Annotated in this window: 98 protein-coding genes (1 of these 98 only partly in view); 48 read left to right on the plus strand and 50 right to left on the minus strand. The window is 70.6% G+C overall.

The features are described from left to right. Positions 1-88: 88 nt before the first annotated feature. The gene (locus ACFY1E_RS27285; RefSeq protein WP_389080206.1) at positions 89-628 is read right to left on the minus strand and encodes a MarR family winged helix-turn-helix transcriptional regulator; all 540 of its coding nucleotides are present in this window, start codon (positions 626-628) and stop codon (positions 89-91) included. A 123-nt stretch (positions 629-751) separates the two neighbouring features. Here ACFY1E_RS27285 and ACFY1E_RS27290 point away from each other — a divergent pair, with 123 nt between their 5' ends. Beyond that, positions 752-1267 carry a YceI family protein gene (locus tag ACFY1E_RS27290; protein WP_389080208.1) on the plus strand — a complete coding sequence of 172 codons (516 nt, stop codon included), beginning with the start codon at positions 752-754 and terminating at the stop codon, positions 1265-1267. A gap of 6 nt (positions 1268-1273) precedes the next feature. On the opposite strand, the gene ACFY1E_RS27295 is transcribed toward ACFY1E_RS27290, so the two are convergent. Beyond that, a complete protein-coding gene (locus tag ACFY1E_RS27295; protein WP_389080209.1) occupies positions 1274-3016 on the minus strand; it encodes a hypothetical protein in 1743 nt (580 codons plus the stop codon). Positions 3017-3250: 234 nt separating this feature from the next. Here ACFY1E_RS27295 and ACFY1E_RS27300 point away from each other — a divergent pair, with 234 nt between their 5' ends. The 4 genes from ACFY1E_RS27300 (at position 3251) to ACFY1E_RS27315 (ending at position 5897) form a co-directional block, all read left to right on the plus strand. Further along, the gene (locus tag ACFY1E_RS27300; protein ID WP_389080211.1) at positions 3251-3640 is read left to right on the plus strand and encodes a cell division protein SepF; all 390 of its coding nucleotides are present in this window, start codon (positions 3251-3253) and stop codon (positions 3638-3640) included. 75 nt (positions 3641-3715) lie between these two features. Then, positions 3716-4906 carry an ATP-binding protein gene (locus ACFY1E_RS27305; protein ID WP_389080212.1) on the plus strand — a complete coding sequence of 397 codons (1191 nt, stop codon included), beginning with the start codon at positions 3716-3718 and terminating at the stop codon, positions 4904-4906. Continuing rightward, the gene (locus ACFY1E_RS27310; protein WP_389080214.1) at positions 4903-5229 is read left to right on the plus strand and encodes a nucleotide pyrophosphohydrolase; all 327 of its coding nucleotides are present in this window, start codon (positions 4903-4905) and stop codon (positions 5227-5229) included. The genes ACFY1E_RS27305 and ACFY1E_RS27310 overlap by 4 nt, the downstream gene beginning before the upstream one ends. Positions 5230-5426: 197 nt before the next feature. Further along, positions 5427-5897 (plus strand): DUF6099 family protein, encoded by a 471-nt coding sequence (locus tag ACFY1E_RS27315; RefSeq protein ID WP_389080215.1) that lies wholly within the window; start codon positions 5427-5429, stop codon positions 5895-5897. A gap of 9 nt (positions 5898-5906) precedes the next feature. Here the strand turns inward: ACFY1E_RS27315 and ACFY1E_RS27320 are convergent, their stop codons facing one another. Further along, a complete protein-coding gene (locus tag ACFY1E_RS27320) occupies positions 5907-6068 on the minus strand; it encodes a hypothetical protein (protein WP_389080216.1) in 162 nt (53 codons plus the stop codon). Positions 6069-6399: 331 nt separating this feature from the next. Here ACFY1E_RS27320 and ACFY1E_RS27325 point away from each other — a divergent pair, with 331 nt between their 5' ends. From ACFY1E_RS27325 to ACFY1E_RS27340, 4 genes are all read left to right on the plus strand, one after another. Then, positions 6400-7323: an LLM class F420-dependent oxidoreductase gene (locus tag ACFY1E_RS27325; protein WP_389080218.1), complete on the plus strand. Its 924-nt coding sequence runs from the start codon at positions 6400-6402 to the stop codon at positions 7321-7323. Positions 7324-7481: 158 nt separating this feature from the next. Next, complete coding sequence (locus ACFY1E_RS27330) at positions 7482-8945, plus strand: 3' terminal RNA ribose 2'-O-methyltransferase Hen1 (RefSeq protein ID WP_389080219.1); 1464 nt, start codon at positions 7482-7484, stop codon at positions 8943-8945. Continuing rightward, positions 8942-11485 (plus strand): polynucleotide kinase-phosphatase, encoded by a 2544-nt coding sequence (locus ACFY1E_RS27335; protein WP_389080220.1) that lies wholly within the window; start codon positions 8942-8944, stop codon positions 11483-11485. The genes ACFY1E_RS27330 and ACFY1E_RS27335 overlap by 4 nt, the downstream gene beginning before the upstream one ends. Positions 11486-11501: 16 nt before the next feature. Beyond that, a complete protein-coding gene (locus ACFY1E_RS27340; protein WP_389080221.1) occupies positions 11502-11675 on the plus strand; it encodes a hypothetical protein in 174 nt (57 codons plus the stop codon). Here ACFY1E_RS27340 and ACFY1E_RS27345 read toward each other — a convergent pair. Continuing rightward, entirely contained in the window at positions 11655-12548 is an 894-nt protein-coding gene (locus ACFY1E_RS27345) for a hypothetical protein (protein WP_389080222.1), read from the minus strand. The genes ACFY1E_RS27340 and ACFY1E_RS27345 overlap by 21 nt on opposite strands. Before the next feature lie 781 nt (positions 12549-13329). Beyond that, positions 13330-14499, minus strand: a complete 1170-nt coding sequence (locus ACFY1E_RS27350) for an SPFH domain-containing protein (protein ID WP_389080223.1) — start codon at positions 14497-14499, stop codon at positions 13330-13332. 131 nt (positions 14500-14630) lie between these two features. On the opposite strand from ACFY1E_RS27350, the gene ACFY1E_RS27355 reads away from it, so the two are divergent. Both ACFY1E_RS27355 and argF read left to right on the plus strand, forming a co-directional pair. Then, entirely contained in the window at positions 14631-15854 is a 1224-nt protein-coding gene (locus tag ACFY1E_RS27355) for an arginine deiminase (protein ID WP_389080225.1), read from the plus strand. Positions 15855-15915: 61 nt separating this feature from the next. Further along, positions 15916-16923 carry an ornithine carbamoyltransferase gene (gene argF / locus ACFY1E_RS27360; RefSeq protein ID WP_389080226.1) on the plus strand — a complete coding sequence of 336 codons (1008 nt, stop codon included), beginning with the start codon at positions 15916-15918 and terminating at the stop codon, positions 16921-16923. 15 nt (positions 16924-16938) lie between these two features. On the opposite strand, the gene ACFY1E_RS27365 is transcribed toward argF, so the two are convergent. Further along, positions 16939-17397 carry an ATP-binding protein gene (locus ACFY1E_RS27365; RefSeq protein ID WP_389080228.1) on the minus strand — a complete coding sequence of 153 codons (459 nt, stop codon included), beginning with the start codon at positions 17395-17397 and terminating at the stop codon, positions 16939-16941. Between the two features lie 300 nt (positions 17398-17697). Here ACFY1E_RS27365 and ACFY1E_RS27370 point away from each other — a divergent pair, with 300 nt between their 5' ends. After that, positions 17698-18525 (plus strand): enoyl-CoA hydratase family protein, encoded by an 828-nt coding sequence (locus ACFY1E_RS27370; protein ID WP_389080229.1) that lies wholly within the window; start codon positions 17698-17700, stop codon positions 18523-18525. 7 nt (positions 18526-18532) lie between these two features. Continuing rightward, positions 18533-20800: a bifunctional salicylyl-CoA 5-hydroxylase/oxidoreductase gene (locus tag ACFY1E_RS27375; protein WP_389080231.1), complete on the plus strand. Its 2268-nt coding sequence runs from the start codon at positions 18533-18535 to the stop codon at positions 20798-20800. Positions 20801-20833: 33 nt separating this feature from the next. Here the strand turns inward: ACFY1E_RS27375 and ACFY1E_RS27380 are convergent, their stop codons facing one another. Continuing rightward, complete coding sequence (locus ACFY1E_RS27380) at positions 20834-21646, minus strand: PaaX family transcriptional regulator C-terminal domain-containing protein (protein ID WP_389080232.1); 813 nt, start codon at positions 21644-21646, stop codon at positions 20834-20836. A 15-nt stretch (positions 21647-21661) separates the two neighbouring features. Further along, a complete protein-coding gene (locus ACFY1E_RS27385; protein WP_389080234.1) occupies positions 21662-23254 on the minus strand; it encodes an AMP-binding protein in 1593 nt (530 codons plus the stop codon). Positions 23255-23379: 125 nt separating this feature from the next. Here ACFY1E_RS27385 and ACFY1E_RS27390 point away from each other — a divergent pair, with 125 nt between their 5' ends. Further along, the gene (locus ACFY1E_RS27390; protein ID WP_389080235.1) at positions 23380-24555 is read left to right on the plus strand and encodes an acyl-CoA dehydrogenase family protein; all 1176 of its coding nucleotides are present in this window, start codon (positions 23380-23382) and stop codon (positions 24553-24555) included. Beyond that, entirely contained in the window at positions 24552-24950 is a 399-nt protein-coding gene (locus tag ACFY1E_RS27395; RefSeq protein ID WP_389080236.1) for a RidA family protein, read from the plus strand. The genes ACFY1E_RS27390 and ACFY1E_RS27395 overlap by 4 nt, the downstream gene beginning before the upstream one ends. A 9-nt stretch (positions 24951-24959) precedes the next feature. Here the strand turns inward: ACFY1E_RS27395 and ACFY1E_RS27400 are convergent, their stop codons facing one another. Continuing rightward, complete coding sequence (locus tag ACFY1E_RS27400) at positions 24960-25154, minus strand: DUF5999 family protein (protein WP_389080237.1); 195 nt, start codon at positions 25152-25154, stop codon at positions 24960-24962. A 225-nt stretch (positions 25155-25379) separates the two neighbouring features. Between ACFY1E_RS27400 and ACFY1E_RS27405 the strand changes: the two genes are divergently transcribed. Continuing rightward, positions 25380-25838 (plus strand): DUF6299 family protein, encoded by a 459-nt coding sequence (locus ACFY1E_RS27405; protein WP_389080238.1) that lies wholly within the window; start codon positions 25380-25382, stop codon positions 25836-25838. Positions 25839-26216: 378 nt separating this feature from the next. On the opposite strand, the gene ACFY1E_RS27410 is transcribed toward ACFY1E_RS27405, so the two are convergent. Genes ACFY1E_RS27410 through ACFY1E_RS27425 form a run of 4 tightly spaced genes read right to left on the minus strand, consistent with a single transcriptional unit; the run spans position 26217 to position 29416 of the window. Further along, a complete protein-coding gene (locus ACFY1E_RS27410) occupies positions 26217-27302 on the minus strand; it encodes an ABC transporter ATP-binding protein (RefSeq protein ID WP_389080240.1) in 1086 nt (361 codons plus the stop codon). Further along, positions 27299-28153: a molybdate ABC transporter permease subunit gene (modB, locus tag ACFY1E_RS27415; protein ID WP_389080241.1), complete on the minus strand. Its 855-nt coding sequence runs from the start codon at positions 28151-28153 to the stop codon at positions 27299-27301. The genes ACFY1E_RS27410 and modB overlap by 4 nt, the downstream gene beginning before the upstream one ends. Further along, positions 28150-28974 carry a molybdate ABC transporter substrate-binding protein gene (gene modA, locus ACFY1E_RS27420; RefSeq protein ID WP_389080242.1) on the minus strand — a complete coding sequence of 275 codons (825 nt, stop codon included), beginning with the start codon at positions 28972-28974 and terminating at the stop codon, positions 28150-28152. Before modA ends, modB begins: the two co-directional genes overlap by 4 nt. 55 nt (positions 28975-29029) lie before the next feature. After that, positions 29030-29416, minus strand: a complete 387-nt coding sequence (locus ACFY1E_RS27425) for a molybdopterin-binding protein (RefSeq protein ID WP_389080244.1) — start codon at positions 29414-29416, stop codon at positions 29030-29032. 138 nt (positions 29417-29554) lie between these two features. Between ACFY1E_RS27425 and ACFY1E_RS27430 the strand changes: the two genes are divergently transcribed. Both ACFY1E_RS27430 and ACFY1E_RS27435 read left to right on the plus strand, forming a co-directional pair. Beyond that, the gene (locus ACFY1E_RS27430; RefSeq protein WP_389080245.1) at positions 29555-30037 is read left to right on the plus strand and encodes a molybdopterin-dependent oxidoreductase; all 483 of its coding nucleotides are present in this window, start codon (positions 29555-29557) and stop codon (positions 30035-30037) included. Positions 30038-30105: 68 nt separating this feature from the next. Further along, positions 30106-30798, plus strand: a complete 693-nt coding sequence (locus tag ACFY1E_RS27435; RefSeq protein WP_389080247.1) for a M24 family metallopeptidase — start codon at positions 30106-30108, stop codon at positions 30796-30798. A 91-nt stretch (positions 30799-30889) separates the two neighbouring features. On the opposite strand, the gene ACFY1E_RS27440 is transcribed toward ACFY1E_RS27435, so the two are convergent. Continuing rightward, the gene (locus ACFY1E_RS27440; RefSeq protein ID WP_389080248.1) at positions 30890-32419 is read right to left on the minus strand and encodes a helix-turn-helix domain-containing protein; all 1530 of its coding nucleotides are present in this window, start codon (positions 32417-32419) and stop codon (positions 30890-30892) included. A 447-nt stretch (positions 32420-32866) separates the two neighbouring features. Here ACFY1E_RS27440 and acnA point away from each other — a divergent pair, with 447 nt between their 5' ends. After that, positions 32867-35584 (plus strand): aconitate hydratase AcnA, encoded by a 2718-nt coding sequence (acnA, locus tag ACFY1E_RS27445; RefSeq protein WP_389080249.1) that lies wholly within the window; start codon positions 32867-32869, stop codon positions 35582-35584. A gap of 327 nt (positions 35585-35911) precedes the next feature. After that, positions 35912-37396 carry a sensor histidine kinase gene (locus ACFY1E_RS27450; RefSeq protein WP_389080251.1) on the plus strand — a complete coding sequence of 495 codons (1485 nt, stop codon included), beginning with the start codon at positions 35912-35914 and terminating at the stop codon, positions 37394-37396. Between the two features lie 32 nt (positions 37397-37428). Here ACFY1E_RS27450 and ACFY1E_RS27455 read toward each other — a convergent pair whose 3' ends face one another. Continuing rightward, a complete protein-coding gene (locus ACFY1E_RS27455) occupies positions 37429-38043 on the minus strand; it encodes a Uma2 family endonuclease (RefSeq protein ID WP_389080252.1) in 615 nt (204 codons plus the stop codon). Between the two features lie 289 nt (positions 38044-38332). Between ACFY1E_RS27455 and ACFY1E_RS27460 the strand changes: the two genes are divergently transcribed. After that, positions 38333-39406 carry a lytic polysaccharide monooxygenase gene (locus ACFY1E_RS27460; RefSeq protein ID WP_389080253.1) on the plus strand — a complete coding sequence of 358 codons (1074 nt, stop codon included), beginning with the start codon at positions 38333-38335 and terminating at the stop codon, positions 39404-39406. 209 nt (positions 39407-39615) lie between these two features. Here the strand turns inward: ACFY1E_RS27460 and ACFY1E_RS27465 are convergent, their stop codons facing one another. Then, on the minus strand, positions 39616-43419 hold the full coding sequence (locus ACFY1E_RS27465; protein ID WP_389080254.1) for a GH92 family glycosyl hydrolase: 3804 nt from the start codon (positions 43417-43419) through the stop codon (positions 39616-39618). Between the two features lie 363 nt (positions 43420-43782). On the opposite strand from ACFY1E_RS27465, the gene ngcE reads away from it, so the two are divergent. The 9 genes from ngcE to ACFY1E_RS27510 all read left to right on the plus strand — a co-directional run bounded on the left by ngcE (position 43783) and on the right by ACFY1E_RS27510 (position 56081). Continuing rightward, the gene (ngcE, locus tag ACFY1E_RS27470; protein WP_389080255.1) at positions 43783-45231 is read left to right on the plus strand and encodes an N-acetylglucosamine/diacetylchitobiose ABC transporter substrate-binding protein; all 1449 of its coding nucleotides are present in this window, start codon (positions 43783-43785) and stop codon (positions 45229-45231) included. A gap of 67 nt (positions 45232-45298) precedes the next feature. Continuing rightward, positions 45299-46234, plus strand: coding sequence for a carbohydrate ABC transporter permease (locus tag ACFY1E_RS27475; protein WP_389080257.1), 936 nt, complete (start codon positions 45299-45301; stop codon positions 46232-46234). Positions 46235-46249: 15 nt separating this feature from the next. Next, entirely contained in the window at positions 46250-47185 is a 936-nt protein-coding gene (locus ACFY1E_RS27480; protein ID WP_389080258.1) for a carbohydrate ABC transporter permease, read from the plus strand. Between the two features lie 181 nt (positions 47186-47366). Further along, the gene (locus tag ACFY1E_RS27485; RefSeq protein WP_389080260.1) at positions 47367-48566 is read left to right on the plus strand and encodes an ROK family transcriptional regulator; all 1200 of its coding nucleotides are present in this window, start codon (positions 47367-47369) and stop codon (positions 48564-48566) included. Positions 48567-48700: 134 nt separating this feature from the next. Next, the gene (locus ACFY1E_RS27490; protein ID WP_389080261.1) at positions 48701-49792 is read left to right on the plus strand and encodes a sugar ABC transporter substrate-binding protein; all 1092 of its coding nucleotides are present in this window, start codon (positions 48701-48703) and stop codon (positions 49790-49792) included. 251 nt (positions 49793-50043) lie between these two features. Then, the gene (locus ACFY1E_RS27495; protein ID WP_344401842.1) at positions 50044-50835 is read left to right on the plus strand and encodes an ATP-binding cassette domain-containing protein; all 792 of its coding nucleotides are present in this window, start codon (positions 50044-50046) and stop codon (positions 50833-50835) included. Further along, positions 50832-52154, plus strand: coding sequence for a sugar ABC transporter permease (locus ACFY1E_RS27500; protein WP_344401843.1), 1323 nt, complete (start codon positions 50832-50834; stop codon positions 52152-52154). The genes ACFY1E_RS27495 and ACFY1E_RS27500 overlap by 4 nt, the downstream gene beginning before the upstream one ends. Positions 52155-52508: 354 nt before the next feature. Continuing rightward, the gene (gene dxs / locus ACFY1E_RS27505) at positions 52509-54437 is read left to right on the plus strand and encodes a 1-deoxy-D-xylulose-5-phosphate synthase (RefSeq protein WP_389080263.1); all 1929 of its coding nucleotides are present in this window, start codon (positions 52509-52511) and stop codon (positions 54435-54437) included. Between the two features lie 147 nt (positions 54438-54584). Then, a complete protein-coding gene (locus ACFY1E_RS27510; protein WP_389080264.1) occupies positions 54585-56081 on the plus strand; it encodes an amino acid permease in 1497 nt (498 codons plus the stop codon). Between the two features lie 32 nt (positions 56082-56113). Here the strand turns inward: ACFY1E_RS27510 and ACFY1E_RS27515 are convergent, their stop codons facing one another. Together ACFY1E_RS27515 and ACFY1E_RS27520 are read right to left on the minus strand one after the other, a co-directional pair. Further along, entirely contained in the window at positions 56114-56488 is a 375-nt protein-coding gene (locus tag ACFY1E_RS27515) for an NTP pyrophosphohydrolase (protein ID WP_389080266.1), read from the minus strand. Between the two features lie 102 nt (positions 56489-56590). After that, complete coding sequence (locus tag ACFY1E_RS27520; RefSeq protein WP_389080267.1) at positions 56591-57475, minus strand: NAD(P)-dependent oxidoreductase; 885 nt, start codon at positions 57473-57475, stop codon at positions 56591-56593. Between the two features lie 129 nt (positions 57476-57604). Here ACFY1E_RS27520 and ACFY1E_RS27525 point away from each other — a divergent pair, with 129 nt between their 5' ends. From ACFY1E_RS27525 to ACFY1E_RS27535, 3 genes are all read left to right on the plus strand, one after another. Continuing rightward, the gene (locus tag ACFY1E_RS27525; protein WP_389080268.1) at positions 57605-58621 is read left to right on the plus strand and encodes a hypothetical protein; all 1017 of its coding nucleotides are present in this window, start codon (positions 57605-57607) and stop codon (positions 58619-58621) included. A 310-nt stretch (positions 58622-58931) separates the two neighbouring features. After that, a complete protein-coding gene (locus tag ACFY1E_RS27530; protein ID WP_389080269.1) occupies positions 58932-60200 on the plus strand; it encodes a nucleotide sugar dehydrogenase in 1269 nt (422 codons plus the stop codon). Then, a complete protein-coding gene (locus ACFY1E_RS27535) occupies positions 60197-61867 on the plus strand; it encodes a glycosyltransferase (protein WP_389080270.1) in 1671 nt (556 codons plus the stop codon). Before ACFY1E_RS27530 ends, ACFY1E_RS27535 begins: the two co-directional genes overlap by 4 nt. A gap of 47 nt (positions 61868-61914) precedes the next feature. Here the strand turns inward: ACFY1E_RS27535 and ACFY1E_RS27540 are convergent, their stop codons facing one another. The 7 genes from ACFY1E_RS27540 to ACFY1E_RS27570 form a co-directional block, all read right to left on the minus strand. After that, complete coding sequence (locus ACFY1E_RS27540; protein ID WP_389080271.1) at positions 61915-63354, minus strand: polysaccharide deacetylase family protein; 1440 nt, start codon at positions 63352-63354, stop codon at positions 61915-61917. 32 nt (positions 63355-63386) lie between these two features. Further along, on the minus strand, positions 63387-64808 hold the full coding sequence (locus tag ACFY1E_RS27545) for a cellulose binding domain-containing protein (RefSeq protein WP_389080273.1): 1422 nt from the start codon (positions 64806-64808) through the stop codon (positions 63387-63389). Positions 64809-64981: 173 nt separating this feature from the next. Then, complete coding sequence (locus ACFY1E_RS27550; protein WP_389080274.1) at positions 64982-67108, minus strand: 3-hydroxyacyl-CoA dehydrogenase NAD-binding domain-containing protein; 2127 nt, start codon at positions 67106-67108, stop codon at positions 64982-64984. Beyond that, positions 67105-68331 carry a thiolase family protein gene (locus tag ACFY1E_RS27555; RefSeq protein ID WP_389080275.1) on the minus strand — a complete coding sequence of 409 codons (1227 nt, stop codon included), beginning with the start codon at positions 68329-68331 and terminating at the stop codon, positions 67105-67107. Before ACFY1E_RS27555 ends, ACFY1E_RS27550 begins: the two co-directional genes overlap by 4 nt. Positions 68332-68617: 286 nt before the next feature. After that, a complete protein-coding gene (locus tag ACFY1E_RS27560) occupies positions 68618-69922 on the minus strand; it encodes an HRDC domain-containing protein (RefSeq protein ID WP_389080276.1) in 1305 nt (434 codons plus the stop codon). Positions 69923-70162: 240 nt separating this feature from the next. Then, positions 70163-70825 (minus strand): response regulator transcription factor, encoded by a 663-nt coding sequence (locus ACFY1E_RS27565; RefSeq protein ID WP_030939825.1) that lies wholly within the window; start codon positions 70823-70825, stop codon positions 70163-70165. A gap of 222 nt (positions 70826-71047) precedes the next feature. Continuing rightward, positions 71048-71719 (minus strand): DUF3000 domain-containing protein, encoded by a 672-nt coding sequence (locus ACFY1E_RS27570; RefSeq protein ID WP_389080277.1) that lies wholly within the window; start codon positions 71717-71719, stop codon positions 71048-71050. A gap of 126 nt (positions 71720-71845) precedes the next feature. Here ACFY1E_RS27570 and hemE point away from each other — a divergent pair, with 126 nt between their 5' ends. Beyond that, a complete protein-coding gene (hemE, locus tag ACFY1E_RS27575; protein WP_389080278.1) occupies positions 71846-72922 on the plus strand; it encodes a uroporphyrinogen decarboxylase in 1077 nt (358 codons plus the stop codon). Between the two features lie 16 nt (positions 72923-72938). Here hemE and ACFY1E_RS27580 read toward each other — a convergent pair whose 3' ends face one another. Continuing rightward, positions 72939-73763: a rhomboid family intramembrane serine protease gene (locus ACFY1E_RS27580; protein ID WP_389080279.1), complete on the minus strand. Its 825-nt coding sequence runs from the start codon at positions 73761-73763 to the stop codon at positions 72939-72941. Between the two features lie 125 nt (positions 73764-73888). Between ACFY1E_RS27580 and ACFY1E_RS27585 the strand changes: the two genes are divergently transcribed. Further along, positions 73889-74227: a hypothetical protein gene (locus ACFY1E_RS27585; protein ID WP_389080281.1), complete on the plus strand. Its 339-nt coding sequence runs from the start codon at positions 73889-73891 to the stop codon at positions 74225-74227. A gap of 99 nt (positions 74228-74326) precedes the next feature. Here the strand turns inward: ACFY1E_RS27585 and ACFY1E_RS27590 are convergent, their stop codons facing one another. Together ACFY1E_RS27590 and ACFY1E_RS27595 are read right to left on the minus strand one after the other, a co-directional pair. Then, positions 74327-75718 carry an FAD-dependent oxidoreductase gene (locus tag ACFY1E_RS27590; protein ID WP_389080282.1) on the minus strand — a complete coding sequence of 464 codons (1392 nt, stop codon included), beginning with the start codon at positions 75716-75718 and terminating at the stop codon, positions 74327-74329. 48 nt (positions 75719-75766) lie between these two features. After that, the gene (locus ACFY1E_RS27595; protein WP_389080284.1) at positions 75767-76738 is read right to left on the minus strand and encodes a DUF4349 domain-containing protein; all 972 of its coding nucleotides are present in this window, start codon (positions 76736-76738) and stop codon (positions 75767-75769) included. A 159-nt stretch (positions 76739-76897) separates the two neighbouring features. Between ACFY1E_RS27595 and hemG the strand changes: the two genes are divergently transcribed. Together hemG and hemQ are read left to right on the plus strand one after the other, a co-directional pair. Then, complete coding sequence (gene hemG, locus ACFY1E_RS27600; RefSeq protein WP_389080285.1) at positions 76898-78358, plus strand: protoporphyrinogen oxidase; 1461 nt, start codon at positions 76898-76900, stop codon at positions 78356-78358. A gap of 4 nt (positions 78359-78362) precedes the next feature. Further along, on the plus strand, positions 78363-79094 hold the full coding sequence (gene hemQ / locus ACFY1E_RS27605; RefSeq protein ID WP_389080286.1) for a hydrogen peroxide-dependent heme synthase: 732 nt from the start codon (positions 78363-78365) through the stop codon (positions 79092-79094). Between the two features lie 22 nt (positions 79095-79116). Here the strand turns inward: hemQ and ACFY1E_RS27610 are convergent, their stop codons facing one another. The 5 genes from ACFY1E_RS27610 to ACFY1E_RS27630 all read right to left on the minus strand — a co-directional run bounded on the left by ACFY1E_RS27610 (position 79117) and on the right by ACFY1E_RS27630 (position 84815). Next, a complete protein-coding gene (locus ACFY1E_RS27610) occupies positions 79117-80757 on the minus strand; it encodes an alpha/beta hydrolase (protein WP_389080288.1) in 1641 nt (546 codons plus the stop codon). A 99-nt stretch (positions 80758-80856) separates the two neighbouring features. Continuing rightward, complete coding sequence (locus ACFY1E_RS27615; protein ID WP_389080289.1) at positions 80857-81657, minus strand: TIGR04222 domain-containing membrane protein; 801 nt, start codon at positions 81655-81657, stop codon at positions 80857-80859. A gap of 103 nt (positions 81658-81760) precedes the next feature. After that, the gene (locus tag ACFY1E_RS27620) at positions 81761-82519 is read right to left on the minus strand and encodes a DUF4142 domain-containing protein (protein ID WP_389080291.1); all 759 of its coding nucleotides are present in this window, start codon (positions 82517-82519) and stop codon (positions 81761-81763) included. A gap of 72 nt (positions 82520-82591) precedes the next feature. After that, a complete protein-coding gene (locus ACFY1E_RS27625) occupies positions 82592-83905 on the minus strand; it encodes a DUF692 domain-containing protein (protein WP_389080293.1) in 1314 nt (437 codons plus the stop codon). Between the two features lie 124 nt (positions 83906-84029). Beyond that, on the minus strand, positions 84030-84815 hold the full coding sequence (locus ACFY1E_RS27630) for a DUF4142 domain-containing protein (RefSeq protein ID WP_389080295.1): 786 nt from the start codon (positions 84813-84815) through the stop codon (positions 84030-84032). A gap of 394 nt (positions 84816-85209) precedes the next feature. On the opposite strand from ACFY1E_RS27630, the gene ACFY1E_RS27635 reads away from it, so the two are divergent. Continuing rightward, positions 85210-88743 (plus strand): AAA family ATPase, encoded by a 3534-nt coding sequence (locus ACFY1E_RS27635; RefSeq protein WP_389080296.1) that lies wholly within the window; start codon positions 85210-85212, stop codon positions 88741-88743. Between the two features lie 177 nt (positions 88744-88920). Here the strand turns inward: ACFY1E_RS27635 and ACFY1E_RS27640 are convergent, their stop codons facing one another. After that, positions 88921-89394 carry a type II toxin-antitoxin system VapC family toxin gene (locus tag ACFY1E_RS27640; RefSeq protein ID WP_389080297.1) on the minus strand — a complete coding sequence of 158 codons (474 nt, stop codon included), beginning with the start codon at positions 89392-89394 and terminating at the stop codon, positions 88921-88923. Next, positions 89384-89653, minus strand: a complete 270-nt coding sequence (locus ACFY1E_RS27645; protein ID WP_389080298.1) for a type II toxin-antitoxin system Phd/YefM family antitoxin — start codon at positions 89651-89653, stop codon at positions 89384-89386. Before ACFY1E_RS27645 ends, ACFY1E_RS27640 begins: the two co-directional genes overlap by 11 nt. Before the next feature lie 112 nt (positions 89654-89765). Here ACFY1E_RS27645 and ACFY1E_RS27650 point away from each other — a divergent pair, with 112 nt between their 5' ends. Further along, positions 89766-91448, plus strand: a complete 1683-nt coding sequence (locus ACFY1E_RS27650) for an SWIM zinc finger domain-containing protein (protein ID WP_389080300.1) — start codon at positions 89766-89768, stop codon at positions 91446-91448. A 124-nt stretch (positions 91449-91572) separates the two neighbouring features. Here the strand turns inward: ACFY1E_RS27650 and ACFY1E_RS27655 are convergent, their stop codons facing one another. Next, on the minus strand, positions 91573-92313 hold the full coding sequence (locus ACFY1E_RS27655; RefSeq protein WP_389080302.1) for a peptidyl-tRNA hydrolase: 741 nt from the start codon (positions 92311-92313) through the stop codon (positions 91573-91575). A 52-nt stretch (positions 92314-92365) separates the two neighbouring features. Between ACFY1E_RS27655 and ACFY1E_RS27660 the strand changes: the two genes are divergently transcribed. Both ACFY1E_RS27660 and ACFY1E_RS27665 read left to right on the plus strand, forming a co-directional pair. Then, positions 92366-93238, plus strand: coding sequence for an ATP-binding cassette domain-containing protein (locus ACFY1E_RS27660; protein ID WP_389080303.1), 873 nt, complete (start codon positions 92366-92368; stop codon positions 93236-93238). Continuing rightward, a complete protein-coding gene (locus ACFY1E_RS27665; RefSeq protein ID WP_389080304.1) occupies positions 93235-93906 on the plus strand; it encodes an ABC transporter in 672 nt (223 codons plus the stop codon). The genes ACFY1E_RS27660 and ACFY1E_RS27665 overlap by 4 nt, the downstream gene beginning before the upstream one ends. Positions 93907-94156: 250 nt before the next feature. On the opposite strand, the gene ACFY1E_RS27670 is transcribed toward ACFY1E_RS27665, so the two are convergent. From ACFY1E_RS27670 to zapE, 8 genes are all read right to left on the minus strand, one after another. Further along, positions 94157-94336, minus strand: a complete 180-nt coding sequence (locus ACFY1E_RS27670; RefSeq protein ID WP_389080547.1) for a hypothetical protein — start codon at positions 94334-94336, stop codon at positions 94157-94159. A gap of 18 nt (positions 94337-94354) precedes the next feature. Continuing rightward, positions 94355-95215 (minus strand): polysaccharide deacetylase family protein, encoded by an 861-nt coding sequence (locus ACFY1E_RS27675; RefSeq protein WP_389080306.1) that lies wholly within the window; start codon positions 95213-95215, stop codon positions 94355-94357. A 70-nt stretch (positions 95216-95285) separates the two neighbouring features. After that, complete coding sequence (locus ACFY1E_RS27680; RefSeq protein WP_389080307.1) at positions 95286-95837, minus strand: YbhB/YbcL family Raf kinase inhibitor-like protein; 552 nt, start codon at positions 95835-95837, stop codon at positions 95286-95288. An 87-nt stretch (positions 95838-95924) separates the two neighbouring features. Beyond that, positions 95925-96725 carry a slipin family protein gene (locus ACFY1E_RS27685; RefSeq protein WP_389080308.1) on the minus strand — a complete coding sequence of 267 codons (801 nt, stop codon included), beginning with the start codon at positions 96723-96725 and terminating at the stop codon, positions 95925-95927. 101 nt (positions 96726-96826) lie between these two features. Next, on the minus strand, positions 96827-98284 hold the full coding sequence (locus ACFY1E_RS27690) for a SulP family inorganic anion transporter (protein WP_389080310.1): 1458 nt from the start codon (positions 98282-98284) through the stop codon (positions 96827-96829). An 8-nt stretch (positions 98285-98292) separates the two neighbouring features. Beyond that, positions 98293-98871, minus strand: a complete 579-nt coding sequence (locus tag ACFY1E_RS27695) for a carbonic anhydrase (RefSeq protein ID WP_389080311.1) — start codon at positions 98869-98871, stop codon at positions 98293-98295. A gap of 86 nt (positions 98872-98957) precedes the next feature. Further along, the gene (locus ACFY1E_RS27700; RefSeq protein ID WP_389080313.1) at positions 98958-99350 is read right to left on the minus strand and encodes a hypothetical protein; all 393 of its coding nucleotides are present in this window, start codon (positions 99348-99350) and stop codon (positions 98958-98960) included. A 153-nt stretch (positions 99351-99503) separates the two neighbouring features. Further along, a complete protein-coding gene (zapE, locus tag ACFY1E_RS27705) occupies positions 99504-100610 on the minus strand; it encodes a cell division protein ZapE (RefSeq protein ID WP_389080315.1) in 1107 nt (368 codons plus the stop codon). Positions 100611-100647: 37 nt separating this feature from the next. On the opposite strand from zapE, the gene ACFY1E_RS27710 reads away from it, so the two are divergent. The 4 genes from ACFY1E_RS27710 to msrB all read left to right on the plus strand — a co-directional run bounded on the left by ACFY1E_RS27710 (position 100648) and on the right by msrB (position 104058). Continuing rightward, on the plus strand, positions 100648-101487 hold the full coding sequence (locus tag ACFY1E_RS27710) for a pyrimidine reductase family protein (RefSeq protein ID WP_389080317.1): 840 nt from the start codon (positions 100648-100650) through the stop codon (positions 101485-101487). Positions 101488-101621: 134 nt separating this feature from the next. Then, positions 101622-102095 (plus strand): indole-3-glycerol phosphate synthase, encoded by a 474-nt coding sequence (locus tag ACFY1E_RS27715; protein WP_389080319.1) that lies wholly within the window; start codon positions 101622-101624, stop codon positions 102093-102095. 150 nt (positions 102096-102245) lie between these two features. Next, complete coding sequence (gene murC, locus ACFY1E_RS27720; RefSeq protein ID WP_389080320.1) at positions 102246-103637, plus strand: UDP-N-acetylmuramate--L-alanine ligase; 1392 nt, start codon at positions 102246-102248, stop codon at positions 103635-103637. 13 nt (positions 103638-103650) lie between these two features. Beyond that, positions 103651-104058: a peptide-methionine (R)-S-oxide reductase MsrB gene (gene msrB, locus ACFY1E_RS27725; RefSeq protein WP_351467664.1), complete on the plus strand. Its 408-nt coding sequence runs from the start codon at positions 103651-103653 to the stop codon at positions 104056-104058. A 5-nt stretch (positions 104059-104063) separates the two neighbouring features. On the opposite strand, the gene ACFY1E_RS27730 is transcribed toward msrB, so the two are convergent. The 3 genes from ACFY1E_RS27730 to ACFY1E_RS27740 form a co-directional block, all read right to left on the minus strand. After that, positions 104064-104603, minus strand: coding sequence for a hypothetical protein (locus ACFY1E_RS27730; protein WP_389080322.1), 540 nt, complete (start codon positions 104601-104603; stop codon positions 104064-104066). Between the two features lie 86 nt (positions 104604-104689). Beyond that, on the minus strand, positions 104690-105892 hold the full coding sequence (locus ACFY1E_RS27735) for a hypothetical protein (RefSeq protein WP_389080323.1): 1203 nt from the start codon (positions 105890-105892) through the stop codon (positions 104690-104692). Positions 105893-106045: 153 nt separating this feature from the next. Then, positions 106046-107056 (minus strand): YbhN family protein, encoded by a 1011-nt coding sequence (locus ACFY1E_RS27740; RefSeq protein WP_389080325.1) that lies wholly within the window; start codon positions 107054-107056, stop codon positions 106046-106048. 144 nt (positions 107057-107200) lie between these two features. Between ACFY1E_RS27740 and nagZ the strand changes: the two genes are divergently transcribed. Next, positions 107201-108685: a beta-N-acetylhexosaminidase gene (gene nagZ / locus ACFY1E_RS27745; protein WP_389080326.1), complete on the plus strand. Its 1485-nt coding sequence runs from the start codon at positions 107201-107203 to the stop codon at positions 108683-108685. A gap of 44 nt (positions 108686-108729) precedes the next feature. Here nagZ and ACFY1E_RS27750 read toward each other — a convergent pair whose 3' ends face one another. Then, entirely contained in the window at positions 108730-110019 is a 1290-nt protein-coding gene (locus ACFY1E_RS27750) for a cellulase family glycosylhydrolase (protein WP_389080327.1), read from the minus strand. Between the two features lie 8 nt (positions 110020-110027). On the opposite strand from ACFY1E_RS27750, the gene ACFY1E_RS27755 reads away from it, so the two are divergent. Both ACFY1E_RS27755 and ACFY1E_RS27760 read left to right on the plus strand, forming a co-directional pair. Next, positions 110028-111140 (plus strand): N-acetylglucosamine kinase, encoded by a 1113-nt coding sequence (locus tag ACFY1E_RS27755; protein WP_389080329.1) that lies wholly within the window; start codon positions 110028-110030, stop codon positions 111138-111140. A gap of 47 nt (positions 111141-111187) precedes the next feature. Next, on the plus strand, positions 111188-113458 hold the full coding sequence (locus tag ACFY1E_RS27760) for a glycoside hydrolase family 3 N-terminal domain-containing protein (protein WP_389080330.1): 2271 nt from the start codon (positions 111188-111190) through the stop codon (positions 113456-113458). Here ACFY1E_RS27760 and ACFY1E_RS27765 read toward each other — a convergent pair. Together ACFY1E_RS27765 and ACFY1E_RS27770 are read right to left on the minus strand one after the other, a co-directional pair. Then, on the minus strand, positions 113448-114326 hold the full coding sequence (locus ACFY1E_RS27765; RefSeq protein ID WP_389080332.1) for a carbohydrate ABC transporter permease: 879 nt from the start codon (positions 114324-114326) through the stop codon (positions 113448-113450). The two genes, ACFY1E_RS27760 and ACFY1E_RS27765, sit on opposite strands and share 11 nt — an antisense overlap. Beyond that, a protein-coding gene (locus ACFY1E_RS27770) for a carbohydrate ABC transporter permease (protein ID WP_389080537.1) crosses the window boundary here: on the minus strand, positions 114323-115098 show its 3' portion. Its footprint extends 187 nt past the window's final position; 776 of the gene's 963 nt are visible here — the last part of the coding sequence; its start codon lies off the right edge, out of view; its stop codon occupies positions 114323-114325. Before ACFY1E_RS27770 ends, ACFY1E_RS27765 begins: the two co-directional genes overlap by 4 nt.

Consider the following 115098-nt stretch of genomic DNA (forward strand, 5'->3'; position numbering starts at 1 on the left):
CACTTCTACAACACTGGCCGCCGACACACTGCGCTCGGCGGCCAGCCACCGATCACCCGACTGTCACCAAAGTCATGACCGGGTACAGCTAGCGCTGCTCGGACTCCTCGGCGAGTGCGGCCTCCTGGGCGAGTGCGGCCTCTTTGGCAAGCTCGGGCAGCAGGCCGCACATCGCCTCGTGCTGGTCCGGGCCCATGACATGGGTCAGGGCCCGGGTGACCGTCGAGGCCAGGGTGCCGGAGGCCTCCTCCAGGAGGCGGCGGGCCTTGTCGGTGAGAGCCACCTCGATGCCCCGCTTGTCGCCGCAGACCGACTTGCGGGTGACCAGCCCTGCGTGCTGGAGACAGGCGATCTGGTACGTGAGCCGGGTCTTGGGGCGGCCGAGGAGTTCCGCGATCCGTGTCATGCGCAGCCCCGTCCTGGGCTGCTCGGCGAGCAGGCACAGGGTCAGGAACTCGTCGTGCGAGACGTCGAGATGCTCCTTCACGACCGACCGCAGTTCCTGCTCCACCGCTCCCACGGCCCCGAGCATCACCATCCAGGCCCGCAACTCCTTGGGCAGCAGTCCGCCACCCTGCGCGGACGGGCATTCGGGCAGGTCGGTGAGGTGCTCCTCGGGGTCGGCCATGTGTCGAGTCTACCTGTTGTCCAATTTTGGACCGAAGGGTTGTCCAGATTTGGATAATGCTCTACGGTCGTCGTAGTCATCCAAATTTGAAGCACTTGCTTTCCCCGTCCACTGGAGAAGATCATGACCGTCGCCGTCGAAACCGGTGTCTGGCAGCTCGACGCCGCCGCTTCCACCGTCGCCCTGCGCCACAAGACGATGTGGGGCCTCGTCACCGTCAAGGGCACCTTCGGCGCCGTCGGCGGACAGGGCGAGGTGCAGCCCGACGGCTCCGCCACCGGCACCCTGACCCTGGACGCCGCCACCCTCGACACCAAGAACAAGAAGCGGGACGAGCACCTGCGCTCGGCCGACTTCTTCGACACCGCGAACCACCCCGAGATCACCTTCGCCGTCCGCAGCGCGAAGCCGGGCGCCGGCGACACCGTCGAGGTCTCCGGTCAGCTGACCGTGCGCGGCATCAGCCGCCCGCAGACCCTCACCGCCCGCCTGGCCGGTGCGGACGCCGACGCGCTCACGCTGGAGGCGGAGTTCACCGTGGACCGCGGCGAGTTCGGCCTGGGCTGGAACCAGCTGGGCATGATCCGCGGCCTGACCACGGTCGCCGCAACGCTCCGCTTCGTGCGTACGGCAGCCTGACGCGCGTCAGCGGGTGCCGCGCACCCGCAGATGGAGGTCCATGCTGGACAGCGTCTGCGGTGTGGGGGTGAAGACCCGCAGCCGGAGCCGGGCGTGCGGCCCCGGCAGGGTGAACTTCCCGTGGTCCGGCGGCCGGATCACATAGTCGGCCGAGGCGTGCGCGGGCAGGGTGGCCGGTCCCTTCAGGACCGTCCAGTACTGGCGCAGGCCCTGGCCGACGGTGAGCATGAAGTGCGGTTCCAGGGCGTTGTCGTCCCTGTTGGTGACCCGCAGGCTCAGCCCGGTGAGGACGTTCGCGTCCGCCGCCGTCCGGCGCACCGAGGCGATCTCCATCCGGAGCGGTGGCTTCCCGGTGACCGCCACGACGGCGCTGACCAGCGCCGGGGCGACCAGCAGCGCGGCCGTCGCGGCCAGCGCCGGGCGCCGGCGGGGGCCGGTCAGCGGGCGCGGGCGCGGCTGCCAGGCCCGTACGAACTCGGACGGCGGTGCGGTGATGGCGGCTGCCAGCCACAGCGGCGTCATCATCAGGTAGTAGCCGTCCTGGGAGCGGGTCGCGACATAGAAGGCGCACCACGGCAGGACGGTCGCCGCGGGCCCCAGCCGGCGCATGAACAGGATCAGCAGCCCGAGCAGGGCCGCGGCCAGCAGCATGCTCGCGTGCCCGTACCAGTCGACCCGGTCGCTGCCGTTCGTGTAGTACAGGGACACGCCCACGAGGCCCTGCCCGTGCAGCGTCGCCCCCTGGGTCAGCGGCAGCGCGATGCCACCGATCCAGGAGCTCGGCTCGCTCACGAGGAAGTACGTGTTGATCAGCAGCCACACGGTCGCGGCGATCCCGGCGATCCGCGCCACCACCAGCGTCGCCGCCCGTCCGCCCAGCTCGCCGCGGCGCACCGCGTAGATCCCGGCCAGCAGGAACGGCGTCAGGAACCAGGGCAGCTGCTGTGCGGCACACGCGGCACCCAGGCATGCGGCCCGCGCGACACCGGCCGCCCCGAGCCGCCCGCCCTGTCCGATCCGCGGCCAGCGCACCACCACCGGGATCAGCAGGGCCAGCGCGATGATCGCCGGGTAGCCCTCACGGCCGTAGGTCGGCAGAAACCCGAAACCCAGGCACGCCATCGTCGCCGCCGACCGCCACTGCACCGGCAGCATCCGCCACAGCACGACCGTGCCGACGATCAGCGCGCCCGTGCTGACCGCCGTCGCCGGGGCGCCGCCGTGACCGATCCACAGCAGGGGTGCGGTGAGCAGCGGGGCGAGCGGGGGATAGCCGTAGGTGTAGTCGTAGCCGCCGTCGAAGGTCGTGGTGAGGGCGATGCCCTTCTGGAAGAGCCAGGGCCACGGATGCCCGTAGACGTGGTGGCCTGCGACCAGCTCCTTGGCCGCCTGGGTGGTCAGCACCGCCTCGTCCGAGCCGCCGTGGTTCATGGCCCAGGTGCACAGGGCGAGGACCACGGCGGTCACCAGCACGACCGCGTCGAGCCGCGCGAGCGACCGGGCCCGGCGCACGACGAGTGCCAGCACCCCGCACACCAGGATCGAGGCGTAACACAGCGAGATGACGGCGGCCACGGGCGGCCGGTGACTCTCCGCCTGCGTCCACACCGTGCGCGTACCGATGAACAGGCTGACGTTCGCCAGCAGAGTCAGCACACGATGCCACTGCGCGGGAGGTTCCGGTGCGGCGGACACCGCCGACTGTGTCCGCCGGCCGGGTGTCACCAGCGGGGTTTCTGCCAAGTGCACGTCAGGGCACGCTAGTGGTGCCCGGTGAGCAGTTCGTGGCCGGAGGTGAAGAGTCCGGTGTGAGGCGGGTAAGAAGCCTTGTTCGATCAGGAACCGGCGCATAACTGACCGGTTCTCGCCGCCGTGGAACGGTTGTGACGGTCGCGGACCGTGTCGCTGTTGGGCCGAACGGGTGACTTGGCGTAAGAATTGGCTGGTGCAGGCAATGAGTGCGAGTCAGTTCGGGGGGAGCCGGTGAACAGCCACGACGTCACCGATGAACAGTGGCAGGGGCTCGCCCAGGTCGTGCCGTTGCGTGGACGCGACGCCTGGCCGTCCGCGGTGGACCACCGCGCGCACCCGGAAGCCCTGACGGAGGCCCGGCGCCGTTTCGTCGTCCTCAGGGTCAATGTCTTCGCCGACGCCCGCGAGGTCGCCGAGACCCTGATGGCAGGCGTTCCCGTCCTGCTCGACCTGAGCGGGGCGGAGGCCGAGGTCGCCAAGCGCGTCCTCGACTTCAGCACCGGAGTCGTCTTCGGCCTCGCGAGCGGCATGCACCGCGTCGACCGCAACGTCTTCCTGCTGGCCCCTGCGGACACCGAGGTCACCGACCTGGTGGAGAGCGCCTCGGTGGCCGGCTCCTGACCCTGGTCCCCCGATCGTAGGAAGCTCTGGACGCCGTAACGGTTCACCTTCCGGCCGGAGTTCTACGGTCCGGACATGACCGTGACATCCGTGCCGCCCGCGGCGAACTCCGCTACGTCGTCCCCGCTGCACACCCTCGCGGACCACCCGCGCCCGGACCGGCCCTGTGTCACCGAGCTGCGGCTGTCCGCCTTCGCCGGACACCGGCGGGCCGGGTTCGTGCTCGGGCCGGTCACCCTGTTCGCCGGGGGCAGCGGCTGCGGGAAGACGAGTGCGCTGCGGGCCTACGAGGCACTGGCCCGGCTCGGCGGTGGTGCCGAGGTCGGGGAGGTGTTTCCCGACGCGGCCGACTGTGTGCCGGAGCGGGCGCGGCCCGATGCGCAGCGGCGGCGCGGCTTCCGTATCGGCTGTACGGCCGACGGGCCCGAGGGGCCGGTCCGGCTCGACGTCGCCGTGCAGGCCGAGCCCGAACTGCGCATCGTGGGCGAGCGGCTGACCGCGGGCGGTCTCGTGCTCCTGGAGACCGCCTTGCGCGACCCCTCCCGGCGGACCGTGCAGGCCGCCTGGCACACCGCGGGTTCGGCCCCGGTGACGCGGGCGCCGCTGCCCGACGACCGGCTCGGCACCGCCCTGCTGCCGCTGCGGGTGGCCGGCAAGACCGACGGACAGCGCCGGGTGCTCGCCGCCGCCGAACAGATGGTGGTCGCCCTGCGGTCCGTCTTCGCCTGCGATCCGCGCCCCGGCCGGATGCGGGCCCCCGCCCCGCTCGGCTCCGGACTGCTCCTCGGCGGCTGCGACAACCTCGCCGACGTCCTGTGGCGCACCCGCGCCGAGTGCACACGACGGCACGCGCAGCTCGTCGAGGTGGTGCGCGCCGGCTGCGCGGGGCCGGTGGCCGACGTGCTCGCCGAGCCGCTGGGCGACGGGACCGTGCAGGCACTGCTCGACCGCGGCGACGGTCTCCGGACGGCTCTGCGGCGCCTGGGCGACGGCGAGCTCCGATACCTCGCCCTCGCGCTGGTCCTGCTGACCGGGCCGGGTGTCCTGGCGGTGGACACGGCAGGGGAGGTGCCTGCGGCGATGCAGACGCTGACCGTTCTCGCGGACGGTTTCGACCGCTCACTGGACCCGCGGCAGCGACGGGAGCTGCTGCGGCTTGCCGTGCGGACGGCGGGCCGAGGTCACATCCGCGTGGTGGCCGCGGTCAGCGACGCCTCGTGGGCGACCGGGGCGGGGCCCGTCACGGTGGTACACCTGGAGCCGTGACCGATCCTCTCGACGTGGCGACACTGCAGCGCAGGCTGGCCGACTTCGCCGCCGCCCGCGACTGGCGGCAGTACCACACCCCCAAGAACCTCGTCGCCGCGCTCAGCGTGGAAGCCTCCGAACTGGTCGAGATCTTCCAGTGGTTGACGCCGGAGGAGTCGGCCCGCGTTATGGACGACCCGGACACCGCGCACCGCGTGACGGACGAAGTCGCGGACGTGCTCGCCTACTTGCTGCAGCTGTGCGACGTCCTGGACATCGACCCGCTCGCGGCGCTGGACGCGAAGATCGACCGCAACGAACGAAGGTTCCCGGCTCCGTAGTCGAACAGGTAGGCCACCGGGAGTGGTTCAGTCCACTTTCACTCTCCGGAGTCAAAAACCGGTTCGAAACCGATTTGTTGTCCACAGATTTCGGTCTTCCTCTGGCTTTTCGTCCCGCACACCCTCACTCTGGGTAGTGGCCAAGGGAGTTCGGGCGGACGTGCGGGCAGCGCGTCCAGACAGACGGGGGCAGCGGCATGGACGCTGTGCGGCTCATCGTGACGAGCAGACGTGCCCTTGCAGGGAGCGGCGACGCTCCGGAGACCATGACCGAGGTGTGGCAGGCGCAGGCCCTGGCGCAGGCGATAGGCAGCCGCCTCGCGGTCTCCGGACCGCCCGAACTGCGCGGCGAGGCACTGGGGTTGACGGAGCTGGCGGGCCGGGGCTGCGGGGTCCTCGACACCCCGCACCTCGCCACCGAGGACCTGCGCGCGGCCCAGCTCACCGACCTGGGCGACGCCCGCCAGGCCCTGCTCTGCCTCGGCGGCCTCCTGGGCGAGGTGGGCATCGCCCTGGTGGGACTCGCCTGCGCCGCGGACGACGAGAGCACCTACTGGCAGTGCATGGAGGCCATCGACGCGGCGGACGAGTCCAGGGACCGGGTCCGGGAGATGCTGCGCAGACTCGCGGACCGGGAAGCGGCGTTACCCGAGAGGGAGGCCGGCTAGAGCCGGGTCTCAGCCCGCCTCGCTCTCCTCCGCGCCCCGCCCCGCAGACTGCAGATCCGCGTCCAGGGCCGACAGGTCCGCGTTCAGCGCCGCCATCAGCTCCTCCATCTGCTGCAGCAAGCCCTTCGGCCGGCCGGCGCCGCCCTGCTGCGGCACGGACTCTTCGGACATGACGGCCTCCTCGGCCCCAGGCCCCCACCAGGAGGCCGATCGGGTGACATCCCGGCGACGGCCGCCGGCGCGGGTGCCGGGCGGTCCGGCTCCGCACGAGCCAACGACCACCGCCACAGCGGGTTACTCAGGTCTGCCTCGCGATGGCCGCGCCGGTCAGAGTGGCCGGCTTGCTTTTCTGCTGGGGGTCCGGGGGTTGTCCCCCGGGAAAACGCAGTACTGGCGCGGGTGCGTACCCGCCCGCCGATGAGGGAATTTCACCCGACCGTGGACGGGAGTGCCCGGAGGGACCGGTGGGGTTGACCGGCACCGCGGCGTGCAGGATGGAGGTATGGATCTTCGCATCTTCACCGAGCCCCAGCAGGGGGCCTCCTACGACACGCTCCTCGCGGTGGCCAAGGCCACCGAGGACCTGGGCTTTGACGCCTTCTTCCGCTCCGACCACTATCTCCGCATGGGCTCCGTGGACGGCCTGCCCGGCCCCACCGACGCCTGGATCACCCTCGCCGGACTGGCCCGCGAGACCAAGCGCATCCGCCTGGGCACCCTCATGACCGCCGGCACCTTCCGCCTCCCCGGCGTGCTCGCCATCCAGGTCGCGCAGGTCGACCAGATGTCCGGCGGCCGCGTCGAACTCGGCCTCGGTGCCGGCTGGTTCGAGGAGGAGCACAAGGCGTACGGCATCCCGTTCCCGAAGGAGAAGATCGGCCGGCTCGAGGAGCAGCTCGAGATCGTCACCGGCCTGTGGCAGACCAAGGTCGGCGACACCTTCGACTTCCACGGCAAGTACTACGACCTCACCGACTCGCCCGCGCTGCCCAAGCCCGCCCAGGAGAAGATCCCGGTCCTGGTCGGCGGCCACGGCGCGACCCGCACCCCGCGCCTTGCCGCCCGGTACGCCGACGAGTTCAACATGCCGTTCGCCTCGATCGAGGACAGCGAGCGCCAGTTCGCCCGGGTCCGCGCCGCCGCAGAGGAGGCCGGTCGGCGGCCCGAGGAGCTCGTCTACTCCAACGCCCTGGTCGTCTGCGTGGGCAAGGACGACCAGGAGGTGGCCCGCCGGGCCGCCGCGATCGGCCGCGAGGTCGACGAACTGAAGGCCAACGGCCTGGCGGGCACCCCGTCCGAGGTCGTCGACAAGATCGGCCGCTACGCGGAGACCGGCGCCCGTCGCCTCTACCTCCAGATCCTCGACCTCGCCGACCTGGACCACCTGGAGCTGATCTCCTCCGAGGTCCAGTCGCAGCTGTCGTAGCGACCGCCGCAAGGACCTCCGGCAGCAATAAACAAGGGCGCAGGTCGGCCGCCGTATGCGAAGGTGAGATCGTCGTCCTGCCGAGCCCCCAGGATCACCACCTGGGGGCTTTCGTGCGCACGGCGCCCCGAACCGTCCACCTGTCGGAGAGTCTCCGCATGTTCCTGACCATCACCACCACCGGCACACCCGAACGCCCCGCCACCGACCTCGGCTTCCTGCTGCACAAGCACCCCGACAGGGCGCAGGCGTTCTCCACCTCCTACGGCACGGCGCACGTCCTCTACCCCGAGGCCGATGCCGAGCGCTGCACGGCGGCGCTGCTGCTGGAGGTCGACGCGGTGGCGCTGGTGCGGCGTGGAAAGGGCAAGGGACGCGGCGGTGCGCCCGACGCGGCACTCGCGCAGTACGTCAACGACCGCCCGTACGCGGCCTCTTCGCTGCTCGCGGTGGCGCTGAGCAGCGTGTTCTCCAGCGCGATCCGCGGCGTGTGCAACGCCCGGCCGGAGCGTGCCGCCCAACCGCTGCCCCTGCGCATCGAGGTGCCTGCGCTGCCCGCCCGCGGCGGCCCGGAGCTGGTACGACGGCTCTTCGAGCCGCTGGGCTGGACCGTCACCGTCGAACCGGTGGCGCTGGACACCCAGTTCCCCGAGTGGGGCGCCTCGCGGTATGTGCGGCTCGTCCTGGAGGGCGAGGCACTCACCCTCGCCGAGGCTCTGCGCCACCTCTACGTCCTGCTGCCGGTCCTCGACGACGCCAAGCACTACTGGGTGGCCTCCGACGAGGTCGACAAGCTGCTGCGGGCCGGCGAGGGCTGGCTGCCCGGCCACCCGGAGCAGAAGCTGATCACCAGCCGTTATCTCTCGCGCCGCTGGTCGCTGACGCGTGAGGCGATGGAACGCCTTGAGCTGGTGCGGCTCGCGGAGGCGGACGACAGCGAGGTCGAGGACATCGACAACGCCGTCGAGGCGGAGACCGAGACGGAGCAGAAGCCGACCCCGCTCGCCGTGCAGCGGCGCGAGGCGATCATCGCCGCGCTCGGCGCGTCCGGTGCCGCCCGGGTGCTCGACCTCGGCTGCGGACAGGGCCAGTTGGTGCAGGCGCTGCTCAAGGACCCGCGGTTCAGCGAGATCGTCGGCGTCGACGTGTCGATGCGCGCGCTGACCATCGCCTCGCGGCGGCTGAAGCTGGACCGCATGGGGGAGCGGCAGGCCGCGCGCGTCAAGCTCTTCCAGGGCTCGCTCGCGTACACGGACAAGCGGCTCAAGGGGTACGACGCCGCTGTGCTCAGCGAGGTCATCGAACACCTCGACCTGCCGCGGCTGCCCGCCCTGGAGTACGCGGTGTTCGGCTCGGCCCGCCCGAGGACCGTGCTGGTGACGACCCCCAACGTCGAGTACAACGTGCGCTGGGAGTCCCTCCCGGCCGGCCACGTCCGGCACGGCGACCACCGCTTCGAGTGGACGCGGGAGGAGTTCCGCACCTGGGCGGGGGCGGTGGCCGAACGGCACGGGTACGACGTGGAGTTCGTGCCCGTCGGCCCCGACGACCCGGAGGTCGGACCGCCGACCCAGATGGCTGTTTTCCGTATCAGGACCGAGAAGGAGGCGAAGGCAGCATGACCGAGACGCAGAAGCAGGGACGGGTCCTCCCCGTCACCGACCTCTCCCTCGTCGTCCTCGTCGGCGCCTCCGGCTCCGGCAAGTCCACCTTCGCCCGCCGGCACTTCAAGCCGACCGAGGTGATCTCCTCCGACTTCTGCCGCGGCCTGGTCTCCGACGACGAGAACGACCAGAGCGCGACCAAGGACGCCTTCGACGTCCTGCACTACATCGCGGGCAAGCGCCTGGCGGCCGGCCGCCGTACCGTGGTCGACGCGACCAGCGTGCAGCAGGACGCCCGCCGTCAGCTGATCGACCTGGCCAAGCAGTACGACGTGCTGCCCATCGCCATCGTGCTGGACGTACCGGAGGAGGTCTGCGCCGAGCGCAACGCGGCCCGCACCGACCGGGCCGACATGCCACGCCGGGTCATCCAGCGTCACATCCGCGAACTGCGCCGGTCCATACGACACCTGGAGCGCGAGGGCTTCCGCAAGGTGCACGTCCTGCGCGGGGTGGAGGACATCGAGAACGCCTCCGTCGTCACCGAGAAGCGCTTCAACGACCTCACCCACCTCACCGGCCCCTTCGACATCATCGGCGACATCCACGGTTGCGCCTCCGAGCTGGAGTCGCTGCTCGGCAAGCTGGGCTACGTCGACGGCGTCCACGCCGAGGGCCGCACGGCCGTCTTCGTCGGCGACCTCGTCGACCGCGGCCCGGACAGCCCGGGCGTACTGCGCCGCGTGATGTCGATGGTCGAGTCCGGCAACGCGCTGTGCGTACCCGGCAACCACGAGAACAAGTACGGCCGGTACCTCAAGGGCCGCAAGGTCCAGCACACCCACGGCCTCGCCGAGACCATCGAGCAGATGGACGGCGAGAGCGACGAGTTCCGCGCGCGGGTGAGGGAGTTCATCGACGGGCTGGTCAGCCACTACGTCCTCGACGGCGGCCGGCTGGTGGTCTGCCACGCCGGTCTGCCCGAGAAGTACCACGGCCGCACCTCCGGCCGGGTCCGCTCGCACGCACTGTACGGCGACACCACCGGCGAGACCGACGAGTTCGGGCTGCCGGTGCGGTACCCGTGGGCGGAGGACTACCGGGGCCGGGCGGCGGTCGTCTACGGCCACACACCCGTCCCGGAGGCCACATGGTTGAACAACACCATCTGTCTGGACACCGGGGCCGTCTTCGGCGGCAAGCTCACCGCGCTGCGCTGGCCGGAGCGTGAGCTGGTCGACGTACCGGCCGAGCAGGTCTGGTACGAGCCGGCGCGCCCCCTGCGGGCCGAGGCACCCGGCGGGCACGACGGCCGGCCGCTGGACCTGGACGACGTGCACGGCCGCCGGGTCGTGGAGACCCGCCACTCGGGCCGGGTGTCCGTCCGCGAGGAGAACGCGGCCGCGGCCCTGGAGGTCATGAGCCGCTTCGCGGTCGACCCGCGTCTGCTGCCGTACCTGCCGCCGACCATGGCACCGACCGCGACCTCGCACGTCGACGGCTACCTGGAGCACCCGGTCGAGGCCTTCGCCCAGTACGCGGCCGACGGGGTGGCGCGGGTCGTGTGCGAGGAGAAGCACATGGGCTCGCGGGCGGTGGCCCTGGTGTGCCGGGACGCGGAGGCGGCGCGCAAGCGGTTCGGCGTCGACGGCCCGACGGGGGCGCTGTACACCCGTACCGGACGGCCGTTCTTCGACGACGGGTCGGTGACGGAGGAGATCCTCGGGCGCGTGCGCACGGCGGTTGACGCGGCCGGTCTCTGGGACGAACTCGCCACCGACTGGCTCCTGTTGGACGCCGAGCTGATGCCGTGGTCGCTGAAGGCCGCCGGGCTGCTGCGGTCCCAGTACGCGGCCGTCGGCGCCGCGTCCGGGGCGGTGTTCCCGGGTGCGCTCGCGGCGCTGGAGGGTGCCGCGTCCCGTGGCGTCGAGGTGGCCGAGCTGCTGGCGCGCCAGCGTGAACGGGCCTCGAACGCGGCCGCGTTCACGGAGGCGTACCGCCGCTACTGCTGGACGACCGAGGGACTGGACGGCGTACGACTCGCGCCCTTCCAGATCCTGGCCGTCCAGGGCCGCAGCCTCGCCTCACTGCCGCACGACGAGCAGCTCGCCCTGCTCGACCGGCTCGTCGAGCACGACGGCAGCGGCCTGCTGCAGACCACTCGACGGCTCTACGTCGACACCGGCGACCCGGAGTCGGTGCAGCCCGGCGTCGACTGGTGGCTGGAGATGACCGGTCGCGGCGGCGAGGGCATGGTCGTCAAACCGCTGGGCGCGCTCGTGAGGAGCGAGGAGGGGCGGCTCGTGCAGCCAGGCATCAAGTGCCGGGGACGTGAGTACCTGCGGATCATCTACGGCCCGGAGTACACCCGCCCCGACAACCTCGTCCGGCTGCGCAGCCGCTTCCTGAACCACAAGCGGTCGCTGGCGATCCGCGAGTACGCCCTGGGCCTGGAGGCCCTGGACCGGCTGGCGGAGGGCGAGCCGCTGTGGCGGGTGCACGAGGCCGTGTTCGGGGTGCTGGCGCTGGAGTCGGAGCCGGTGGACCCGCGGCTTTGAGCCAATCGTGAGCCGTGTGCACACCCGCCGTGGCCGCGCGGCGGGTTTCAACCAGGCGGCACTCCTGACTACGGTTCCGGTCGGTGCGCTGGGCGATGTTCCGGTACTGGTGGCGGCAGCGACGATCGCACTGGCCTCCGGTGGGACGCTGTGGGTGCGGATGCGGCGGCTACCCGACCAGGCGCAGTGATGTCCCCGCCGTGCCCACCCGTACCGACTGTCCCCATGTCAGCTGCAGTGCGTCCTGCTCCATCCCGTCCCCGAAGGCGATCAGCCGCTCGGACTCGACGGTAAGGGTGAGACGGGCCGAGGCCGCGAGTTCGCCTGCGACCAACGACGTCCCGGTGGCCGGCGACGGCCACGCCTCCCGTACGAACCACAGCAGCCGGTCGTCGGTCGGGCGCGGCAGCGACAGGGCGGCACCGCGCTCCTGCCACACCGAGCGGATCCATCCCGTCGCGCCGGTGCCCGTCCCCACCAGCACCCCGGACGAAGCCTGGGCCTCGACGACACCCCCGTCGCCCTCGAGGCCCAGGCGGTACCTGGCCGTCTGATGTCCGGCGGCGCCCAGGTAGATCTCGTTGAGCGCGACGATCCGCTGAGTGTCGTCGGCGACCGCCTCGACCATGGTGAGTTCGTCCACGGCGCTCGTGCGGACCGCCGGGAGCAGCGCCGCCGCGTCCGCGGGGCGGTGCCGCACCAGGACGCCCGGGTTGCGCCCCGGGTCCGTGTCGATGCCCACCACCGGCTGCCCGGCCAGGTACTTGGCGACGTTCGCCACCAACCCGTCCTGCCCGACGACCACCACCACGTCCTCCGGGGCGAACAGGAAGCGGTCCAGGTCGCCCCGCTCCACCTGTGCCTGACGCCAGGTCAGCGGAACCGCGGCGGTCACCTCGGCGAGCGCACGCCGGGTGCGGCGGTGCCGCTCGGCGACCTCCGCGATGTCCCGGCCCCGGGAGGAGAGGAAGAAGGCGGCCTGCCCGTGCGTACCGTGATGGGCCACCAACTCCTCGTACTCCGTGGTCCGATGGACGAGGACGACACGCGGCGCGAGGCTCACGCGGCACACTCCGCGCAGAGCACGGGCCGGGAGAGGATCGCCGCCGGCCCGGCAGCGGACGGTGGTTGCCCGGTACGCGGGTCCGCGTCGCGGAGGGACCCGACGGACGCCCTTGCCGGCCCGTCGGCGGACGATGGTTGCCTCGCATCTGGGCCCGCGTCGGGGCGGGGTCGGGGGGTGGTCCCCGTTGGCCGGGCGGCGGCGTTCGGGTCCGCGCCGGGTGGGGTGGGCGCCCCTGTTGGCTCGGCGGTGGGCGATGGTTGCCCGGTATGTGGGTTCGTGTCGGGGCGGGGTCGGGGGGTGGTCCCCGTTGGCCGGGCTGCGGACGGTGGTTGCCCGGCGTTCGGGTCCGCGCCGGGTGGGGTGGGCGCCCCTGTTGGCTCGGCGGTGGACGATGGTTGCCCGGTATGTGGGTTCGCGTCGGGGCGGGGTCGGGGGGTGGTCCTCGTTGGCCGGGCTGCGGACGGTGGTTGCCCGGCGGTCGGGTCCGTGCCGGGCGGGGTGGGCGCCCCTGTTGGCTCGGCGGTGGGCGATGGTTGCCCGGTATGTGGGTTCGCGTCGGGGCGGGGTCGGGGGGTGGTCCCCCTTGGCCGGGCTGCGGACGACGGTTGCCCGGCGGTCGGTCCTGTGCCGCGGGCGGGCTGGGAGAGGGCTCCCGGCCGCGACGCGGCGGATGGCAGTAGCCCGGCAGTCGGGCCCGTGCCGTGGAACCCGGTCGGGTCGGCCGCGGGCAGGCCGGTTGCGCTCGCGCCGGGGAATCCGGCCCGTCCGGCTCCCGTCTTCACGGCCGCTCCCCGTTGCCGAGCCGGGCGAGCAGTCCCGTCAGCACGTCCGGCGAGATGGTCACGCTGTCGATGTTCGGCAGGTTCTCCGCCAGCCGGGTCCCGGCGAGGGCGTGCAGCGTCGCGACGTCCACCTCCCCATGCACCCGCAGCCAGGCCGCCTGCGCCTGAGCCCGCGCCTCCCCGACCTCGCGCGCACCTTCGGCCTCGGCGCGGGCGAGCCGGACCGAACGAGCCGCCTCGGCATCGGCCATCCGCACCGTCCGCGCCGCCTCCGCCTCCGCCAGCCGCTCGGTACGCCGCGCCTCCGCGTCCGCGAGCTGCACGGACCGCGTGGCCTCCGCGTCGGCCAGCCGCAGCGAGCGGTCCGCCTCCGCCTGCGCCAGCTTCACCGTGCGTGCCGCCTCCGCCTCCGCCCGTACCGCGTCCGCCGCCGCGTGCTCCTCGGCCTCCCGCCGGGCGTTGGTGCCGCGCTGCTCGACCAACTGCTCCTCGCGGCGGGCGAGTTCGATCTGGCTGGCCAGTTCGTTCTCGGCGATCGCCCGTTCCCGCTCGACGGCCACGGCCCGCCGCTCGTACGTCGCCCGGTCCGCCTCCTGCTGGATCTGCTCACGGGCGGGCGTGCGCAGGGCCCGCTCCACCTCCGGCTCCGGACGCAGCGCCACCACCCGGACGGCGACCACCTCGATGCCGGTCGCCGGCAGCCGCGGCTCGGCGCCCAGCCCCGCCGCGACCCGCTCCCGCACCGCGGCCACCCCGTCCACCAGCGCCGACGACAGCGACGTACGAGCAAGGACGTCCAGCGCATGCTGCTGGGCCGTCTCCGTCAGCAGCGTCCCGAGCTGCTCCAGCGGCGCACCGCGCCACACCCCGGTGTCCGGGTCGACGGAGAAGTCAAGACGGGCGGCGGCGAGCGCCGGGTCGCTGATCCGGTACGTCACCGTCGCCTGCACCGCGACGTCCTGGAAGTCGGACGTACGGGCATGGAAGGTCATCGCCAGCTCCCGGTCGTCCACCGGGACCTCGGAGAGCGCCGCCGTCAGTGCACGGAACCAGAAGCTGAGCCCCGGTCCGTCGTGCAGCAGCTTCCCCGCGCGCTGGTGCCGGATGTGCGCCGTCGGTGCCCCGCGCAGATGGCGCCAGCCCAGACGCCGTGTGATGTCGGCCATCGAACCCCCTCGGTTCTCGTCCGTTCGACGATAATCGCCGCAAGCGTTTATCGTCAAGAGGACGAAAACAAGAAGCGAAGAAACCGGTCGACCAGCGGGTCAAGAAGGCCCCCGGTGGTCAGGATGGAGGCATGGGAATGCATGTCGACTCCGAGGCCGGGCGGCTCAGCCGCGTCATACTCCACCGGCCGGATCTCGAGCTCAAAAGGCTCACCCCCAGCAACAAGGACGCCCTCCTCTTCGACGACGTGCTCTGGGTGCGCCGCGCCCGCGCCGAGCACGACGGCTTCGCCGACGTCCTGCGCGACCGCGGGGTCGCCGTCCATCTCTTCGGCGACCTGCTCATCGAGGCGCTGGAGATCCCGGCGGCCAGAACGCTCGTCCTGGACCGGGTCTTCGACGAGAAGGAGTACGGCGTCCTCGCCACCGACCACCTCAGAGCCGCCTTCGAGACCCTCCCCGCGCAGCAGCTGGCCGAGGCCCTGGTCGGCGGCATGACCAAGCGCGAGTTCCTGAACGCCCACGCGGAGCCCACCTCCGTCCGCTTCCACGTCATGGACCTCGACGACTTCCTCCTCGCGCCGCTCCCCAACCACCTCTTCACCCGCGACACCTCCGCCTGGATCTACGACGGCGTCTGTGTCAACGCCATGCGCTGGCCCGCCCGGCAGCGCGAGACGGTCCACTTCGAGGCGATCTATCGCCACCACCCCCTCTTCCGTGACGAGGACTTCCGCGTCTGGTCCGAGGGGCAGGCCGACTACCCGTCCACCATCGAGGGCGGCGACGTCCTGGTCATCGGCAACGGCGCCGTCCTGATCGGCATGAGCGAGCGCACCACCCCGCAGGCGGTGGAGATGTTGGCGCACAAGCTGTTCGAGGCCGGCTCCGCGCAGACGATCGTGGCCCTCGACATGCCGAAGCGGCGCGCCTTCATGCACCTCGACACGGTGATGACGATGGTCGACGGCGACACCTTCACCCAGTACGCGGGCCTCGGCATGCTCCGCTCGTACACCATCGAGCCGGGCGCCGGCGACAAGGAGCTCAAGGTCACCGACCATCCGCCGGAGCACATGCACCGCGCGATCGCCGCCGCCCTCGGGCTGAGCGAGATCCGCGTCCTGACCGCCACCCAGGACGTGCACGCCGCCGAGCGCGAGCAGTGGGACGACGGCTGCAACGTCCTCGCCGTCGAACCGGGCGTCGTCGTCGCCTACGAACGCAACGCCACCACCAACACCCATCTGCGCAAGCAGGGCATCGAGGTCATCGAGATCCCCGGCAGCGAACTCGGCCGCGGGAGGGGCGGCCCGCGCTGTATGAGCTGTCCCGTCGAACGAGCTGCCGTATAGAAATGCGATTCATCGTATAGACTTCCAGCGGTATACGTCCCCGCATTCCTGGAGCGCCCCCATGGCGACAGTCCCGACCGCCCTCGCCGGACGCCACTTCCTCAAGGAGCTCGACTTCTCCCAGCAGGAGTTCCTCGGCCTGATCGAGCTGGCCGCGGAGCTGAAGGCCGCCAAGAAGGCCGGGACCGAGACGCAGTACCTGCGGGGCCGTAACATCGCGCTGATCTTCGAGAAGACCTCGACACGCACACGCTGCGCGTTCGAGGTCGCAGCCGCCGACCAGGGCGCCTCGACGACCTACCTCGACCCCGCAGGCTCGCAGATCGGGCACAAGGAGTCAGTGAAGGACACCGCACGCGTGCTCGGGCGCATGTACGACGCGATCGAGTACCGCGGGCACGGTCAGGGCGTCGTCGAGGAGCTGGCCGCATACGCCGGGGTCCCCGTCTACAACGGCCTCACCGACGAGTGGCACCCCACCCAGATGCTGGCCGACGTGCTCACCATGACCGAGCACAGCGACAAGCCGCTCGACGAGACGGTCTTCGCCTACCTCGGCGACTCCCGCTACAACATGGGCAACTCCTACCTGGTCACCGGCGCCCTCCTCGGCATGGACGTCCGGATCGTCGCGCCCCGGGTGCTGTGGCCGGACGAGACGATCGTCGAGGTGGCCCAGCGGCTCGCCGCCGCCTCGGGCGGCCAGGTCACCCTCACCGAGGACGTGAAGGAGGGCGTGCGCCACGCCGACTTCGTCGCCACCGACGTCTGGGTGTCGATGGGGGAGCCCAAGGAGGTCTGGGACGAGCGCATAGCGCTGCTCGGCCCCTATGCCGTGACCATGGACGTGCTGCGCGCCACCGGCAACCCGGACGTGAAGTTCATGCACTGTCTGCCGGCCTTCCACGACCTCGGCACCCGCGTCGGCCGCGAGGTCCACGAGCGGCACGGTCTCACGGAGTTGGAGGTCACCGACGAGGTGTTCGAGTCGGAGCACTCCGTGGTCTTCGACGAGGCCGAGAACCGTATGCACACCATCAAGGCGGTCCTGGTGGCGACCCTGGCGTGACGCCCGGCCCCCTGCTCAGGCGGAACGCCGCTGCCGGGGCACCACCGGCAGCCGGAACCACACGGCCTTGCCGGACGTCGTCGTCCGGTGACCGCAGGACGAACTGAGCGCGCGGATCAGCAGCAGCCCGCGCCCGTGCTCCTGCCAGGGGTCGGGCATCTCCGCGCCCGGCCAGGTGAGATCGAACGGCGGCACCGGGTCGGGGTCGTGCACCTCGACCTGGCAGCCGCCCGGCAGCAGCTGCACCACGAGTTCTATCGGGGAGTCCCCGACGACGGTGTGCTCCACGGCGTTCGCGACCAGCTCCGCCGTGAGCAGTTCCGCGGTGTCGCAGTCGGCCCCGTGCTCCAGCTCGGCCAGCGCCGTGCGCACGAGCGCACGGGCCACGGGCACGGCCGCGGCGGAATGCGGCAGTGCGATGCGCCAGGAGGCGGCGGACGACGAGGGGCGGTCGTACAAGGCGGGTCCGTTCATGAGCAGGCCGTCCTGCTTTCAACTTTTACGAATGGTACGGCGCAGCCCGACGAGCGGCCCGGCGGGCACCGTGCGGGACCTTCGGCCCCGCTGACTGGCGGCTTACCCGTAGCAACGGCTTGCCTCGCGGCGCCGCTCCCGTCGTAGCCGCTCTGTCGACGAGCCGTGACGGATGTGACCGGGCCGGGTCAGATCAGGACAGCTCTATCGCGCCCTCGTGACGACAGTCACGGATGGGTGATAGCTTCGAAGGGTAGAGCTCAGTGAGGCAGTGCCCGCCCCCCGAGGAGGCCGCACGTCATGAGTCCCTTCACCGGCTCCGCCGCCCGCACCTCCGACTGGCGGCATCTGCGCGTGGAGTCCGCCGACGGGGTCGCCACGGTCACCCTCGCCCGCCCCGAGAAACTCAACGCGCTGACCTTCGGCGCCTACGCCGACCTGCGCGACCTGCTCGCCGAACTCTCCCGCGAGCGGTCCGTACGGGCGCTGGTCCTGGCCGGCGAGGGCCGCGGCTTCTGCTCGGGCGGCGACGTCGACGAGATCATCGGCGCGACGCTGTCCATGGACACCGCCCAGCTCCTCGACTTCAACCGGATGACCGGCCAGACCGTGCGGGCGGTACGGGAGTGCCCGTTCCCGGTGATCGCGGCGGTGCACGGGGTGGCGGCGGGCGCCGGGGCGGTCCTCGCCCTGGCGGCGGACTTCCGCGTCGCGGACCCCTCCGCCCGGTTCGCGTTCCTGTTCACCCGGGTGGGACTGTCCGGCGGCGACATGGGTGCGGCCTATCTGCTGCCGAGGGTCGTGGGCCTCGGCCACGCCACCCGCCTGCTGATGCTCGGCGAACCGGTCCGCGCCCCCGAGGCGGAACGCATCGGCCTGATCAGCGAACTGACCGAAGAGGGCCGCGCGGACGAGGCAGCTCAGGAACTGGCCCGCCGCCTGGCCGACGGCCCGGCCCTGGCGTACGCCCAGACAAAGGCCCTGCTCACGGCCGAGCTGGACATGCCACTCGCGGCATCGGTCGAACTGGACGCCTCGACCCAGGCCCTCCTCATGAACGGCGAGGACTACGCGGAGTTCCACGCTGCGTTCACCGAGAAGCGGCCGCCGAAGTGGCAGGGGAGGTGACACTGCCATGCGTGTCGCGATCATCGGCGGAGGCCCCGGTGGCCTGTATGCCGCCGCCCTGCTGAAACGGCTCGACCCGCAGCGCGAAATCACCGTGTGGGAACGCAACGCCCCCGACGACACCTTCGGCTTCGGGGTCGTCCTCTCCGACGAAACCCTCGGCGGCATCGAACACGCCGACCCCGTCGTCTACGAGGCCCTGCAAAAACACTTCACGCGCTGGGACGACATCGACATCGTCCACCGGAACAACCGCCAGACCTCCTCAGGGCACGGCTTCGCCGCGCTCGGCAGAAAACGCCTCCTGGAGATCCTCCACGACCGCTGCCGAGACCTGGGCGTCGACCTGCGCTTTTGTTCGGAAGCCCCGTACCCGGACTGGCTGGCGCAGTCGTACGACCTGGTCATCGCCGCCGACGGAGTCAACAGCACCACCCGCGAGGCCTACGCCGATGTGTTCCGCCCGCAGGTGACCACCCACCGCTGCCGCTACATCTGGCTCGCCGCCGACTTCGCCTTCGACGCCTTCCGCTTCGAGATCGCCGAGACCGAACACGGCGTGATGCAGTTGCACGGCTACCCGTACGCCCCCGACGCATCGACGGTGATCGTCGAGATGCACGAGGACGTTTGGCGCGCCGCCGGTTTCGAGGACCTCGACGAGGCGGAGTCCGTCGAACGCTGCGCCAAGATCTTCGCGGAGGCGCTCCGCGGCCGCCCCCTGCGCTCCAACAAGTCGGCGTGGACCACCTTCCGTACGGTCGTCAACGAGCGCTGGTCCCACGGCAACGTGGTCCTGCTCGGCGACGCCGCCCACACCGCCCACTTCTCCATCGGCTCCGGCACCAAGCTCGCCGTGGAGGACGCCCTCGCACTCGCCGCCTGCCTGCAGGAACAACCCACGCTCGCCGAGGCGCTGGCGGCCTACGAGCAGGAACGCAAACCCGTCGTCGCCTCCACCCAGCGCGCGGCCCGCGCCAGCCTGGAGTGGTTCGAGAACCTGCGGCTCCACCTCGACCAGCCGCCCCGCCAGTTCGCCTTCAACCTGCTCACCCGCAGCCGCCGCGTCACCCACGACAACCTGCGGCTGCGCGACGCCCGCTTCACCGAGGCCGTGGAGCGCGAGTTCGGCTGCCCACCCGGTACGCCGCCCATGTTCACGCCGTTCCGGCTGCGCGGTCTGACCCTGCGCAACCGGGTCGTCGTCTCGCCCATGGACATGTACTCGGCGGTCGACGGCGTCCCGGGCGACTTCCACCTCGTCCACCTCGGTGCACGGGCGCTCGGGGGTGCCGGCCTGGTGATGACCGAGATGGTGTGCGTCAGCGCGGAGGGCCGGATCACCCCCGGCTGCACCGGCCTGTACACCGGACGGCAGGCCGAGTCCTGGAAGCGGATCACCGAGTTCGTGCACTCCCGGTCGCCCGGCACCGCGATCGGCGTGCAGCTCGGCCACTCCGGACGCAAGGGCTCGACCAGGCTGATGTGGGAGGGCATGGACGAACCCCTGCCCGACGGCAACTGGCCCCTGGTGGCCGCCTCACCGCTGCCGTACAAGCCGGGCAGCCAGACCCCGCGCGAACTGACCCGCGCCCAACTCACCGACATTCGCGAGCAGTTCACCGCCGCCGCCTGGCGGGCCGCCCGCGCGGGCTTCGACCTCCTCGAACTCCACTGCGCCCACGGCTATCTGCTCTCCGGCTTCCTCTCCCCGCTCACCAACCGCCGCACCGACGCCTACGGCGGCTCGCTGGAGAAGCGACTCCGCTTCCCGCTGGAGGTCTTCGACGCGGTACGCGGAGTGTGGCCCGAGGAGAAGCCCATGACCGTCCGCATCTCCGCCACCGACTGGGCCGAGGGCGGTACGACGGCCGAGGACGCCGTCGAGATCGCCCGCGCCTTCGCCGCACACGGCGTCGACGCCATCGATGTGTCGACCGGGCAGGTCGTGTCCGACGACCACCCGGAGTTCGGGCGCTCGTACCAGACGCCGTACGCGGACCGCATCCGCCACACCACCGGCCTCCCCGTGATCGCGGTCGGCGCGATCTCCTCCTGGGACGACGTCAACTCCCTGATCCTGGCGGGCCGTACGGACCTGTGCGCCCTCGCCCGCCCCCACCTCTACGACCCGCACTGGACCCTGCACGCGGCAGCCGAGCAGGGCTACGACGGCCCCGGCGTCGTCTGGCCGGCCCCCTACCGGGCGGGCAGCCGCCGCCCCCAGACCGGCCGCACGGACGCCCCCAAACCCCGCCTGACCCTGGAGACCTGACCGAGCACGCCGTCGCATGCGAGTCCTCGGGGGTCATACGCCCGCGAACTCGGCCCCCGCGTCCCTCAGCCGTGCATGCAGCTCCCGGAAGACGGCCGCCGAGCGCACGCCGGGCCAGTCCTCGGGGAGGAGGCGGGCGGGCAGGCCGGGATCGGTGTAGGGCAGGTGGCGCCAGGAGTCGAGGGCGAGGAGGTAGTCGCGGTAGGCCTCCTCGGGAGGGGTGTCCGCCCGGTGCTCCCACTCGTGCAGGACGGGCGCGTGCCGGTCGAGGAAGGCCTCGTGCTCCTTGGCGATCGCGGCCAGGTCCCACCAGCGCGCGACCGCCTCCTCGGTCGCCGCGAACCCGAGGTGCTCGCCGCGGAACAGGTCCACGTACGGGTCGAGGTGCAGCCGTTCGAGGGTGTGCCGGGTCTCCTCGTACAGCCGGGCGGGAGCGATCCACACCCCGGGTGCCGCCGTGCCGAACCCCAGCCCCGCCAGCCGGGAGCGCAGCACGTGCCGCTTCTGCCGCTCCGACTCCGGCACGGAGAACACGGCGAGCACCCAGCCCTCGTCCTCGGGCGGGGCGGTGGAGTAGATGCGCCGGTCGCCGTCGTCGAGCAACTGGCGGGCGTCCGGCGACAGTTCGTACCCGGCCGCACCCTGTGCCGTACGGGCCGGCAGCAGCAGTCCGCGGCGTTTGAGGCGGGAGACCGACGAGCGCACCGAAGGTGCGTCCACGCCGACCGCGGCCAGCAGCCGGATCAGTTCGGCGACGGGCACGGGGCCCGGCGCGAAGCGGCCGTACGCGCCGTAGAGCGTGACGATGAGAGACCGTGGTGCATGCTGGTCGGACACGTTGATCATCTTAGGTCTTCGGCATCAGTGCTGGTCACTTTCTGTGCGCAGTCTGAAGCGCTGCAGCTTGCCTGTCGCGGTGCGGGGCAGGGCGTCCAGGAAGACGATCTCGCGGGGGCACTTGTAGGGCGCGAGCTCGGACTTGACGAAGCCGCGCAAGGCTTCGACGTTCCGCTCGGCGCCCTCCCCGAGGACGACATACGCCACGACGACCTGTCCGCGCGCCTCGTCCGGCCGTCCCACGACGGCCGCCTCCACCACGTCCGGGTGGCGCAGCAGGGCGTCCTCCACCTCCGGCCCCGCGATGTTGTACCCGGCCGAGATGATCATGTCGTCGGCGCGGGCGACATACCGGAACCAGCCGTCGCTCTCGCGGACGTACGTGTCACCGGTGACGTTCCAGCCGCCCTGCACATAGACGCGCTGGCGCGGGTCGCTGAGGTAGCGGCAGCCGACGGGCCCGCGCACCGCGAGCAGGCCCGGCCGGCCGTCGGGCACGGGCCGGCCGTTCTCGTCCTGCACGCGCGCGTGCCAGCCGGGTACGGGCACGCCCGTCGTGCCGGGCCTGATGTGCTCGTCGGCCGCGGAGATGAAGATGTGCAGCAGTTCGGTGGCGCCGATGCCGTTGATGATGCGCAGCCCGGTCCGCTCGTACCAGGCCTGCCAGGTGGCGGCGGGCAGGTTCTCGCCGGCCGAGACACAGCGGCGCAGGGACGAGGTGTCGTGGGCGTCGAGCTCGTCGAGCATCGCGCGGTAGGCCGTCGGCGCGGTGAACAGCACGGAGACCCGGTGCTCCGCGACCGCCGCCAGCAACTGCCGGGGATGGGCCTGTTCGAGCAGGAGCGCGCTCGCGCCGACGCGCATCGGGAAGACGACCAGACCGCCGAGCCCGAAGGTGAAACCGAGCGGGGGGCTGCCCGCGAAGACGTCGTCCACCTGCGGCCGCAGCACATGCCTGGCGAAGGTGTCGGCTATGGCGAGCACATCCCGGTGGAAGTGCATGCAGCCCTTGGGGCGGCCGGTCGTGCCGGAGGTGAACGCGATCAGCGCGACGTCGTCGGCCGCGGTCGCGACGGTCGGGTACGGGGTGTCGGGCGCCGGGCGGTGCAGGAGGTCGTCGGGGGCGTCGCCGCCGTACGTCGTGATCCGCAGGCCCGGTATCTCGGCCTTGGCGAGGTCGTCGACGGCGCGTATGTCGCACAGGGCGTGCCGGATCAGCGCCATGTCACAGATGACTTCCAGCTCGTGCGGCCGCTGCTGGGCCAGCACGGTGACCGCGATCCCGCCCGCCTTCAGCACCGCCAGCCAGCAGGCGGCGAGCCAGGGCGTGGTCGGGCCGCGCAGCAGGACGCGATTGCCGGGGACGATGCCGAGGTCCCCCGTCAGGACATGCGCGATGCGGTCGACGCGGGCCCGCAGATCGCCGTACGTCCACGAAGGCCCGGCAGGGGTGTGGAACACCGGGCGGCCGGGGTCGGCGTGGTCCAGCAGCTCGGCGGCGCAGTTCAGCCGATCGGGGTAACGCAGCTCCGGCAGGTCGAACCGGAGTTCCGGCCACTCCTCGGGCGGCGGGAGGTGGTCGCGCGCGAAGGTGTCGACGTGGGCCGAGACATGCATGGCGGTGCGCCCCCTTGCCGTTGTGGGCGTCCTGGTGGGCTCGCGCTTCGAGCGTATCGTGTTGGTGACGACAGTCAACGGTGCGCGATATCGTCGAGGGGTCATGTCGAGAGAGGGGACCGCCAATGCCCGTATTCTCGCTCGATCCGGTACAAACCGCCTGGTGTGCCGAGCTGCGCGCCCTCACCGCCGACCGGCTGCGCCCGCTCGTCGAGAAGGCGGACAGGAGCGAGCCAGGGCACGTCAACCGCCCCCTGGTCGCCGAACTCGGCCAACTCGGCCTCCTGGAGCGGCTGTTCACCTCGGGGGCCCTCGACCTCTGTCTGATGCGGGAGTCGCTCGCATACGCCTGCACGGAGGCGGAGACGGCCCTTGCGCTGCAGGGGCTGGGCGCCCATCCGGTCCATGCGTACGGCACGCCCGCCCAGCGGGAGCGCTGGCTGCCCCGGGTGAGTGAAGGGACCGCGGTCGCCGCGTTCGCGCTGAGCGAGCCGGGGGCGGGATCGGATGCGGCTGCGCTGTCGCTGACCGCCCGTCCCGACGGCCCCGGCCGCTGGCGGCTCACCGGCGGGAAGTGCTGGATCTCCAATGCCCCCGAGGCGGACTTCTACACCGTCTTCGCGCGCACCACCCCCGGCGCCGGCGCCCGCGGAGTCACCGCCTTCCTCGTACCCGCCGACCGTCCCGGCCTGACCGGCAGGGCCCTCGACCTGCTCTCGCCGCACCCCATCGGCGCCCTCGACTTCGACGCCGTACCCGTCACCGCGGACGATGTGCTCGGTGAGGCCGACCGCGGGTTCCGGGTCGCCATGGGGACCCTGAATCTGTTCCGCCCCAGCGTCGGCGCGTTCGCGGTCGGCATGGCGCAGGCGGCGCTGGACGCGACCCTCGCGCACACCGCCGGGCGGGACGCGTTCGGCGGCAAGCTGAAGGACCTGCAGACCGTCGCCCACCAGGTCGCGGAGATGGCGCTGCGCACCGAGGCGGCCCGCCTCATGGTGTACGCGGCGGCGACGGCGTACGACGAGGACGCCCCCGACGTCCCGAAGCGTGCGGCGATGGCGAAGCTGCTCGCCACCGAGACGGCGCAGTACGTCGTCGACCAGGCCGTCCAGCTGCACGGCGCCCGCGCACTGCGCCGCGGCCACCTCCTCGAACACCTCTACCGCGAGGTGCGCGCCCCTCGCATCTACGAGGGCGCGAGCGAGGTCCAACGCGGCATCATCGCGAAGGAGTTGTACAAGGAGTCGGGCGAGGAGCCGGACTGCGGACCGTCCGCCGACGTGGAGGCACCCCAGTGAGCACCGAGCGCGTCAACCCGTCCGATCTCTCCCCGCCCGCGGGCTTCTCCCACGCCGTCGTCGCCACCGGCACTCGTGTCGTCTTCCTGGCCGGGCAGACCGCGCTCGACGCGGACGGCAAGGTCACCGGCGACACCCTCCCCGCCCAGTTCGAGCGGGCCCTGACCAACCTCCTGACCGCCCTGCGCGCGGCGGGCGGCACCCCCGCGGATCTCGCCCGCGTCACGGTCTACGCCACCGATGTCGCCGCCTACCGCACCCATGCCCCTGAACTGGGCCGTCTGTGGCGGGAGTTGGCCGGCCGTGACTATCCGGCGATGGCGGTCGTGCAGGTCGTACGCCTGTGGGACGAGGAGGCGATGGTGGAACTGGACGGGTTCGCGGTGCTGCCCTAGACGTGCCGATCAGGCGGCGACAGCGAGCTGCTCCGCCGGTGCCCTGCGCGGTGCGACGGCCCGGCCGTCGGGTGTCAGCTCGCCGCTGTCGTCGAACACGATCGCGCCGTCGCACAGGAGGCTCCAGCCCTGCTCGGGGTGGGCGGCGACGACGTGCACGGCGAGCTCGTCGAAGGAAGGGCACGAAGTCTGGTGGGAACACATGGCGCACCTCCACGTCGGTCGGGACCGTCCGCCGGTCCCCATGGGTAGACCATGCTCCCGTCCCGAACTCATCGGAACGTCCAGGCGTGAAGCGTGACAACACGCGGACAACTCCAGGACGGTTCCACGACCGTCGGGGCGGACTCGCCACCGAGTGGGTGACGGTCACGGCCGGGGACGTGCCCGCCGGGTACCAGTGGAAGCCCCACCTACAGGAGGTTTCCGATGTCCAAGCGACCTGCCCTGGCTCTCGCCGCCGGCGCCGCCCTGCTCCTGCTCGCCGCTCCTGCCGTGACCGCGGCCCCGTACAGGGTCGCGGCGCTGGAGGAGACGGTGACCGTCGACCCGACGGGCCACATCTCCGCGGACGGCACCGTCACCCTCTCCGGCACCTACCGCTGCACGGACAGCACGGGCGCGGCGTTCGTCAGCTCGTCCGTGAGCACCACGAAGACCTCCGCGACCCACGGCACCTCGACCCTGATCCAGGGCATCGGCGGCACGGTCGCCGTGTGCGACGGGGTGACACACCGCTGGGAGAACACGAGCAGACCGTCCCCGGCCATCGGCCCGGGCAAGGTCAGTGTCGAGGCCACGGTCGCCGAACTCCGCTTCGAGGGGATCCTGCCGCTGCCCCGCATCCACGCCGACGAGCGGCACGAGGTCACCCTGACCAAGGCCTGACCGCCGCCGTGCGCGCCGCCGGCTCGCCCGGCGGCGCGCACGCACACGCTCACCAGGCGACGAGTGCCGGCGCAGGGGGCAGGGCGTCGAGCCTGCCCCGCAGCCGGCACGGTCAGCGGGCACAGCAGCTCTCGGCCGCCTCGACGTGGCTGCCGGCCCGTCGGACCCGGACATCGCCCCCGCGGTCGCAGCCGGGGACCGGCGCCGGTCGCGACGACAAACTCCCTCGCTGCGCAGCCGGTGTTCCCCGGCGAGGGTGACGGAGCGGTCCGCGGGGTCGAGGCGTACGGCGCGCTCGCCGAGCAGCAACTGCGTCGACCTCGCCCCGGCCCTCGGCACCACGCACGCGACCGGCAGTCCGGCCCGTCCGCGGTGCCCTCAGGCCGGATAGGCGTGTGTCTGCGCCGCCTTCACCGTCGCCCAGACCGTGGCGCCGGGGTGCAGGCCGAGTTCCGCCGCGGCGACCGTGGTGAGGTCGGCGGCGAGGGGGAGTTCGCCGGTGAGGGCGGCGCGGATCTGGTCGCCGTGGGTCTCCAGGCCGGCCACCTCGCAACGCCAGAGGTTGCGGGCGCTGGTGCCGGTGGGGCGGTCCCGGTAGAGGGTGACCGCGCCGGGCGGGAAGGCCACGAAGACGGGGCCGGTGAGGTCCTCCCCGGTCGTGATGCCGGGGCCGTCGTCGAGGCGGACCGTGTGGCCTTCGGCCTGCCCGCGGTAGAGGTTCAGGCCGACCAGGTGGGCGATGTAGTCGGTGCGCGGGTGGCGGGCGATGTGCGCGGGGGTGCCCTCCTGGACGATGCGGCCGTCCTCGATGACGACCAGGTGGTCGGCCAGGACCATGGCGTCCAGGGGGTCGTGCGTGACGAGTACGGCGACGGCCTCGAAGTCCGCCAGGTGGTGGCGGAGCTGGGCCCGGACGTCCAGCCGGGTACGGGCGTCGAGGGCGGCCAGCGGTTCGTCGAGGAGCAGCAGGCGGGGGTGGGTGGCCAGGGCGCGGGCGAGGGCGACGCGCTGGGCCTGGCCGCCGGAGAGGCGGCGGGGTTTCACCCCGGCGTGGTCGGTCAGGCCCAGCCGTTCCAGCCATACGGCGGCCTCGGCACGGGCCTGCGACTTGGTGGCGCCGTGGCAGCGCGGCCCGAAGGCCACGTTGTCCAGGGCGGTCAGATGGGGGAAGAGCAGATAGTCCTGGAAGACGACACCCACCGGGCGGGACTCGGGCGGCACGGCGTCCAACGGCTCGCCGTCCAGGCGCAGATGGCCGCCGTTGAGCGGCACGAGCCCGGCCAGGGCGCGCAGGGCGGTGGTCTTGCCGGCTCCGTTGGGGCCGAGGAGGGCGACCACGTCACCGGGCGCCGCGCTCAGCGTCACGTCGAGGCGGAAGGAGCCGCGCTCGACCGACAGCCGGGCGTCGAGACCCTCGCCGGTGCGGGTGGGGGCGCCCACGGCGGCCTTGTCGATGTCGGTCATGAGGGGGTCACCCAGCGGTCTCGCAGCCCCGCCAGCACGGCGATCGACACCGCCAGCAGGACCAGGCTGAGGGCGATCGCCGCCTCCGGGTCGTTCTGGAGGGCGAGGTAGACCGCGAGGGGCATGGTCTCGGTGCGGCCCGGGAAGTTCCCGGCGAAGGTGATCGTCGCACCGAACTCGCCCAGCGCGCGGGCCCAGGCGAGCACGGCGCCCGCGGCGACCCCGGGGGCGATGAGCGGCAGGGTGACCCGGCGGAACGCGGTGAAGCGAGAGGCACCGAGCGTGGTGGCCGCCTCCTCGTAACGCGGGTCGGCGGCGCGCAGGGTGCCCTCGACGCTGATGACGAGGAACGGCATGGCCACGAAGGCCTCGGCGACCACGACTCCGGCGGTGGTGAAGGGAAGCGTGACACCGAACCACGAGTCCAGCCACTTCCCGATCACCCCGTTGCGCCCGAGCGCCATCAGCAGCGCGACGCCACCCACCACCGGTGGCAGCACGAGCGGCAGGGTGACCAGGGCCCGTACGACGCCGCGTCCCGGGAACTCGACCCGGGCCAGCAGCCAGGCCAGCGGCACTCCGAGCACCAGGCTCACCGCGGTCGCCGCCGTCGCGCAGACCAGCGACAGCTGGAGCGCCTGCCACACCTCGGTGCTGGTCAACAGGTCGGGCATGCTCCGCCACGGGGCCCGGATCAGCAGGGCGACGAGTGGCAGGACCAGGAAGGCCAGGCCGATCAGCGCGGGTCCGAGGAGAGGCAGCGGAGCACCGCTCCTGCGGACACGGCGGCGCCGCGGGCCACCGCTCAGGGTGTCCGCGGCTCCGGCCTCGTCCGGGGAATGAGGGGTCACGGCTTGAGGAACCCGGCCCCGGTCAGGACCTGCCGGCCCTCGGCGGACTGCACCAGGGCGATGAACGCCTTGGCCGCCGCCGCGTTGGGCGCGTCCTTGAGCAGGGTGATCGGGTAGTCGTTGACGGCGTCGGCGGACTCGGGGAACTCCACGCCCTGCACCTTGCTGCCCGCCGCCTTCACATCGGTCTTGTAGACGACCGCGGCGTCGGCCTCCTTCAGCACCACCTTGTTCAGGGCGGACTTGACGTCCTGCTCGTAGGAGACCGGGGTCAGCTTCAGCTTGCTCGCGTCCAGCGCCTTCTGGGCGGCGGCACCGCACGGCACCGTCTTGTCGCACAGGACGACCTTCAGCGAGGACCTGGTGAGGTCCTTGAGGGAGGCGACCTTGTCGGGGTTGCCCGGCAGGGTGGCGATCTCCAGCTGGTTGCGGACGAAGGTGGCCGGCGTGCCCACCGCGTCGCCCTTGGCCGTCACGATCTTCATCGTCTTGGGGCTCGCCGCGGCGAAGACGTCGGCCGGGGCGCCGCCGGTGATCTGCGCGGCGAGGGTGTCGCTGCCACCGAAGCTGAAGGTCACCTTCGTACCCGGGTGGGCCTTCTCGAACTCCTTGCCCAGCGTCGTGAAGCTCTCCTTCAGCGAGGCGGCGGCGAACACGGTCACCGTGCCCGACAGCTTCGGCGACGAGGAGGCCGGCGCCGAGGTGCCGGACTTGGTGGAGTCCGAGTCGGAGGACGAACAGGCGCTCAGGGCCAGCAGCGCGGCGGCGCTCACACCGGTCACCTGCAGCATCCGGCGGGTCCGACGCACGGAACGGGTCATCACGGGTAACTCCCTTGAGGTCCTGACGGACTCGGCTACGGTCTTGCGACCTTGTCTACGGTCTCTCGACGACCACGTTGGTCGACTTGATCACGGCCACCGCCGGAACACCGGGCTCCAGCGTCAGCTCCTCAGCCGACTCCCGGCTGACCATGGCCACCACCCGGAACGGCCCGGCCTGGATCTCCACCTGTGCGGAGACGTCCCCGAGGATCACGTCGGTGACGATGCCGGAGAACCGGTTGCGGGCCGAGGAGCCGGTGGACTCCCGTTCCGCCCGGTGCATCTCGCGGGCGTAGGCCGCAAGAGCCGGCCCGGGGATGATCCGGTGGCCCAGCTCGTCGCGTTCGGCGGTCAGCCTCCCTGTGTCGACCAGACGCCGCACGGTGTCGGGGCTCACGCCGAGTAAGGCGGCGGCGTCCCCGATCCGGTAGGTGTGCATGTGCCGATGATACTGCCGCAGATGCAAGGTGAAAGTCTGCTGTCGCATCGCATGAGCCGGGACTGTGATCTGTCGACCTGGCATGTGCGTTTGTACGGGAGGGTGGTCCGGGTACGGTCATGCGGGAGGTGGTAGCCCGTGAGCCAGACCCTCGCAGCTGCCCGTACGGCCGCCGGACCCGCGGCGGAACTCGTCCTCACCGGCGACCTGGACCGACCGGCCCGGCTGACGGTGCCCGACCTGCTCGCCTGGCCCCAGCACCGTGCCGAGGTCGCCTTCGAGTGCGCCACCAGCGGCAGCCGGCAGCACACCTTCACGGGCCCGTTCCTGCACGACGTCCTCCTGGACGCGGGGCCCGTCTTCGATCCCGCCCGCCGCAAGGACCGCCTCCGCTTCCTCATCGCCGTGCACGGCACGGACGGCCACCACACCCTGCTCTCCTGGGCCGAGATCGACCCCGACTTCGGCCGCGCCCCCGTCCTGCTCGCCGTCACCCTCGACGCCACCCCGCTCGACCGCGCCGGCGCCCAGCTCGTCCTGCCCCAGGACCGCTGCGGCGCCCGCTACATCAGCGGCATCGACGCCATACGCGTGGACGGCGGATACACCGCGTGGACCTGACGGGATCGGAGGCACCACCGCCCCCGGCAATCGTTGCCGTGAATGATCCGGACAACTACGTTCGGCCCATGGCGGACGATGACGAACCCACACGTGCGGCGCGCCTGCTGGACGCCCAGGCGAAGGCCGTGCGGCTCTTCGCGCAGGTCGAGGAGCGCGGGCTGATCGCGCCCGGGCAGGGGGAGCGGGCGGTCAGCGACCGGATCCGGGACCTGGCGAACGAGCTGTTCGGCACGACCCGGCACTGGCACAAGCGGATCGTGCGCTCCGGCCCCAACACGCTGGTGCCGTACAGGGAGAATCCGCCGGACCGGGTGATCGGCGCGGACGACATCGTGTTCGCCGACTTCGGGCCGATCTTCGAGGAGTACGAGGCCGACTTCGGCCGGACCTTCGTCCTCGGCGACGACCCGGTCAAACAGCGGCTCCGCGACGACCTGCCGAAGATCTTCGCCGCGGGCCGCCACTTCTTCGAGGCCGATCCCGACATCACCGGCAAGCAGCTCCACGCCGAGGTGGAGCGGCTGGCGGCCGGCGCCGGGTGGGAGCTGGGCGGCTGGCACACCGGGCATCTGGTCGGGGAGTTCCCGCACGAACGGATCGACGGAGCGGACGCGGAGTCGTACATCACCCCAGCCAACGACACCCCACTGCGCCGCACCGACAAGGCCGGGCGCACCTGCCACTGGATCCTGGAGATCCATCTCGTCGACCGGGAACGGGAGTTCGGCGGCTTCCACGAGGAGCTGCTCACCCTCTGATCATTCGGGACTGCAGCCGTCGGCGTACCGCCACACCCTCCCCGTACCTGTACTCAGTGCAGGCCGAAGAGGGCGCGGCGGCCGCGGTGACTCAGATGTCCCGGAAGATCTCGATCTGCGCCCCGACCGAGTTCAGCCGCTCCGCCAGATCCTCGTAACCCCGGTTGATGACATACACGTTCCGCAGTACGGACGTGCCGTCGGCCGCCATCATCGCCAGCAGGACGACCACGGCGGGCCGCAGGGCGGGCGGGCACATCATCTCGGCGGCGCGCCAGCGGGTCGGGCCCTCGACCAGCACCCGGTGCGGGTCGAGGAGCTGGAGGCGGCCGCCGAGGCGGTTGAGGTCCGTCAGGTAGATCGCGCGGTTGTCGTAGACCCAGTCGTGGATCAGCGTCTTGCCCTGCGCCACGGCCGCGATGGCCGCGAAGAACGGGACGTTGTCGATGTTCAGGCCGGGGAACGGCATCGGGTGGATCTTGTCGATCGGCGCCTCCAGCTTGGAGGGCCGCACGGTGAGGTCCACCAGCCGGGTACGGCCGTTGTCCGCGAAGTACTCGGGCGTGCGGTCGTGGTCGAGCCCCATCTCCTCCAGGACCGCCAGCTCGATCTCCAGGAACTCGATGGGCACGCGACGCACCGTCAGCTCCGACTCCGTCACCACCGCCGCCGCCAGCAGGCTCATCGCCTCGACCGGGTCCTCAGAGGGGGAGTAGTCGACGTCCACGTCGATCTGCGGCACGCCGTGCACGGTGAGGGTCGTCGTACCGATGCCCTCGACCTTGACGCCCAGGGCCTCCAGGAAGAAGCACAGGTCCTGGACCATGTAGTTGGAGGACGCGTTGCGGATGACGCTGACGCCGTCGTGGCGGGCGGCGGCCAGCAGCGCGTTCTCGGTGACGGTGTCCCCGCGCTCGGTCAGCACGATCGGCCGGTCGGGCCGCACCGTCCGGTCCACCAGCGCGTGGTACTGCCCCTCGGTGGCTGTGATGTCGAGGCCGAAGCGGCGCAGCGCGATCATGTGCGGCTCGATGGTCCGCGTGCCGAGGTCGCAACCGCCCGCGTACGGCAGCTTGAAGTGGTCCATGCGGTGCAGAAGCGGGCCGAAGAACATGATGATGGACCGTGTCCGTACGGCGGCGTCGGCGTCGATCGCCGCCATGTCCAGCTCGGCGGGCGGCACGATCTCCAGGTCCACGCCGTCGTTGATCCAGCGCGTGCGCACACCGATGGAGCCCAGCACCTCCAGGAGCCGGTACACCTCCTCGATCCGCGCCACCCGGCGCAGCACGGTGCGGCCCTTGTTGAGCAGCGAGGCGCACAGCAGCGCCACACAGGCGTTCTTGCTCGTCTTGACGTCGATGGCACCGGACAGCCGCCGGCCGCCGACCACCCGCAGATGCATCGGCCCCGCATAGCCCAGGGAGACGATTTCGCTCTCCAGGGCTTCACCGATTCGAGCGATCATCTCAAGGCTGATGTTCTGATTGCCGCGCTCGATGCGGTTGACGGCACTCTGGCTGGTGCCGAGGGCCTCTGCGAGCTGGGCCTGTGTCCAGCCACGATGTTGCCGGGCGTCACGGATGAGCTTGCCGATGCGTACGAGGTAGTCGTCTGCCATGGGGTTGAGGCTATCTCAGATATGAGATGAGGCACGTGAAGGGGGTCCATTCGGGTGACGGACCGTCAACGTCGCCTCATCGGGGGTCGGTGGGCGAGCGCCTCCCTTCACGCCGGACGGACTTCCCCGCGGGAGGCGAGTACCCAGGCTCGGCGCACTGATGGCCGCCCGCGCCAAATGCCCCTTTTCGCCGGATAATCGCCTGGCGGGACCGGTTGTGTGGATGCGATGGAAGGAGCCGTCAGGGCGCGGCTGTGACGAGGTCGGGCATGACCATCCCGGCCCCATGTACTAGAGTTATCTCGACATCGAGATATCTGCCGAGGAGCACCGCAGCCGCCAGCCCCGGTAAGGGTTACCTAACTTAGCCTTACCTTAGCGGATCGGCCGAGATGCCGTGGCGGCAGGATCGTGGTGAGTACGCGCACATCAATGAAGGAGACTGTCGTGTCGGCGAACAGCTTCGACGCCCGCAGCACGCTGCAGGTGGGCGACGAGTCGTACGAGATCTTCCGGCTGGACAAGGTGGAGGGCTCGGCCCGACTGCCGTACAGCCTCAAGGTCCTGCTGGAGAACCTGCTCCGCACGGAGGACGGCGCGAACATCACCGCCGACCACATCCGCGCCCTCGGCGGCTGGCACTCCCAGGCGCAGCCCAGCCAGGAGATCCAGTTCACGCCCGCCCGCGTGATCATGCAGGACTTCACCGGCGTGCCCTGTGTCGTCGACCTCGCCACCATGCGTGAGGCCGTCAAGGAGCTCGGCGGCGACCCGGCGAAGATCAACCCGCTGGCCCCGGCCGAGCTGGTCATCGACCACTCCGTCATCGCCGACAAGTTCGGCACGAACGACGCCTTCAAGCAGAACGTCGAGCTGGAGTACGGCCGCAACAAGGAGCGCTACCAGTTCCTGCGCTGGGGCCAGACCGCGTTCGACGAGTTCAAGGTCGTCCCGCCCGGCACCGGCATCGTCCACCAGGTCAACATCGAGCACCTCGCGCGTACCGTCATGGTCCGGAATGGCCAGGCGTACCCCGACACCCTCGTCGGCACCGACTCGCACACCACGATGGTCAACGGCCTCGGTGTGCTGGGCTGGGGCGTCGGCGGCATCGAGGCCGAGGCCGCCATGCTCGGCCAGCCGGTCTCCATGCTGATCCCGCGCGTCGTCGGCTTCAAGCTCACCGGTGAGCTGCAGCCCGGCACCACCGCCACCGACCTCGTGCTCACCATCACCGAGATGCTGCGCAAGCACGGCGTCGTCGGCAAGTTCGTCGAGTTCTACGGCGAGGGCGTGGCCGCCACGAGCCTCGCCAACCGCGCCACCATCGGCAACATGTCGCCGGAGTTCGGCTCCACCGCCGCGATCTTCCCGATCGACGACGAGACCCTGAACTACCTGCGCCTGACCGGCCGCTCCGACCAGCAGGTCGCGCTCGTCGAGGCGTACGCCAAGGAGCAGGGCCTCTGGCTGGACCCGAAGGCCGAGCCGGACTTCTCCGAGAAGCTGGAGCTCGACCTGTCGACGGTCGTCCCCTCCATCGCCGGCCCGAAGCGCCCGCAGGACCGCATCGTCCTCGCGAACGCCGCCGAGCAGTTCAAGGCCGACGTACGCAACTACGTGGACGTCGTCGACGAGGCGGGACAGGAGTCCTTCCCGGCCTCCGACGCCCCGGCCGTCGCCCCGAACGGCGCCCCGTCCAACCCGGTCACCGTGACCGCCCCCGACGGTTCCACGTACGAGATCGACCACGGTGCGGTGACGGTCGCGGCCATCACCTCCTGCACCAACACCTCCAACCCGTACGTCATGGTCGCCGCCGCCCTGGTGGCCAAGAAGGCGGTCGAGAAGGGCCTGACCCGCAAGCCGTGGGTCAAGACCACCCTCGCCCCGGGCTCCAAGGTCGTCACCGACTACTTCGACAAGGCGGGCCTGACCCCGTACCTCGACAAGGTCGGCTTCAACCTCGTCGGCTACGGCTGCACCACCTGCATCGGCAACTCCGGCCCGCTGCCGGAGGAGGTCTCCAAGGCCGTCAACGACCACGACCTCGCGGTCACCTCGGTCCTCTCCGGCAACCGGAACTTCGAGGGCCGTATCAACCCCGACGTCAAGATGAACTACCTGGCCTCCCCGCCGCTGGTCGTCGCGTACGCCATCGCGGGCTCCATGAAGGTGGACATCACGCGTGACGCCCTGGGCACCGACCAGGACGGCAACCCGGTCTTCCTGAAGGACATCTGGCCCTCCGAGGCCGAGGTCAACGACGTCGTGGCCAACGCCATCGGCGAGGACATGTTCAACAAGTCCTACCAGGACGTCTTCGCGGGCGACGCCCAGTGGCAGGCGCTGCCGATCCCGACCGGCAACACCTTCGAGTGGGACCCGGAGTCGACCTACGTCCGCAAGCCCCCGTACTTCGAGGGCATGGAGCTGGAGCCGGCCCCGGTCAGCGACATCTCCGGCGCCCGCGTCCTCGCCAAGCTGGGCGACTCGGTCACCACCGACCACATCTCCCCGGCCGGTGCGATCAAGGCCGACACCCCGGCCGGCAAGTACCTCACGGAGCACGGCGTCGAGCGCCGCGACTTCAACAGCTACGGCTCCCGCCGCGGCAACCACGAGGTCATGATCCGCGGTACGTTCGCCAACATCCGCCTGCGCAACCAGATCGCGCCGGGCACCGAGGGCGGCTACACCCGCGACTTCACCCAGCCCGACGCGCCCGTCTCGTTCATCTACGACGCCTCGCGCAACTACATCGAGCAGGGCATCCCGCTGGTCGTCCTGGCCGGCAAGGAGTACGGCTCCGGCTCGTCCCGCGACTGGGCCGCCAAGGGCACCGCGCTGCTCGGCGTCAAGGCCGTCATCGCCGAGTCGTACGAGCGCATCCACCGCTCGAACCTCATCGGCATGGGCGTCCTGCCGCTGCAGTTCCCGGAGGGCGCGAACGCCGAGTCCCTCGGCCTGACCGGCGAGGAGACCTTCTCCTTCGCGGGCGTCGAGGAGCTCAACAACGGCACCACGCCGCGCACGGTCAAGGTCACCACCGACACGGGCGTCGAGTTCGACGCGGTCGTCCGCATCGACACCCCCGGTGAGGCCGACTACTACCGCAACGGCGGCATCATGCAGTACGTGCTGCGCAGCCTGATCCGCAAGTAAGCGGCGCGGCAAGGCAGTCGAGGGCCGCATCCCCGGTACGCCGGGGGTGCGGCCCTCGCCGTGTCCCGGCCGGGAGGACCCAGGTCATCACCCACCCTCAGGTGGAACACAGGGTTCCCTCAGCGGACCGGGACAGTATCGAGACATGTCAGGCATCTCCGCGCTCACCGAAGCGCTGTCCGTCGCCGTCGCCGAGGCGGGCCGGCGGCCCTGGACGCTGCCCGTCCTCCGGTCGTCTGCGTGCCCCGGCGCTGATCGACAGGAGCCGTCAGCTCGCGTGACATGCCCCTCCGCCAGGTGCACCATCGGGCCGACGGAGCACGGCGGATGACCGCCCGCCCGGTCGCCCGCTCCCTGCGCGCCCGACTGCTGCTCTGCGTCGGCGCCACCCTGGTGGCCGTGTGCGCGGCGATGACCTTCACCACCGCCGTGGTCCAACGGGCCTCTCTCATAGGCGAGTTGGACGGCCGCGTCAGCAATGCCGCAGAGCGCAGCCTGGGCGGGGCCGCTCTGCGACCGGACGACAAGGCGAACCTCTCCTTCCTCACCGAGAACGGCCACCCCGTCGGTATGATCGCCGCCCGCCTCGACGACCACGGCGGGGTCGTCTCCGCGGCGCTCGTCAGGCAGGACGCCCCGCCGCAGACCCTGACGACCGGCCAGCGCACCGCCCTGAAGGGCATCGCGCCCAACGGCTCCAGGCACACCGTCACCGTCCCCGGCCTCGGCACCTACCGGGTCGCCGGGCTCGACTCGGACGGGATCCGCGTCCTCGCCGGACTCCCCATGGACGGCGTACAGCACATGATCGACGGACTGGTCCAGGCGGAGGCGGTCGTCGCGGCCACCGGCCTCGCCGCCGCGGGCATCGTCTGCGCCGTGGTCATACGACGCCAGCTGCGCCCCCTCGGCCGGGTCGCCGCCACCGCGGTCGAGGTCTCCCGCTCACCGCTCGGCCGCGGCGAGGTCACCGGCCTCACCCGCGTTCCCGCCCGGGACACCGACCCCGCCGGCGAGGTCGGCCAGGTCGGCGCCGCACTCAACCGGTTGATCGACCACGTCGAATCCTCCCTAGCCGAACGTCGGCGCAGCGAGGAACGCATGCGCCGCTTCCTGGCCGACGCGAGCCACGAACTGCGCACCCCCCTCGCGTCCATCGCGGGCTACGCGGAGCTGATGAACCGCGGCACGGACCGCATCGAGCCGGTGCTGGCCTGGCGCCGCGTCTCGGCGGAATCGGCCCGTATGACAGGCCTGGTGGAAGACCTGCTGCTCCTGGCCCGCCTGGACGAGGGCCGCCCGCTCCCGTCCAACGAGGTCGACCTGGCTGCGGTGGTCGCCGAGGCCCTCTGGGACGCACGGGCGGCGGGCAGCGGCCACGACTGGCAACTCGCCCTCTCCCTCGCCACCCCGGCCCTGGTCCTCGGCGACGAGGCCCGCCTCCACCAGGTGGTGGCCAACCTGCTGGCCAACGCCCGTATGCACACCCCTGCGGGCACCGCCGTGGTGGCGGAGGTGGAGGTGACGGCCAAGCGGTGCGTCATACGGGTGCGGGACGACGGGCCCGGCATTCCGGCCGAGTTGCTGCCGAGGATTTTCGAGCGGTTCACCCGCGCCGACACGTCCCGCGCCCGGGCGCCGGGGGCGGTCGGCGGGTCGGGGCTGGGGCTTGCGATCGTGGAGTCCATCGTCTCGGCACACGGGGGCCGCAGCCACGTGGAGAGCGCCCCGGGGCGCACCGAGTTCACGATCGAGCTGCCACCGGCGGGCGTCGCGTCCGTGGAACGGACCGTAGCCGTCGCCTCCCGGTAACAGCTCGATCGAAGAAGGGGTGGACGGCGGGATCAGAAGCCGAGGAGTGCGTCGAGGTCGATCTCGATGGGAAACGGCAGCTCGGTGACCAGCTTTTCGTGGTGCACCGGGTGCGACGGCGCGGGAAAGTACGAGAGGGTGTCCGCGTTGAGCCAGTACTCGTGCACCGCCAGCTTCTGGTCGCGGTCCAACTCCACGCGCCAGTAGTACGGGACCTTGTGCTGGGCGAAGAGCGCGGGTTTGCGTACGCGGTCGTCCTGGCGTGAGCCGGGGGAGACGACTTCCACGACGAGCGACACCTTCGCCACGGGGACACACTCGAGCTCGAAGAAGTCCAGCTTCCGCGGATCGAAGACGATCACGTCGGGCTTGGGCGTGTTCTGGTCGTCCACCATCACGCACTGCTCGGCCACGACCTCGTACGGCTGGATACGTGCCGCCTCCAGCGAGACCGCGAACTTGTCCCGTACACGGTTGTGCCAAAACTTGGTCTGTCCTCGAACCACGATCCGTCCGTCCACGAGTTCCCAGTCGAAGGGCAGCTCCAAGTTCTTGACCTGGTCGAAGGTCCAGCCGTCGGCCGGCGGGAACATCCAGGTGTCCTCGGTGGCCCGTCCCTGCTGGGGTGTGGTCATCACTGCTCCCATGGACGCCAGTGTGGACGCCGATACGCGGCATGATCGTACGTACGAAGGTACCGCCACCCGAAGCGGCGAGGCCACGGCGCACGGTTGACGTGTGTCGCGCCCCCCACGGCATACCCCTCCCGCGTTTCCCGTTTACAACCGGCCCAACTGGCGCTATTTTCCCCACACGCGGGGTGGGAGCGCTCCCATGTGGGGCGACGGACCGGAACCCGCCGCCCCGGGTCGCCCCCACCCCGCTCGCACCCGCACGCCCGCATCCACCCGGCCGTACCTGAAGGATGTATCTGTCATGATCACGACAAAAACGTGTCGCCCGGCGCGCCGATTAACGACCAGAGCTCTCTTCCTCGTCCTCGTCTCGCTCCTCGCCACCATCCCCGCCTTAGCCCTCGTCGTCACGGCAGGCGGCAAGGCGCAAGCCCATGGCACCCCCATGAAACCCGGCAGCCGTACCTTCCTGTGCTGGCAGGACGGCCTCACCAGCACCGGTGAGATCAAACCGGTCAACCCGGCCTGCAAGGCGGCCCAACAGGTCAGCGGCACCACGCCGTTCTACAACTGGTTCTCCGTGCTGCGCTCCGACGGCGCCGGTCGCACCCGCGGCTTCGTCCCGGACGGTCAGCTGTGCAGCGGCGGCAATCCCAACTTCACGGGCTTCAACCTCCCGCGCAACGACTGGCCGCTCACCCATCTCACCTCGGGCGCGACCGTCGACTTCTCGTACAACGCCTGGGCGGCGCACCCGGGCTGGTTCCACGTCTACATCACCAAGGACGGCTTCGACCCGACCAAGCCCCTCACCTGGGACGACATCGAGGACCAGCCCTTCCTCACCGTCGACCACCCGCCCCTCAACGGCACCCCGGGCACGGTCGAGGCCAACTACTCGTGGACGGGGCAGCTTCCCGCCGGCAAGTCGGGCCGCCACATCATCTACATGGTCTGGCAGCGCTCGGACAGCGCGGAGACCTTCTACTCCTGCTCCGACGTCGTCTTCGACGGCGGCCACGGCGAGGTCACGGGCATCCACGACCCCGGCAACCCGGCCGACCCCGTACCGGGCAAGTGCGAGGCCGTCCGCAGGACCACCAACAGCTGGAGCGGCGGCTACCAGTCCGAGGTGACCGTCACCAACACCGGCGACGTCCCGATGCTGGGCTGGATGGTCGACTGGATGCTGCCGGGCGGCCAGAAGGTCGACAGTCTGTGGAACGGCAACGCGACCTACAACGGCCAGGACGTGATGGTCCACAACGCCGACTGGAACGGTTCGCTCGCTCCGGGGAAGAGCACGACCGTCGGATACGTCGTCACGGGCGACGGCGGTGACACGGCGACAAGCCTGCCCTGCCGGGTCGGCTGAAGGGCCGCTCGGGGCGGACCCGGTGGCGATGGGTCGTCCACCGGGTCCGCGAGCCGGTGCAGGCCGGGGGAGTACCTGCCCGGGTGGTGTTGGCTTCTGAGACACCGAATGCGACGACAACGTTGTCGCATGGTCTGTACATGGACCCTATCGCCTCAACCGGCAGCGCTGTCAAACCAGTTGAGGCGAGAGGGTTCCCATGCGGTTGCTCAGGCGAGCAGTTCGACCTCCGACACCACCGCCTCGCCGTCCAGAACCAGCCGGTACTTCCCGTACGTTCCCGGGGACCCGACGGTGAACGCCCGTGTCTGCCGGTCCCAGGTGAAGGACTCACCGGACCGCCTGTCGAGGGTCTGCCACGTGGTGCCGTCGTCGTCCGAGCCCTGGAGCGTCCAGCCGGTCGGCGCCCTCGTGTGGTCCGACGACGAGGTCACCGTGTACTGGAGGCCCTTGACCGGCCCGGACACCGGCAGGTCCACGGAGGTCACCGTCGCCTCCGTGGCCGAGGTGTTGTCGAACAGCGGCCCGGCACCCTTCAGCACGTCAGCTCGCGGCGTCGGCACCTTGTCGTCCTGGGTGATCGACACGGGCGCCGCGTTCCTGCCCGTGCCCCACGAGGACGGCTTCGCGCTCATGTCGAACTCCAGGACCCCGCCCTTGGCGAGCAGCGAGTGGGGGAGCGAAGTCGAGTTCCACGCCTGCCCGTTGAAGCGCACGCCCTGGACGTAGATGTTCCTCCGGCTGTTCCCGGGAGCCTTCACCACCAGGTCGTGGCCGTTCTCCAGATGCACGGTGGCCTTGGTGAACAGCGGGGAGCCGATGGTGTACTCGCCGCTGCCCATGACGAGCGGGTAGAAGCCGAGGGCCGAGAAGAGGTACCAGCCCGACTGCTCGCCGTTGTCCTCGTCGCCGTGGTAGCCCTGGCCGATCTCGCTGCCGGCGTAGAGCCGCGAGAGGATCTCGCGCACCTTCTCCTGCGTCTTCCACGGCTGTCCGGCCGCGTCGTACAGATAGGGGATGTGGTGGGCGGGCTGGTTGGACTGCCCGAGCATGCCCATCCGGGTGTCCCGGGCCTCGGTCATCTCGTGGATGACGCTGCCGTAGGACCCGGCGAACTGCGGGTCGGCCGTCTCCGGGGTCGAGAAGAACCGGTCCAGCTTGTCGGCCAGCGCGCCCCTGCCGCCGTACAGGTTCGCCAGACCCCGGGTGTCCTGCGGGACGGTGAAGGCGTAACCCCAGCCGTTGCTCTCGGTGTAGTCGTGGCCCCACACCCGCGGGTCGTACTCGGACGCGTCGAGTCGCCAGTCGCCCCGGTCGTTTCGGCCCTGGAAGAAGTCGGCCGACTTGTCGTAGAGGTTGACGTAGTCCTGAGCGCGGTTGAGGAAGTACTCGGACTCCTCCTTGTACCGCTCGTCACCGGTCTTCTGGTAGAGAGCCCGGCCCATCCGGGCGATGCCGTAGTCGTTGTTGTAGCCGTCCATCGCCCATGAGAAGCCCTCGTTGGTGGAGGTCGTGGTGTAGCCGAGGAAGGGCGAGGTCGCCATGCCCTTGCGGCCCACGCCCGACATCGGCGGGACGACCGTCGCGTTCTTCACGGCCGCTTGGTACGCCGCCTTCGCGTCGAACTTCACGCCCTTGATGTACGCGTCCGCGAACGCCACGTCCGAGGAGGTGCCGGTCATCAGATCCGCGTATCCGGGGGAGGACCAGCGTGAGGTCCAGCCGCCGTCCTTGTACTGCTGCACGAACCCGTCCACCATCTGGCCCGCCTGAGCGGGCGTCAGCAGCGAGTACGCCGGCCAGGTCGTCCGGTAGGTGTCCCAGAAGCCGTTGTTGACGTACACCCTGCCGTCCACGATCTTCGCGCCGGTGTGCGTCGGGGTGTCCTGGCTGGGCATCGGTGAGAACGGGGAGGCGTACTGGTACGTGGAACCGACCTTCTCGAAGCCGGAGTTGGGGTACAGGTACAGCCGGTACATGGACGAGTACAGCGTCGTCAGCTGGTCCGGCGTCGCGCCCTCGACCTCGACCTTGCCGAGCAGACGGTCCCAGATCCGCTGGGCGCGGTTCTTCACCGCGTCGAAGGACGTACCGTCCGGGAGCTCCTGGCGGAGGTTGTCCTTGGCCTGGTCGATGCTGATGAGCGAGGTGGCGAGGCGGAGGGTGACCGTGTGGTCCTCGCCGGCGTCGAAGCGCAGATAGCCCTTGACCCCGCTCGACGAGCCGTCCGTCACCTTCCTGTCGAACACGCCGTACACGAACAGCCGGGTCGCGCCGGTCGACAGCCCCGACTTCACGTCCGAGTAGCCGGTGACGATCCCGTTGTCCTTGTCGAGCGTGAGCCCCGCCTGCTCCGTCACATTGTCGAAGACCACGCTCGCGTCGTCACCGGGGTAGGTGAACCGGAGCGCCGCCGCATGGTCGGTCGGGGCCATCTCGGCCTTCAGCCCGTTCTCGAACCGCACCCCGTAGTAGTACGGCCGGGCAGTCTCGTTCTCGTGCCGGAAGGCCAGCTCACGGGCCTGACGGCCGGTGTCCGGGGCGCCGGCCGCGACCGACGGCATCACCTGGAAGGTCTGCCGGTCGCCCATCCACGGGCTTGGCTCGTGACTGGCACTGAACGCCTGGATCGTCGGCAGGTTGTCGTCGTTGTTCGCACGCGCATAGTCGTACAGCCAGCTCAGCGAGGACGCGTTGGTCACCGGCGTCCAGAAGTTGAAGCCGTGCGGCAGGGCGGTCGCGGGGAAGTTGTTGCCGCGTGAGAAGCCGCCGCTGGAGTTGGTGCCGCGGGTGGTGAGCGCGTAGTCGGACAGATGGGCCTTCGGCGGCTCCGGAGCGACCGGCTTGATCGCGATGTCGTCCAGCCAGCCGCGGAACCTCGCCGGGCCCTTGGAGGAGTCGTACGCCACCAGGATCCGGTCGACCGTCTTTCCGGCCGCGACCGACCCGATCTGCGAGGCCACGTTGTTCCACTGGTTGACGTAGAGGGCCTTCGAGGCGCCCTGGCCCTGCGGCGACAGCGTGAACCCGTGCTGGTCGATCGCGCCGAGATCGCTCAGATGGGTGCCGTCCGTGAACGCGAGGTCCACCGACACGCTCGTGGCGTCGTAGTCGCGGTCCCCGTCCGCCATCGACGGGAAGATCCGGTACGACAGCCGGGTGTTCCGGCCGACGGCCACGTTCACGTCGAAGACCTTGTTGTACGAGTACGCCCGCCCGTCGGCGGTGTGCCGTCCGGCGTAACGCAGGGCTCTCTTTCCGGTGAACCCGGCGCCCGCCTTCGCGGTGGGCGATCCGCTCGGGCCGCGGTCCACCAGCGAGAGCATGTCCTGCGGGACCGGGCCGCCGCTGCCGCCCGTGGAGAACTGCACGTCGGCCAGCTGCAGGATGTCCGCGCCGTTGTTCCTCGTGATGTCGAGCCGGAAGTGCTGGTACTCGGCGGGCTCGGCGAGGTCGTACGACCTGGTCTGGAAGCGCTCGGAGAAGGACTCGCCGGAGCGGGTGTCGACGGTCTTCCAGTCCTTGCCGTCCGTGGAGCCCTGCAGGGTCCAGTCCCTCGGATCGCGCTCGGCGACGTCATTGGCCGAGGTCAGCGCGTATGTCACCAGCTTGATCGGCTTGTCCAGGTCGAACTCGACCCAGCCGGTGGGCGCGAAGGCCAGCCACTTGGTGCCGGACTCCCCGTCCACGAGGTTCTCCTTCACCTCGCCGCCGTCCGTGTTCTCGGCACTGGCGCGCACGTCCGTGACATGGTCGGTGACATTGCCCGGGATGCCGGTGCTGTAGCCGCCGTCGACACCGGAGGCCCGCTTGCTGCCGTCCGCCGCGGTGTCGACGGTGTTGAGCCAGTCCGGGGCCGGATCACCCGCCTCGAACGAGGAGGCGAACTCCCGGCCCGCCTTGGGCGGCGCGTCGGGCAGGGCGACCGCCGCCCCCTGCGAGCCCACCGCCATGACAAAGGCGGCCGTGATCACGACCGCCGGACCCCACCTGTGCCGAGCTCTGTGCCGCATACGCCAGCACCCTCCCTGGGCTCTCCGCGCTTGTGGACAACGTTGTCAACTGCAACGCGCAGAGACCAGTAGTGGGTCAAGTGGTCAGTGATGTCAAGGGTGTTGACTGTGGCATTCGGGGCGTATGTCGCGGAATTTTCCGGCACGGTGGCCACAGGAGGCTCATATTTCCGCGAGGTCTCAACTAGGAAAAGACCCGTGGCCCACTTTGCATTCGATCTTGCTCAGCTGGCGGGAAGTGGACTATACCTGTCGGCGAATCACACGATCCAGCACATCCTGCACGACCCTGCTTGACCTGACCGCGGTGCCGGGGAGGATCCGGTTCACCGCCTGAGTCCTGGAGAAGGCGAGGACTTGAGCATGGGATCCACTTCCGCCGAGAACAACGGCAGCGCGGGTGTAGGCCGCCGCGATCTGATCAAGCGGTCGGCCGCACTCGGCTTGATCTCCGTACCTGCGATGAGTTTTCTGTCGGCGTGTGCCAGCGGCGGCGGAGGAGACGACAACGGCTCCGACTCCCACCAGGGCAAGACGTCCAAGTCGAACCCCTTCGGCGTGGAGAAGAACGGCAAGCTCGACGTCGTCATCTTCAAGGGCGGTTACGGAGACGACTACGCCAAGGCGTGGGAGGCGAACTTCCAGAAGAAGCTCGGTATCACCTCCACCCACACCGGCACCCAGGAGATCACCGGCAAGCTGCAGCCCCGCTTCAACGCGGGCAACCCGCCGGACATCGTTGACGACTCCGGCGCCCAGCAGATCAAGGTCGACGTCCTGTACAAGAACGGTCAGCTGCTGGATCTCGCCCCGGTTCTCGACGCGCCGTCGGTCGACGACCCCGGCAAGAAGGTCCGGGACATGATCATCCCCGGTACCCTCGACGCGGGCATGCAGGAGGGCAAGATCGTCGCCCTCAACTACATCTACACCGTGTGGGGCCTGTGGTACTCCGGCAAGCTGTTCAAGGAGAAGGGCTGGGAGGAGCCCAAGACCTGGGCCGACTTCATCAAGGTCTGTCAGGCCGCCAAGAAGGACGGCATCGGTGGTCTCGCCCATCAGGGCAAGTACCCGTACTACATCAACGTCGCCATCATGGACATGATCGCCAAGAAGGGCGGTCTGGACGCCATGAAGGCGATCGACAACCTCGACCCCAAGGCGTTCGTCGGCTCCGACGCGGCGCAGGCCGGCGTCGAGGCGATCTACGAGGTCGTGGAGAAGGGCCTGTTGATGCCCGGCACCAACGGCCTCACGCACACCGAGTCGCAGACCCGCTGGAACCAGTACAAGGCCGCGTTCATCACCTGCGGCTCCTGGCTGGAGAACGAGCAGCTCAAGCAGACGCCGTCCGACTTCGACATGAAGTTCATGCCGATGCCCCTGCTGCCGGACAGCAAGCTGCCCTTCGAGGCGATCCGGGCCGGTTCCGGAGAGCCCTTCATCATCCCGGCGAAGGCCAAGAATCTCCCTGGCGCAAAGGAGTTCATGCGGCGCATGCTCTCGAAGGAGTGGTCGACGCTCTTCGCGAAGGAGGCCAACTCGCTCACCATCCTCAAGGACGGCGTCGACCCGAGTGTGAAGCTGCGTCCGGGCACGCAGTCCACCGTCGAGGCGTCCAAGGCGGCCGGCGACAACACGTTCCGCTACCTCTATCCCGAGTGGTACAGCGAGATGGACACTGCCATCCAGGCCGCGTCCAACGAGCTGATGTCCAAGCGCATCCAGCCGAAGGAGTGGCTCAAGCGGTGCCAGGCCGCGGTCGACAAGCAGGCCAAGGACCCGGCTTCCAAGAAGAACCACCGGGACTGACCGCAACGCCGTTTCCCGGGTCGGAGAAGTCCGGCCCGGGGGAGGACACCAGGGGCAGGAAACGCCAATGCGCAAAGGGCAGTACAGGTTCGTCGCGGGATTTCTCTTCGTTCCCGTGGCGCTCTATCTGATCTTCGTGATCTGGCCGTACATCCAGACGTTCGGCTATTCACTGACCGACTGGAAGGGCCAGTCGCAGACCTTCAAGTTCATCGGTCTGGACAATTACAAGGCGCTGTTCCAGGACGACGTCTTCATGCAGGCCATCTGGCACAACATCCTGTTCCTGATCTTCATCCCGATCATCACGATCCTGCTCGCGCTATTCTTCGCGTTCATGGTGAACGCCGGCGGGCGCAGCCGGGCCGGCGGGGTGCAAGGCGTCGCCGGATCCGGTTTCTACAAAATCGTCTACTTCTTCCCGCAGGTGTTGTCCCTCGCGATTGTCGCGGTGCTGTTCAACGCCGTGTACCGCAGTGACGGCGGCGGCCTGCTCAACGGGTTTCTGATCAAACTGCATCTGGTGGACGGCAACAATCCCGTGGAATGGCTCAACGAGCCGAACATGGTGCTGTGGGCGCTGATGGCGGCCGTGGTCTGGCACGGCGTCGGTTTCTACCTGGTGCTGTTCTCGGCCGCCATGCAGTCCATCCCGAAGGACGTCTACGAGGCCGCTCTCATCGACGGCGCGAGCCGCAACCAGTCCTTCTTCCGCATCACCCTGCCGCTCCTGTGGGACACCGTGCAGACCGCCTGGGTGTATCTCGGCATCGTCGCGATGGACATGTTCGTCCTGGTGTCCTCCATGACCGCGAGCATGGGCGCGTACGGCGGCGGCCCCGACCACCACAGCGATGTGATGTCGACGGTGATGATGCGCAACTTCCAGTACTTCGGCAAGAGCGGATACGCCTGCGCCATGGGCGTCGTCATGCTGCTGCTCACCCTGGTCCTGTCCGTGGTCATGCTGCGCGTCACCCGCCGCGACCGCGTCGAGTTCTGAGCGGGAGATACGACGATGAGCGCACCCCTCAAGGAGACCGCCGCCCAGGGCGGCACCATTCCGTCCCAGCCCAGCGCCACCAAGGTTCCGCCCCGTCCCGGCGGCCGGCGCAGTGAAGGCGTCGTGCTGAACGTCTTCTCGCACGGCTTCCTCGCCCTGTGGGCCCTGCTGATCGTGCTGCCGCTGCTGTGGTTGGTGCTCAGCTCCTTCAAGACCGACGCCCAGATCGGCGGCTCGGCCTTCGGATGGCCCGAGAACTGGAGCTTCGACGTCTTCCGCCGCGCCTGGAACAAGGGCATCGGCGACTACTTCCTCAACACCGTCCTCGTGCTGGCCTTCTCCGTGCCGTTGACGATGCTGTTCGGCTCCATGGCCGCGTACGTCCTGGCCCGGTACCGGTTCTGGGGCAACCGGCTGCTGTACTACTTCTTCGTCGCCGGCGCGATGTTCCCCGTCTTCCTGGCCCTCGTCCCGCTGTTCTTCATGGTCAAGCGGCTGGACATGCTGAACACCTACCAGGGCCTGATCCTGGTCTACGTCGCCTACTCGATGCCGTTCACGGTGTTCTTCATGCACGCCTTCTTCCGGACCCTTCCCACGGCGGTCTTCGAGGCGGCGATCCTCGACGGCGCCTCGCACACCCGCACCTTCTTCCAGGTGATGCTGCCGATGGCGAAGCCGGGTCTGATCAGCGTCGGCATCTTCAACACACTCGGCCAGTGGAACCAGTTCATCCTGCCCACCGTGCTGATGCAGCCGCAGAGCGGCAGCGACCCCGAGCGCTACGTCCTCACCCAGGGGCTCATCCAGCTGCAACAACAGCAGGGCTACGCCTCCGACCTGCCCGTCCTCTTCGCGGGCGTGACCATCGCGATGATCCCCATGCTGGTGGTCTACCTGTCGTTCCAACGCCAGGTGCAGGCGGGACTGACCTCGGCCACCCTGAAATAGCCTTCCGAAACCGTCGGCGCGCGCCGCTCCCGGCTCCGGGGGCGGCGCTGAGCCATGTGCACAAGGACCCGGAAACAGTTCAACCTCTTGACGGGAGGCGACCCGAACGGCTCAGCTTAGAGTTCACTAGTTGGACATAGACGGGGCCTCATTGAAGCGGTCCCGCGCGCAGGAGGTCGTCGTGGAGACTCCGGGGTCGCAGTCGTCACTGCACCGAGCCAACCTGGAGCGGGTCGTCCGGGCCGTCCGGCTGGCCGGGTCACTCACGCAGGCGGAGATCGCGAGGACCACGGGGCTGTCCGCGGCAACGGTCTCCAACATCGTCCGCGAACTCAAGGACGGCGGAACGGTCGAGGTCACGCCCACATCGGCGGGCGGCCGAAGAGCCCGCAGCGTCTCCCTCAGCGGTGACGCCGGGATCGTCATCGGCGTGGACTTCGGGCATACGCATTTGCGCGTCGCGGTCGGGAATCTCGCCCACCAGGTGCTGGCCGAGGAGTCCGAGCCGCTGGACGTGGACGCCTCCTCGGCGCAGGGCTTCGACCGGGCGGAAGAGCTGGTCAATCGCCTGATTGCAGCAACCGGTGTCGACCGGTCCAAAGTCGCGGGCGTGGGCCTCGGTGTGCCCGGTCCGATCGACGTCGAGTCCGGCACCCTCGGCTCGTCGGCGATCCTGCCCGGCTGGATCGGTACGAAGCCCGCCGAGGAGCTGCGGGGGCGGCTCGGCGTGCCCGTTCACGTGGACAACGACGCCAACCTCGGCGCCCTCGGCGAGCTGGTCTGGGGCAGTGGCCGGGGGGTGAGGGACCTGGCGTACATCAAGGTCGCGAGCGGTGTCGGCGCGGGTCTGGTGATCAACGGGAAGATCTACCGGGGACCCGGTGGCACCGCGGGAGAAATCGGACATATTACACTCGATGAGTCGGGCCCTGTCTGTCGCTGCGGTAACCGGGGATGCCTGGAAACCTTTGCGGCAGCGCGCTACGTACTTCCGTTGCTCCAGTCGAGCCACGGCACCGACCTGACGATGGAAGGCGTCGTGCGGCTGGCCAGGGACGGAGACCCGGGCTGCCGTCGGGTGATCGCCGACGTCGGCCGTCACATCGGTTCTGGAGTCGCCAATCTCTGCAATCTGCTGAACCCGAGCCGGGTCGTCCTGGGCGGTGATCTCGCCGAGGCCGGCGAGCTGTTGCTCGGGCCGATCAGAGAGTCCGTCGGCCGCTATGCGATCCCCAGTGCAGCGCGCCAACTGTCCGTTCTCCCGGGGGCACTTGGGGGCCGTGCGGAGGTGCTCGGAGCGCTCGCTCTCGCACTCAGCGAGATGGGCGATTCGACCCTTTTGGACGGCACCTTGTCGACTGCGACACCTGCCTTCACTTAGAGAACGCATGACGCCGTTGCCATCTCGTTAAGTATTTACTTCTTGACGTCGCACGTGTGGCCGAGTTGACTTCCAGCCACCTCGGCCGCAGCGTTGCGGCCCTGTCAGGGAGGCACCCCCAAATGAACGCAACGATGCGTAGAGTCGTGATCGGCACGGCCGCGGTTTCGATGGCACTGTCCATGGCCGCCTGCGGCAAGGCCGGTGACAAGAAGAACGACTCCGGCAGCTCGAGCTCCGGCGGCACCAAGGCCTCGATCGGCCTGCTTCTTCCCGACAACACGCAGACCCGTTACGAGCAGTTCGACCGGCCGCTGTTCGAGGCCAAGGTCAAGGATCTGTGCTCCGGCTGCACCGTGCAGTACGCCAACGCCAACGCCGACGCCGCAAAGCAGGCGCAGCAGGTCAGCAGCATGATCACCAAGGGCGTCAAGGTCATCGTGATCAGCGCCCAGGACTCCGCGGCGATCAAGTCCTCGATCCAGACCGCGGTCAACAAGGGCATCAAGGTCGTCGCCTACGACCGTCTCGCGCAGGGCCCGGTCTCCGCGTACATCTCCTTCGACAACGTCAAGGTCGGCGAGCTGCAGGGCCAGGCGCTGCTCACCTCGCTGGGCTCGAAGGCGACCAAGAGCTCCAAGGTCGTCATGATCAACGGTGACGACGCCGACCCGAACGCCGCCCAGTTCAAGAAGGGCGCGCACCAGGCCCTCGACGGCAAGGTCGACATCGCCTACGAGCAGTCCGGTCTGTGGAAGGACACCGTGGCCGCCCAGAAGATGTCCGCGGCCATCACCCAGCTCGGTGCCAAGAACATCGCGGGTGTCTACTCCGCCAACGACAGCATGGCCGGTGGCATCGCCAACACCCTCAAGGGCGCAGGCATCTCCGGTATCCCGCTGACCGGTCAGGACGCGGAGCTCGCTGCCATCCAGCGCATCCTCGTCGGCAGCCAGTCCAGCACCGTCTACAAGGCCTACAAGCCGGAGGCCGAGGGCGCCGCGACGCTCGCGGTCGACCTGGCCCAGGGCAAGAGCATCTCCTCGCTCGCCACCACGACGCTCACCAGCGGCTCCGGCGACAAGGTGCCCTCCCAGCTGCTGACCCCGGTGTCGGTCACCAAGGCCAACATCAAGGACACGGTCGTCAAGGACGGTCTGTACACCGTCCAGCAGATCTGCACCTCCGCCTACGCCAAGGCCTGCAAGTCGGCCGGCCTCGAGTAGTCGAGCACCCGAGTGACTGCCCGGACCCCTGGGCAGTCACCGCAGCCGTGACCGCCCCGCGGTGGTCCCGCGAAACCTGTCCGGTGCCCGCCCCGGCTTTCATACCCCGCTACCGGGACGGGCGCCGGACGGAACCGTTGCCAAGGGCAGCGGATTCGCGCATGTTCATCCTGTAAACCTCGTGCGTCTTCGCACACCTCTCCGCGCACTACCCCAAGCGCGGCATCCCCGCCGGTCAGGCGGCGAAGGAGATGGTTCACGTGTCCGCTACGCCCGTGCTGGCGTTGCGCGGAGTCTCCAAGCGATTCGGTGCGGTCCAGGCCCTCACCGATGTCGAACTGGAGGTCCACGCCGGAGAAGTCGTCGCCCTGGTCGGCGACAACGGCGCAGGGAAGTCGACCCTGGTCAAGACGATCGCCGGAGTCCACCCCATCGATGACGGCGTCATCGAGTGGGAGGGCCGGCCGGTCAGCATCAACAAGCCGCACGACGCCCAGGGACTCGGCGTCGCGACCGTCTACCAGGACCTCGCCCTGTGCGACAACCTTGACGTGGTCGGCAACCTCTACCTCGGACGCGAGCTGCTGCACCGCGGCGTCATCGACGAGGTGTCGATGGAGAAGAAGGCCCGCGAGCTGCTGAGCACGCTCTCCATCCGGATCCCGAGCGTGCGCATCCCGATCGCCAGCCTCTCCGGTGGCCAGCGCCAGGTCGTCGCCATCGCCCGCGCCCTGATCGGCGAGCCCAAGGTCGTCATCCTCGACGAGCCCACCGCCGCCCTCGGTGTCGAGCAGACCGCCCAGGTCCTCGACCTCGTCGAGCGGCTGCGCGAGCAGAACCTCGCCGTCATCCTCATCAGTCACAACATGGCCGACGTGAAGGCCGTCGCGGACACCGTCGCCGTCCTTCGCCTGGGCAGGAACAACGGTTCCTTCCCCGTGAAGGACACCAGTCACGAAGAGATCATCGCCGCCATCACGGGAGCCACGGAGAACGCCGTGACCCGTCGTGCGGGGCGTCGCAGCACGGAGGCGGCACAGTGAGCGACACGTCCAAGGTTTCCAAGACGGACAGCGCGCCGGAACAGCAGGAGACCGCGACCCCGGCCGACGACCCGACGGCCGCTCCGGTCGCCGTCGTCGACCCGCGGCTGCTGGTCCGCGAAGAGGGCTTCAAGGGCTACCTCACGGAGTTCAAGCGCAAGGTGAAGGGCGGCGAGCTGGGCTCGCTGCCGGTCGTCATCGGCCTGATCATCATCTGGACCATCTTCCAGCTGAAGAACGACCGCTTCCTGAGCGCCGACAACCTCTCCAACATCAGCTACTACCTGTCGGCCACCGGCATGCTCGCCATCGGCCTGGTGTTCGTGCTGCTGCTCGGCGAGATCGACCTGTCCGTCGGCTCGGTCAGCGGTCTGGCCTCGACGATCTTCGCCGTGTTCGTGGTCGAGCACGGGATGAACGACTGGCTCGCACTGGTCCTGACGATCCTGACCGGTATCGGCATCGGTGCACTGCACGGGTTCTTCTTCGCGAGAATCGGCGTACCGGCCTTCGTGGTGACACTCGCCGGCTTCCTCGGCTGGAACGGTCTGATGCTGTGGCTGCTGGGCTCCAGCGGCACCATCAACATCCCGGCCGACACCGGCCCGGTGCACCTCTTCGGCCAGAACTCCTTCTTCATGGACCAGGCCATCGTCGGCGCCTATCTGCTGGCCGGCCTCGGTGTCGTCCTGGCGCTGGTGGGTCAGTTCAACGAGCAGCGCCGCCGTCGGGCGGCCGGTGTGCCGTTCCGTCCCACGAGCGAGATCCTGGTGCGGGTGGCTCTGCTCGCCGTGGCCTCCTTCGTGGCCGCGGCCGTGCTGAACAACGCCGCCGGTGTCTCCAACGCCCTGGTGATCTTCCTCGCCTGCCTCGTGGTCGTCGACTTCGTGCTGCGGCGCACCACCTTCGGCCGCAAGGTCTTCGCGGTCGGCGGCGGCATCGAGGCGGCCCGCCGTGCCGGTATCAGCGTGCCGATGGTCCGCATCACCGTGTTCGCCATCTCCGGCATGTTCGCGGCGATCGGCGGCATGTTCTTCGCCGGCCAGACCGCGAGCGCGACGCTGACCGCCGGTGGCGGCAACACCCTGATGCTCGCCATCGCGGCGGCCGTCATCGGTGGTACGTCGCTGTTCGGCGGGCGGGGTTCGGTCTGGTCCGCGCTGCTGGGCATGCTGGTCATCCAGTCGATCCAGACCGGGCTTGACCTGCTCAACATGAACACGTCCATCCAGTACATGATCACGGGTGCGGTTCTGCTCGGTGCGGTGGTCATCGACTCCGTCAGCCGTAGGAGCCAGAAGGCTGCCGGTCGCGCATAACGCTCCGCGGTCGCGCCGTGGGGGTGCGGTGGTATTGCGGGTGCCGGCCGTCTTGGGCTGGTCGCGCAGTTCCCCGCGCCCCTGCCGGGGCCGCAGGCGGCCCCTCTTGTCGGCGTGTGTGGCTGGTCGCGCCCGCGCGCGGTGGTAGCCGCAAATCGATACAGCCCCGCGCCCCTTTGGGGCGCTCATGTTGCCCGGTACCTCACAGGTGCCGGGCACAGTCATGTCATAGGGCCGGCCGATCTTGGGTACAGCCGATCGCGTGACCTATGACGCACTGCCCGGGCGTCGGGCGTACGGGCGGAACATTAGACTCGACGAGCCCGGCAACAGCTCTACTGCAAGGAGGCACGGGTGCCGCTGCTGACCCGCATCAGGGGACCGCGCGATCTGGACCGGCTCAGCCTGGAGCAGCTGGACCAGCTGGCAGAGGAGATCCGGACCTTCCTCGTCGACGCCGTCTCCAAGACCGGCGGCCACCTCGGCCCCAACCTGGGCGTCGTCGAGCTCACCATCGCCCTGCACCGCGTCTTCGAATCCCCGAAGGACAAGGTGCTGTGGGACACGGGCCACCAGTCCTATGTGCACAAACTGCTCACCGGCCGCCAGGACTTCGCGAAGCTGAAGCAGAAGGGCGGCCTGTCCGGCTACCCCTCGCAGGCCGAGTCCGAGCACGACGTCATCGAGAACAGCCACGCCTCCACGGTGCTCGGCTGGGCCGACGGCCTCGCCAAGGCCAACCAGATCCTGGAGCGCGACGACCACGTGGTCGCCGTGATCGGTGACGGAGCCCTGACCGGCGGCATGGCCTGGGAGGCCCTCAACAACATCGCCGACGCCAAGGACCGCCCCCTGGTCATCGTCGTCAACGACAACGAGCGGTCGTACGCCCCGACCATCGGCGGCCTCGCGAACCACCTCGCGACTCTTCGTACGACCGACGGGTACGAGCGGTTCCTGGCCCGCGGCAAGGACCTGCTGGAGCGCACGCCCGTCGTCGGCCGGCCGCTCTACGAGACGCTGCACGGCGCGAAGAAGGGTCTCAAGGACTTCATCGCACCGCAGGGCATGTTCGAGGACCTCGGTCTGAAGTACGTCGGTCCCATCGACGGTCATGACATCGAGGCCCTGGAGTCGGCGCTGGCGCGCGCCAAGCGGTTCGGCGGCCCGGTGATCGTGCACTGCCTCACCGAGAAGGGTCGCGGCTACCAGCCGGCCCTCCAGGACGAGGCCGACCGCTTCCACGGCATCGGCCCGATCCACCCCGACACCGGCCTGCCCATCAAGGCCTCCGGCGCCGACTGGACCTCCGTCTTCGGCGACGAGATGGTGCAGCTCGGCAAGGAGCGCAAGGACATCGTCGCCATCACCGCGGCGATGCTGCAGCCGGTCGGCCTGAAGAAGTTCGCGGACGCCTTCCCGAAGCGGATCTACGACGTCGGCATCGCCGAGCAGCACGCGGCCGTCTCCGCGGCCGGCCTCGCCACCGGCGGACTGCACCCCGTGTTCGCCGTCTACGCCACCTTCCTGAACCGGGCCTTCGACCAGGTCCTGATGGATGTCGCGCTGCACAAGTGCGGTGTCACCTTCGTCCTGGACCGGGCCGGCATCACCGGCACCGACGGGCCCTCCCACAACGGCATGTGGGACATGTCGATCCTCCAGGTCGTCCCCGGGCTACGGCTGGCCGCGCCGCGCGACGCCGACCAGGTGCGCAAGCAGCTGCGGGAGGCCGTCGAGGTCAAGGACGCGCCGACCGTGGTGCGCTTCTCCAAGGGCGCCGTCGGCCCCGCCGTACCCGCCGTGGGACGGGTGGGCGGCATGGACGTCCTGCGCGAGCCCGGCACGGACACCCCGGACGTGCTGCTCGTCTCCGTGGGCGCCCTGGCTCCGATGTGCCTGGAGATCGCCTCCCTGCTCGACAAGCAGGGCATCTCCACCACCGTTGTCGACCCGCGCTGGGTCAAGCCCGTCGACGAGGCCATGGCGCCGCTCGCGGAGCGGCACCGCGTGGTCGTCACCGTCGAGGACAACTCCCGCGTCGGCGGCGTCGGTTCGACCATCGCGCAGGCCCTGCGCGACGCGGGCGTCGACGTACCGCTGCGCGACTTCGGCATCCCGCCGCGCTTCCTCGACCATGCCTCCCGCGCCGAGGTCATGACGGAGATCGGGCTCACGGCCCCCGACATCGCCCGCCAGGTCACCGGCCTCGTCTCCAAGCTCGACGGCCGCTTCAACCGCGAGGCGGCCGAGGTCGACTCGGTGGAGCCCGCGCGCGACTGACACCAGCGACCCGACCGGATGGGCCGCTTGCACCACCGCCAGGGGTGGTGCAAGCGGCCCATCTGCGTGAATCCGCCTGCGCCGGGGCATACGCACTACGCCCCCTCTCGATCATGTCGAGGACGACGAAGCGTGGGAGGTCAGCCCGTGAGCAGCACCCTCTTCCGGACGAAGAAGGTCGAGCAGTCCATCCTCGATACCGAGGAACCCGAGCACGCACTCAAGAAATCCCTGTCCGCGCTCGATCTGACCGTCTTCGGCGTCGGCGTCATCATCGGCACCGGCATCTTCGTCCTCACCGGCACGGTGGCCAAGAACAACGCCGGCCCGGCCGTCGCCCTGGCCTTCGTCGCGGCCGGCGTGGCCTGCGGTCTCGCCGCGCTGTGCTACGCCGAGTTCGCCTCCACGGTCCCGGTGGCCGGCTCGGCGTACACCTTCTCGTACGCCTCCCTGGGCGAACTGCCCGCCTGGATCATCGGCTGGGACCTGGTCCTGGAGTTCGCGCTCGGTACGGCGGTGGTGGCCGTCGGCTGGTCCGGGTACATCGCCTCGCTCCTCGACAACGCCGGCTTGCATCTGCCCGAGAGGCTGAGCGGCAGGGAGGGGGCGCACGGCTTCGGCTTCGACATCCTCGCCGCCGCCCTGGTCCTGGTGCTGACCGCGATCCTCGTGGTGGGCACGAAGCTCTCCGCGCGGGTCACCTCCGTCGTCGTCGCCATCAAGGTGACCGTCGTCCTGACCGTGATCGTCGCGGGCCTCTTCTTCGTCAAGGGCGACAACTACCAGCCGTTCATCCCGAAGTCGCAGACGGTGGAGGCGGGCAGCAGCCTCAAGGCCCCGCTCATCCAGCTGATGTTCGGCTGGGCGCCCTCCAACTTCGGTGTGATGGGCATCTTCACCGCCGCCTCCGTCGTCTTCTTCGCGTTCATCGGCTTCGACGTCGTCGCCACGGCCGCCGAGGAGACCAGGAACCCGCAGCGGGACATGCCGCGCGGCATCCTCGGCTCGCTCGTCATCTGCACGGTGCTGTATGTCGCCGTGTCGATCGTCGTCACCGGCATGGAGCACTACACCAAGCTGTCCGTGAGCGCCCCGCTCGCCGACGCCTTCAAGGCCACCGGGCACCCCTGGTTCGCGGGCTTCATCAGCTTCGGCGCCGCCGTCGGCCTGACCACGGTCTGCATGATCCTGCTGCTCGGCCAGACCCGGGTCTTCTTCGCGATGAGCCGCGACGGGCTGCTGCCGCGCTTCTTCTCGCACGTCCACCCGCGATTCAAGACCCCGCACCGGCCGACCATCCTGCTCGGCGTGATCATCGCGATCGTCGCCGGCTTCACCAGCCTCAGCGAACTGGCGGAACTGGTGAACATCGGCACGCTCTTCGCCTTCGTCGTCGTCGCGATCGGCGTGATCATCCTCCGCAACACCCGCCCCGACCTGCACCGTGCCTTCCGCACCCCGTGGGTCCCGGTCATCCCGGTCCTGTCGGTGTGCGCCTCGCTGTGGCTGATGCTGAACCTGCCGGCCGAGACCTGGCTCCGGTTCGGCATCTGGATGGTGATCGGCTTCGTCGTGTACTTCCTCTACGGCCGTTCCCACAGCCGTCTTGCGCGTGGCGAGCTGACGGGGTCGGCGAGGTCCTGAGGCCGCCGGGGCGGGGGTGGTCGACTCCGTCGTCACACAGGCCTGACGGTACGGGGTCCCGAGACCTCCGCCCCCAACTCCCGGACCCTGCGTCGCAGTTCCCGGTCAGCGGTCACCACCAGGACCGGGCGTTTTCCCGCCCCGGCGACCAGGTCGACCATGTGGTCGTCCCCGCTGCCCGGCGCCGACTCCACCCGGACGCCGGGCACCGTCTCCACCCCGCGCGCCGCCCCCTCCACCACGAGGACGATCTCCACGGGACCGGAGTGGCCAGGAAGGCCGTCGGCCGCGAGCCGGTCGCGGAGCCGTTCCGCGGCCCCCCGCCGATCACGCCACCAGCCGTCGGGCACCGACCCGACGACGTTCGCGGCGTCGACGATCACGAGCAGAGGGTCGCTCTCAGTCATGCGGCAAGGTTCGCACAGCCACCGCTGCCTTCCGCCAGACCCGCTCGGGGCAGCCGGCCGGCCACCCATCAACCGCGTCAACAACCCTGCGGGGCAATACAGCTAGTCCACCGGCTTCTCGTCGAAGCTCGCGAAGTACGCGGCGGCCATGTCCTCGTCGCCGTGGCCCTGTGCGGCGGCGCGCTCCATGCGTTCGGCGGTCGCGGCGGCGACATCCAGACGGACGCCGTTCTCCCGTCCGGCCTCGACGATCAACCGGGCGTCCTTGGCGGCCGTCGCCACCGCGAACTGGGCCGGAGACAGCCGGTCGTTCAGGACCAGGCCCGCCTTGGCCTTGAGATAGCCCATGTCGAGCGGGCCGCCCGCGATCAGGTCGAAGAAGTTCTGCGGGTCGACGTCCAGGGCCTGGGCCAGGGCGAGCACCTCGCCGGTCGCCGCGGTCGCAGCGAGGACCCAGCTGTTGGCGACCAGCTTCAGCCGGGTCGCGCTCCCGGCTTCGTCCCCCGTCCACATGGTGCGGGCGCCGACCGCGTCGAACACCGGCTCCACCACGGCCCGGCCCCCGACGGGCCCGGCGGCCAGCACGGTCAGCTGCCCGGCCTCCGCGGGCTGGCGGGTGCCGAGCACCGGGGCGTCGTAGAAGACGAGGCCGTGCTCCTCGGCGAACGCGGCCAGTTGGGTGACCGCCTCGATGCCGGCCGTGGTCGACTGCACCCAGGCGGCGCCGGGGCGCAGCCCGGCGGCCGCCTCGCGCATGACGTCCAGGGTGGTCGGACCGTCGTAGAGCATGGTCAGGACGACATCGGCGCCCTGGACGGCCTCGGCGGGCGTGTCGGCGATGTGCGCTCCGTCGGCGGCGAGAGGCTCGGCCTTGGCGCGGGTGCGGTTCCACGCACGGACCAAGTGGCCGGCGCGGGCGAGGTTGCGGGCCATGGCGGCGCCCATGATGCCGGTGCCGAGGACGCTCACGGTGAGCTGGTCGGTCATGAGTTCGGCTTCCTTCTCACTGTTGCTGTGGTTGCTCAGGAACAGCCTGCCCGCTCGGCGCCCGGCCGCACGTACGAGGACGCAGGGGCCGGGCCACGTCCCGCGTGTCGCCCCGCTTAGAGTGAAACGGTGAACGGCGACTGGCTCCTACGCGGCCGTGACGGCCGGCTCAGTGTCTACCTCCCCACCGACGGCGCCTTGCTGTGCCGGGCGGAGCGCTCACCCGGCGGGCCCTGGACGGCCCCGCACCGGGTCGGCGGGGAGCAGACGCTGCAAGCGTCACCCGCGGTCGGACAAGGCAGCGACTCCTACGCCCATCTGGTCTCCTGGCGGCCCACCGTGTCCGGCGAGGCCGGCCTCGTGCACTCCACCCACTTCCGGCCCCGGCTCGCCGCCCTCGACTGGGCGCCGATCGGGCACCCGGACAAGAAGGGATCCCGCACCGGCCCGCCCGCCGTCGCCGTCGACGCCGAGGGGCGCGCCCATGTCTTCGTCCGCAACAACGGCGGCGGGGTGAGCATGGTCGCGCAGAAGGAGAAGGGCGGCTGGGAGCCGTGGCGGGACCTCAAGGGGCGTGACGTGCAAGGGGAGTTGGCGGCGGTGACGGGGGAGTCGGGCCGCGTCGAGGTGTACGCGGCCGTCCCCGGAGGCATCCTGCACTGGCGGCAGGAGGAGGCGGGCGCCCAGCCGTCCCTGGAGGAGGCGCTGGAGGCGCAGGTCCGCCCGGACACCCTGCGTGCGCTGGCCACCTCCCCGGACGGTACGACCCTCTTCTACACCGACGAGTCGGGCGACCTGTGCGCCTGGCGCCCCGGCGCCAAGCCCGTCACCCTGCTGCCCTCCGCGGGGCCCGGCCCCGTCTCCGCGGTGCGCTGCGAACTCGACGGCCACGACTGCACCTTGCTCGCGCAGCGCTCGGCGAGCGGCCGGGTCGCCTTCGCCGCGTATCCGACCGAGCAGGAGTCGGCCGGCGCCTGGTGGACCGAGTCGGGCCCGGCCCTGCCCGCGGACGCCACGGTGTCCCTCGCGGTGGACGAGGACGGCCGGGTGGTGGCGGCAACGTTGTCCCCGTCCACCGGACAGCTGCTGCTCACCCGCCGCAAGGACGAGCCGGGACTGGCGCTGGAGGCCTGGCGCAAGGTGTGACGCCCGGCGGGCGCGCTTCCTCCGCTTCCACTTACCGCTGTGGCCGGTTTCTGTCGTCGTCCGGCGAGCGCCCCAGGTCGTTCCGTTTACCGACCGAACGAGACCACATGAGGGCAGCTAGTGACAGGAGACACTCAAGGTATGAAAAAGGTTGCACAGGTAAGGGCGTGACAAGAGGCACGCAAAGCGCTCGTGGTGACGATGTGAAGATCTTGTTAGCATTCCTGAACCTGTTCGAATTCTTTGAGCGCGGGTGGCCGAGAGCCGCCCGCGCTTCTGTTGCCGTGCCAACGGGGTTGGGAATGATGTTGTGAGCAGATCCTCTACGGTGGATCTTGTCGTGGTCGGGCTCGGTTACGTAGGGCTTCCGCTGGCCCGCTCGGCCGCTGCGGCGGGGCTGAAAGTGATCGGTCTCGACCGCAGCCGGAACGTCGTCGACGGTCTGAACTCCGGCCGCTCGCACGTGGACGACATCACGGACGCCGAGGTCGCCGTGATGCTTCAGCAGGGCTTCGAGGCGGTGGACCGGCCGGACGTCATCGCCGACGCCGCCGCCGTCGTCATCTGTGTGCCGACCCCCCTCACCGAGTACGCCCCGGACCTCACCGCGGTGAACGCCGCCGTCGAGGACATCGCTGCCCACCTGGCTCCGGGCACCCTCGTCGTGCTGGAGTCCACGACCTATCCCGGCACCACCGACGAAGTCGTCCGCCCGCGCCTGGAGGCCGGCGGTCTGAAGGTCGGCCAGGACTTCCATCTCGCCTTCTCGCCCGAGCGCATCGACCCGGGCAACGCCAGCTTCGGCCTGGAGAACACGCCCAAGGTCGTCGGGGGCGTCACCGCGGACTGCACCAAGGCCGCCCGTGCCCTCTACGAGCGCTTCGTGACACGTGTCGTCGAGGCCAAGAGCACCCGCGAGGCCGAGATGGCCAAGCTGCTGGAGAACACCTACCGGCACGTGAACATCGCGCTCGTCAACGAGATGTCGATGTTCTGCCGGGAGATCGGCGTCGACCTGTGGGACGCGATCCGCTGCGCCTCCACCAAGCCGTTCGGCTTCGCGCCCTTCTACCCGGGCCCCGGAGTCGGCGGCCACTGCATCCCGATCGACCCCAACTACCTCTCCTACAAGGTCCGTTCGCTCGGCATCCCGTTCCGCTTCGTGGAGCTCGCGCAGGAGATCAACCAGCGCATGCCCGTCCATGTGGTCAACCGGGCCGCCGATCTGCTGAACGACCAGGGCAGGGCGGTGCGCGGCGCCCGCATCCTGCTGCTCGGCGTCACCTACAAGCCCGACATCTCCGACCAGCGGGAGAGCCCGGCCCTCGCGGTCGCCGAGAACCTCCTCGCCCGGGGTGCCGAACTCGTCTACTTCGACCCGCGCGTCGAGAACTGGAAGGTCGCCGGCAGCCCGGTCGAGCGGGCCGAGGACTACCTCACCGCCGCCGAGACCGCCGACCTCACCATCCTGCTCCAGTCCCACCGGGAGATCGACCTCGGTCTGCTGGCCGACCGCGCCCGTGCGCTGTTCGACACCCGGGGCAAGTCCGCCGACCACCCGCGGGTGGTCAAGCTGTGACTGCCGACGATACGTACATACCGAGCGCCGTCGAGTCCGGCGGCCGCCGCGCGCACCGCAAGCGCCGGCACCTGAAGGTCTCGTACTTCGTCTTCCTCGCCCTCGCCGCACTGATCGCCACCCGGCTCGACGCGGGCTCCCTGCACCTGTACTCGCTGGGCGCCATGGGCCTGCTGGCCCTGAAGATGTTCGGCGCCCTCTTCTACCGTCCGGCCAAGGCCGGGAGGGAGGAGCTGGAGTACGTGGAGAGCGCCTGGGTCACCGCGGTCATCCCGATCTACAACGAGGACCCGGTGATGTTCGAGCAGGGCATGCGCAGCCTCCTCGCGCAGAGCCGCCTGCCGAACGAGATCCACATCATCGACGACTGCAGCGCCGATCCCGGCGGCATCCGGGCGGCGAAGAAGATGCGCCGGGAGTTCGAGGCCCGCGGTGTGAAGTACACCGTCAGCGTGCAGCCCGAGAACAAGGGCAAGCGCGAGGCCCTGGCACTGGGCTTCGAGGCGGCGCCGTACTCGGACATCTTCCTGTGCGTGGACTCGGACACGATCCTGTCCCGGGACACCGTCCGTGAGCTGCTGCTGCCGCTCGCCGACGAGAAGATCATGGCCTCCACCGGCATGGTGCTGGCGCTCAACCACGACAGCAACATCTTCACGCGCCTGCAGGACCTCAGGTACGGCAACTCCTTCCTCTTCGAGCGGGCCGCCTACTCCCGGCTGAAGTCGGTCCTGTGCTGCTGCGGCGCGCTCTCCGCGTACCGCGGCACGCTCGTGCGCAAGTACCTGCCGGACTTCCTCAACCAGCAGTTCCTGGGCAAGCCGGCCGTCTTCGGTGACGACCGCCGCATGACCAACTACTGCCTCATGGAAGGCCAGGTCGTCTTCCAGGAGACCGCCGTCGGCTACACGGCCGTCCCCGAGAAGCTGCCGCACTTCCTGCGCCAGCAGGTCCGCTGGAACAAGTCCTTCTTCCGTGAGTCCCTGTGGGCCTTCACGCACCAGAAGAAGTACCGCCCGGCCTTCTGGCTGACCTGCATGGAACTCGCGTTGTGGCTGGTCTTCGGCACCGCGATGTTCTACTCGATGGTCATCACACCGATCATGCATCCGGACCGCTTCGTCGCCCACATCGGCGACTACCTGGTCTTCATGGTGCTGATGGGCTACCTCCGCAACGTCCGCTACCTCGACTTCCCGCGCCGCGGCATGGGCTTCATCAAGCGCTTCGGCATGTTCCTGCTCGCACCGATCTACGGCGTGATCCAGCTGACGCTGCTCACCCCGCTGCGCTTCTACGCCCTGCTCACCCTGCACAAGGGCAGCTGGGGCACCCGGCAGGCCGGCGTCGAGGTGTCCGTGGCCGGCGATCACGAGGCCGAGGTGACGGAGATCTTCGAGGAAGAGGACCCGTACTCCGACAAGAAGGTCACCGAGACGCTCCAGCTGATGCGTCTGGAGGGCGCGGCCCTGCGCCGTACGGCCGACCGCGTCGCCCCCGCCATCCCCAGCCAGCCGCAGCCCCTGCCCGGCTACGACGAGCAGCACGCGTACGCGCCCCAGCAGCGGGTGTCGTGGGGGACGCCGAAGGAGCAGTACTGGCAGGGCGCCACCGATCACCAGGGCCAGTACGTCGATCCCGAGTGGCAGCAGAACCAGGGCTGGTAAGAGGGACGGAAAGAGGGGGCGGCCCCGGAGCCGCCCCCTCTTTCCGTCTACGTGTAGTACGTCATCGCCTCCGCGACCGTCAGCACCGTGATGCCACGGTCGGCGATCGCCTTCATCAGCGTGTCGAGCCCGGCCCTGCTGATCTCCGTACTGGCGGCGGGAGTCGAGCTCACCACCCGGTGCAGACACAGGATCAGCCAGTCCCCGTTGTGCGCGCACCGGTCGAGCCGGCCGCCCGCCGCCGTCAGGTTCGCCAGCGCCGTACCGCCGACTCCCGAGCCGTCGGTGATGCCGGTGAGCGCCTTCAGGCGGTACGGCATCGCGGGCGCGAAGGACTCGATGGTCTCGGAGACGATCGACCGGGCGGTGGTGAAGTGCCGGCTCGCGATCTGGTCCACCGGCACGCCGTCCGTGGTCTTCTCGAAGGCGCCATGCGGATAGGCGAAGTGCTCGCTGGTGAAGCCGTTGCCCACCAGCCACTCCCGCAGGGTCCGCAGATCGTCGTCCACCTGCTGCGCGGTGAGGGCGCTGTAGCTCGCGGTGTGGGCGCTCGTCGCATACGCGTGCCCGGCCATCTCCCAGCCCGAGAAGTCCTGCAGCGAACGCATCTGATCGAGCGTCAGGAAGGCGCCGCTGCCGATGGCGTCGGCGATGTTGTAGACGGTTCCGGAGTAGCCGTACGCGTCCATCACCGGACGGGCGAGTCCGTGCACGGAGGTGTGCGAGTCGTCGAAGGTGATCGAGACGACGCCCTTGGGGAAGACGGACGAGGTGTCCGGGATCAGCTCCACGGCCTGGAGGTGGTACGTCACCGGGCCGCCCGCGTTGTCGTACACCGCGAAGGACATGTCGGTGAAGCCGGTCGTGGTGGACGGCACTCCGGCGGACGAGATCGAGTACGTCCCGGCCGCGCTCGTGACGTCGGCCCACTGCAGGTGCACGGTGACCCATTCGCCCGACTGCACGTAGTTCGTGGCCGTCGCGGAGTGCGTGTGGAACTGCCAGAGGAAGTGGTTCGCGAGCGAGCCGGTGCCCAGGTAGAAGGACATCTTCGACAGGTTGGCGGTGTCGTCGACCCGGAAGACGAGCCGGATCGCCTTGCCGGTCAGGCTCGTCGCCGCACCGCCCAGCTTGCGGACGTACGACTGCTTTCCCGTGCCCGTGGTGGTCACCCGCACCGACTGGGTGCCGCGCACGAACAGCGCGGTGTCGTTCGCGTCGGCGGAGGAGGTGCCGGTGCCCGCGGCGCTCCAGCCGTGCCCGGACTGGAACTGCTGGGACCAGGTGGCGCGCCGGTGTCTGGGACGGCGACCGGAGGGCGCGTAGGTCGGTGGTGTGCCCAGACCCCCGAGGCCGGCAGCCGCCGGCCCGGCCGAAGCGGTGCCGAGCGAGGCACCGCCGGCGGTCGCCAGCCCCGCGGTTCCGGCCAGCAGCAGTGCTGACCGGCGGCTCAACCCCTGCGCGTCCAGCGCCTTTCCACGGCTCATACGTGCCCCCCAGTTCATACCGGCCCCCCGGCTCAGGATGTGGTGTCGAAGTAGTTCATGCCGTTCGCGCTGTAGCCCTTGACCGCCGCGTTCACGGCGTCCAGGGTCTGCGCGTCCTCGGCGTTGTAGTAGAGCCAGTCGACCTTCATGTCCCAGGCGCGCTCGCCGCCCTTGAAGGGCAGGTCGATGAACCAGGTGTTGAAGTTCACGGACATGCCCGCGCGCGGGGCGTACTTGCCGCTGGTGCTGTAGATCTTCCTGCCGTCGACGCGGTAGGTCACCACGCCGTCCTTGACGGTCATGACGACGGTGTGCCAGCCGGCCAGGCTCTTGAGGGTCGTGTTGTACACACGGTCCTCGACGGTGTGCCAGGTCACGTTGTCCAGCTTGGGGCCGAGCCGGCCCCACCCTCCGTTCGGCAGGTACTCGTTGTCGAGCTCGCTGTACGTCGAGCCCTTGCCGCCGATGGTGTAGAAGGTCTGGTTGACGTGGTCGCCGTCCCTGCCGGACGTGGGGTCGTCGCTGAAGTGGATCCGTGCGGCATACGTCCCGGAACGGAACTCGCGCCGCGAAGTGCCCACACTGGCCTGCTCGGTGCCGGCCCTCGTACCGTCCGTGCGGGCACGCAGCTTGAGCACCTGGCCGTCGCCCAGGGCGTCCTCGTCGGAGGGGAAGGTGACTCCGTCGGCCGACCATGTGTCGTGGATGCCGGGCCCGCCGGCGCTCGTGCGGACCAGCCAGCCGTGCTTGAACAGCGCGGGGTCCTTCGGCCCGGTGTAGTGGAAGTTGTCGAAGAGGACACCGGAGGGGGCGGCCGGCGCCGGACGGGCGGCGTCCTTGGAGGCGTTCTTGGAGTCGTCCGGCTTCGTGCCGTCCGGCTCCTCACCCCAGGCGAGAACCCCGTGCCTGTACGCGGTGACCGTCTTCGACTCCTTGTACGTCGTCTTCTCCGCGTCGAAGGAGCGGTCGTTCGACTGGTCCAGCTTCTTGTGGTCGACCCGGTACAGCTGGACGTCGATGCCCTTGCTGTTGGCGCCCGGCTGCAGCGTGCCCGCGCCGCCCGTGAACCTGAGCTCCAGGTAGTGGTCGGCGGTCTTCGCCGGCCTGTTCAGCTCGACGACGCTCCCGGCGACGTCGGAGCAGCCGAAGGCGGCCTGGACGCAGTTGAAGGCGTACGAGCCGCCGTCCGCGGTGAAGTAGTACCGCAGCGTCACCTCGCTCAGCGGCAGCGGCTTCTTCGACCCGTTGAGGATCTCCAGGGAGGGCTCGGCCGCCGTGGCCGTCGCGGGTGTGGCCGTCCGGTACCGCACGGTGAGCTCGGGCGGGTCCGGGTTCGCCGTGCGCCAGATCGGATACAGGGCCGTGGCGCCCGCGGCCACCACCGCAACGAGAAGGAACAGCTTGACCTTGGGCCACACCCGACGACGGGGTTGTTGGCGGCGGGTGGACGCCACGGAGTTCCTCCGCAGGAAGTCGATGCGTTCCGACCCGTCTGTGATCTGGAACGACAAATGAATGTGAAGAATGTGATCTGACTGTGTGGAGATCCTAATGGTAAACGGACAGCAAAAGGGGCGGGTCGTCCGGATCGATACCGGACGCCCCGCCCCCTTTCAGGGCAGTGCCGTTACGCCGGGACGCTCGCCACACCCGGAGCCAGGAACTTCTTGCCGTTCACGCGCTCCGAGACACCCTCGCGGTCCAGGTACGGCGTGATGCCGCCCAGGTGGAAGGGCCAGCCGGCGCCCGTGATCAGGCAGAGGTCGATGTCCTGGGCCTCGGCGACGACGCCCTCGTCGAGCATGAGCCCGATCTCCTGCGCCACCGCGTCCAGAACGCGCTCGCGGACCTGCTCCTCGGTCAGGACGACATCGCCCTGCTTGAGGAGCGCGGCGACCTCGGGGTCCAGCTCCGGCTTGCCGGAGTCGTAGACGTAGAAGCCGCGCTTGCCCGCCTTGACGACGGCCGCGAGGTTCGGGGAGACCGTGAAGCGGTCCGGGAAGGCCCGGTTGAGGGTCTCCGAGACGTGCAGACCGATCGCGGGACCGACCAGCTCCAGGAGCACCAGCGGGGACATCGGCAGACCGAGCGGCTCGACGGCCTTCTCGGCGACCTCGACCGGGGTGCCTTCGTCGATGACGTTCTGGATCTCGCCCATGAAGCGGGTGAGGATGCGGTTCACGACGAACGCCGGGGCGTCCTTCACCAGCACCGCGGTCTTCTTCAGCTTCTTGGCGACGGCGAAGGCAGTCGCCAGCGAGGCGTCGTCGGTCTGCTCGCCGCGCACGATCTCCAGCAGCGGGAGGATCGCGACCGGGTTGAAGAAGTGGAAGCCGACGACCCGCTCGGGGTTCTTCAGCTTCGACGCCATCTCGGTCACCGACAGCGAGGAGGTGTTGGTGGCGAGGATCGCGTGCGCCGGGGCGACCGCCTCGACCTCCGCGAACACCTGCTGCTTGACGCCGATCTCCTCGAAGACGGCCTCGATGATGAAGTCGGCGTCGGAGAAGCCCTCGGCCTTGTCCAGCACACCGGTGACCAGGGCCTTGAGGCGGTTGGCCTTGTCCTGGTTGATACGGCCCTTGCCGAGCAGCTTGTCGATCTCGGCGTGGACGTAGCCCACACCCTTGTCGACGCGCTCCTGGTCGATGTCGGTCAGCACGACCGGCACCTCCAGGCGGCGCAGGAAGAGCAGGGCGAGCTGCGAGGCCATCAGGCCCGCGCCGACCACGCCGACCTTGGTGACCGGGCGCGCCAGGTTCTTGTCCGGGGCACCGGCGGGACGCTTGCCGCGCTTCTGCACCAGGTTGAAGGCGTAGATGCCGGCGCGCAGTTCGCCACCCATGATCAGGTCGGCGAGCGCCTTGTCCTCGGCGTCGTAGCCCTGCTGCAGGTCGCCGTTCTTGGCGGCGGCGATGATGTCCAGGGCGCGGTAGGCGGCGGGAGCGGCGCCGTGCACCTTGGAGTCGGCGATGAACCGGCCCTTGGCGACGGCCTGGTCCCAGGCCTCACCGCGGTCGATCACCGGACGCTCGACCTCGACCTCGCCCTTCAGCACCTGAGCGGTCCAGATCAGCGACTGCTCCAGGAAGTCCGCACCCTCGAAGATCGCGTCCGCGATACCGAGGTCGAAGACCTGCTGGCCCTTGAGCTGCTTGTTCTGGTTGAGGCTGTTCTCGATGATCACCGAGACGGCCTTGTCGGCACCGATCAGGTTGGGCAGGATCGTGCAGCCGCCCCAGCCCGGGACCAGACCCAGGAAGACCTCGGGCAGCGAGAACGCCGGGAGCGCCTTGGAGACGGTCCGGTACTTGCAGTGCAGTCCGACCTCGACGCCACCGCCCATCGCGGCACCGTTGTAGTACGCGAAGGTCGGCACCGCGAGGGCCGACAGACGCTTGAAGACCTCGTGGCCGCCCTTGCCGATGGCGAGCGCGTCCTTGTGCTCCTTCAGCAGCTCGACGCCCTTGAGGTCGGCGCCGACCGCGAAGATGAACGGCTTGCCGGTGATGCCGACACCGACGATCTCGCCGGCCGCGGCCTCCTTCTCGACCTGGTCGATGGCGGTGTTGAGGTTCGCCAGCGAGGCCGGGCCGAAGGTGGTCGGCTTGGTGTGGTCGAAGCCGTTGTCCAGCGTGATCAGCGCGAAGCGACCGGCGCCGTACGGCAGGTCGAGGTGGCGTACGTGCGCGGACGTCACGACCTCGTCCGGGAACAGCTCGGCCGCGCCCTTCAGGAGTTCGGTGGTGCTCACTTGTTGCCTCCGGCGTCCTTGTGGTTCGGGTTCTCCCAGATCACCGTGGCGCCCATGCCGAAGCCGACACACATGGTGGTGAGGCCGTAGCGGACCTCCGGCTGCTCCTCGAACTGGCGGGCCAGCTGCGTCATCAGACGGACGCCGGAGGAGGCCAGCGGGTGGCCGTACGCGATCGCGCCGCCGTACTGGTTCACACGGGCGTCGTCGTCGGCGATGCCGTAGTGCTCCAGGAAGGCGAGCACCTGGACGGCGAAGGCCTCGTTGATCTCGAAGAGGTTGATGTCCTCGATCGACAGGCCCGCCTTGGCGAGGGCCTTCTCGGTCGCGGGGATCGGGCCGTAGCCCATGACCTCCGGCTCGACACCCGCGAAGGCGTACGAGACCAGGCGCATCTTGACCGGCAGGTTGTTCTCGCGGGCGAAGTCCTCGGAGGCGATGATCGAGGCGGTCGCACCGTCGTTCAGACCGGCGGCGTTACCGGCGGTGACGCGGCCGTGCACACGGAACGGCGTCTTCAGGCCCTGGAGGTTCTCCAGGGTGGTGCCCGGGCGCATCGGCTCGTCGGCGGTGACCAGGCCCCAGCCCGTCTCACCGGCCTCCGGGTTGGTGCGGCGCACGGAGATCGGCACCAGGTCCTGCTGGATCTTGCCGTTGGCGTACGCCTTGGCGGCCTTCTCCTGCGAGCGCACGGCGTACTCGTCGGCGCGCTGCTTGGTGATGGTCGGGTAGCGGTCGTGCAGGTTCTCCGCGGTCATGCCCATGAACAGCGCGGACTCGTCGACCAGCTTCTCGCTGACGAACCGCGGGTTCGGGTCCACACCCTCGCCCATCGGGTGGCGGCCCATGTGCTCGACACCACCGGCGATGACGGCGTCGTACGCACCGAAGGCGATCGAACCGGCGGTGGTCGTCACGGCGGTCAGGGCGCCGGCGCACATGCGGTCGATGGAGTAGCCCGGGACCGACTGCGGCAGCCCGGCGAGGATGCCGGCCGTGCGGCCGAGGGTGAGCCCCTGGTCACCGATCTGCGTGGTCGCGGCGATGGCGACCTCGTCGATCTTCTTCGGGTCGAGACCCGGGTTGCGGCGCAGCAGCTCCCGGATCGCCTTCACGACGAGGTCGTCGGCGCGGGTCTCGTGGTAGATGCCCTTCGGGCCCGCCTTGCCGAACGGGGTACGGACGCCGTCGACGAAGACGACGTCCCTGACGGTACGAGGCACGATGGCTCTCCTCCAGATGCGGGATGGCACTGCTGCACGGCGCAAGCGCAAGCGCTGAGCGCGCGCTCAGGCCCATGCTACTTGCGGGTAACGTGCCTGCACACCCCTGACGGCTGGAGCGGTGAACGTCACACTCCTGGGGGTGCTGCCGAGCCACGCGGTGCGAGCGCCGGCGTGGCTACGGCATGCCGACGACCCCATGCCGTCCCAGGATCTTGGCGTGATCTCGACATCCCTGTTCCCTGCTTCGAGGGCCATGAGGAGGGGGCGACCAGGTGAGGTGTTCCTAGGCGGACAACGCGGCCACCAGCACCGGCGTCACCTGCTCGACCTGCCAGGGCCGAGCCCCGAACCCCGAGAGCGCCGCACCGACCGAGTCCGCGTCGACGGACTTCGGCGGCTCCCAGCACACCCGCCGCACCGTGTCCGGCGTGATCAGGTTCTCCTGGGGCATGTTCAGCTGCTCGGCCAGCGCGGACACCGCCGCCCGGGCCGCCGACAGACGGGCCGCGGCGGCCGGGTCCTTGTCGGCCCAGGCGCGCGGCGGCGGAGGCCCGGTCACCGGCTGCCCGGGCGCCGGCAGCTGCGCCTCCGTCAGGGCTTTCGCACGGTCCACCGCAGCCTGCCACTGCTCCAGCTGCCGCCGCCCCATCCGGTTCCCGAACCCGTTCAACGCGGCCAGCGCGTGCACGTTGCTCGGAAGGGCGAGCGCCGCCTCCACGATGGCGGCGTCCCCGAGCACCTTGCCCGGCGACACGTCCCGCCGCTGGGCGATCCGGTCCCGCGTCTGCCACAGCTCCCGCACCACGGCGAGCTGCCGGCGCCGCCGCACCTTGTGCATCCCGGACGTACGCCGCCAGGGGTCCTTGCGGGGCTCCGGCGGCGGAGCCGAGGCGATCGCGTCGAACTCCTGCCGGGCCCACTCCAGCTTGCCCTGCCGGTCCAGCTCCTTCTCCAGCGCGTCGCGCAGATCCACCAGGAGCTCGACGTCCAGCGCCGCATACCGCAGCCAGGGCTCGGGCAGCGGACGGGTCGACCAGTCGACGGCGGAGTGGCCCTTTTCGAGTACGAAGCCGAGGACGTTCTCGACCATGGCGCCGAGGCCGACCCTGGGGAACCCGGCGAGACGTCCCGCGAGCTCGGTGTCGAACAGCCTCGTCGGCACCATGCCTATCTCGCGCAGACACGGCAGGTCCTGCGTGGCCGCGTGCAGCACCCACTCGACGCCCGAGAGCGCCTCACCGAGGCCGGAGAGATCGGGACAGGCCACGGGATCGATCAGCGCGGTCCCGGCGCCCTCGCGGCGCAGCTGCACCAGATACGCGCGCTGTCCGTAGCGGTAGCCGGACGCGCGCTCGGCGTCGACGGCGACGGGTCCTGAACCGGCCGCGAAGGCGGCGACCACCTCGGCGAGCGCGTCCGCGTCGGCGATCACGGGCGGGATGCCCTCGCGCGGCTCGAGCAAAGGGATCGGCTCAGGGCTCGGTTCCACGTTCGGCGCCCCCGTAACAGATGTTCCGCCGTCTTCCGGAGGGGCGCCTCCGGTGGTTCGCAGTGAGCTGTCTGCTGCGGTCTCTTGGGCGTCGGTCACGTGTCAAGGGTATCTGTGTATGGACAGCGCCCGCCGACGTAACGTTCCGTCGACGGGCGCCTGGGGGTCGTAAACCAGTCAGGTCGGTGAAAGATCCGGTTCACGACAGCTGGGACACGGACGGAGAATCAGCGGCCGATCCCGTTCACGTCCGTGAATGGCGGAGATGTACAGGGGAGAGAGGCGGGAGAGGCGGGGAGAGGGGAGGGGAGGGGGAGGTAAGAGGCAGCGGCGTGCGGGTCAGTGGATGATGCCGGTCCGCAGGGCCACCGCCACCATCCCGGCGCGGTCGCCCGTGCCGAGCTTGCGGGCGATGCGGGCGAGGTGGCTCTTGACGGTCAGCGCGGACAGGCCCATCGAAACGCCGATCGCCTTGTTCGACTGGCCCTCGGCGACCAGTCGCAGCACCTCGACCTCGCGGCCGGAGAGCTCGCGGTAGCCACCCGGGTGACTCGGGGCACCCGGGGGGCGGCGGTGCATACGCGCGGCGGCGGATCCGATGGGGGCGGCGCCCGGCCGGGTGGGGAGCCCGACATTGGTACGGGTGCCGGTGACGACATAGCCCTTGACGCCGCCCGCGAGGGCGTTGCGTACGGCACCGATGTCGTCGGCGGCCGACAGGGCGAGGCCGTTGGGCCAGCCCGCCGCGCGGGTCTCCGAGAGGATGGTGAGGCCGGAGCCGTCGGGCAGGTGGACGTCGGCGACGCAGATGTCGCGGGGGTTGCCGATGCGGGGACGAGCCTCCGCGATGGACGAGGCCTCGATGACGTCACGCACACCGAGCGCCCACAGATGGCGGGTCACGGTGGAGCGGACGCGGGGATCGGCCACGACCACCATGGCGGTCGGCTTGTTCGGGCGGTAGGCGACCAGGCTTGCGGGCTGCTCGAGGAGAACGGACACCAGGCCTCCTGGGGTGCGGGACGGCTTTCAAGGTCACAGTCGTCTTCGGCACCAAACCCGAAGTCCTTTAGGGAAAGATCACGATTTAGTGAGTATCAATTAGTGCAATTCGGACACGCGATCGATCGCGCGATGAACGAATCGGTTCGTTCGTGGCACTGTTCATGACCGAAAGTGGTCGTATCGACAAAGTGACGGTCAAGGTGACGCCCGAGGTGCCGGTCAGCGTGCGTGCGGGTCCCGCCGCTGCGGCAGCGTCACGACCGACGCATCACCCGGACCGGCCGGCGGCAGACCCGCGACCTGGGCCAGCAGATCACACCAGGAGGCCAGGTGGGACGCCGTGTCCGGGACCCCGCCAAGGCCCTCGCGGGGCGTCCAGGAGGCCCGGATCTCGATCTGCGAGGCCGCCGGGCGCTCCGCCAGACCGCCGAAGTAGTGCGAGCTCGCCCGGGTGACGGTGCCACTCGCCTCGCCGTACGACAGACTGCGCGCCTGCAGCGCGCCGGTCAGCCAGGACCAGCACACGTCCGGCAGCAGCGGGTCGGCGGCCATCTCCGGCTCCAGCTCCGCACGCACCAGCGTCACCAGCCGGAAGGCGCCCCGCCAGGCGTCGTGCCCGTCCGGGTCGTACAGCAGCACCAGGCGGCCGTCGGCCAGGTCCTGGTCGCCGTCGACGACGGTCGCCTCCAACGCGTACGCGAAGGGCGCGAGCCGCTTGGGTGCCGGCGCCGGCTCGATCTCGATCTGCGGCCGCAGCCGCGCGGTCCTCAGCGCGTCGACGGCAGCCCGGAAGGGCAACGGAGGAGGCGTACCGCCGCCATTCCGATCCCCCTCCTTGGTGTCGTCCATTCCGTCAGCGCCGTCCGACAGTCGTCCCTGAGCCGCAGCCATGCGGGGAAGATTAAGGGGAACGGGGGCTTCGCGCAGGGAGGGACACCCGTGCGGGGTCCGCATGTCCGGATAGTGCCTCATGAACCCCGGCCGTAGCGGCTGCGTCGCCGTGCGAGACTTGCGGTCGTGAGTGCGAACGAGAGCCCCGCGGGCCAGGCCCGGACACAGCAGGCAGCGACGTACGAATCGGCCTTCCTCAAGGCGTGCAGGCGCGAGCCCGTGCCGCACACGCCCGTGTGGTTCATGCGGCAGGCCGGGCGCTCCCTGCCGGAGTACCGCAAGGTCCGCGAGGGCGTCCCGATGCTGGAGTCCTGCACGCGCCCCGAACTCGTCACCGAGATCACCCTCCAGCCGGTGCGCCGGCACGGCGTGGACGCGGCGATCTACTACAGCGACATCGTCGTCCCGCTCAAGGCCATCGGTATCGACCTCGACATCAAGCCGGGCGTCGGCCCGGTCGTCGGGCACCCGATCCGCACCCGCGCCGACCTGGCCCAGCTCCGAGACCTCACCCCCGAGGACGTCTCCTACGTCACCGAGGCGATCGGCATGCTGACGCGCGAGCTCGGCTCGACCCCTCTCATCGGTTTCGCCGGGGCGCCTTTCACCCTTGCGAGCTACCTCATCGAGGGCGGCCCGTCGCGCACGTACGAGAACGCCAAGGCGATGATGTACGGCGACCCCGAGCTCTGGGCCGATCTGCTCGACCGCCTCGCGGAGATCACCTCCGCGTTCCTGAAGGTGCAGATCGAGGCGGGCGCCTCGGCCGTCCAGCTCTTCGACTCCTGGGCCGGCGCCCTCGCCCCGGCCGACTACCGCCGCTCGGTGCTGCCCGCCTCCGCGAAGGTCCTCGACTCCGTCGCCGGGTACGGCGTGCCGCGCATCCACTTCGGTGTCGGCACGGGCGAACTGCTGCGGCTGATGGGCGAGGCGGGCGCGGACGTCGTGGGCGTCGACTTCCGTGTCCCGCTCGACGAGGCGGCCCGCCGGGTCGGCCCCGGCAAGGCGCTCCAGGGCAACCTCGACCCGACCGTCCTGTTCGCCTCCACGGAGGCGGTCGAGGCCAAGACCCGCGAGGTCCTCGCCGCGGCCGCGGGCCTGGAGGGCCACGTCTTCAACCTCGGCCACGGCGTCATGCCGTCCACCGACCCGGACGCACTGACCCGTCTCGTGGAGTACGTCCACACACAGACGGCCCGCTAGGCCTCGACTCGACGGCTCACCACGTGTGCCGGGGCCGCGCCCGCCTGCCGAACACCAGGCCGCGCGGTTCCGGCGGCGGGGGCGTGCCCGGCTTGAGCGGCCAGGCGAGCAGCATGCCGACGAGGAAGCCGACGACGTGCGCCGCGTACGCCACCGTCCCCGCGGTGGAGACGCCCTCACCGGACGAGTACAGGGCCTGCAGCACGAACCAGAAGCCCAGCACCAGCCAGGCCGGCAGTCTCAGCGGCAGGAAGAGCAGGAACGGCACGAGGATCCAGACCCTGGCCTTCGGATACAGCACCAGATAGGCGCCCAGGACCCCCGCGATGGCTCCCGACGCACCGATCAGCGGGTCGGAGGAGTCGGCGTTGGCCAGCGCGAAGCCGTACGACGCCGCGTAGCCGCAGACGACGTAGAACAGTGCGTACCTGATGTGCCCCATGCGGTCCTCGACGTTGTTGCCGAAGATCAGCAGGAAGAGCATGTTGCCGAGCAGGTGCAGCCAGCTGCCGTGCAGGAACATCGCGGTGAAGACGGACACGGGCGGCGACTTGTCATAGCCCGGCGGCGCCACCACACAACCCGCCCCGTGCGCGCCCACTCCTATGCCGCCGGTCGGGACCACCCGGGGCATCTGATGGTGGATCAACTCCCTTGGTACGGCCGCGTAGTGGTCCAGGAAGGCCTGCAGATGGCACAACTGGGACAGGCTGCTGTCGCCCGCCACGGAACCGGCCAGGCCGGGCGTGGACAGGAAGACGTACACGTTCGCGGCGATCAGTGCGTACGTCACCCAGGGGGTGCGGCGCACCGGGTTCACGTCATGGACGGGTATGACCACATGGAATTAGTGCCCCGGGTGGACGGCGCGAATCGGTGAACGCCGTCACGCGCGCGTGCGTATGTCTCCTCAACCGCCCGCGGCACGGGGAAGGCGGGTCGCGGGGACGACGTGAGGAACAGGCGATGAACGACCGAGTTACTCCTCCGATGCACGCCACGCCCGACGGGGAGGCGGAGATCTCCCTGGTGGTGAGGTTGCCCTGGGAGGACGTCGCCCGGCTCGGCCAGGAGGCCGGACGGCTGGCTTCGCAGATGCAGCGGCCGGTGACGCTGGACGAGGCGGTGAGTCACCGCTTGCGGTCCGTACGGAGTGCTGCGCATGCGAAGCCGGCGGGGGAGCAGCCTGCGGCGGTCTCGGCCGCCCCTGCCATGACTTCCACCGCCTCGGTGTCGTCGTTGCCGCCGCGGCCTCCGGCGGAGCAGGCGCGGCAAGCCATTGAAAGGATCAATGGCTCGGCGTAGGGGTTTCGCCGTAGGGGTGCGGGTTGATTGCCGGCTGCGGATCTGTTGTGGCTGGTCGCGCAGTTCCCCGCGCCCCTGGGGGCACTTCCCGCACGCCCGTCAGGAGACGCCCTTTTTCACGGCCGCCGTCGCCTTGCGGGCGGCCACGAGTACCGGGTCCCAGACCGGGCTGAACGGTGGGGCGTAGCCCAGGTCCAGGGCTGTCATCTGCTCCACCGTCATGCCGGCCGTGAGGGCGACCGCTGCGATGTCCACTCGCTTGCCGGCGCCCTCCCTGCCGACGATCTGCAGGCCGAGCAGGCGGCCGGTCCGCCGTTCGGCGAGCATCTTCACCGTCATCGGGGAGGCGTTCGGGTAGTAGCCGGCGCGGCTGGTGGACTCGATGGTGACCGTCTCGAACTGGAGGCCGACCCGGCGGGCGTCCTTCTCCCGGAGGCCCGTCCGGGCGATCTCCAGATCGCAGACCTTCGACACCGCGGTGCCGACGACGCCCGGGAAGGTGGCGTAGCCGCCGCCGACATTGGTGCCGATGACCTGGCCGTGCTTGTTGGCGTGGGTGCCGAGGGCGATGTGGCGCTCCTGGCCCGAGACCAGGTCGAGGACCTCCACGCAGTCGCCGCCGGCCCAGATGTTCTCGTGCCCGCGCACCCGCATCGAGAGGTCGGTGAGCAGGCCGCCGTGGGCACCGAGAGGCAGCCCGGCCGCCTCGGCCAGCGCCGTCTCGGGGCGTACGCCGATGCCCAGGATCACCACGTCCGCCGGGTACTCGGCGTCCTCCGTGGCCACCGCGCGCACCCGGCCGTCCTCGCCGGTGTGCACCTTGGTGACCTCGGCGTCGTCGACCATGGTGATGCCCATGCCCTCCATGGCCTCGTGCACCAGGCGGCCCATGTCGGGGTCGAGCGTGGACATCGGCTCGCTGCCGCGGTTGACGACGGTCACCTCGTAGCCGCGCTTGATGAGCGCCTCCGCCATCTCCACGCCGATGTAGCCCGCCCCGACGACCACCGCGCGACGGCCACGCGTGCGCGTGAGGGAGTCGATGAGCGCCTGGCCGTCGTCCAGCGTCTGCACGCCGTGCACACCGGGGGCGTCGGCACCCGGCATGTCCGGGCGGATCGGGCGGGCACCGGTCGCGATCACGAGTTTGTCGTACGACGTCCAGGACTCGTCGCCGGAATCGACGTCACGCGCGCGTACCCGGCCGCCCGCCACGTCGATCTCGGTGACCTCGGTCCGCATGCGCAGATCGATGTCCCGCGCGCGGTGCTCCTCGGGCGTACGGGCGATCAGCTGGTCCCGTTCGTCGACGTCGCCGCCCACCCAGTACGGGATGCCGCACGCCGAGAACGAGGTGAAGTGGCCGCGCTCGAACGCCACGATCTCCAGCTCGTCGGGGCCCTTCAGACGGCGTGCCTGAGACGCCGCGGACATCCCCGCGGCGTCTCCGCCGATCACGACCAGTCGTTCCCTCGCAGCGCTCATGTCCATGCGAACACGCTACGGGGGCGCGGCATTTCAGGCCGGGTCCCGTACCGATCAGTCCTGGTCGTTCTCGTGCGTGGCCGGCGCCTGCGGTGCCGGCCGGGCCGTAGGCAGCGTGCCCAGTGCGCCGGTCGCGGGTGCGGGGGCCGGGCGGTGCGGCAGCCGGGGCCGGACGAGCCGCAGCCACACCAGTGCGATCAGGGCCGCCACCGCGGCGAACGGCAGTACCGCGCCGAGCGCCACCGCGAGCCAGCGCAGCATCGTCACGAACGCGCCCCAGCCGCCGGCCAGCGCGTCCAGGAACCCGGGGCTTTCGTCCTTCGCGGCCGCCTTCACCGGTGTCTCCGAGAGGGTCAGGGTGATCGTCGCGAGGCTGGTGCGGTCCTTCAGGGACGCCTGCTGGGCGAGCAGCGCCTCCAGGTCGGCCTCCCGGTTGCTCAGCTCGCCCTCCAGCTCCACCACGTCGCTGAGCTTGCCGGCCCGGTCCATCAGCTCCCGGACCCGGGCCACGCTGGCCCGCTGCGACTTGATGCGGCTGTCGACGTCGACGACCTGGTCGGTGACGTCCTCGGCCTTCGCGGTGCGGTCGAGGAGCTTGCCCGCGCCCTGCAGCCCGGCGAGGACCTCGTCGTACTTGTCGACCGGCACACGCAGCACGACACGGGTGCGCTCGTGGCCCTTCTCGTCCCGGCTGGTGGTCTCGTCGCCGACGTAGCCGCCCGCGTTCTCGGTCGTCGTGCGGGCCTCGTCGAGCGCCTTCGGTACGTCCTTGACCTGCACGGTCAGCGAGGCGGTGCGGATGATGCTGCTCGCGGTGAGCTTCGGCGCCCGCTTGGCCCCGGCGCCGCTCGCGTTGCTCTCGCCGCCCGGAGCGGCGGCCTTACCGTCGCTCCGGGCGGCCCCGTCGGCAGTACTCCTGCCCCCGGAGTCGGAGTTGCTCCCGCTGCATCCGGTGAGCGCGAGTGCCGCGGCGAGCAGGATCGCGGCCAGGGCCGGGACGGGTCGTACGGGACGTGGCGTGCGCATGTGGGTGTACCCCCGAGGGTCGCGACGACTGACGCTCCTTCGACGCCCGGACGGACCGGGACGTTGGACCCGGACGGTCCCGATGCGGTCACGGTCGGGACTCGTGAAGGACACCAGGCCGCCGACGGACTGTCAGAGGGGTCTGAGAGGCTTGAGGACATGCGCGAAGTGGAGAGTCGTACGGGCACCGGGCGGGTCGTCGTCGTCGGAGCCGGGATCGCCGGACTGGCCGCGGCCCACCGGTTGTTGCAGCAGGGTGCGCGGGTCACCGTGCTGGAGGCGTCGGACCGCGTCGGCGGCAAGCTGCTGCCCGGCGAGATCGCGGGCGCCCGCGTGGACTTCGGCGCCGAGTCGATGCTCGCGCGCAGACCGGAAGCGGTGGCCCTGGCCCGCGAGGTGGGCCTCGACGACCGCCTGCAGCCGCCGGCCACGGCGACGGCCTCGATCTGGACCCGCGGCGCCCTGCGTCCCATGCCCAAGGGCCACGTCATGGGCGTCCCCGGCACCGCGGCCGCCCTGACCGGCGTCCTGTCCGACGAGGGCCTGGCCCGGATCGAGCGCGACGCCGACCTGCCGCGCACGGAGGTCGGCGAGGACGTCGCGGTCGGGGAGTACGTGGCGGCCCGGCTCGGCCGCGAGGTCGTCGACCGCCTGGTGGAACCCCTCCTCGGCGGCGTCTACGCGGGCGACGCGTACCGCATCTCGATGCGCTCGGCGGTCCCGCAGCTGTACCAGGTCGCCAAGACGCACGACTCGCTCACCGAGGGCGTCCGCGAGCTCCAGGCCAGGATGGCCGCCGCCCAGCAGACCGGCCCCGTCTTCATGGGCATCCGGGGCGGCATCGGCAGCCTGCCCCTCGCGGTGGCGGACTCGGTCCGCGCGCGCGGCGGCGAGATCCTCACCGGGACGCCCGTGACCGAGCTGCGCCGCGAGACCTCCGGCGGCTGGCGCGTCGTCGCCGGAGACCGTGTGCTGCATGCGGACGCCGTCGTCGTGGCCGTCCCCGCCCCCGCGGCCGCCGGCCTCCTGCGCCCGGAGGCCCCGGAGGCCGCCACCGAGCTCGCCGCCGTCGAGTACGCCTCCATGGCCCTGGTCACCCTCGCCTACCGCCGCGCCGACACCGCCCTCCCCGAGGGCAGCGGCTTCCTCGTCCCGCCGGTCGACGGACGCACCATCAAGGCGTCGACGTTCGCCTCCCAGAAGTGGGGCTGGATCGCCGAGGAGAACCCGGACACGGTCGTCCTGCGCACATCGGTCGGCCGTTACGGCGAGACCGAGATCCTTGAGCGCGAGGACGCCGGCCTGGTGGACGTCTCCCGTCACGATCTGCGCGAGGCCACCGGACTGGACGCCACGCCCCTCGAAACCCACGTCACCCGCTGGACCGACGGTCTGCCCCAGTACCCCGTCGGCCACCACGCGCGCGTGGCCCGCATCCGCGAGCACATCGCCAAGCTGCCGGGCCTCGCCGTCTGCGGCGCCCCGTACGACGGCGTCGGCATCCCGGCCTGCATCGCGAGCGCATACGCGGCCGTGGACCAGATCGGCGGGGACCTGAGCGGTGTGGAGGAGCTCACCGCCAACCCGGTGCAGAGTCTGCACGGCGGAGCGGGAGAATAGCGACATGAGTGACGACGCCCCCTCCACCGCCCCGGACCGCATCGCGAACAAGGGCAAGCTGGCCAAGGACCTCAACGAGGTCATCCGCTACACCCTGTGGTCCGTCTTCAAGCTGAAGGACGTGCTGCCCGAGGACCGCGCGGGCTACGCCGACGAGGTCCAGGAGCTGTTCGACCAGCTCGCCGCCAAGGACGTGACGATCCGCGGCACGTACGACGTGTCGGGCCTGCGTGCCGACGCCGACCTCATGATCTGGTGGCACGCGGAGACCAGCGACCAGCTGCAGGAGGCGTACAACCTCTTCCGCCGCACCAGGCTCGGCCGCGCCCTTCAGCCGGTCTGGTCGAACATGGCGCTGCACCGCCCCGCCGAGTTCAACCGCTCGCACATCCCGGCCTTCCTCGCCGACGAGACGCCCCGCAACTACGTCAGCGTCTACCCCTTCGTGCGCAGCTACGACTGGTACCTGCTGCCCGACGAGGACCGCCGCCGCATGCTCGCCGACCACGGCAAGATGGCCCGCGGCTACCCGGACGTCCGCGCCAACACGGTCGCCTCGTTCTCCCTCGGCGACTACGAGTGGATCCTGGCCTTCGAGGCCGACGAGCTGTACCGCATCGTCGACCTCATGCGCCACCTGCGCGCCTCCGAGGCCCGCATGCACGTCCGCGAGGAGGTTCCGTTCTACACGGGACGCCGCAAGGACATCGCGGAACTCGTCGCGGGCCTGGCGTAGGCGGCGCCGGGTAGTCGGGTGGTCACGGCCGGGCGGCCTTGCCCTTCAGGTTCTCCTTGATGGGCGCCGGGTGCGCCCGGCCGTCCGTCGCGGCAGGGTTCGGCTCCGCGTGCGGGGCGCAGGACGCCTGCTCCTGCGGCAGCCGGCCCTCCAGCAGATACGCGTCCAGGTAGCCGTTGATGCACCGGTTGGGGCCGCCCGCGATGCCGTGCGTGCCCGCCTCCCGCTCGGTCACCAGGACCGAGCCGTTCAGCCGCCGGTGCAGCTCCACGGCACCGTCGTACGGCGTCGCCGCGTCCCGCTCGGCGGCCAGGATCAGCGTCGGCGGCAGCTCACCCGGCCCGGTCCGCACATCGAGGGGCTGCTGCCGGGGCGCCGGCCAGTAGGCGCACGGCAGGTTCATCCACGCGTTGTCCCAGGTCTCGAACGGGGCCACGCGCGCGAGCTGGGTGTTGTCCTGGTCCCAGACCTTCCAGTCCGTCGGCCAGGGCGCGTCATTGCACTCGACGGCGGTGTACACCGCGTTGGTGTTCTCCGCCTCGGCGGCCGTCTCGGTGGCCGGACCTGCCTGCTCGACCAGCGGCTTCGCATCGCCCTTCAGATACGCCGACAGCGCCTTCGCTCGGGTCGCCCAGTAGTCGTCGTAGTACCCGGCCGACAGGAACGCCGCCTGCAGTTCCGCCGGCCCCACCTTGCCGCCCGCCGGCTTCGCCGCCAACTGCTCGCTCGCCTTCTCGTAGCCGGCCTGCACCTCGTCGGCCGTCTTCCCCAGCCCGTACACGTCGTCGTGCCGGGCGATCCACTCCCGGAAGTCCGCCCAGCGCTTCTCGAACGCGGCCGACTGGTCGAGGTTGTTGCGGTACCAGATCTGCTCGGGATCCGGGTTCACCGCCGAGTCGAACACCATCCGCCGCACGTGGGAGGGGAACAGCGTCGCGTACAGCGCCCCGAAGTAGGTGCCGTACGACGCACCCATGAACGTCAGCTTCCCCTCGCCCAGCGCCGCCCGCACGACGTCCAGGTCACGGGCGTTGTTGAGCGAGTTGAAGTACTGCAGCCCGCCACCGGACCGCTTGGCGCAGCCCGTCGCATAGGCCTTGGCCTCCTTGATGCGCTCCTGCTTGTACTCCTCCGAGGGGTACGTCGGCGCCTGCGAGGGTGCCTTGAAGAAGAGCCTGGGCTCCTCGCAGGACAGCGGCGAGGACTTGCCGACGCCGCGTGGGGAGTAGCCGACCAGGTCGTAGGCCGCCGCGAGCCGCTTCCACTCCGGGAGCATCCCGACGAGCGGGAAGTACAGGCCGTCACCGCCGGGCCCGCCGGGGTTGTAGACCAGGGCGCCCTGCCGGGGCACCCGCCGCTTGCTGTTCTGGGGGTCCTTGTGCGTGGCCCTCACCCGGCTGACGGTCAGCTTGATCTGCTTGCCGCCGGGATGCGCGTAGTCGAGCGGCACGGACACCGTGCCGCACTCCATCTTGCCCGGCATGTCCTGCGCGGCGGCGCACTTCCCGAACTCGATGCCCGCCGCCCGGGCGCGCGCGGCGGCCACCGCCGTGCCCTGCTGCTCGGCCGTGTCCGGGGCGACGGGGGTGCTGCCTGCCGGGGCGGCCGCGAGGGCGGTCAGGAGCAGTGATCCGGCGGCCGAGTACAGGGCGGCAGCTCTCATGACGTATCCCTTTCGGTGCATGGCAGCGACAAAAGGGATGTTTCGTTCGGTGCATGCAGAAGGCAAGCACCGCCCCGGCGGTGTCGGCCTCAATGCCCCCTATGCGCCCCTGACGTGTGGTTCACGCCAGGACTGCTCGCGGTGCGCGAAGGCCGCGCGCAGGTCCGGTTCGCCGATCGCGCGGACGCCTCGTACGGCGACGGTGGTGAGATACGTACGGTCGTCACCGTTCGAGGCGCGCCGGGTCAGGGCGCCCAGCAGCCGCTGCCCGGCCGGGGAGGCCCAGCGCGAGTAGGGGTGGGCCTCGACCCGGGCGATGGCGAGGCAGCTCAGCGTCAGTGCGAGCGGCAGGGCGAACCACAGGGCGACCAGGCCGCGCGGCATGTCCGGCTGGGCGGGCACCAGCAGCGCGACCGCACCCAGCACGAGCACGGCCACCGCGGCGAGCTGCACCTGGCGCACACCGGCGGCGACGGTGGTCCGGGCACCGGCGGGCACGGCCAGGCCCGCGTCGACGAGCCGGTCGCCGAGACCGGCGACCGCGGCCGCGGAGGCCGCCGCGGCCCGGACCGGCGCGATACGGCTCTGTCCCTCGGGTCCGATGGCCCCTATGACGGACCGCTCCATGTCGTCCCGGCCGCGCGGGTCGACCACCGTTGCCCAGCCCGTGTGGGCGAGCAGCAGGCGCCGCTGCCGGGCCATGGAGACCATGGTCAGATCGGCGACCCTGCCGGGTCCGCCGGAGAGGAACGCGGCCTCGTAGAGCGTCAGGTCATGACGCCGGGCATGCGCTGTGACGTACGCCTCCCCGGCCGCCGCACGTACGGCGGCCAGGCACAACCGCGTGCACGCGGTGCCGGCGGCGGCCCAGGCCAGCAGCAGGAGAACAACCCAGAACATGCCGCGTTTCTATGCCAGATGCCCGGGGAAATGCCATGCCTTGTTCACCATGTGGACGGAGTGTTGTGGGTATGTGACGTTCCGTTTGTCGGTCCGGCAAGGGTCACGGCGGCGGGCTGGAGGCGGCCGGCGGCAGCGTGTAGGTCGCGGACGAGGACGGCTCCAGCGGGAGGACGGGACCGGGGCCCGTGGTCGGGTCGGCCGGCGGGGGAGTGCTCGGGGAGGCCATGCCCTGGGCGAGGGCGTCCCAGTTGATGTAGCCCGTGGCCTCCAGGACCTTGATGTGGTCCAGCACGGTCGTGTTCGCGTCGTCGGCGAGCGCGCGCACCAGCGAGTTGCGGGTGCTCGCGCGGACCTGGGCGACGACCGAGAACACCCTGCCGTGGGCCAGCCGCAGGATGTTGGCGAACTTGCTGTCGTAGTCCGTGCCCTGCGCCGCGTTCAGGGTCGTCAGCCACTGCTTCTGCTGGTCGTTGGGTTCGTTGGGCAGCTGCAGCCCCAGCTTGGCCGCCACGTCCCGTACCCGCTGGTCGAGGAAGGTGTGCCCCAGGACCAGATGCCGGCCCGCGGTCCGTACGGCGTCGGTGGTGCCCTTCTGCTCGGCCTGCTGTCCGGCGGGCAGCTCCCACAGACCGGCCAGCCGGACCTTCGTGATGAAGTCGCGGTCGAGAGCGGACAGCGGCCCGTACTGCGTCGAGACGGTGTCGGCGTTCAGTACGTCGGCGCTGACGCCGGTGCCGGACCGGTCGGCGTACGACCAGATCGGGAAGATCAACGCCAGCAGGGTGGCCGTCAGGCCGATGATGATGACCCCGGTGCCGCTGAATATGCCTCGGCCGGTGACAGGTGGTCGCGGTCGCATGGTGCCTCCTACGGCACCGCATATTACTGCGGGGTTCGGTGGGCCCCGCTGTCGCGCCTGTCACCCTGGAGCTCAGCGGTGCAGGAGCACCCGCCGGGCCGCCCTGGCCATCCTCACCGCAGGCCGCTGCGAGCGCGGGACGGGCCCCGACCGCTCCAGCCACCACTCCCTGAGCTCCCGCCGGGCCCGGCCCTCCTCCAGGCGCCCGTCGAGCAGCAGCTGCCCGGCGAAGTCCAGGGCGTCCCGGCGATAGCCGCCGGTCATCGGGTGCCGCTGGGCGTACGCGAGGAAGGCGGGCCGGTACGTTTCTCCGAGGATCACCGGCAGCTCGGGCGCGACCTTGGCCACGACGTCCGCCCGCTTCCCGGCGAGCGCCCGCGCCTGCACCCGCAGCCGCACCCGGTCGAACCCCTCCGGCACGGGCGTCCCGGCGACGAGAGCCGACAGCAGGGCGGCCTGAGCGAGTCCGAGCCGCTGCCGGGCGGCGTCGGTCGCAGGGGCGGCGGCGACGGAGCCCACGACCGCCTCCGCCGCCTCTGCCACGGTCTCCTCGCGTATCGCCCGTCCCTTTGCTACGGCTGCCCGGATCGCCTCCAACTCCCCTTCCAGCTCGGCAGGTTCGGGAAAGTTCTCGTCCCTCTCCAGCAGCACCCCGGGCGGCGAGACCCGGGCGGCGAGGTCGGTCAGGATGTCGAGGACCGGCTGCGGCACCGGGTGGGCGTGGCTGTCGTGCCAGACGCCGTCGCGTTCGAAGCCGCCCGCTACATGGACGTACGCGATGGCCTCCAGGGGCAGCTCGGCGAGCGCCTTGGCCGGGTCCTCGCCGCGGTTGACATGGTTGGTGTGCAGGTTGGCCACGTCGATCAGGAGCCGTACGCCCGTCCGGTCGGCCAGCTCGTACAGGAACTGCCCCTCGGTCAGCTCCTCGCCCGGCCAGGAGATCAGCGCGGCGATGTTCTCGACGGCGAGCGGCACCGGCAGCGCGTCCTGCGCGATGCGGACGTTCTCGCACAGCACGTCGAGGGCGTCCCGGGTGCGCGGCACGGGCAGCAGATGCCCGGCCTCCAGGAGCGGGGACGCCGTCAGCGGCCCGCCGGCCCGTACGAACGCGATGTGCTCGGTGACCAGCGGCGCACCCAGCGCCTCGGCCCGCTCGGCGAGTGCGGTGAGCCGGTGCCCGTCGGGCCGGTCGGCGCCGCCGAGGCCGAGCGAGACGCCGTGCGGGATCACGGTCACCCCGCGCTCGCGCAGCCGCAGCAGCGACTCGGGGAGATGTCCGGGACACACGTTCTCGGCCACGGCCTCGACCCAGTCGATGCCCGGCATGCGCTCCACGGCCTCGGCGATCTCCGGCCGCCACCCGATGCCCGTTCCCAGTCGCTCCATGGTCCGTCCCCTCCCTGCCGTCTCCTCGAAGAACGTGACGGGGGTATGGCCCCGCCGCTCGGACGCGAATCCCGTCGCCGGAACCTTCAGAGCAACATTTGAGGTTCGGGCCGGCCGGCTCGGTTCACCGCAGCACACCCTCGGAGTCCACCGGATCCGGCCGGTCGGTGTTGACCGTGCCCGGCGCGCCCGGCGACGGCCGTGAGGTCGTGCCGATGTCACCGCTGGCCTCGGCGGCGGGAGCCGAGGGCGCCACCTGGCCGGGGACCGGTGCCGGCGGGCCGGTGGGGCTGGCGGTCGTGGTGGCCACCGCGTCGTTGGCGATGGCGTCGAAGTCGACGCGGCCGGTCTTCTCCAGCACCGTGATGTGGTCGAGGACGGTCTGGTTGGCGTCCGATGCCAGCTGCCGTACGAGCGTGTTCCGGGTGGAGTTCCGGACGGTGCCGATGGCCGGGAAGATCTTGCCGTGCGCGGAGCGCAGCAGGTTCACGAACTTGTACTCGTACTCCGCGCCCGTCGCCGCTGTCATCTCCTGCAGCCAGCCCTGCTGTTGTTCGTTCGGCTGGTTCGGCAGTTCGACGCCGAGCCGGGCCGCGGCGATCCGCACCCGCTTGTCAAGGTCGGTGTGGCCGACGATGAGGTGGTCGCCCGCCTCCCTGATCGCCTGGCTGGGCGCGCGCTCGACCGCCTGCTGCCCCGCGGGCAGCTCCCACAGGCCCGCCAGCCGCACCCGCACGATCAGATCGCGGTCGGCGGCGGTCAGCGGGCCCCACTGGGTGTTCACGGTCCCCGCCGCGAGGTTCGCCTGACCGGTGCCCGAGCGGTCGGCGTAGGACCACACGGGGAACGCGATGGCTCCGATGGTGACGACGATGGCCGCGACGAGCACGGCCGTACCGTTGATCCGCATGCCGGGAAGTACGGGCGGGGCCCCGGCATTGTTCAAGGGAAACAAAAAAAGCTAAATGGCTGGCAAAGCCGCGGGTTGCCGCCGAGCGTCCCGGGTCAGCGCAGCGCCGGGTGATCGGCCACCACCGTGCAGGAGCCCGGCGCGATCTCGCTCGGGTCCAGACCTTGCATCGTGCTTTTCACCTGTATGTATTCCCCATCCGTTCCTGATCCGCTCCTGGCTGCTGCGGACCAGTGCCGGTGTTGCTGTCGAGGCTCGCCACGTGCTGGGCGATCGGCCTCAGTCCGGGATAGCGGACCCGCAGCATGGGTATTCCCTTGGCCCAGGGGAGGGTGCCTTGACTCGAAGAGCGCCGGATCGTTTGTGGGGAGGGCTCACTCGCTGGACGGCCGCGGTGATCGTGCTCACCGGCGCAACCGCGCTGTCCGCCGTGGCCACGGGGACGGGCTCGCTGTGGATCGCCGTCGTGCCCGGGCTTGTCCTGTCGATCGCCGGACTCGTCGCCCAAGTGCTGGTCGACGACAGGAACAAGGGCGAGACCCGGCCTGTCTGGACGGCGCGTCGGCCGCCCTACCCGGGATTGGAGGCGTTCTCCGACGAGGACGCCGCAGTGTTTTTCGGTCGGAGCGCCGAAACTGACGAGCTGACCGATCGGTTGCACCCGGCTGTTCGCGGCGCCAGGCAGTCGTTCGTCGCCGTTGTCGGCCCCTCGGGCAGCGGCAAGTCGTCGCTCGTGCAGGCCGGTCTGATCCCTGCCCTGTCCATGCGCCGTACCACCTGGCTGGTCGTGCCGCCGCTGCGGCCCGGTGACCATCCTGTGCACAGCCTGGCCCAGGCGCTCGCCGCCTCACCCGTGGCGGCCTCTGGTCGGGGCGCCACGACGTCGGTCGTCGAAGGGCGACTGCGCGAGGGGGGAGCCGAGGAACTCGTGCGGCTGGTGGACGAGTTGCGGGTCTCCAGCCACCGACGGGGTGCGATAGCAGTCTTGTTGGTGGTGGACCAGTTCGAGGAGCTGTTCACTCAGGCCGACCCCGTTGTCCGTGAGGAGTTCCTGAGTCTGCTTCGCGCAGCGTTGCAACGCGACCCCGCCCTCTGGGTCGTGGCCACCATACGTTCGGAGTTCCTGACGCCCTTGCTGGCGTCTTCCTTCGCTCCGCTGGTACAGCGCCCTGTGATGGTCGGCGCACTCGGCAGGGATGCGCTCAGCCAGATTGTCGAGGAGCCTGCAGCGCTCGCCGGACTGCGTTTCGCTGCCGGGGTGGTGGCCCGGATCGTCGACGACACGGGCAGCGGCGACGCACTGCCCCTGCTCGCCTTCACCCTCCAGCAGCTCTTCCTCCGGGTGCGTGACAGCGGTGTTGTAAGGCACGAGGACTACGATCGGCTCGGCGGTGTCAGCGGCGCGCTCGTCCGGCAGGCCGAGAGAGTGACCGCGGAACTGAGGATCAGGGGCATCAGCGAATCGGACGTCCTACGTGTCGTTTCCCGCTTCGTGACCCTCGACGGCGCAGAACCGACTCGACGCCGTGTACGGCGCGAGACCTTCGGTTCAGCCGAACTGGATGTGGTGGATGCCTTTGTGGAGGCGCGGCTGTTGACGACCCGGCCGGGGGAGGGCGGCGTTGTGGTGGACGTCGCCCACGAGGCGCTCTTTCGACACTGGGCCCCGCTGCGTCAGGACCTGGATGCACGGGCCGACTACCTGCGCAGACGCTCACAGGTGGAGCACTGGGCCCAGGATTGGGAGCGCAGTGGGCGGGACCGGCACCACCTGCTGCGGGACGAGCGTTTGCGAGCCGTGATGAGGTGGGTGGACGAGCAACCCGGTCTGTGGGAGGAGAGCCCGCTGGCGCGCGAGTTCCTGGAGACGTCGCGTCGCAACGACACCGCCTGGCTGGAACGGCTGTCCGACTCCTTGGCCCAGCAGGCTCGACTCACCACGGAGGTAGACCCGGAACTGGCGCTGTTGCTCGCCATCACCGCCGTGGAGGAGTGCGCTCCTCGGCCGGCCGCCTTCGCGGCACTCCACGCGGCACTGGAGACGTCGCGGCAGCGCGCCGTCCTCGCCGGGCACACCGCATGGGTATGGGACGTTGTCTGGTCCCCGGACGGACGCCGCCTCCTCTCTGCGTCTCACGATCACACCGCGCGTGTGTGGGACGTGGAACGGGGCGAGCAGACATGCCTGCTCCAGGGGCACTCGCGGCAGGTGGAGGCCGCGGCCTGGTCGCCGGACGGAACCTCGGTCGTGACGGCGAGCCAGGACGGAACGGCCCGCGTCTGGAATTCAACCACTGGCGAGGAAGTCGTCGTCCTCCTCGGCCACGAGCACCGGCTGACCTCCGTGGCCTGGTCACCCGATGGTGCCTTGGTGGCCACAGGCGCGCGTGATCACACGGTGCGCCTGTGGAACCCGCACACCGGGGAGTCGACAGCGTTGCTGGCAGGGCATCAGGACTGGGTGACATCGGTGCGCTTCTCCCCCGACTCCACCCGCCTTGCCACGGCCTCCGGCGACCGCACAGTGCGCCTGTGGGACCTCTCGGCCCTCGTTTCCGACGGATCCGCGACCGAGGTGACCGGTCATCGCGGCTGGATCGACTCGGTGGACTGGTCGCCGGACGGGACCCGGCTCGTCACCGGCTCCCGTGACCGCACGGCCCGCATGTGGGATGCGGCCACGTGCGAACAACGACTCGTACTGCACGGCCACCAGGGTGACCTCACCGCGGTGACGTGGGCGCCCGACGGCAGTCGCGTCGCCAGCGCCTCCCGGGACAACACTGCCCGGTTGTGGAACGCCGACGAGGGCGCCGCCCAGCTGGTGCTGCGAGGGCACCAGGACTGGGTGACGGCAGCCGCATGGTCTCCGGACAGTGGTCGCGTCGCCACCGCGTCCAGGGACACCACCATCCGGGTGTGGGACGCACGGCCAAGCCCCGAGCGGCTGATCCTGACTGGTCACACAGGGTGGGTGCGCACCGTGTCATGGTCGCCGGAGGCCACAGCGCTTGCCACAGGTTCCCGTGACGGAACTGCCCGGATCTGGGATGCTCGCACCGGAACGCAGACACGGCTGTTGCGCCACGAAGGTGAGGTGCGGGGCTGCCACTGGTCGCCCGACGGGCGACTCCTCGTCACCGGCTCTTACGACCGCACGGTACGGGTCTGGGACGTGCGCACCGGCGCTTCCCTGCTCACGCTGACCGGGCACGAAGAAGGCCTACGGCGCGCCCTGTTCAGTCCCGACGGCAGCAGGATCGCCAGCTGCGGCCGTGACGACACGGTACGGGTGTGGGACGTCCGCACGGGCGAACAGCTCACGGTGTTCCAGGGGCACGAGGCGATGGTGCGCTCCCTGACCTGGTCGCCGGATGGATCCCACCTGCTCAGCGGCTCAAACGACGCAACAGCCAGAATGTGGCGGGTGGAGGACGGGGCGCAGATCGCCGTTCTCGACGCGCACGACGACGGGGTCAACGGAGTGGGCTGGTCGCCCGACGGCACCCTCGCGGCGACGGCGTCACGGGATCGTACGGTGCGTATATGGCGTGTCCCCGAGCAGTCCCAGTCGCCACAAGCCCCCGAACTCCTGCATTTGCTGGAGCAGGTGGACGTCGTCCGCGATCTCGCCTGGTCGCCGTGCGGCACCAGGTTGGCCCTTGCCTACGACGACTGCACCGCCCGAGTGTGGCACGTCGCGGAGGAAGTCGAAGTAGCCGTGCTGCGTGGGCACGAGGCCTGGGTCGAGGGCGTCGCCTGGTCCGCAGACGGGGCACACGTGCTGACGGCATCGGGAGACGGCACAGCACGGGTGTGGGACGCCGTCCGAGACAAGGCCGCTTTGCTCACAGTCGCACGCGGCCGTGTCTCCCGCGGCCTGACTGCGGAGGAGCGGCACCGCTTCCTCCTTCCGGAAGCCGAGTGACACAACACTTGGGCGGTCGCTTGGCCCGATCGCGGAGTGTCCGGCCGGGGCAGGTCAATCGCGTCGGCACACATACCGGTTGGCGCCTTCCGGTCTCGGTGTGCGTGCTGATGTGGGAGGCCTGCCATGCCGACCACCCGGTCCTGCGGAAGGCGTGAGCGGCGAGGACGGCGGCGGTCACCGGTCGTGGAGCGCTTTGGGTCGAGTGACCGGTACGACGGTGAGCAGGTCGTCCAGGCCCTTGAAGTCGTCGGGGTTGGTGGTGAACAGGGGGAGGTCTTCGGCGATGGCGATGGAGGCGATCATCAGGTCGGCGATGCGGCGGCGGGGCTGGCGTCCGGTGCTGATGACGGCGGCGCAGACGCGGCCGTAGATGCGGGCGGCTTCCGCGTCGAAGGGGATGGGGTCGAACTCGTTCTCGGCGCGTTGGAGGATGTCCGTTCGGCGGGCGCGTTCGGCGTGTTCGTCGTAGTCGTCCTGCTCAGCGTTGCTGCGTACCTGGTGGGGTCCGGCGGAGAGTTCGGCCAGGGTGATCGCGGTGATGGCCAGCTCGGCGGGCAGTTCCTCAGGGGCGATCCACTTGCGCAGGATCATGATGTTGGTGTCGAGGAGCCCTTGCTGATATGCGACGGGCTGACGCTCACCGGGCATAGGGGTCGTCCTGCGCCTGTTCGGCGGTGGCGTCCTGGTCGGCGCGGAAGGTGTCCAGGGAGATGTCGGGGGCGGTGCGGGACATGGCGGCGAACTCGCCGCGCGGGACGAAGCGCCGACGGCGGCGCAGGGGGATCAGCTCGCCGATGCGGTGGCCGTCGCGGGTGACGGTGAAGGACTGGCCGCTTTGGACGGCGTCCATGATCTCTTTGGATTTGGTGCGCAGGTCGCGCTGGGTGATCTCCGGCTGGGCGGTCATGGTTTCACGTTAGCCGCCTGGTGCCACCGGGTGCCAACCTGTGGCACGGGGTGCTCCGGCGAGGTCGGCGGATTCGGCGCACCTCACTCTGCGGGAGCGGTTGAATACCGGTGTGGCACGGCAAGCGGTGGACTTCGGCGAGGACGAGCTGCGGGCCCTTGCAGGTGCCCAGTCCTTCGAGCGGGGGCTGGGGTACCTGGACGCGGTGACCGGTCTGGAAGTGGGGGACGGCTCAGTCACCGCCGTCGTGCACGGTACGGACATCTACGAGGTGGAGCTCGCCCTCGGCGGTGGCGCCGGCATCTCCGGGTGGTGCGACTGCCCGTACGGGCAGGAGGGCAACTTCTGCAAGCACTGCGTGGCGGTGGGGCTGACCGTGCTGCGGCAGGCCGAGGCGATTCCAAGCCGGCGGGCCGCTGCCCGGGCGCGAGCGTCCGGCCTGGAGGTGTGGCTGACGGCGCTGTCCCGTGACGAACTGCTCGCGCTGGTGCGAGAGCAGATCGGGGAGAACCGGGAGCTGCGTCGGCGTCTGGAGCTGAGGGCCGCGGCCGCGCGCACGGACACGGGTGCGGTCCGCGACCGGATCCTGGCGTTGATCGACCCGCGGCCCTTCGCCCGGTACGGATACGTCGAGTACGCGGACGCCACCGGGTACGCCCGGCAGGTCGAGGAAGCGGCCGAAGCGCTGCGTGCCCTGGCTTCCGGGGGACTGGCGGCGCAGGCGGTCGGCTTGGCAGAGGAGGCGATCCAGGCGCTCGGGCAGGCGTACGAGGAGGTCGATGACTCCGACGGTGTGGTCGGCCGGGCCGTCGCCGCAGTGGCCGAGGCTCATCTGGAAGCGTGCTCGGTCGTGCGCCCCGACCCGGAGCGGCTGGCCGAGTGGCTGGTCGGCCAGGTGCTCGGCGACCGGAATGACGCGGCGGACCTCGATCCGCTCGACTACGCCGGCATCCTGGGGCCGGCCGGACTGGCCCGCATGCGGCAGCTGGCGGCCGAGGCACGGCGGCGCAGGCCGTCCGGCTGGGCGGAGCGGTACCTGATGGAGCGCCTGGTCAAGGCGGAGGGTGATGTGGATGCGCTGGTCGCCCTGTACGCGAAGGACCTTGTGCCGTCCGGCGTCACGCATCTGCGCATCGCCGAAGAACTGGAGGCGGCGGGCCGCGTAGACGAGGCACTGGCGTGGGCGGAGCGCGGGCTGCGGGATACCGCCGACGAGGCCCACGTCGACGGCCGCCTGGTGGACTACGTGTGCGACCGCTACGTGCGGGCGGGCCGGATGGCCGAGACTGTGGTGGTTCGTCGGGGCCGGCTCCGGGCCGAGCGATCCCTCGCCGCCTACCAGGGGCTGCGTGCGGCCGCCCGTGCCGCGACCTGCTGGGCGACCGAGCGGAAGGCGGCGCTGGCCGTCCTGCGCGAGGACGTCCGCCGGGGGCGCGGCGGCTGGTACGGCGGGCCCGTGCTGATCGACGCGCTGCTCGACGACGGCGACCTGGACGCTGCCTGGCACGAGGCGGCCGACTGCGCCGACGACCGGCAGTGGCAGCAACTCGCCGACCTCTCGCGCGAGACGCGCCCCGCTGACGCGCTCGCGGTGTACCTGCGTCTGGTCGAGCCGCTGAAGGAGCCGACCGGCGACCGTGTCTACGAGCGGATGACGCGGCTGCTGCTCGGCGCCCGCGACTGCCACCAGGCGCTGGGCACGGAGGACGCGTTCAACGCGTATCTCGCCGCCCTGCGTGCGGAGCTCAAGCGCAGGCGCAAGTTCATCGCCATTCTCGACCGGCATGGGCTATGAACTCCGCGGCGAAAGCCGCCTACGTGGACCGGGTATTGCGGATCTCGTGCTTCGCCGCGCCTCATGCGCAGACCTGGTCGCCGACGAACGGCGGCCCTTCGAACGGCTGCGGGACGACAGTCTCTTACGGACGTCGTTTGCGCGGGAGAGGGCAGAACCGGCTGCCCCCTTCGACTGCAACAGTCAGCCCGGGTGCGATCTCCGTGAAGCCCGCGTCCCGCACCAACGGCAGTCCGCTCGTGGTCAGCCGGCCCCAGCGCTCCGGGTCGGCGCTGCGTACGGCGAGCGGGAAACCCGCGTCCCGCCAGGCCGCCCGCTCCTCGTCCGACAGCTCCCACCAGGCCAGTTGGGCGCCGTGCCCGGCTTGTGCCATCGCCTTTCCGGCGGACATGTCGAGGTCGGGGTTGAGCCACAGCACGGGCACCGCGGGGTCGGCCTTGGCCGGCGGCTCCGGGTCGTCGAGATCCGTGCCGGAGACCTGCAGCCTGGCCAGGTCCTTGGGCCATCCGTCGAGCGGTACGGGCGGAAACACCCGTACCTCCGCGGACTTGCCGCTCACCGTGATCCCGGGCAGCGCCTCGGCCCGCCGCCACTCGGCACCGCGGGCGCGCCGCACCACCTTGCGGATCCGGGCGTCCTGCCAGTCCCGCATGACCTCGGCCCACTCCCCGTCGCCGAGGGAGCGCTCGTCGCTGAGCATCACCAGTACGGCCCGGGCGGCGGTCTCCAGTGCGTCGGTACGGGCGGGCGGCGCGGCCTTCTCGATGTGCACGACGAGAGGCAGCACGAACTGGGGTGCCTGATCGCGCTCGTTGGGTTCGGACCGGAAGGGGCTGTCGTCGGCGGACGTCACGTCTTGGCTCACATCGGCCACCTTAAGGGGGTGCCGGGCGGTGCCACTTTGCGAGGATGCCGCCATGCAACGTGATCTTCGGCTCGACAACGTCGGCCGCCGCTACGGCATCCGCGGCCCCTGGGTCTTACGCGGCGTGCACCTCGCCGTGACGCCGGGCACACTGACCCGCGTCGAAGGCCCGAACGGCACCGGCAAGTCCACCCTCCTGCGTCTGCTGGCCGGCCTGGACGCCCCCAGCGAGGGCCGTATCACCGGCCGCCCCCGCACGGCCTACGTCCCCGAACGCTTCCCGTCGGCCCTCCCGTTCACCCCGCACGGCTACCTCACCCACCTCGGCACCATCCACGGCCTCTCCCGCCGTACGGCGGTCCGCGCCGCGGGCGAATGGCTGGACCGCTTCGGGGCAGCCGCCCACGCCCGCACCCCCATGGCCCAGCTGTCGAAGGGCAGCAGCCAGAAGGTCGCCGTCGCGCAGGCCCTGCTCGGCGAGCCGGAGCTGCTCGTCCTCGACGAGGCCTGGACGGGCCTGGACGCGGCCGCCCGCACCGAGCTGGAGCGGGCCGTCGCGGAGCGCACCGCCGCGGGCTGCGCCGTGGTCTTCGTCGACCACGACCCGCGCCGTCTGGCGGGTGCGCCCGACACCACGTACACCGTGCGCGACGGCGGCCTCGAACGCCGTACCCGCGAGACCGCCGCACCGCACGACGGCCCGCAGGTCGTGGTCGAGGTGCAGGGCCCGCAGGGCGGGCAGCCGCCCGTCGAGGCACTGGGTGCCCTCGTCCTGGCGGAGGAGGCCGCGCCGGGCACCCACCGCCTCACCGTCCCCGCCTCCCACTCGGACGTCGTGCTGCGCACCCTGCTGACGGCCCGCCCGCCGTGGCACGTGGTCAGCGTGCAGCCCATCGACACACACACCAAGGACAGCCGCCGATGACCGCCCTCCTGCGCTACCAGGCCGCCCTTCTGCTGCGCTCGCAGCGCTGGTTGCCACCGGTCATCCTGTACGCGGCGTTCCTCGGCGTCGGGGTGCAGGGCGGGCAGCCCGTCCTCGACTCGCTGGGGTATGCGGCAGCGGCCCTGCTGCCCGTCGCCGCCTGGCTGGTACGGATCTGCGTCACCGTCGAACCGCCCGCGGCCCGCGCCTGCGTGGCCGCGGCCTCCGGGCCGGGGCGGGCGCATCTGGCCCGGCTGCTGGTGGCCCTGATCGCGGCGGCGGCGCTCGGTACGGCCGCGGTCCTCGTCGTGACCCTGATCAGCGCGCCGGTCAGCACGGACAACCGGACCCGGATCGCACTGCTCCCTGCGGCCGCGGCCGGGCTCCTCGCCGCGCAGGCCTGCGCACTGCTCGGCACGGCGGTCGGCGCGCTCACCAACTGGCCGGTACTGCGCGCACCCGGCCGGGCGGTCCCGGCGATGCTGCTCACGGCGCTGCTGTCGGCGGTGACGACGGGCTCCCCGGCACAGGCAGCGGTCAGCGACCTGGTCACCGGCTCCCAGTCGGGCAGGATCCCCGTCCCCCTGCTCCCACTGACCACGGCAGCCGCCCTCGCAACAGCGGCCATCGCAGCGACCTGCGCCCTCACGTCCCGCCGCTCACCTTGACCGGGCGACCCGCAGGGGTGATGTCCCTGCGGGCCGGTGGGGACTGGTCGCGCTCACGCGGCGGAGCCGCACATCGACACGCCTCGCGCCCCTTTGGGGCGCGGCGGCTTGCGGTGTCGCGTTCCGTCGCTCACCTCGAGTCGGCGCCCCTCTGGGGGGGATGATCCTGCGGCCGGTGGGGGCTGGTCGCGCTCACGCGGCGGAGCAGCACATCGACACAGTCCCGCCTCCTGGGATCACATCTCGACCGTCATCCTGAGCAGGCGGTGCGCTGGGCCTCCTGCCACTCGCACTCCGGGCACAGGGTGATCCCCTTGTACGACTCCGGGTACTCCGTCGGCTCGCGGCAGAGTACGCACTCGGCGTACGGCGGCCCGTCCGCGCGGGGCGGCTTCGTCGCGTCGCGCATGGTGCAGTAGTCCTCGCTCACATGTCCAGCCTAAGCCGCTCACTGCCGGCCCCTCGCGGCCCCGATCAGCTCGGACACCTTCACGAAGCGGAAGCCTTTCCTGCGGAGTTCCGGCACGATGGTGCGCACCGCCTGCTCGGTCGCCGGCGCCGCGCTGCGTGTGCAGTGCATGACGACGACCGAGCCCGGCCGTACCCCCTCCACCACCTGCCGCGCCACCGCGTCCGCGTCGGTGGCGAACGCATCGCCGCTCACCACGTCCCACTGCACGGCGGTGACGCCGGTCGCGGCCAGCGCCTTCAGGGCCTGCCGGTCGTAACAGCCGCCCGGGAAGCGGAAGTACGGCATCGCGTTCGGCACCCCGGCCCTGCGGAAGGCGGTGTACGCCCGTTCGACGTCCGACCGCATCCGGTCCTCGGAGACGGTGGGCAGGCCGTAGCAGTTCCCGGTGAAGCTGTAGTGGCTGTAGGAGTGATTGGCGACCTCGAAGAGCGGGTCCCGCCCGATGGACCGCGCCTGCGCCGGATACTCGTCCGCCCACCGCCCGGTCATGAACACGGTCGCCGGAACCTTCAGGGCCCGCAGTGTCGCGATCAGCTCCGGATTGTCGAACCGCTCGCCCGCCGCGGCCCGCGCTCCCTGATCGGCGGTCATGTCGGCATCGAAGGTGAGGGCGACCGTTCTGGCCTGTGTACGGGGTCCGTTCTTGAAGACGGGGGTGAGACCGGCGGGGCCGGGGGCCAGGGTCGGGGGCCGGGACGGGGCGGCCGAGGTCGCGAAGGGGGCCGGACGAGCGGCGTGGGGGGCGTCGGGGGCGCCACAGGCGGTGAGCGCGGCGCCGAGTGCACAGGCGGCGGCTGCATGGAGGACGACATGTACAGGTCGTACGGGACTGATCATCGTACGAACATAAATGGATGAAACGGGCGAATCGTGTATCGGCGCACCACTCCGTGACAAGGCCCGGCGATCAGCGCCCGTAGCGGCCCGTCAGGGTGCCCGAGGCCGCCGTGTGGCCGGTCAGCGCGCGTTTGACGTCGTCGGCCGTGGCGTCGGCGGGCAGGGTGAGGGTCTTGTCGGTGGCGTAGACCGAGAAGACGTAGTGGTGGGGCTTGCCCTTGGGCGGGCAGGGGCCGCCGTACGCCTTCTTCTTGAAGCCGTTGCGGCCCTGGGTGGCGCCCTTGGGTACCTGGCCGGCGGCCCAGTGGGTGTCGTGCGGGTCGATGCCCCACATCAGCCAGTGCACGAAGGTGCCGTTCGGGGCGTCCGGGTCCTCGACCAGCACGACCAGTTCCGCGGCGCCGGCCGGGACGCCGGACACGTCCAGCGGGGGTGAGACGTCCTCGCCGTCGCACGTGTAGCGGCGGGGGACGGTGCCGCCCTCGGAGAAGGCGCTGCTCGTCACGGTGATCCGCCGCGCGGCGCTGGGTGCGGGGACGGACGTACCACCGCCGTCGTCCCCGCATCCCGAGGCGAGCCCCACTGCTGCCGCGGCGGCGACGATCACGAGCCTGCGATGCATGGACGAAACGCTAGCCGCGCCCCTGCGCCCCCGCTACCTGCGCTCCGAACCCGGCGCGCGGCGCGGGAACCACGCGGGTAACACGTGTCACGTCTCGATCTGGTGATCGGGTGTTGGCGTCGGCGGGTGTTCCTGCGCCCTTTCCAGGAACCGCAGCAGCTCCACGGGGAAGGGCAGCACGAGCGTCGAGTTCTTCTCTGCGGCCACCGCGACCACCGTCTGCAGCAGCCGCAGCTGGAGCGCGGCGGGCTGGTCGGACATCTGCTTGGCGGCCTCGGCCAGCTTCTTGGAGGCCTGGAGTTCGGCGTCCGCGTTGATGACCCGGGCCCGCCGCTCCCGGTCGGCCTCCGCCTGGCGGGCCATGGAGCGCTTCATCGCGTCCGGCAGGGACACGTCCTTGATCTCGACCCGGTCGACCTGCACACCCCAGCCGACGGCCGGACTGTCGATCATCAGCTCCAGGCCCTCGTTGAGCTTCTCGCGGTTGGAGAGCAGGTCGTCCAGCTCGCTCTTGCCGATGATCGACCGCAGCGACGTCTGCGCCATCTGCGAGACCGCGAACTTGTAGTCCTCGACCTTGATCAGTGCGTTCGCCGCGTCGACCACCCTGAAGTAGACGACGGCGTCCACGCGCACCGTCACGTTGTCCCGGGTGATGCCCTCCTGGGCCGGCACCGGCATCGTGACGATCTGCATGTTCACCTTGCTGAGCCGGTCCACGAACGGGACGATCATCGTGAATCCGGGCTCCCGCACGGCACCGGCGAGCCGCCCGAGGCGGAAGACGACTCCGCGCTCGTACTGCTTGACGACCTTCGCCGCCGCGGAGAGGTAGACGAGCCCCGCGGAACCCGCCACCACCGCCGCCGTCACCAGCTCAGGAACCATCACGACCTCCTCTGTCAGAGGTCTGTTATGTCTGCTCCTGTAACGATATGCCCGGCGGCTGGTCCCGGGCCACGACGGACCCGGGACCAGCCACCGGCGAGCTAGGCGGCCGTGACCCGCACCGGTTCGGTGCCGACCGCGCTGTGCCGCTCGGCCCAGTTCTCCAGCGCCGTACGGCAGGCGTGGTCGAGGTGGTGCAGGCCGGAGAGGTCCAGCTCGACCGGGCGGTCCTGGGGCAGCGCCTCCAGGCTGTCCAGGATCTTCGGCAGCCGCAGGAAGGTGGCGTTGCCCGAGAGGTGGACCTGGATGGGCCCCGCGCCCTTGTCGACGACCTCGGTCTTCAGGTGCGAGGCCTCCCAGGCGGTCTTCACCACGGACAGGGCCAGACCGATGAGCACGCCCTCGAACATGTTCACCGCGACGATCGACACGGCCGTCACCACGAGGATCAGTGCCTCGCCCCGGTGGCTGCGCCACAGCGCCGAGATCTGGCGGAACGGGATCAGCTTCCAGCCCGCGTGCACCAGGATGCCGGCCAGGGCGGGAATCGGGACCAGCGCGAGGGCAGAGGGCAGCGCGGCCGCGAACAGCAGGAGCCAGGCGCCGTGCAGCACCCGCGAGGCCTTGGTCTTCGCGCCCGCGTTGACGTTGGCGGAGCTGCGCACGATCACCGCGGTCATCGGCAGCGCGCCGAGCAGACCGCACACCGTGTTGCCCACGCCCTGGGCGACCATTTCCTTGTTGTACTCGGTGCGCGGACCGTCGTGCAGCCGGTCCACCGCCGCCGCGCTGAACAGGCTCTCCGCCGAGGCGATCAGCGCGAACGCGACGATCGTGCCCCAGATGGCCGGGGTGGCCAGCTCGCCGAAGGCGCCGGGCCCGGGCACCTGGATGACACCGAACAGGCCCTCCACCGTGACGGTGGCGACCGGCAGGCCGAAGGCCAGGGAGGCGACCGTGGCCAGGACCACCGCGGCGAGGGCGCCCGGCACGGACTGCACCGCCTTCGGCAGCTTCTTCCACAACACGATGACGGCGATGGTGCCCGCCCCGATCGCGAGCGAGGCCAGGGCCTCGGTGCTGCCGAGGGCGTCGGCGAAAGCCCCCGGCAGGCCCGCGATCTTGCCGATGCCGGTCGACGGGGCCTTCAGGCCCGCCGCCGCGTAGATCTGGCCGGCGATGATCACCAGGCCGATGCCGCAGAGCATGCCCTCGACGACGGAGACGGATATCGCCCGGAACCAGCGGCCTATCTTGAGGAAGCCCATGGCGAGCTGGAGCAGACCGGCCATCAGCACGATCACGCCGAGCGTGCCGACGCCGAACTCGCTGACGGCCTCGAAGACGAGCACGGTCAGGCCGGCGGCCGGCCCCGAGACCTGGAGGCTGCTGCCGGGCAGGAACCCGGTGACGAGGCCGCCCACGATGCCGGTGACGAGACCCAGCTCCGCCGGGACACCGGAGGCGACCGCCACGCCGACGCACAACGGCACGGCGACCAGGAAGACGACTATGGAGGCGAGGAAGTCCTGCCTCAGGTAAGGGTATTTGGTCGTCATCGCGGCGCTCACAGGGCCTTGAAGACGTCGGAGGCGCTGTCGTGCGCCAGGACGGCGCCGGTGTGGACCTCGTAGTACCAGGCGTGCAAGGACAGTTGACGGTCCTTCAGCTTCTTCTCGATGAAAGGGTACGAGCGCAGCCGCAGCAGCTGCGTCAGGACGTGGCTCTGCACGCCCTCGGCGACGGCCGGGTCCTCGACCGCGCCTGCCGGGCGCGGGGTGGCGTGCGCGAGCCAGTCGCGCACGGCGGGGACGGCGGTCAGGTCGTCGCCGCGCACCAGGGCACCGACGGCGCCGCAGTGCGAGTGGCCGCAGACGACGATGTCGTCGACCCCGAGCACCTCCACGGCGTACTCGATGGTGGCCGCCTCGCTGGTGGGGTGCTCGGAGGCGAACGGCGGGACGATGTTGCCCGCGGTGCGCAGCTCGAAGAGCTCGCCCGGGCGGGCGCCGGTGATCAGGGCCGGGATGACCCTGGAGTCGGAGCAGGTGATGAACAGCACCTGCGGGGACTGGCCTTCGGCGAGTTTGGCGAACTCCTCAGGGCGCTGTCCGAACGTACGGGCGTTGTCGATGAGGGGCTGCATGATGTGGTGACTCCTCCTGGCGCGCCACGACGGCGCGTCGGTGTGGGCAGGACAGAGGTGGGGGAATGCGCTGTTCTGCGTCTCTCTCAGCAGCGGAAGACCTGAAGTGCCGCCGGAGAGTGGGATGTCGAAGGTCTCGACAGATGAAGGGCGCGGTTCGCGACCGGCATGTGGACGGAGGCCGGGTCCTGCGCCGCCAGTGGGCGCTCGGGCTCCTCCGGGGTGCATCCGGTGTTCACGTGACGCTCGCGGGGGCGCAGGGGTCCGGTCGGGACCCCGGGGACTCCGCAGTCGCGGAACGTGGCTGCCTCGTCACGCAGCGCCTTGCCCGAGGGTTTGGTTCCGGGCAGATCCTTGGCTACGGCATGACGGGCCGTGTGCGCGGTTGTGAAGGGCGTGGCGGGTGCGAAGAAGGTGAGGGCGACCAGGGCGGCGGCGAGCACGGCCAGGACCGTACGGGTCGTCGTACCGCGGAACATGTCGCCCCCTTCCCCTCGCTCAACTTCTTGCATCGACCAAGGAATGGTCAATCACCGGTCAAGAAACACGTTAACCCTGCAAAGTTGTTTGCAGGGTTAACTTGACGTTTCCAGCTGAAGAGAGCCTGAAATGCGCTGGTGGGGTGGCGTGAACTAGTCGCTCTCGGCGAGTCCCTTGCCGTCTCGCGCCAGCGCGGTGAGCCGGGAGATCGCCCGGAAGTACTTCTTGCGGTAGCCGCCGTTCAGCATCTCCTCGCTGAACAGCCGGTCGAAGGGCAGCCCGGAGGCCAGGACCGGCACCTCGCGGTCGTAGAGCCGGTCCGCGAGCACCACGAGCCGCAGGGCCGTCGACTGGTCGGGGACGGGTCGGACGTCGGTGAGGCAGACCGCCTTCAGGCCGTCGGTCAACGCGCCGTACCGGCTGGGGTGGACCTTGGCGAGGTGGTCCAGGAGGTGCGGGAAGTCGTCGAGCGAGGCACCCGGGGTGGCGTACGCCGCCTTCGTCACCTGCTCGTCGGAGAAGGGCGCCGGCGCCTCGGGCAGACCGCGGTGCCGGTAGTCCTCGCCGTCGATGCGCAGGGCGCGGAAGTGGGCGGACAGGCCCTGGATCTCGCGCAGGAAGTCGGCGGCCGCGAAACGTCCCTCGCCGAGCTTGCCGGGGAGGGTGTTGGAGGTGGCGGCCAGGGCCACACCGGCGTCGACGAGCCTGCCGAGCAGGGTCGACACGAGGACGGTGTCGCCGGGGTCGTCGAGCTCGAACTCGTCGATGCACAGCAGGCGGTGGCCGCTGAGCGTCTGCACGGTCTGCTGGAAGCCCAGGGCGCCGACCAGGTTGGTGAGCTCGACGAACGTGCCGAACGCCTTGAGCGCGGGCTCCGCCGGGGTGGCGTGCCAGAGGGAGGCGAGGAGGTGGGTCTTGCCGACGCCGTAACCGCCGTCGAGGTAGACACCGCGCGGGCCGGGCGGGACCTTCGGCGCCTTCGGCTTCCCGAAGCCGAGGAAGCCGCGCTTGCCGCCGCCGACGGCGTGTGCCCCGCCGAGTCCGGCCGCGAAGCCCTCGAGGACGCGGACCGCCTCCGTCTGGCTGGGCTGGTTCGGGTCCGGTATGTACGTGCTGAAGCGGACCGAGTCGAAGCGCGGCGGCGGCACCATCTCGGCGACCAGGCGGTCCGCGGGGACGTGCGGTGCGCGGGCGCACAGGGACAGCGGGGCCGCGTCGGCTATCGGGCTGAGGCCGGGGGCGGAAGGGGAGGACGACACGGTTCCCCATGCTAAGCGCCGTGCCACACTGCACGACATGCGACGCCTGTTCCCTGTGACCGACGAGACAGTGCCGAAAGCCCCTGGAACTCCCGGTGAGGAGGGTGTGACCGGTGAGGCCGGCGGGCCCGAAGCCCCGGCCGACCGCGAGTGGAGCCTCGCCGAACTCGCCGCCGCCTATTCCTACCCCGAGCCCACCGCGGGTGGCAGGCCCGTCCCTTGGCTGCGCGCGAACATGGTCTCCACGCTCGACGGGGCCGCCCAGCACGACGGCCGTTCGCAGCCGATCTCCAGCGCCGCCGACATGCGGATCTTCGGCACCCTGCGCGGGCTGGCGGACGTCGTGGTCGTCGGTGCGGAAACGGTACGTCAGGAGGGGTACCGGCCCGCACGCGCGCGTGCCGAGTTCGCGGAGCTGCGACAGGCGGCCGGACAGCCGCCGGCGCCCGCGATCGCGGTGGTCAGCGCCAGCCTGGACCTGGACTTCTCCCTCCCGCTGTTCACCTCGCCGGTGGTGCCGACCCTGGTCCTCACGGGGGCCGCGGCGGCCCCGGACCGGGTCGCCGCCGCCGAGAAGGCCGGCGCCCGGGTGGTGATCGCCGGTGACGGGGTGGGCGTGGAGCCCGCCCGCGCCGTACGGGCCCTGGGCGAGCTCGGGTACACCCGGCTGCTCACCGAGGGCGGCCCCCGGCTGCTCGGGCAGCTGGTCGCCGCCGGCGTGCTCGACGAGCTCTGCCTCGCCGTCTCCCCGATGCTCACCGCCGGCGACGCACAGCGCATCGCGGGCGGCCCGTCGGTCGCGGTTCCCCAGCGCTTCGTCCTCGCGTCGCTGCTGGAGGAGGAGGGCTTCCTCTTCACCCGCTACCGGCGGCCCTGAGAATCGTTCAGCGGTACCGCCGGTCCCGAAAAACGACGGAGCCTACCGTTCCGCTTTGCTCGGGGCGGGCACACTGAATCTCGCAGTCCCCGTGACATCACGGGGCAGGATGGTTTCCGCAGAAGGGGCGCCCGGTGTTCACAAGCGTATTGATGATCGAGAAGGCCCTGACGTCCGCAGACGTGGAGTTCGTCACCAGCTTGCACGGAGACGAGGAGGTCTCCTTCCACGTGCTGCTCCAGCCCCGCGGCGACCAGGCGGACCGCCTGCTGCGGGCCATCGACGACGTCGCGCTCGGCGAACTGGACGAGGTCGCGCATGAGCGGGACGTCCCCGAAGGGGCCGCCGCGAAGGATTTCGGTGAGCGTGCGCTCGAGGTGTCGCTGCAGGCGCTGACGGCTGCGGGCAGCTCCGCTGAGGGGCGGCTGATCGAGGATCATCCGTTGGATGCGTTGAAGGCTCTCGTGGACGAGGTGGGGGCGGACGAGGTGATCGTGCTGACCGATCCCCACTACGTGGAGGAGTTCTTCCACCGGGACTGGGCTTCTCGGGCTCGGCACAAGGTGGGGGTGCCGGTGTTGAAGTTGTTCTCGCACAGCAAGGTCTAGGCGCCGCAGGGGTGCGGTGCGTTTGCGACTGCGGGAGCGTCGTGGCTGGTCGCGCAGTTCCTCGCGCCCCTGGGGAGGTGCAGTCACCGTAGGCAATAGGCTGGGGCGCTGAACATTCCGCCGTATCACCACGCACAGGGAGACACACGCATGGCACCCGGCACCCTTCCTCCCGCCATGGACCGACCGCACTTCATCGGCATCGGCGGCGCCGGAATGTCGGGCATCGCGAAGATCCTCGCCCAGCGTGGGGCCAAGGTGGCCGGCAGTGATGCCAAGGAGTCCGCCACCGCCGAGGCGTTGCGGGCGCTGGGTGTGACCGTGCACATCGGGCATGCGGCGGAGCATCTCGCCGACGACGCCAGTTGTGTCGTCGTGTCGTCGGCGATCCGGAAGGACAACCCGGAGCTGGCCCGGGCCGCCGAGCTGGGGATTCCGGTGGTGCACCGGTCCGACGCCCTCGCCGCGCTGATGGACGGGCTCAGGCCGATCGCGGTCGCCGGGACGCACGGCAAGACGACCACGACGTCGATGCTGGCCGTCTCGCTGAGCGAGCTGGGGCTGAAGCCGTCGTACGCGATCGGCGGCGACCTGGACGCGCCCGGCTCCAACGCCCTGCACGGCGAGGGCGACATCTTCGTCGCCGAGGCCGATGAATCGGACCGCAGCTTCCACAAGTACGCGCCCGAGGTCGCGATCGTCCTCAACGTCGAGCTGGACCACCACGCCAACTACGCGTCCATGGACGAGATCTACGAGTCCTTCGAGACGTTCGCCGGACGGATCGTGCCGGGCGGCACGCTGGTGATCTCCGCCGACCACGAGGGTGCGCGAGAGCTGACCCGGCGGCTGGCGGGTTCGGTGCGGACGGTGACGTACGGCGAGGCCGAGGACGCCGACGTACGCGTTCTGTCCGTCGTACCGCAGGGGCTGAAGAGCGAGGTCACGGTCCTGCTGGACGGACAGGAGCTGACCTTCGCCGTGTCCGTGCCCGGCCGTCACTACGCGCACAACGCCGTGGCCGCCCTCGCGGCGGGCGTCGCGCTGGGCGTCCCCGCCGCCGAGCTGGCCCCGGCCCTGGCCGCGTACACCGGTGTGAAGCGCCGGCTGCAGCTGAAGGGCGAGGCGGCCGGCGTCCAGGTCATCGACTCCTACGCCCACCACCCGACGGAGATGACGGCCGACCTGGAGGCGATGCGGGCCGCGGCGGGCGAGGCGCGGATCCTGGTCGTCTTCCAGCCGCACCTGTTCTCGCGGACGCAGGAGCTCGGCAAGGAGATGGGGCAGTCGCTGGCCCTGGCGGATGCGTCGGTGGTCCTCGACATCTATCCGGCCCGCGAGGACCCGATCCCGGGCGTGACGAGCGAGCTGATCATCGAGGCGGCCCGTAGCGCGGGCGCGGACGTGACGCCCGTCCACGACAAGGCCGAGGTGCCTGAGGCCGTGGCGGGAATGGCGAAGGCGGGTGATCTCGTTCTCACCATGGGCGCGGGCGACGTCACCGACCTCGGACCGCGCATCCTGGACCGTCTCGCGAAATAAGGGGCTGAGCTTCATGTCGTACGACGTCGAAAAGCCGGACGAGCAGTGGCGTGCGGAGCTGACCCCTGCCGAGTACGCCGTGCTGCGCCAGGCCGCCACCGAGCCCGCCTTCACGGGTGAGTACACCGACACCAAGACGACGGGCGTCTATTCGTGCCGCGCGTGCGGCGCCGAACTGTTCACCTCCACCACGAAGTTCGAGTCGCACTGCGGCTGGCCGTCCTTCTACGACCCGAAGGACACCGACGCGGTCGAGCTGATCGAGGACCGCTCGCACGGCATGGTGCGCACCGAGGTGCGGTGCGCGCGGTGCGGGTCGCACCTCGGGCACGTCTTCGAGGGCGAGGGGTATCCGACCCCCACGGACCAGCGGTACTGCATCAACTCCATTTCCCTGCGGCTGACCCCTGACGAGGGCTGACCGTCCTAGTCCGCCGTCCTGGCGAACGTGTAGGGGGCGGCGACCGCGCCGCTGTGGTGATCCGCCGCACGCAGGGCGGCGGTGAGGCGTTCGCGTGGTTTCAGGCCGAGGCCGGCGGTGGCGTGGAGGGCGCCGAGGGCGTACTCGTCGCCGCAGCCGACCGCGGCGTACCCGTCGGCGGACTCGCTGACCTGGTAGTCGCCGTGGATGGCGAACAACCGGCCGTGGATGCCCACGAGGAAGCTGCCGGCCTGCTCCTGCTCGGACTCCTTGCGCGCCCAGCCGCCGTCCTTGAGACAGGTGCGGACCGCGTTGACGAAGGTCGTGGCCATGAAGCGGTACAGGGCACCTTCCGGGTGCGGGGCCTCCAATGCGTAGTGCAGCAACTGGCCCATGCGGAAGGAGGTGGTGTACCCGAGGACGTAGGGCCCGTTGGTGAACACCTTGGGGTCGCGGCAGATGGTGAGCCGGTAGTCGTCACTGCCCGCGGAGTCTCCGGCCAGATGTACTCGCCTGCGGTGAACCAGGCCGACGATGACGGTCAAGTCAGCACCCCCGTAGTGGTGTTGAGGCTTGGGTGGCCGCCTCGGGGCATATCTGCCCGCCGACTGCGCGGAGTCACCGCTTCCGTTCAGCGGTGGTCCGCCAGCATCTGCGCCCGGCCCGGCGCCCCGCGACCGGGGCGTCTGCTGCGCGGTGGGCGGTGGGGCCACAGCAGGACGTAGGCGGCGGAACCGGCCGCGAAGGCCAGGCGGATCAGGCCCTGGGCGGAGTCCGAGGGGATCAACAGGGCGCTGCCGTACAGGGAGATGAGGGCGAGCCAGCTGACCCACGGGACCAGTCGGCGCTGGCCGATGGAGTCCCAGATCAGGGTGCCGAGGAGGACCGAGGCGTTGTAGTACGTGTACACGCTCGGGTCCAGGACGATGCGGGCGTCGGCGGCGAGCAGCACGACGGCCGGCCAGCGGTGCCGACGGACGGCCAGGGCGCCCAGGGCGATGCCGAGGGCCATCTGGGCGGGGCGGTCCCACCAGGGGGTGGCGGCGTCGTGCACTCCGAACCAGCGCAGGGCCGAGGCGGGCTGGTTCGGGATCGTGAAGCGGGCGGCGGCCAGGGTGTCCAGATGCGTGAGGTAGAAGGGCAGCCAGGCGACGGCCACCAGGCCGGCCGTCCAGGCGGCGGCGCGCAGCCGGGCGGGGCGCGGCAGGGCCAGCAGCAAGGGCAGGAAGCCGACCGCCCAGGGCTTGGAGTCCACAGCCAGGGCCAGGAAGACGCCCACCGCCGTCGCGTTCCCGCGCACCAGCGCCCGTACGGCGAGGGTGGTGAAGAACAGCGCCAGGACGTCGTCGAGGTGCGCGAAACGCACCGAGACCTCCACCCACATGGGGATGAAGGCCGCTCCGGCGATCAGTACGCGCTGCTGGAGGCGTTTGTGGTTGAGTCCCGTGCCGCGGTAGTGGTCGGCGGCGGCGCGGCCGACCAGCACCAGCATGTACAGGCCCAGGCCGGACATGAACGCGTCGGCGAGCTTCTCGCCGAGTTCGGCGGGGAAGGGGGCGAACAGCCCGGCGACCAGGAAGCTGACCGGGCCGATCTGCAGCTCGGGGTGGTTGGCGTAGAGGGCCAGGCCGCCGCCGGGGAGCTGGTGGAAGAGCAGCTGCTGACCCCTGACCAGATAGTGCCAGGACACGGCTTCGTGGCGTTCGGCCACGAAGAACCAGGCGACCGTCCACAGGGCCAGCAGTGCGATGTGCCGGCGAACCGGATGGCCGCCGATACGGCCGATCCGTGCCCCGTCCCCGGGCACGGCCGTCGCCGTCCTCCGCTTCCGCACTTTCCGTCCTCCCCCTCGGCCCGCGCCCGGCGTCGGGACGGCCCAGGTCGCGGGTGCTGCCCCGTCATCCCGTTAGAGGGGGCCTCGGCGCTGTGGGTTGCCTGTCCGGGGCCGGATCCGGGCAGCCGGAGCGGACGAAGCCCGGCGGCGAGCTCAGAGCACCTTCCGCTGCACCAGTGCCGACAGCACCAGCGCCCCCGGAAGCAGTGGCAGCCAGACCGTCAGGACGCGGTAGCCGATGACGGCGGTCGCCGACAGGTTCACAGGTGCTCCGAGCGCGACCATGGCGAACACGACCGCCGCGTCCACGGGACCGATGCCGCCAGGTGCGGGCACGGCCCCGACCGCTGTGTTCGCGGCCAGGAACGCGAAGGCGACCTGCAACCAGGACAGCGGCAGCCCGAGCGCAGCCCCGACCGCGAAGAGCACGCTCGCCTGGATCAGCGGGGCGGCGGCCGACCCTCCCCACAGGGCGAGGATCCGCGCGGGCCGGGTGTGCAGCAGTCGTACGTCGGTGAGCGCGCAGCGCAGGGCGTCGAGGAGGGGGCGGCGCAGCGGCCGTACGGTCGTCACGAGCAGGGCGGTGGCGATGAGGGCGAGGGCCACCGCTCCGGCGACCAGGAGCGACGTCCGCCGGTCCGGCACGAGTCTGTCGGTCAGCAGCACGTCGGGGAAGGCGGCCAGGAAGACGAGGAGCACCAGCGTCCTCGCGATCGGCTTGACCGCTGAGTACAGGGCGAGCGAGGCGGTGGCCCGGGCCAGCGGTATGCCGCGGCCCTGGAGGAAGCGCAGGGTGACGGCGTGGGCTCCGATACTGGCCGGCAGTACGTGGTTGGCGGCGCCGGCGGCGAACTGTGAAGCGATCAGCAGCCCGGCCGGGAGCCGCTCCGGCAGCGCGCCCTGTCGGATGCAGGGGGCGGACAGCCAGCCCAGGCAGGTGAAGAACAGCGCGACCAGCAGCCACCAGGGGTCGGCGGAACCCAGCCGGGCGGTGCCGTCGTACACGGTCCGCCAGTCGACCGCCGCCCAGGCGCCGATCGCGAGCACGGGGAGCAGGACCAGGGCCCTGCGGAGGAGGCGGGAGGCGCCGAAGCGGTTCGAGGTCGGGACAGGGATGCCGGTGGGGAGCCGGCCGGGGGCGTCGTCGAGCGGGAGCAGGGACACGGCCGAACCGTTCCCGCCGGGTGTGACGCCGTGGTGTCCGGGAGCCGACGGGGCGCGGGCCGGTGGGCGACGGCACCCTGTCGATGAATCATTCATCCAGTGAAGTGTTGACTTCCGGATGAATAAGCCAGAAGAATCCATGAGGTGACCTCCGAGCGGCTGTCCGTGGGCCCGGCCCTGTCCTGCGTCTCCTCCGACCTGGACGAGGCGGTCCATCGCTGTCTCGTCGCCGGCTTCGAGGGCACGACGACCTTCCCCGACACCCTCAAGCGGCTCATCGACCGCGGCCTCGGCGGCGTCATCCTGTTCACCCGGAACGTGCGCGACGCGGAGCAGGTCCGTGAGCTGACCGACGCACTGCGGGCGATCCGCCCCGATCTGCTGGTGGCCATCGACAACGAGGGCGGCGGCATCGGTCACCTGGTCACCGCGGGCGCCCCCGAGGTCCCCGGTTCCTACGCCCTCGGTGTCACCGACGACCCGAACCTGACCGCCCGCTGCGCCGACGCCCTCGCCGGCCACCTCGCCACCCTCGGCATCACGGCCTCGTACGCCCCCGTCGCCGACCTCCAGCGCCGGGCCGACAACCCGATCGTGCGCACCCGCTCCTTCGGCGCCGACCCCGAGCTCGCCGCCCGCCATCTGCACGCCTGGATCACCGCCACCGAGGCCCGCGGCATCGCCTCCTGCGCCAAGCACTTCCCCGGCCACGGGGGCACCGAGACCGACAGCCACCACGACCTCGCGGTCGACCCCCGCCCGGTCGACGAGCTGCGCGCGGATCTCGAACCGTTCCGCGCGGCCGTCGCCGCGGGCGTGCCGATGCTGATGAGCGCGCACGTCGTCTATCCGGCGCTGGACGCCAACCGCCCTGCGACCCTCAGCCGCCGCATCCTGGGTGATCTGCTCCGCCACGACATCGGCTTCGACGGGGTGCTGGTCAGCGACGCCCTGGAGATGAAGGCCATCGCCGACCGCTACGGCGAGGCGGCCGGCGCGCGCATAGCCATCGCCGCGGGCGCCGACCAGGTGATCGTCGCGGTACCGGACCTGGAGGTCACGCTCGCCTGCCGGGACGCGGTGCTCGACGCGGTGGAGTGCGGTCGGCTGTCCGAGGAGCGGGTGTGGGAGGCGGCCGGGCGGGTGCGGCGGCTCGCCCAGCGGTATGCCACGCCCGCCGGGGTGGTGTCCGCCTGGGACGCCGGGGCGGGGCTGGAGGCGGCGCGGCGCGCCGTACGCAGCCGGGCCGTGCCGCCCGCCGTGCGCGGCGCCCATGTCGTCGACCTCTTCCCGCCCCCGCACCCCGCGCTCAACTGGGGCGGCGAGGACCTCCTGACCGAGCTGCGGCCCATCGACCCTGCGGCCAGTGGTACGGCGGTGAGTGGGGAGCCCTGTGACCAGGGCGCCCTCGTCGAGGGCATCCTGCGGCTGGCTGCGGGGTCGCCACTGGTCGTGGCCACCTGTGACGCCCGGTTGCATCCCTGGCAGGCCCGCTTCCGGGATGCCCTGTTGGCTCGGCGGCCGGACGCGGTGCGGGTGGACACCGGGCTGCCGGAGGGGGGTGACCTGTGCTCGTACGGGCGGGGGCGGGTCAATTTGCGGGCAGTTGCGGAGGTTCTGGGTAGGTGATTCGGCTGCGGGCCGGTGGGGGCTGTGTCGCGGCGGAACTCGGCTCAGGGTCGCGGACGTGCCGTCTTCGCGATGCCTCGCGCCGCCAAGTACCCGGCGTCGTCCGCCCGTTCCGCCAACACCACCGCCGGCCGCTCGCCCTGCCTGCGCAGGCGCATCCACGCGTCGAAGTACACGCCGCCCGGACCCGATACGGAGCGGGTCGACGGCGTGCAGTCCAACACCAGGGCAGTGGTGCGTGGTTGAGGGGAAGTGGGTTCTGCGCGCAGTTCGGCGATCGTGTCGGCGAGGGCGGTCGCGATCGGCTTGGGGCGGCCCGCGGAGTCGAACAGGCCGAGGGTGTACTCCAGCTCCGGATAGTCGGCCAGTGAGCGGTCCACGTCGTGGGAGCACCACCAGGTCACGCCCCAAAGCCCCTGGCAGTCGGCCGCGTTGAGGATCGTGGCGCGGGCGAAGTCCGGGGCGTCGGCCGCCGGGATGTGCGGTTCGGGGGCCCCCGTCTCCTGGACCCAGACGGGGCGGGACGGATCGTCGGCGTACGCCTTCGCGAGCTCGGTGCCGTACTCGGCGAGGTGCTGCACCTCGAAGGAGGCGGGCCCGTAGCGGCGGGCGCAGTCGGCGGAGAACACCCAGGGGTGGACGGTCGTCAGATCGCCCTTGCGGGCCGAGGCCTCGGGCGTGAACGGGTGGTCGTCGCCGTACCAGGCGGCGTCGTACGCGGAGTGCGTGGCCAGCTGACCGGGCCGCAGGCCCTCGCGGGTGGCCGCCAGCAGCGTGTCGAGGTAGTGGTCGACCTCGGCCGCCGTCACCGGGTTGTGCTCGACCAGGTTGTTGAGCTCGTTGCCGAGCTGGAGGCCGATGAGGTTCGGGCGGTCGGCCAGGGCGCGGGCGAGTGTGCGCAGGAGCTCCGCCTGGGCTTCGACGGCCTCCGGGTCGGTGAAGACGTTGCGGTGGTGCCAGCTGCGGGTCCACTCCGGGTAGAAGTCGAAGCTGGACAGATGGCCCTGTACGCCGTCCACCATGACGTCGAGGCCGGCCTCGGCCGCCAGGTCGACGAGCTGCGCCAGCTGGTCCACGGCGGCCGTGCGGATGAGGGTGCGGTTGGGCTGGAGCAGCGGCCAGAGGTGGAAGACCCGGATGTGGTCGAGACCCAGACCGGCGATCTGGGCCAGGTCCTCGCGGGCGTGCTGCGGGTCGAAGTCGTGCCAGGCGTGGAACCAGCCGCGGCGGGGCGTGTAGTTGACGCCGAAGTGGAGCGTAGGGATGGGATCCTCCTCGGGTCGCCGACCCCACGGGGTCGGGGGCTTGTCCTCGCTGAATGTATCAACCACCATGGTCGATGATGAGTAACGATTTCAACCAGGAGTCACGGGAACTGGTGATCGGCCTCGACGCCGGCGGCACCCGTACCCGCGCGGTCCTTGCCGCCGCGGCGGACGGCCGCGTGCTCGGCGAGGGCGCCGCCGGTCCGGGCAACGCCCTCACCGTCCCGCTGCCCCGGCTCACCGACCACCTCGCCGAGGCTCTCGCCAGGGCGGTCCCGGAGTCCGCGCGGGGTCGCGTGGGGGCGGTGGCGGGCGGTTTCGCGGGCGCCACCGGCGTGGCGGAGGACGACCCCGGCCGCCTCAACGCGCTCACCGCCCTGACCGCCGCCCTCCGCCGGCTCGGCATCACCACCGGCTCGATCGGTATCAGCAGCGACATCGAGGCGGCCTTCGCCTCCGCCCCCGGCACCCCGGCCGACGGCCTCGCCCTGGTCGCCGGCACGGGCGCGGTCGCCATGCGCATCACCGACCGCCGCTGCACGGCCACCGTCGACGGCGACGGCTGGCTCCTCGGCGACGACGGCAGCGGCTTCTGGATCGGCCGCGAGGCGGTCAGGGCCGCCCTGCGGATGGCGGACGGACGGGGCGGGCCGACCGCCCTGGCGGGCGCGGTGGGGCGGACCTTGAACCTGCCGCGGGAGGTGCTGCCGGGAGGACGGGGACCGGGGGCGCCGCCTGCCGGGCCGGGGGCGTCCCACGGTGGCCCCGGGCCTGGCGTGACCCTTGGCAGCCCTGGCCCGGACGCCGCGCCGACCGCAGTGGCCGGTGACGGCCCCGTCACGTGGTCGCTCGCCGATCGCGAGGCCTACCGCAGGCATCTGCTCCCCGTCGTCATGGCCGAGCCCCCGACCCGGCTGGCCCGGCTCGCTCCGCTGGTGGCCGAGGCGGCCCGGGAGAAGGACCCGGTGGCCGGGGCGATCCTCGACGAGGCCGCCGGGCAACTGACCGACACCGTAAGGGCGTTGGCGCCGCAGTCTGGTGAGCGCGTGGTCGCGACCGGCGGCCTCCTCGGCCCCGGCGGCCCCCTCACCGCCCTTCTCACCACCCGCCTCCAGGCCCTGGGCCTCACCCTCGACTGGGTGGCCGACGGCTGCGCAGGCTCCGTGGCCCTCGCCCGCCTGCTCCTGTGACCGAGACCCCCGGAATCCCCTCCGCAAGCGACGAAAGGACCGGCCGCATGCCGAAGCCGGAGCGCGCGGCCGAACGCGCCGCACACCCGCAAGCAGGCCGTCCCCTCTACCGGGACCCCGACGCCCCCGTCGACGCCCGCGTCCATGACCTGCTCGTCCGTATGAGCCTCCGTGAGAAGGTCGGTCAGCTCAACCAGCGGATGTACGGCTGGGACGCCTACCGCCGCACCTCCGACGGCGGCTACGAACTCACCGACGCGCTGTACGCCGAGACCGGCCGTTTCGAGGGGCTCGGTGCCCTCTACGGGCTGATGCGCGCCGACGCCTGGTCCGGTGTCGACCACGGCAGCGGGCCCGGCGGCCAGGACAGCGCGGCTCTCGCGGAGCTGGTGCAGCGGCATGTTCTCGAGCGCAGCCGGCTCGGCATCCCCGCGTTGTTCGTGGAGGAGGTGCCGCACGGCCACATGGCCCTGGACGGCACGGTCCTCCCCGTGAACCTGGCGGTCGGCGCCACCTGGGACCCCGAACTCTACGAGCGTGCCGCCGCGCACGCCGCAGCCGAACTCCGCGCCCGAGGCGGCCACTTGGCGCTGGTCTCGGCGCTCGACATCGTCCGCGACCCCCGCTGGGGCCGTACCGAGGAGTGCTTCGGCGAGGACCCGTGCCTCGCCGCCCGGATGGCGGAGGCACTGGTGCGCGGCATGCAGGGGGAGCCCGCCGAGTTCTTCGCCGACGACAGGGCACCCGTCGTGCTCAAGCACTTCGCCGGGCAGGGCGCCACCGTCGGCGGCCGCAACTCCGCAGAGTCGGAGCTCGGTTGGAGGGAGCTGGACGAGATCCACCTCCTCGCCGCCCGCGCCGGTGTCCGCGCCGGAGCCGCCGCCGTCATGGCTGCGTACAACGAGGTCGACGGGATGCCCTGCTCCGGCAACCGTGCCCTGCTCACCGGGCTGCTGCGGGAGAGCTGGGGGTTCGGCGGGCTGGTCATGGCCGACGGGCTGGCCGTGGACCGGCTGGCCCGCATCACCGGCGACAAGGTCTCCGCCGGGGCTCTCGCCCTCGACGCCGGGGTCGATCTGAGCCTGTGGGACGAGGGTTTCACGCATCTGGAGGAAGCGGTGGAGAAGGGGCTCGTCGAGGAGTCCGTCCTCGATGCCGCCGTCGCCCGCGTCCTGCGCCTCAAGTTCCGCCTCGGGCTCTTCGAACGTCCCTACGGCGGAGGCGAGTTGCCCTCCTCCGAGCAGGGCCGCGCCCTGAGCACCGCCCTCGCGCGTGCCTCGGTCACCCTCCTCCACAACAGCGGCGGCGCCCTCCCGATACCGGCGACCGTCTCCCGTATCGCCGTCCTGGGACCCCAGTCCGCCACCGCCGCCCACCAGTCGGGCGACTACACCGCCCCGCAGCGCACCGGCACCAGCGTCCTCGACGGGCTCCGCAAGCTCGCCCCGCCCGGCACCGACATCCGCTGCGCCCGCGGCTGCGCCCTCACCGGCGGCGACCTCTCCGGCATCCCCGAGGCGGTCGCCGCGGCCGCCGCCTCCGACGTCGCCGTCCTGGTACTGGGCGGCAGCAGCGCGCGCAGCCCCGAGACGGACTTCGCCGCCAACGGGGCCGCGCTCACGGCCGTTTCGGAGATGACCTGCGGAGAGGGTGTGGATCTCGCCGGGCTGCGGCTGGGAAGGGCCCAGTACGTGCTGCTCGACGCTGTCGTGGCGACGGGCACGCCGACCGTCGTCGTCCTGGTCCAGGGCCGCCCGCACCTCGTGCCCGAGACCCCGGCCGCCCTGCTCACCGCCTGGTACCCGGGCCCCTGGGGCGGCGACGCGATCGCCGAGGTGCTGCTCGGACACGCGGCACCCGTCGGCCGGCTGCCCGTCTCGATGCCCCGCTCGGCGGCCCAGCTCCCCGTCCACTACAACCACAAGGACACCGAGTACGGCGGCTACGTGGACGAGAGCGCCGAGCCGCTGTACTCCTTCGGGCACGGGCTGTCGTACACGAGCTTCGTGTACGGTCCGCCGCGCACGGACGGGCACACCGTCACCGTCGACGTCACGAACACCGGTGCGCGGTCGGGCCGTACCGTCGTGCAGGTCTATCTGCGGCGGCTGATCACGTCCACCTGGCCGCGCACCCTCGAACTGTTCGCGTTCGAGGGTGTCGACCTGGTGCCCGGCGAGTGCCGTTCGGTCACCTTGCCGCTCGACAGGGACCGACTCGCCGGGACCAGGACCGTGGAGATCCGGGTCGCGGAGTCCGCGCGGGCCGCGCTCACCGCCGTACCCGCCGTGCTGGAGCTGACGGCCGTCAGAGCTTGACCGCTCCCGCCGAGACGCCCCTGTAGAACCACCGCTGGGTGATCACGAACAGCACCAGCACCGGGATGACGGAGATCACCGAACCGGCCATCACCACCCGCTGGTCGTAGCCGAACGACGAGCTCTGCAGCCGGGACAGGCCCAGCGTCAGCGTCATGTGGCCCTCCGAGCGGAGCACGATCAGCGGCCAGAGGAAGTCGTCCCAGGCGCTGATGAAGGTGTTGATGGTGACCACCATGATCGCGCCCCACGCGGACGGCAGATACAGGTACCGGAACCGCTGCCACTCGTTCGCGCCGTCGAGCATCGCCGAGTCCTCGATCTCCCGCGGTACGGCCAGGAACGCGCCGCGCATCAGCAGGACGTTGATGGCGCCGACGAAGCCGGGCAGCCACACGCCCACCAGGTTGTCGACCAGGCCCAGGTCGCGGATGCTCAGGAACAGCGACACCATGATCGACTCGAAGGGGAACATCATGGAGGCGACCAGCACCACCCAGACCGCCTTGCGGCCCTTCCAGCCGGGCTTGGAGAGCATGTAGCCGGCCGTGGTGGAGAACACCAGCTGGCTGGTGATGGACAGGACGACCACGATCAGGCTGTTGCGGATGTACGTGGCGACCGGCACCTGGTCGAAGACCTCGCGGTAGGCCCGCAGGGTCGGGTGGTGCGGCAGCAGCGAGGCGTCCGCGCCGAAGACGTCCTCGCCGACGCCCTTCAGCGACGCGAGGAACTGCCAGACCAGCGGGCCGACCGTGATGCCCAGCACGAGGAGCAACAGCAGGTATCTGACGACCAGTTCGCGGGGGCGGCCGTACTCCCGCCGGCGCGGCATCAGCCGCCGGGGCTTCTCGACGGCGGTCGTCATGCCTCGTCCTCCTTCGTCAGGCGCTGCGCGAGCAGGGTCAGGCCGAGGGTGAGTACGAACAGGGCGACGCTGACCGCGGAGCCGTAGCCGGCGTTGCCGGTGATCGGGTCGAGGCCGACGTCGCGGATGTAGAACGGGAGGGTGCGGTCGGCGCCGCCGGGGCCGCCGGTGGAGCTGCCCAGCATGAAGATCTCCGTGAACACCCTCAGACAGCCGATGCCGGTGAGCGTGCCCACCAGCATCATCGCCTGGCGCACGCCCGGCACGGTGATGTGCCAGAAGCGGCGGACCGCGCCGGCACCGTCCATCTGCGCCGCCTCGTGCAGCTCCTTGGGGACGTTCCCGAGCGCGGCCAGGTAGAAGATCATGTACCAGCCGAGGCCCTTCCACAGCGTCAGGCCCATCGCGGAGAAGAGGATGAGCCAGGAGTCGGAGAGGAACGGGACGGCGGACCTGATCAAGTGGGCTTTCTCGAGCCAGGTGTTGACCAGCCCGTCGTCGGCCAGCAGCCACTGCCAGCTCAGGCCCACGACCACGCTGGAGGCGAGGACGGGCGTGTAGAAGGCGGAGCGGAAGAACCCGATGCCGGGCAGGTTCTTCTCCACCAGGACGGCCAGCATCAGCGGCAGCAGCACCATCAGCGGGACGACGACGACCGCGTACAGGATGCTGTTGCGGGTCGCCAGCCAGAAGTCCGAGTCGCCCAGCATCCGGGTGTAGTTGTCCAGCCCGACGAAGCTCGCGGCGCCGCCGAGCGGCCTGGCGTCGGTGA

This window comes from Streptomyces sp. NPDC001604 (assembly GCF_042893475.1).
Classification (GTDB): Bacteria; Actinomycetota; Actinomycetes; order Streptomycetales; family Streptomycetaceae; genus Streptomyces.

What these genes read in the sequence shown, in the direction of transcription:
- ACFY1E_RS27285 (WP_389080206.1), bottom strand. Translation starts at nt 628, where the DNA reads ATGGCCGACCCCGAGGAGCACCTCACCGACCTGCCCGAATGCCCGTCC.
- ACFY1E_RS27290 (WP_389080208.1), top strand. Translation starts at nt 752, where the DNA reads ATGACCGTCGCCGTCGAAACCGGTGTCTGGCAGCTCGACGCCGCCGCT.
- ACFY1E_RS27305 (WP_389080212.1), top strand. Translation starts at nt 3,716, where the DNA reads ATGACCGTGACATCCGTGCCGCCCGCGGCGAACTCCGCTACGTCGTCC.
- ACFY1E_RS27315 (WP_389080215.1), top strand. Translation starts at nt 5,427, where the DNA reads ATGGACGCTGTGCGGCTCATCGTGACGAGCAGACGTGCCCTTGCAGGG.
- ACFY1E_RS27320 (WP_389080216.1), bottom strand. Translation starts at nt 6,068, where the DNA reads ATGTCCGAAGAGTCCGTGCCGCAGCAGGGCGGCGCCGGCCGGCCGAAG.
- ACFY1E_RS27325 (WP_389080218.1), top strand. Translation starts at nt 6,400, where the DNA reads ATGGATCTTCGCATCTTCACCGAGCCCCAGCAGGGGGCCTCCTACGAC.
- ACFY1E_RS27330 (WP_389080219.1), top strand. Translation starts at nt 7,482, where the DNA reads ATGTTCCTGACCATCACCACCACCGGCACACCCGAACGCCCCGCCACC.
- ACFY1E_RS27335 (WP_389080220.1), top strand. Translation starts at nt 8,942, where the DNA reads ATGACCGAGACGCAGAAGCAGGGACGGGTCCTCCCCGTCACCGACCTC.
- ACFY1E_RS27350 (WP_389080223.1), bottom strand. Translation starts at nt 14,499, where the DNA reads ATGGCCGACATCACACGGCGTCTGGGCTGGCGCCATCTGCGCGGGGCA.
- ACFY1E_RS27355 (WP_389080225.1), top strand. Translation starts at nt 14,631, where the DNA reads ATGGGAATGCATGTCGACTCCGAGGCCGGGCGGCTCAGCCGCGTCATA.
- argF (WP_389080226.1), top strand. Translation starts at nt 15,916, where the DNA reads ATGGCGACAGTCCCGACCGCCCTCGCCGGACGCCACTTCCTCAAGGAG.
- ACFY1E_RS27365 (WP_389080228.1), bottom strand. Translation starts at nt 17,397, where the DNA reads ATGAACGGACCCGCCTTGTACGACCGCCCCTCGTCGTCCGCCGCCTCC.
- ACFY1E_RS27370 (WP_389080229.1), top strand. Translation starts at nt 17,698, where the DNA reads ATGAGTCCCTTCACCGGCTCCGCCGCCCGCACCTCCGACTGGCGGCAT.
- ACFY1E_RS27375 (WP_389080231.1), top strand. Translation starts at nt 18,533, where the DNA reads ATGCGTGTCGCGATCATCGGCGGAGGCCCCGGTGGCCTGTATGCCGCC.
- ACFY1E_RS27380 (WP_389080232.1), bottom strand. Translation starts at nt 21,646, where the DNA reads ATGATCAACGTGTCCGACCAGCATGCACCACGGTCTCTCATCGTCACG.
- ACFY1E_RS27385 (WP_389080234.1), bottom strand. Translation starts at nt 23,254, where the DNA reads ATGCATGTCTCGGCCCACGTCGACACCTTCGCGCGCGACCACCTCCCG.
- ACFY1E_RS27390 (WP_389080235.1), top strand. Translation starts at nt 23,380, where the DNA reads ATGCCCGTATTCTCGCTCGATCCGGTACAAACCGCCTGGTGTGCCGAG.
- ACFY1E_RS27400 (WP_389080237.1), bottom strand. Translation starts at nt 25,154, where the DNA reads ATGTGTTCCCACCAGACTTCGTGCCCTTCCTTCGACGAGCTCGCCGTG.
- ACFY1E_RS27405 (WP_389080238.1), top strand. Translation starts at nt 25,380, where the DNA reads ATGTCCAAGCGACCTGCCCTGGCTCTCGCCGCCGGCGCCGCCCTGCTC.
- ACFY1E_RS27410 (WP_389080240.1), bottom strand. Translation starts at nt 27,302, where the DNA reads ATGACCGACATCGACAAGGCCGCCGTGGGCGCCCCCACCCGCACCGGC.
- modA (WP_389080242.1), bottom strand. Translation starts at nt 28,974, where the DNA reads ATGACCCGTTCCGTGCGTCGGACCCGCCGGATGCTGCAGGTGACCGGT.
- ACFY1E_RS27425 (WP_389080244.1), bottom strand. Translation starts at nt 29,416, where the DNA reads ATGCACACCTACCGGATCGGGGACGCCGCCGCCTTACTCGGCGTGAGC.
- ACFY1E_RS27435 (WP_389080247.1), top strand. Translation starts at nt 30,106, where the DNA reads ATGGCGGACGATGACGAACCCACACGTGCGGCGCGCCTGCTGGACGCC.
- ACFY1E_RS27440 (WP_389080248.1), bottom strand. Translation starts at nt 32,419, where the DNA reads ATGGCAGACGACTACCTCGTACGCATCGGCAAGCTCATCCGTGACGCC.
- ACFY1E_RS27450 (WP_389080251.1), top strand. Translation starts at nt 35,912, where the DNA reads ATGACCGCCCGCCCGGTCGCCCGCTCCCTGCGCGCCCGACTGCTGCTC.
- ACFY1E_RS27455 (WP_389080252.1), bottom strand. Translation starts at nt 38,043, where the DNA reads ATGGGAGCAGTGATGACCACACCCCAGCAGGGACGGGCCACCGAGGAC.
- ACFY1E_RS27460 (WP_389080253.1), top strand. Translation starts at nt 38,333, where the DNA reads ATGATCACGACAAAAACGTGTCGCCCGGCGCGCCGATTAACGACCAGA.
- ACFY1E_RS27465 (WP_389080254.1), bottom strand. Translation starts at nt 43,419, where the DNA reads ATGCGGCACAGAGCTCGGCACAGGTGGGGTCCGGCGGTCGTGATCACG.
- ngcE (WP_389080255.1), top strand. Translation starts at nt 43,783, where the DNA reads ATGGGATCCACTTCCGCCGAGAACAACGGCAGCGCGGGTGTAGGCCGC.
- ACFY1E_RS27475 (WP_389080257.1), top strand. Translation starts at nt 45,299, where the DNA reads ATGCGCAAAGGGCAGTACAGGTTCGTCGCGGGATTTCTCTTCGTTCCC.
- ACFY1E_RS27480 (WP_389080258.1), top strand. Translation starts at nt 46,250, where the DNA reads ATGAGCGCACCCCTCAAGGAGACCGCCGCCCAGGGCGGCACCATTCCG.
- ACFY1E_RS27490 (WP_389080261.1), top strand. Translation starts at nt 48,701, where the DNA reads ATGCGTAGAGTCGTGATCGGCACGGCCGCGGTTTCGATGGCACTGTCC.
- ACFY1E_RS27495 (WP_344401842.1), top strand. Translation starts at nt 50,044, where the DNA reads ATGGTTCACGTGTCCGCTACGCCCGTGCTGGCGTTGCGCGGAGTCTCC.
- ACFY1E_RS27515 (WP_389080266.1), bottom strand. Translation starts at nt 56,488, where the DNA reads ATGACTGAGAGCGACCCTCTGCTCGTGATCGTCGACGCCGCGAACGTC.
- ACFY1E_RS27520 (WP_389080267.1), bottom strand. Translation starts at nt 57,475, where the DNA reads ATGACCGACCAGCTCACCGTGAGCGTCCTCGGCACCGGCATCATGGGC.
- ACFY1E_RS27540 (WP_389080271.1), bottom strand. Translation starts at nt 63,354, where the DNA reads ATGAGCCGTGGAAAGGCGCTGGACGCGCAGGGGTTGAGCCGCCGGTCA.
- ACFY1E_RS27570 (WP_389080277.1), bottom strand. Translation starts at nt 71,719, where the DNA reads ATGGCTGCGGCTCAGGGACGACTGTCGGACGGCGCTGACGGAATGGAC.
- ACFY1E_RS27585 (WP_389080281.1), top strand. Translation starts at nt 73,889, where the DNA reads ATGAACGACCGAGTTACTCCTCCGATGCACGCCACGCCCGACGGGGAG.
- ACFY1E_RS27590 (WP_389080282.1), bottom strand. Translation starts at nt 75,718, where the DNA reads ATGGACATGAGCGCTGCGAGGGAACGACTGGTCGTGATCGGCGGAGAC.
- ACFY1E_RS27595 (WP_389080284.1), bottom strand. Translation starts at nt 76,738, where the DNA reads ATGCGCACGCCACGTCCCGTACGACCCGTCCCGGCCCTGGCCGCGATC.
- hemG (WP_389080285.1), top strand. Translation starts at nt 76,898, where the DNA reads ATGCGCGAAGTGGAGAGTCGTACGGGCACCGGGCGGGTCGTCGTCGTC.
- hemQ (WP_389080286.1), top strand. Translation starts at nt 78,363, where the DNA reads ATGAGTGACGACGCCCCCTCCACCGCCCCGGACCGCATCGCGAACAAG.
- ACFY1E_RS27610 (WP_389080288.1), bottom strand. Translation starts at nt 80,757, where the DNA reads ATGAGAGCTGCCGCCCTGTACTCGGCCGCCGGATCACTGCTCCTGACC.
- ACFY1E_RS27615 (WP_389080289.1), bottom strand. Translation starts at nt 81,657, where the DNA reads ATGTTCTGGGTTGTTCTCCTGCTGCTGGCCTGGGCCGCCGCCGGCACC.
- ACFY1E_RS27620 (WP_389080291.1), bottom strand. Translation starts at nt 82,519, where the DNA reads ATGCGACCGCGACCACCTGTCACCGGCCGAGGCATATTCAGCGGCACC.
- ACFY1E_RS27625 (WP_389080293.1), bottom strand. Translation starts at nt 83,905, where the DNA reads ATGGAGCGACTGGGAACGGGCATCGGGTGGCGGCCGGAGATCGCCGAG.
- ACFY1E_RS27630 (WP_389080295.1), bottom strand. Translation starts at nt 84,815, where the DNA reads ATGCGGATCAACGGTACGGCCGTGCTCGTCGCGGCCATCGTCGTCACC.
- ACFY1E_RS27640 (WP_389080297.1), bottom strand. Translation starts at nt 89,394, where the DNA reads ATGCCCGGTGAGCGTCAGCCCGTCGCATATCAGCAAGGGCTCCTCGAC.
- ACFY1E_RS27645 (WP_389080298.1), bottom strand. Translation starts at nt 89,653, where the DNA reads ATGACCGCCCAGCCGGAGATCACCCAGCGCGACCTGCGCACCAAATCC.
- ACFY1E_RS27660 (WP_389080303.1), top strand. Translation starts at nt 92,366, where the DNA reads ATGCAACGTGATCTTCGGCTCGACAACGTCGGCCGCCGCTACGGCATC.
- ACFY1E_RS27665 (WP_389080304.1), top strand. Translation starts at nt 93,235, where the DNA reads ATGACCGCCCTCCTGCGCTACCAGGCCGCCCTTCTGCTGCGCTCGCAG.
- ACFY1E_RS27675 (WP_389080306.1), bottom strand. Translation starts at nt 95,215, where the DNA reads ATGATCAGTCCCGTACGACCTGTACATGTCGTCCTCCATGCAGCCGCC.
- ACFY1E_RS27680 (WP_389080307.1), bottom strand. Translation starts at nt 95,837, where the DNA reads ATGCATCGCAGGCTCGTGATCGTCGCCGCCGCGGCAGCAGTGGGGCTC.
- ACFY1E_RS27685 (WP_389080308.1), bottom strand. Translation starts at nt 96,725, where the DNA reads ATGGTTCCTGAGCTGGTGACGGCGGCGGTGGTGGCGGGTTCCGCGGGG.
- ACFY1E_RS27690 (WP_389080310.1), bottom strand. Translation starts at nt 98,284, where the DNA reads ATGACGACCAAATACCCTTACCTGAGGCAGGACTTCCTCGCCTCCATA.
- ACFY1E_RS27695 (WP_389080311.1), bottom strand. Translation starts at nt 98,871, where the DNA reads ATGCAGCCCCTCATCGACAACGCCCGTACGTTCGGACAGCGCCCTGAG.
- ACFY1E_RS27700 (WP_389080313.1), bottom strand. Translation starts at nt 99,350, where the DNA reads ATGTTCCGCGGTACGACGACCCGTACGGTCCTGGCCGTGCTCGCCGCC.
- ACFY1E_RS27710 (WP_389080317.1), top strand. Translation starts at nt 100,648, where the DNA reads ATGCGACGCCTGTTCCCTGTGACCGACGAGACAGTGCCGAAAGCCCCT.
- murC (WP_389080320.1), top strand. Translation starts at nt 102,246, where the DNA reads ATGGCACCCGGCACCCTTCCTCCCGCCATGGACCGACCGCACTTCATC.
- msrB (WP_351467664.1), top strand. Translation starts at nt 103,651, where the DNA reads ATGTCGTACGACGTCGAAAAGCCGGACGAGCAGTGGCGTGCGGAGCTG.
- ACFY1E_RS27750 (WP_389080327.1), bottom strand. Translation starts at nt 110,019, where the DNA reads ATGGTGGTTGATACATTCAGCGAGGACAAGCCCCCGACCCCGTGGGGT.
- ACFY1E_RS27755 (WP_389080329.1), top strand. Translation starts at nt 110,028, where the DNA reads ATGAGTAACGATTTCAACCAGGAGTCACGGGAACTGGTGATCGGCCTC.
- ACFY1E_RS27760 (WP_389080330.1), top strand. Translation starts at nt 111,188, where the DNA reads ATGCCGAAGCCGGAGCGCGCGGCCGAACGCGCCGCACACCCGCAAGCA.
- ACFY1E_RS27765 (WP_389080332.1), bottom strand. Translation starts at nt 114,326, where the DNA reads ATGACGACCGCCGTCGAGAAGCCCCGGCGGCTGATGCCGCGCCGGCGG.